This is a genomic window from Streptococcus mitis, assembly GCF_002860865.1.
Lineage (GTDB): Bacteria > Bacillota > Bacilli > Lactobacillales > Streptococcaceae > Streptococcus > Streptococcus mitis_AT.
In genome coordinates, this window is the sequence record NZ_PKIE01000001.1 from 115,343 (window position 1) to 230,685 (window position 115,343).

At 41.2% G+C, this 115,343-nt stretch carries 104 protein-coding genes and 1 pseudogene (1 of these 105 cut by a window edge); 90 read left to right on the forward strand and 15 right to left on the reverse strand.

From position 1 onward, the window contains the following. Both CYK18_RS00590 and whiA read left to right on the forward strand, forming a co-directional pair. Nucleotides 1-52, forward strand: the final stretch of a protein-coding gene (locus tag CYK18_RS00590) for a YvcK family protein (RefSeq protein ID WP_101781447.1). Its footprint begins 926 nt before the window's first position; the window shows 52 of its 978 coding nt (coding positions 927-978); its start codon lies beyond the left edge, outside the window; the stop codon is at nucleotides 50-52. Next, nucleotides 49-960, forward strand: coding sequence for a DNA-binding protein WhiA (gene whiA, locus CYK18_RS00595; RefSeq protein ID WP_101784494.1), 912 nt, complete (start codon nucleotides 49-51; stop codon nucleotides 958-960). The genes CYK18_RS00590 and whiA overlap by 4 nt, the downstream gene beginning before the upstream one ends. A 514-nt stretch (nucleotides 961-1,474) precedes the next feature. Here the strand turns inward: whiA and CYK18_RS00600 are convergent. After that, nucleotides 1,475-2,050 carry a hypothetical protein gene (locus CYK18_RS00600; protein ID WP_000593540.1) on the reverse strand — a complete coding sequence of 192 codons (576 nt, stop codon included), beginning with the start codon at nucleotides 2,048-2,050 and terminating at the stop codon, nucleotides 1,475-1,477. Between the two features lie 549 nt (nucleotides 2,051-2,599). Further along, nucleotides 2,600-3,568 carry an NAD(P)/FAD-dependent oxidoreductase gene (locus CYK18_RS00610; protein ID WP_101784496.1) on the reverse strand — a complete coding sequence of 323 codons (969 nt, stop codon included), beginning with the start codon at nucleotides 3,566-3,568 and terminating at the stop codon, nucleotides 2,600-2,602. 137 nt (nucleotides 3,569-3,705) lie between these two features. On the opposite strand from CYK18_RS00610, the gene cdaA reads away from it, so the two are divergent. From cdaA to CYK18_RS00650, 8 genes are all read left to right on the forward strand, one after another. Then, the gene (gene cdaA, locus CYK18_RS00615) at nucleotides 3,706-4,563 is read left to right on the forward strand and encodes a diadenylate cyclase CdaA (RefSeq protein ID WP_101784498.1); all 858 of its coding nucleotides are present in this window, start codon (nucleotides 3,706-3,708) and stop codon (nucleotides 4,561-4,563) included. Then, entirely contained in the window at nucleotides 4,550-5,314 is a 765-nt protein-coding gene (locus CYK18_RS00620) for a CdaR family protein (protein WP_023943694.1), read from the forward strand. Before cdaA ends, CYK18_RS00620 begins: the two co-directional genes overlap by 14 nt. Nucleotides 5,315-5,338: 24 nt before the next feature. Further along, entirely contained in the window at nucleotides 5,339-6,691 is a 1,353-nt protein-coding gene (gene glmM / locus CYK18_RS00625) for a phosphoglucosamine mutase (protein ID WP_101784500.1), read from the forward strand. Nucleotides 6,692-6,764: 73 nt separating this feature from the next. Next, entirely contained in the window at nucleotides 6,765-7,139 is a 375-nt protein-coding gene (locus tag CYK18_RS00630) for a DUF1149 family protein (RefSeq protein ID WP_001050087.1), read from the forward strand. 1 nt (nucleotide 7,140) lies between these two features. Beyond that, nucleotides 7,141-7,989 carry a DegV family protein gene (locus tag CYK18_RS00635; RefSeq protein ID WP_033677877.1) on the forward strand — a complete coding sequence of 283 codons (849 nt, stop codon included), beginning with the start codon at nucleotides 7,141-7,143 and terminating at the stop codon, nucleotides 7,987-7,989. A 267-nt stretch (nucleotides 7,990-8,256) separates the two neighbouring features. Further along, nucleotides 8,257-9,024, forward strand: coding sequence for a 4-hydroxy-tetrahydrodipicolinate reductase (dapB, locus tag CYK18_RS00640; RefSeq protein WP_049521032.1), 768 nt, complete (start codon nucleotides 8,257-8,259; stop codon nucleotides 9,022-9,024). After that, the gene (locus CYK18_RS00645) at nucleotides 9,021-10,220 is read left to right on the forward strand and encodes a CCA tRNA nucleotidyltransferase (RefSeq protein WP_101784502.1); all 1,200 of its coding nucleotides are present in this window, start codon (nucleotides 9,021-9,023) and stop codon (nucleotides 10,218-10,220) included. Before dapB ends, CYK18_RS00645 begins: the two co-directional genes overlap by 4 nt. Further along, complete coding sequence (locus CYK18_RS00650; protein ID WP_101784504.1) at nucleotides 10,217-12,088, forward strand: ABC-F family ATP-binding cassette domain-containing protein; 1,872 nt, start codon at nucleotides 10,217-10,219, stop codon at nucleotides 12,086-12,088. Before CYK18_RS00645 ends, CYK18_RS00650 begins: the two co-directional genes overlap by 4 nt. 36 nt (nucleotides 12,089-12,124) lie before the next feature. Here CYK18_RS00650 and mntE read toward each other — a convergent pair whose 3' ends face one another. Beyond that, the gene (gene mntE / locus CYK18_RS00655) at nucleotides 12,125-13,309 is read right to left on the reverse strand and encodes a CDF family manganese efflux transporter MntE (RefSeq protein ID WP_101784506.1); all 1,185 of its coding nucleotides are present in this window, start codon (nucleotides 13,307-13,309) and stop codon (nucleotides 12,125-12,127) included. 306 nt (nucleotides 13,310-13,615) lie between these two features. Between mntE and CYK18_RS00660 the strand changes: the two genes are divergently transcribed. From CYK18_RS00660 to yaaA, 5 genes are all read left to right on the forward strand, one after another. Continuing rightward, entirely contained in the window at nucleotides 13,616-16,312 is a 2,697-nt protein-coding gene (locus CYK18_RS00660; RefSeq protein WP_101784508.1) for a cation-translocating P-type ATPase, read from the forward strand. Nucleotides 16,313-16,429: 117 nt separating this feature from the next. Beyond that, on the forward strand, nucleotides 16,430-16,840 hold the full coding sequence (locus CYK18_RS00665) for a peptide deformylase (RefSeq protein ID WP_101784510.1): 411 nt from the start codon (nucleotides 16,430-16,432) through the stop codon (nucleotides 16,838-16,840). An 11-nt stretch (nucleotides 16,841-16,851) separates the two neighbouring features. Beyond that, a complete protein-coding gene (locus tag CYK18_RS00670; RefSeq protein WP_101784512.1) occupies nucleotides 16,852-18,447 on the forward strand; it encodes a hypothetical protein in 1,596 nt (531 codons plus the stop codon). Nucleotides 18,448-18,511: 64 nt separating this feature from the next. Further along, nucleotides 18,512-18,676, forward strand: coding sequence for a YczI family protein (locus tag CYK18_RS00675; protein ID WP_000508327.1), 165 nt, complete (start codon nucleotides 18,512-18,514; stop codon nucleotides 18,674-18,676). Nucleotides 18,677-18,754: 78 nt separating this feature from the next. After that, nucleotides 18,755-19,483 carry a peroxide stress protein YaaA gene (yaaA, locus tag CYK18_RS00680; protein ID WP_101784514.1) on the forward strand — a complete coding sequence of 243 codons (729 nt, stop codon included), beginning with the start codon at nucleotides 18,755-18,757 and terminating at the stop codon, nucleotides 19,481-19,483. 230 nt (nucleotides 19,484-19,713) lie between these two features. On the opposite strand, the gene CYK18_RS00690 is transcribed toward yaaA, so the two are convergent. Further along, entirely contained in the window at nucleotides 19,714-20,262 is a 549-nt protein-coding gene (locus CYK18_RS00690; protein ID WP_101784516.1) for an NADPH-dependent FMN reductase, read from the reverse strand. A 391-nt stretch (nucleotides 20,263-20,653) separates the two neighbouring features. On the opposite strand from CYK18_RS00690, the gene CYK18_RS00695 reads away from it, so the two are divergent. The 18 genes and pseudogenes from CYK18_RS00695 to CYK18_RS00780 all read left to right on the forward strand — a co-directional run bounded on the left by CYK18_RS00695 (nucleotide 20,654) and on the right by CYK18_RS00780 (nucleotide 42,187). Next, nucleotides 20,654-21,850 carry an MFS transporter gene (locus tag CYK18_RS00695; protein ID WP_101784518.1) on the forward strand — a complete coding sequence of 399 codons (1,197 nt, stop codon included), beginning with the start codon at nucleotides 20,654-20,656 and terminating at the stop codon, nucleotides 21,848-21,850. A gap of 184 nt (nucleotides 21,851-22,034) precedes the next feature. Beyond that, a complete protein-coding gene (locus CYK18_RS00700) occupies nucleotides 22,035-22,523 on the forward strand; it encodes a cell wall elongation regulator TseB-like domain-containing protein (protein WP_000747246.1) in 489 nt (162 codons plus the stop codon). Further along, entirely contained in the window at nucleotides 22,520-23,707 is a 1,188-nt protein-coding gene (locus tag CYK18_RS00705; RefSeq protein WP_101784520.1) for a pyridoxal phosphate-dependent aminotransferase, read from the forward strand. The genes CYK18_RS00700 and CYK18_RS00705 overlap by 4 nt, the downstream gene beginning before the upstream one ends. Continuing rightward, nucleotides 23,700-24,065: pseudogene (locus CYK18_RS00710) on the forward strand (VOC family protein). Before CYK18_RS00705 ends, CYK18_RS00710 begins: the two are co-directional and overlap by 8 nt. 18 nt (nucleotides 24,066-24,083) lie before the next feature. Continuing rightward, nucleotides 24,084-25,427, forward strand: a complete 1,344-nt coding sequence (gene asnS, locus CYK18_RS00715; RefSeq protein ID WP_000167160.1) for an asparagine--tRNA ligase — start codon at nucleotides 24,084-24,086, stop codon at nucleotides 25,425-25,427. A gap of 566 nt (nucleotides 25,428-25,993) precedes the next feature. Next, nucleotides 25,994-34,603 carry a mucin-binding protein gene (locus CYK18_RS00720; RefSeq protein WP_101784524.1) on the forward strand — a complete coding sequence of 2,870 codons (8,610 nt, stop codon included), beginning with the start codon at nucleotides 25,994-25,996 and terminating at the stop codon, nucleotides 34,601-34,603. Between the two features lie 162 nt (nucleotides 34,604-34,765). Beyond that, nucleotides 34,766-35,056 carry a 30S ribosomal protein S6 gene (gene rpsF / locus CYK18_RS00725; RefSeq protein ID WP_001151778.1) on the forward strand — a complete coding sequence of 97 codons (291 nt, stop codon included), beginning with the start codon at nucleotides 34,766-34,768 and terminating at the stop codon, nucleotides 35,054-35,056. Between the two features lie 11 nt (nucleotides 35,057-35,067). Beyond that, nucleotides 35,068-35,538, forward strand: a complete 471-nt coding sequence (ssbA, locus tag CYK18_RS00730) for a single-stranded DNA-binding protein SsbA (RefSeq protein WP_000609602.1) — start codon at nucleotides 35,068-35,070, stop codon at nucleotides 35,536-35,538. 31 nt (nucleotides 35,539-35,569) lie between these two features. Then, complete coding sequence (gene rpsR, locus CYK18_RS00735; protein ID WP_000068664.1) at nucleotides 35,570-35,809, forward strand: 30S ribosomal protein S18; 240 nt, start codon at nucleotides 35,570-35,572, stop codon at nucleotides 35,807-35,809. Nucleotides 35,810-36,108: 299 nt separating this feature from the next. Then, on the forward strand, nucleotides 36,109-36,612 hold the full coding sequence (locus CYK18_RS00740; RefSeq protein ID WP_101784526.1) for a GNAT family N-acetyltransferase: 504 nt from the start codon (nucleotides 36,109-36,111) through the stop codon (nucleotides 36,610-36,612). Between the two features lie 81 nt (nucleotides 36,613-36,693). Further along, complete coding sequence (locus CYK18_RS00745) at nucleotides 36,694-38,094, forward strand: bifunctional Cof-type HAD-IIB family hydrolase/peptidylprolyl isomerase (RefSeq protein ID WP_101784528.1); 1,401 nt, start codon at nucleotides 36,694-36,696, stop codon at nucleotides 38,092-38,094. Between the two features lies 1 nt (nucleotide 38,095). Continuing rightward, nucleotides 38,096-38,458, forward strand: a complete 363-nt coding sequence (locus tag CYK18_RS00750) for a S1 RNA-binding domain-containing protein (protein ID WP_000689605.1) — start codon at nucleotides 38,096-38,098, stop codon at nucleotides 38,456-38,458. Nucleotides 38,459-38,510: 52 nt separating this feature from the next. Further along, nucleotides 38,511-39,260: a tRNA1(Val) (adenine(37)-N6)-methyltransferase gene (locus CYK18_RS00755; RefSeq protein WP_000390769.1), complete on the forward strand. Its 750-nt coding sequence runs from the start codon at nucleotides 38,511-38,513 to the stop codon at nucleotides 39,258-39,260. Continuing rightward, nucleotides 39,250-39,546, forward strand: a complete 297-nt coding sequence (locus CYK18_RS00760) for a GIY-YIG nuclease family protein (RefSeq protein WP_101784530.1) — start codon at nucleotides 39,250-39,252, stop codon at nucleotides 39,544-39,546. The genes CYK18_RS00755 and CYK18_RS00760 overlap by 11 nt, the downstream gene beginning before the upstream one ends. Nucleotides 39,547-39,725: 179 nt before the next feature. Continuing rightward, entirely contained in the window at nucleotides 39,726-40,661 is a 936-nt protein-coding gene (locus CYK18_RS00765; protein ID WP_101784532.1) for a manganese-dependent inorganic pyrophosphatase, read from the forward strand. An 86-nt stretch (nucleotides 40,662-40,747) separates the two neighbouring features. Continuing rightward, a complete protein-coding gene (locus CYK18_RS00770) occupies nucleotides 40,748-41,260 on the forward strand; it encodes a YiiX/YebB-like N1pC/P60 family cysteine hydrolase (RefSeq protein ID WP_101784534.1) in 513 nt (170 codons plus the stop codon). Then, entirely contained in the window at nucleotides 41,244-41,894 is a 651-nt protein-coding gene (locus CYK18_RS00775) for a DUF1803 domain-containing protein (protein ID WP_101784536.1), read from the forward strand. Before CYK18_RS00770 ends, CYK18_RS00775 begins: the two co-directional genes overlap by 17 nt. A gap of 101 nt (nucleotides 41,895-41,995) precedes the next feature. Continuing rightward, nucleotides 41,996-42,187, forward strand: a complete 192-nt coding sequence (locus tag CYK18_RS00780) for a CsbD family protein (RefSeq protein ID WP_000051182.1) — start codon at nucleotides 41,996-41,998, stop codon at nucleotides 42,185-42,187. Nucleotides 42,188-42,234: 47 nt separating this feature from the next. Here the strand turns inward: CYK18_RS00780 and CYK18_RS00785 are convergent, their stop codons facing one another. Next, on the reverse strand, nucleotides 42,235-43,680 hold the full coding sequence (locus tag CYK18_RS00785; RefSeq protein ID WP_101784538.1) for a UDP-N-acetylmuramoyl-L-alanyl-D-glutamate--L-lysine ligase: 1,446 nt from the start codon (nucleotides 43,678-43,680) through the stop codon (nucleotides 42,235-42,237). A gap of 105 nt (nucleotides 43,681-43,785) precedes the next feature. Between CYK18_RS00785 and CYK18_RS00790 the strand changes: the two genes are divergently transcribed. The 34 genes from CYK18_RS00790 (at nucleotide 43,786) to CYK18_RS00960 (ending at nucleotide 84,717) form a co-directional block, all read left to right on the forward strand. Beyond that, on the forward strand, nucleotides 43,786-45,408 hold the full coding sequence (locus CYK18_RS00790) for a putative polysaccharide biosynthesis protein (RefSeq protein WP_101784540.1): 1,623 nt from the start codon (nucleotides 43,786-43,788) through the stop codon (nucleotides 45,406-45,408). 206 nt (nucleotides 45,409-45,614) lie between these two features. Next, the gene (locus CYK18_RS00795; RefSeq protein WP_101784542.1) at nucleotides 45,615-47,573 is read left to right on the forward strand and encodes a peptide ABC transporter substrate-binding protein; all 1,959 of its coding nucleotides are present in this window, start codon (nucleotides 45,615-45,617) and stop codon (nucleotides 47,571-47,573) included. A 420-nt stretch (nucleotides 47,574-47,993) separates the two neighbouring features. Next, nucleotides 47,994-48,449, forward strand: coding sequence for a hypothetical protein (locus tag CYK18_RS00805; protein ID WP_101784544.1), 456 nt, complete (start codon nucleotides 47,994-47,996; stop codon nucleotides 48,447-48,449). A gap of 74 nt (nucleotides 48,450-48,523) precedes the next feature. Next, nucleotides 48,524-48,673 (forward strand): hypothetical protein, encoded by a 150-nt coding sequence (locus tag CYK18_RS10975; protein WP_257958555.1) that lies wholly within the window; start codon nucleotides 48,524-48,526, stop codon nucleotides 48,671-48,673. Between the two features lie 138 nt (nucleotides 48,674-48,811). Continuing rightward, a complete protein-coding gene (locus CYK18_RS00815) occupies nucleotides 48,812-49,906 on the forward strand; it encodes a cystathionine gamma-synthase (protein ID WP_101784546.1) in 1,095 nt (364 codons plus the stop codon). 7 nt (nucleotides 49,907-49,913) lie between these two features. Then, nucleotides 49,914-51,080 carry a MalY/PatB family protein gene (locus CYK18_RS00820; RefSeq protein WP_101784548.1) on the forward strand — a complete coding sequence of 389 codons (1,167 nt, stop codon included), beginning with the start codon at nucleotides 49,914-49,916 and terminating at the stop codon, nucleotides 51,078-51,080. A 92-nt stretch (nucleotides 51,081-51,172) separates the two neighbouring features. After that, nucleotides 51,173-54,271, forward strand: a complete 3,099-nt coding sequence (locus tag CYK18_RS00825; RefSeq protein WP_101784550.1) for a pilus expression-regulating Snf2 family helicase — start codon at nucleotides 51,173-51,175, stop codon at nucleotides 54,269-54,271. A gap of 47 nt (nucleotides 54,272-54,318) precedes the next feature. After that, the gene (locus tag CYK18_RS00830) at nucleotides 54,319-54,936 is read left to right on the forward strand and encodes a divisome accessory protein ZapJ (protein WP_101784552.1); all 618 of its coding nucleotides are present in this window, start codon (nucleotides 54,319-54,321) and stop codon (nucleotides 54,934-54,936) included. Between the two features lie 10 nt (nucleotides 54,937-54,946). Continuing rightward, nucleotides 54,947-56,281 carry a UDP-N-acetylmuramate--L-alanine ligase gene (gene murC, locus CYK18_RS00835; protein WP_101784554.1) on the forward strand — a complete coding sequence of 445 codons (1,335 nt, stop codon included), beginning with the start codon at nucleotides 54,947-54,949 and terminating at the stop codon, nucleotides 56,279-56,281. A 9-nt stretch (nucleotides 56,282-56,290) separates the two neighbouring features. Continuing rightward, complete coding sequence (locus tag CYK18_RS00840) at nucleotides 56,291-56,743, forward strand: GNAT family N-acetyltransferase (protein ID WP_101784556.1); 453 nt, start codon at nucleotides 56,291-56,293, stop codon at nucleotides 56,741-56,743. Between the two features lie 10 nt (nucleotides 56,744-56,753). Continuing rightward, a complete protein-coding gene (locus CYK18_RS00845) occupies nucleotides 56,754-57,248 on the forward strand; it encodes a GNAT family N-acetyltransferase (RefSeq protein ID WP_101784558.1) in 495 nt (164 codons plus the stop codon). Nucleotides 57,249-57,490: 242 nt separating this feature from the next. Continuing rightward, nucleotides 57,491-59,080 carry an endolytic transglycosylase MltG gene (mltG, locus tag CYK18_RS00850; protein WP_374702258.1) on the forward strand — a complete coding sequence of 530 codons (1,590 nt, stop codon included), beginning with the start codon at nucleotides 57,491-57,493 and terminating at the stop codon, nucleotides 59,078-59,080. Between the two features lie 60 nt (nucleotides 59,081-59,140). Then, nucleotides 59,141-59,623 (forward strand): transcription elongation factor GreA, encoded by a 483-nt coding sequence (greA, locus tag CYK18_RS00855; protein ID WP_000818750.1) that lies wholly within the window; start codon nucleotides 59,141-59,143, stop codon nucleotides 59,621-59,623. A gap of 76 nt (nucleotides 59,624-59,699) precedes the next feature. Continuing rightward, complete coding sequence (locus CYK18_RS00860) at nucleotides 59,700-61,064, forward strand: amino acid permease (RefSeq protein WP_180947989.1); 1,365 nt, start codon at nucleotides 59,700-59,702, stop codon at nucleotides 61,062-61,064. 99 nt (nucleotides 61,065-61,163) lie between these two features. Further along, nucleotides 61,164-61,574 carry a GNAT family N-acetyltransferase gene (locus tag CYK18_RS00865; RefSeq protein ID WP_101784562.1) on the forward strand — a complete coding sequence of 137 codons (411 nt, stop codon included), beginning with the start codon at nucleotides 61,164-61,166 and terminating at the stop codon, nucleotides 61,572-61,574. 341 nt (nucleotides 61,575-61,915) lie between these two features. Further along, nucleotides 61,916-62,761 carry an ABC transporter ATP-binding protein gene (locus CYK18_RS00870; RefSeq protein ID WP_101784563.1) on the forward strand — a complete coding sequence of 282 codons (846 nt, stop codon included), beginning with the start codon at nucleotides 61,916-61,918 and terminating at the stop codon, nucleotides 62,759-62,761. 15 nt (nucleotides 62,762-62,776) lie between these two features. Further along, on the forward strand, nucleotides 62,777-63,505 hold the full coding sequence (locus CYK18_RS00875; RefSeq protein WP_101784565.1) for a hypothetical protein: 729 nt from the start codon (nucleotides 62,777-62,779) through the stop codon (nucleotides 63,503-63,505). A gap of 359 nt (nucleotides 63,506-63,864) precedes the next feature. Next, entirely contained in the window at nucleotides 63,865-64,074 is a 210-nt protein-coding gene (locus CYK18_RS00880; RefSeq protein WP_180947990.1) for a helix-turn-helix transcriptional regulator, read from the forward strand. Next, nucleotides 64,064-64,552 carry a DUF6773 family protein gene (locus CYK18_RS00885; protein ID WP_101784569.1) on the forward strand — a complete coding sequence of 163 codons (489 nt, stop codon included), beginning with the start codon at nucleotides 64,064-64,066 and terminating at the stop codon, nucleotides 64,550-64,552. Before CYK18_RS00880 ends, CYK18_RS00885 begins: the two co-directional genes overlap by 11 nt. A gap of 115 nt (nucleotides 64,553-64,667) precedes the next feature. Next, on the forward strand, nucleotides 64,668-66,128 hold the full coding sequence (locus tag CYK18_RS00890; protein WP_101784571.1) for a nicotinate phosphoribosyltransferase: 1,461 nt from the start codon (nucleotides 64,668-64,670) through the stop codon (nucleotides 66,126-66,128). After that, a complete protein-coding gene (gene nadE, locus CYK18_RS00895; RefSeq protein WP_101784573.1) occupies nucleotides 66,125-66,949 on the forward strand; it encodes an ammonia-dependent NAD(+) synthetase in 825 nt (274 codons plus the stop codon). The genes CYK18_RS00890 and nadE overlap by 4 nt, the downstream gene beginning before the upstream one ends. Before the next feature lie 453 nt (nucleotides 66,950-67,402). After that, the gene (locus CYK18_RS00900; protein WP_101784575.1) at nucleotides 67,403-67,954 is read left to right on the forward strand and encodes a GNAT family N-acetyltransferase; all 552 of its coding nucleotides are present in this window, start codon (nucleotides 67,403-67,405) and stop codon (nucleotides 67,952-67,954) included. 162 nt (nucleotides 67,955-68,116) lie between these two features. Next, nucleotides 68,117-68,827 (forward strand): thiol-disulfide oxidoreductase-associated membrane protein CcdA2, encoded by a 711-nt coding sequence (ccdA2, locus tag CYK18_RS00905; RefSeq protein ID WP_101784578.1) that lies wholly within the window; start codon nucleotides 68,117-68,119, stop codon nucleotides 68,825-68,827. A gap of 13 nt (nucleotides 68,828-68,840) precedes the next feature. Further along, complete coding sequence (locus CYK18_RS00910; RefSeq protein ID WP_101784580.1) at nucleotides 68,841-69,404, forward strand: redoxin family protein; 564 nt, start codon at nucleotides 68,841-68,843, stop codon at nucleotides 69,402-69,404. Nucleotides 69,405-69,413: 9 nt separating this feature from the next. Next, nucleotides 69,414-70,526 carry a peptide-methionine (R)-S-oxide reductase MsrB gene (gene msrB / locus CYK18_RS00915; protein WP_000998572.1) on the forward strand — a complete coding sequence of 371 codons (1,113 nt, stop codon included), beginning with the start codon at nucleotides 69,414-69,416 and terminating at the stop codon, nucleotides 70,524-70,526. A gap of 70 nt (nucleotides 70,527-70,596) precedes the next feature. After that, nucleotides 70,597-71,334 (forward strand): response regulator transcription factor, encoded by a 738-nt coding sequence (locus CYK18_RS00920; protein WP_000222629.1) that lies wholly within the window; start codon nucleotides 70,597-70,599, stop codon nucleotides 71,332-71,334. Then, a complete protein-coding gene (locus CYK18_RS00925; RefSeq protein WP_101784582.1) occupies nucleotides 71,331-73,022 on the forward strand; it encodes a cache domain-containing sensor histidine kinase in 1,692 nt (563 codons plus the stop codon). Before CYK18_RS00920 ends, CYK18_RS00925 begins: the two co-directional genes overlap by 4 nt. Before the next feature lie 114 nt (nucleotides 73,023-73,136). Further along, on the forward strand, nucleotides 73,137-73,700 hold the full coding sequence (locus CYK18_RS00930) for a TIGR01440 family protein (protein WP_180947991.1): 564 nt from the start codon (nucleotides 73,137-73,139) through the stop codon (nucleotides 73,698-73,700). A gap of 2 nt (nucleotides 73,701-73,702) precedes the next feature. Next, nucleotides 73,703-79,687: a ZmpA/ZmpB/ZmpC family metallo-endopeptidase gene (locus tag CYK18_RS00935; protein WP_101784586.1), complete on the forward strand. Its 5,985-nt coding sequence runs from the start codon at nucleotides 73,703-73,705 to the stop codon at nucleotides 79,685-79,687. Nucleotides 79,688-79,747: 60 nt separating this feature from the next. Beyond that, on the forward strand, nucleotides 79,748-81,469 hold the full coding sequence (gene pabB / locus CYK18_RS00940) for an aminodeoxychorismate synthase component I (protein WP_101781352.1): 1,722 nt from the start codon (nucleotides 79,748-79,750) through the stop codon (nucleotides 81,467-81,469). After that, nucleotides 81,470-82,087: an alpha/beta fold hydrolase gene (locus CYK18_RS00945; protein ID WP_101781350.1), complete on the forward strand. Its 618-nt coding sequence runs from the start codon at nucleotides 81,470-81,472 to the stop codon at nucleotides 82,085-82,087. Between the two features lie 49 nt (nucleotides 82,088-82,136). Then, nucleotides 82,137-82,709 carry an excalibur calcium-binding domain-containing protein gene (locus CYK18_RS00950; RefSeq protein ID WP_101781348.1) on the forward strand — a complete coding sequence of 191 codons (573 nt, stop codon included), beginning with the start codon at nucleotides 82,137-82,139 and terminating at the stop codon, nucleotides 82,707-82,709. A gap of 111 nt (nucleotides 82,710-82,820) precedes the next feature. Continuing rightward, nucleotides 82,821-83,780 carry an ROK family glucokinase gene (locus CYK18_RS00955; protein WP_101781347.1) on the forward strand — a complete coding sequence of 320 codons (960 nt, stop codon included), beginning with the start codon at nucleotides 82,821-82,823 and terminating at the stop codon, nucleotides 83,778-83,780. 97 nt (nucleotides 83,781-83,877) lie between these two features. Beyond that, nucleotides 83,878-84,717: a thymidylate synthase gene (locus CYK18_RS00960; protein ID WP_101781345.1), complete on the forward strand. Its 840-nt coding sequence runs from the start codon at nucleotides 83,878-83,880 to the stop codon at nucleotides 84,715-84,717. 51 nt (nucleotides 84,718-84,768) lie between these two features. Here the strand turns inward: CYK18_RS00960 and CYK18_RS00965 are convergent, their stop codons facing one another. Next, on the reverse strand, nucleotides 84,769-84,939 hold the full coding sequence (locus CYK18_RS00965) for a DUF3042 family protein (protein WP_001051777.1): 171 nt from the start codon (nucleotides 84,937-84,939) through the stop codon (nucleotides 84,769-84,771). A gap of 120 nt (nucleotides 84,940-85,059) precedes the next feature. Between CYK18_RS00965 and miaA the strand changes: the two genes are divergently transcribed. Genes miaA through CYK18_RS00990 form a run of 5 tightly spaced genes read left to right on the forward strand, consistent with a single transcriptional unit; the run spans nucleotide 85,060 to nucleotide 89,511 of the window. Then, entirely contained in the window at nucleotides 85,060-85,944 is an 885-nt protein-coding gene (gene miaA / locus CYK18_RS00970; protein WP_101781343.1) for a tRNA (adenosine(37)-N6)-dimethylallyltransferase MiaA, read from the forward strand. Continuing rightward, nucleotides 85,937-87,175, forward strand: coding sequence for a GTPase HflX (gene hflX, locus CYK18_RS00975; RefSeq protein ID WP_101781341.1), 1,239 nt, complete (start codon nucleotides 85,937-85,939; stop codon nucleotides 87,173-87,175). The genes miaA and hflX overlap by 8 nt, the downstream gene beginning before the upstream one ends. Next, the gene (locus CYK18_RS00980) at nucleotides 87,168-87,791 is read left to right on the forward strand and encodes a cystathionine beta-lyase (RefSeq protein ID WP_101781339.1); all 624 of its coding nucleotides are present in this window, start codon (nucleotides 87,168-87,170) and stop codon (nucleotides 87,789-87,791) included. The genes hflX and CYK18_RS00980 overlap by 8 nt, the downstream gene beginning before the upstream one ends. 14 nt (nucleotides 87,792-87,805) lie before the next feature. Further along, nucleotides 87,806-88,735, forward strand: coding sequence for a ribonuclease Z (gene rnz, locus CYK18_RS00985; protein WP_101781337.1), 930 nt, complete (start codon nucleotides 87,806-87,808; stop codon nucleotides 88,733-88,735). 20 nt (nucleotides 88,736-88,755) lie between these two features. After that, nucleotides 88,756-89,511, forward strand: coding sequence for an SDR family NAD(P)-dependent oxidoreductase (locus CYK18_RS00990; protein WP_101781335.1), 756 nt, complete (start codon nucleotides 88,756-88,758; stop codon nucleotides 89,509-89,511). Between the two features lie 53 nt (nucleotides 89,512-89,564). On the opposite strand, the gene CYK18_RS00995 is transcribed toward CYK18_RS00990, so the two are convergent. Beyond that, entirely contained in the window at nucleotides 89,565-90,473 is a 909-nt protein-coding gene (locus tag CYK18_RS00995; protein WP_001222592.1) for a LysR family transcriptional regulator, read from the reverse strand. A gap of 63 nt (nucleotides 90,474-90,536) precedes the next feature. Here CYK18_RS00995 and CYK18_RS01000 point away from each other — a divergent pair, with 63 nt between their 5' ends. Together CYK18_RS01000 and CYK18_RS01005 are read left to right on the forward strand one after the other, a co-directional pair. Continuing rightward, nucleotides 90,537-90,806, forward strand: coding sequence for a YqgQ family protein (locus CYK18_RS01000; RefSeq protein WP_180947992.1), 270 nt, complete (start codon nucleotides 90,537-90,539; stop codon nucleotides 90,804-90,806). After that, complete coding sequence (locus tag CYK18_RS01005; protein WP_101784588.1) at nucleotides 90,806-91,189, forward strand: rhodanese-like domain-containing protein; 384 nt, start codon at nucleotides 90,806-90,808, stop codon at nucleotides 91,187-91,189. Before CYK18_RS01000 ends, CYK18_RS01005 begins: the two co-directional genes overlap by 1 nt. A gap of 33 nt (nucleotides 91,190-91,222) precedes the next feature. On the opposite strand, the gene CYK18_RS01010 is transcribed toward CYK18_RS01005, so the two are convergent. Continuing rightward, the gene (locus tag CYK18_RS01010) at nucleotides 91,223-91,948 is read right to left on the reverse strand and encodes a pseudouridine synthase (RefSeq protein ID WP_101784590.1); all 726 of its coding nucleotides are present in this window, start codon (nucleotides 91,946-91,948) and stop codon (nucleotides 91,223-91,225) included. Nucleotides 91,949-92,109: 161 nt separating this feature from the next. Between CYK18_RS01010 and typA the strand changes: the two genes are divergently transcribed. The 7 genes from typA (at nucleotide 92,110) to pyrE (ending at nucleotide 99,597) form a co-directional block, all read left to right on the forward strand. Next, nucleotides 92,110-93,951: a translational GTPase TypA gene (gene typA / locus CYK18_RS01015; protein WP_000164111.1), complete on the forward strand. Its 1,842-nt coding sequence runs from the start codon at nucleotides 92,110-92,112 to the stop codon at nucleotides 93,949-93,951. Between the two features lie 19 nt (nucleotides 93,952-93,970). Beyond that, nucleotides 93,971-94,225, forward strand: coding sequence for a DUF3165 family protein (locus tag CYK18_RS01020; RefSeq protein WP_000262671.1), 255 nt, complete (start codon nucleotides 93,971-93,973; stop codon nucleotides 94,223-94,225). A gap of 114 nt (nucleotides 94,226-94,339) precedes the next feature. Further along, entirely contained in the window at nucleotides 94,340-95,692 is a 1,353-nt protein-coding gene (murD, locus tag CYK18_RS01025) for a UDP-N-acetylmuramoyl-L-alanine--D-glutamate ligase (RefSeq protein ID WP_101784592.1), read from the forward strand. Nucleotide 95,693: 1 nt separating this feature from the next. Further along, on the forward strand, nucleotides 95,694-96,752 hold the full coding sequence (locus CYK18_RS01030) for a UDP-N-acetylglucosamine--N-acetylmuramyl-(pentapeptide) pyrophosphoryl-undecaprenol N-acetylglucosamine transferase (RefSeq protein ID WP_101784594.1): 1,059 nt from the start codon (nucleotides 95,694-95,696) through the stop codon (nucleotides 96,750-96,752). A gap of 9 nt (nucleotides 96,753-96,761) precedes the next feature. Then, a complete protein-coding gene (locus CYK18_RS01035) occupies nucleotides 96,762-97,997 on the forward strand; it encodes a cell division protein FtsQ/DivIB (protein ID WP_101784596.1) in 1,236 nt (411 codons plus the stop codon). A 232-nt stretch (nucleotides 97,998-98,229) separates the two neighbouring features. Beyond that, on the forward strand, nucleotides 98,230-98,931 hold the full coding sequence (gene pyrF / locus CYK18_RS01040; protein ID WP_101784598.1) for an orotidine-5'-phosphate decarboxylase: 702 nt from the start codon (nucleotides 98,230-98,232) through the stop codon (nucleotides 98,929-98,931). A 33-nt stretch (nucleotides 98,932-98,964) separates the two neighbouring features. Continuing rightward, nucleotides 98,965-99,597 (forward strand): orotate phosphoribosyltransferase, encoded by a 633-nt coding sequence (gene pyrE / locus CYK18_RS01045; protein WP_101784600.1) that lies wholly within the window; start codon nucleotides 98,965-98,967, stop codon nucleotides 99,595-99,597. Nucleotides 99,598-99,658: 61 nt separating this feature from the next. On the opposite strand, the gene CYK18_RS01050 is transcribed toward pyrE, so the two are convergent. From CYK18_RS01050 to CYK18_RS01065, 4 genes are read right to left on the reverse strand one after another with little or no spacing between them, the layout of a single operon-like run. Continuing rightward, nucleotides 99,659-100,525 carry a cysteine ABC transporter substrate-binding protein gene (locus tag CYK18_RS01050; protein ID WP_101784602.1) on the reverse strand — a complete coding sequence of 289 codons (867 nt, stop codon included), beginning with the start codon at nucleotides 100,523-100,525 and terminating at the stop codon, nucleotides 99,659-99,661. Between the two features lie 11 nt (nucleotides 100,526-100,536). Further along, entirely contained in the window at nucleotides 100,537-101,295 is a 759-nt protein-coding gene (locus CYK18_RS01055; RefSeq protein ID WP_060627880.1) for an amino acid ABC transporter ATP-binding protein, read from the reverse strand. Further along, nucleotides 101,296-101,973 (reverse strand): amino acid ABC transporter permease, encoded by a 678-nt coding sequence (locus CYK18_RS01060; protein WP_001154146.1) that lies wholly within the window; start codon nucleotides 101,971-101,973, stop codon nucleotides 101,296-101,298. Beyond that, complete coding sequence (locus CYK18_RS01065) at nucleotides 101,933-102,613, reverse strand: amino acid ABC transporter permease (protein ID WP_101785291.1); 681 nt, start codon at nucleotides 102,611-102,613, stop codon at nucleotides 101,933-101,935. Before CYK18_RS01065 ends, CYK18_RS01060 begins: the two co-directional genes overlap by 41 nt. A gap of 215 nt (nucleotides 102,614-102,828) precedes the next feature. On the opposite strand from CYK18_RS01065, the gene lctO reads away from it, so the two are divergent. Further along, entirely contained in the window at nucleotides 102,829-103,965 is a 1,137-nt protein-coding gene (gene lctO, locus CYK18_RS01070; RefSeq protein WP_000120723.1) for an L-lactate oxidase, read from the forward strand. 67 nt (nucleotides 103,966-104,032) lie between these two features. On the opposite strand, the gene CYK18_RS10980 is transcribed toward lctO, so the two are convergent. Beyond that, on the reverse strand, nucleotides 104,033-104,164 hold the full coding sequence (locus tag CYK18_RS10980) for a hypothetical protein (protein WP_257958610.1): 132 nt from the start codon (nucleotides 104,162-104,164) through the stop codon (nucleotides 104,033-104,035). 130 nt (nucleotides 104,165-104,294) lie between these two features. Between CYK18_RS10980 and CYK18_RS01080 the strand changes: the two genes are divergently transcribed. The 5 genes from CYK18_RS01080 (at nucleotide 104,295) to CYK18_RS01100 (ending at nucleotide 109,925) form a co-directional block, all read left to right on the forward strand. After that, nucleotides 104,295-104,690, forward strand: coding sequence for a CopY/TcrY family copper transport repressor (locus tag CYK18_RS01080; protein ID WP_101781311.1), 396 nt, complete (start codon nucleotides 104,295-104,297; stop codon nucleotides 104,688-104,690). Between the two features lie 10 nt (nucleotides 104,691-104,700). Beyond that, entirely contained in the window at nucleotides 104,701-105,072 is a 372-nt protein-coding gene (locus CYK18_RS01085) for a cupredoxin domain-containing protein (RefSeq protein WP_101784604.1), read from the forward strand. A 9-nt stretch (nucleotides 105,073-105,081) separates the two neighbouring features. Next, nucleotides 105,082-107,325 carry a heavy metal translocating P-type ATPase gene (locus tag CYK18_RS01090; protein WP_000136345.1) on the forward strand — a complete coding sequence of 748 codons (2,244 nt, stop codon included), beginning with the start codon at nucleotides 105,082-105,084 and terminating at the stop codon, nucleotides 107,323-107,325. A 322-nt stretch (nucleotides 107,326-107,647) separates the two neighbouring features. Continuing rightward, nucleotides 107,648-109,423 (forward strand): pyruvate oxidase, encoded by a 1,776-nt coding sequence (gene spxB, locus CYK18_RS01095; RefSeq protein WP_049544395.1) that lies wholly within the window; start codon nucleotides 107,648-107,650, stop codon nucleotides 109,421-109,423. 154 nt (nucleotides 109,424-109,577) lie between these two features. Continuing rightward, nucleotides 109,578-109,925, forward strand: coding sequence for a VOC family protein (locus tag CYK18_RS01100; protein ID WP_001052641.1), 348 nt, complete (start codon nucleotides 109,578-109,580; stop codon nucleotides 109,923-109,925). Between the two features lie 165 nt (nucleotides 109,926-110,090). On the opposite strand, the gene CYK18_RS01105 is transcribed toward CYK18_RS01100, so the two are convergent. Beyond that, nucleotides 110,091-110,435 (reverse strand): lipopolysaccharide assembly protein LapA domain-containing protein, encoded by a 345-nt coding sequence (locus CYK18_RS01105; protein ID WP_000913393.1) that lies wholly within the window; start codon nucleotides 110,433-110,435, stop codon nucleotides 110,091-110,093. Nucleotides 110,436-110,761: 326 nt separating this feature from the next. On the opposite strand from CYK18_RS01105, the gene CYK18_RS01110 reads away from it, so the two are divergent. The 3 genes from CYK18_RS01110 to manA all read left to right on the forward strand — a co-directional run bounded on the left by CYK18_RS01110 (nucleotide 110,762) and on the right by manA (nucleotide 113,735). Continuing rightward, on the forward strand, nucleotides 110,762-111,022 hold the full coding sequence (locus CYK18_RS01110) for a SemiSWEET family transporter (protein WP_001291472.1): 261 nt from the start codon (nucleotides 110,762-110,764) through the stop codon (nucleotides 111,020-111,022). 208 nt (nucleotides 111,023-111,230) lie between these two features. Then, nucleotides 111,231-112,670 (forward strand): 6-phospho-beta-glucosidase, encoded by a 1,440-nt coding sequence (locus CYK18_RS01115; RefSeq protein WP_049487062.1) that lies wholly within the window; start codon nucleotides 111,231-111,233, stop codon nucleotides 112,668-112,670. Nucleotides 112,671-112,790: 120 nt separating this feature from the next. Then, nucleotides 112,791-113,735, forward strand: coding sequence for a mannose-6-phosphate isomerase, class I (gene manA, locus CYK18_RS01120; RefSeq protein ID WP_101784606.1), 945 nt, complete (start codon nucleotides 112,791-112,793; stop codon nucleotides 113,733-113,735). Between the two features lie 39 nt (nucleotides 113,736-113,774). Here manA and CYK18_RS01125 read toward each other — a convergent pair whose 3' ends face one another. After that, nucleotides 113,775-115,115: a sodium-dependent transporter gene (locus CYK18_RS01125; RefSeq protein ID WP_101784608.1), complete on the reverse strand. Its 1,341-nt coding sequence runs from the start codon at nucleotides 115,113-115,115 to the stop codon at nucleotides 113,775-113,777. Nucleotides 115,116-115,343: the final 228 nt, after the last annotated feature.

Sequence of the window (115,343 nt, forward strand, 5' to 3'; positions counted from 1 at the left end):
TGGGGATTTGCTAGTGGATGAATTGATGCGGATTATACAGGTGAGAAAATGAGTTTCACAGTAGCAGTAAAAGAAGAAATCCTAGGTCAGCACCATCTAAGCCGGCATGAATTATCTGCCATTATCAAGATGTCTGGCAGTATCGGTCTTTCGACTTCGGGCTTGACCTTGTCCGTCGTGACAGAAAATGCCAAACTGGCTCGTCACCTCTATGAATCCTTTCTCCATTTCTATGAAATCAAATCGGAAATTCGCCACCACCAACGGAGCAATCTTCGTAAGAATCGGGTCTATACCGTTTTTACAGATGAAAAGGTGCAGGACCTGCTGAGTGATTTACACTTGGCAGACTCCTTTTTTGGCCTAGAAACGGGTATTGATCAGGCGATTTTATCGGACGAGGAAGCCGGTCGTGCTTATCTCTGTGGTGCTTTCTTGGCAAATGGCAGCATTCGTGACCCTGAGTCAGGTAAGTACCAGTTGGAAATCAGTTCTGTTTATCTGGACCACGCGCAAGGGATTGCCTCTCTTCTCCAGCAGTTTTTACTGGATGCCAAGGTGCTTGAGCGCAAGAAGGGAGCTGTGACCTACCTCCAGCGAGCCGAAGATATTATGGACTTCTTGATAGTAATCGGAGCTATGAAGGCGCGTGATGATTTTGAGCGAGTTAAGATTTTGCGAGAAACCCGTAACGACCTCAATCGAGCCAATAATGCCGAGACAGCTAATATCGCACGGACAGTTTCTGCCAGCATGAAGACTATCAACAATATCAGCAAAATCAAAGATATTATGGGCTTAGAAAATCTGCCAGTGGATTTGCAGGAAGTAGCGCAATTGCGGATTCAGCACCCAGACTACTCTATCCAGCAGTTGGCAGATAGCCTCAGCACCCCTCTGACCAAAAGTGGTGTCAACCACAGACTCAGAAAGATAAATAAATTAGCCGATGAATTATAAAGACATAAAACACCTCTTTCTTGACAATTGAACAGAACATGTGAGATAATAAATAAGAATTGAGAAGTTCTAGCATTTTAGTGCTAAAACAGAAATCCCCTCGGTACTGCAATACCAAGGGGATTTTTTCTGGGTTAGATAGCACTAACCAGGAAAGTTACTTGTCGAAGTGATCGTCTAACCAACGAGTCACCATCCATGAGATGATACTCTCGATGACTGCGATAAGTACTATTTTGAGAAGTTCTGGCATCTGTAATACCTCCTTTTCCAAGGAGTATCGTTAGTGCCATCGTTATGATATCACATGCTCTATCAATTTGATAGGACATTTTTGCTTTTTGAAAAAGAAGGGGAAAGGCAAAAAGCAATGTCATTAAGTTAAGAAATTTAGCTCTTTAAAATCAAAAACGCATAATATCAGATATTGAAAACCGTGATACTATGCGTTTTATTGTGAGAAAATTTATTTCATTTTCTCCTGAAATTGAGTTTTTACCCAGTCTCTAATGAGTTATTTCCAAGTGACCAGTTCGCTCCAAACGCTAACATTCGATATAGTAGAGGTTTCACCAGCTGGAACCCATTTGTTGGTGCCTAAGTATCTAACTTCTAGTTTACGAACGTTTACTGTGTAAGATGCTTTTAGTCTAATATAACCATAAGTGTAGGGTGGTACGTTATGGGAGACTGAGTGATTTAAACTAAGTCCAGCTCCAGACTCCGGAGCAGAAAAGCTAACACCTGCACCTACAGTCAGAGTAGCTCCAGCTTTTCCACCATAGGCAGTTGAACTTACAGGACCTGATGTGGTGCTTTTCTTGTAAGAGTGAGAGTATTTAGTTCTATAGTCTGCAACACCAGTTGCATTAGAACGAGTCTGATACGTAGATTTAGACTCTAAATAGGCGTCTCTAAGTTCAGTTGTATAAAATGACAATAACTCTCCTGTGTTGATATCTTTTACAATACGATTAGATACAATTTCATAATTTGTACCAGGATAGACATCAGCAAAAACCGTAGATGTTGTGACTAAGAATAATAGACTTGATAGTAGAGAGAAAAACAATAGTTTCAGTTTAATCATAACAAATTTCCTTTCTTCATGAGTAAAAGATTATTTTTTCAATCCTTTGAAAGTTATAATGCAACCCGAAATAATACTGAGAGTTCCTACAGGTCTCCAATATAGTTGCCAAAAGAATAAATTTATTCTTTCTTTCAGTGTCGCATAGGGTTCGGCATAATAGGGGTTAATGTGAAATAATAAAAAACCAAAACATAAAACTATGATTCCAGTTAAGAATAAAATGTCCTTATTTACTTTCCTCATAAAACCTCCTTTTATTTTATTTAAAGCGCTTTCTATTATTAGTATACGTCAAAAAAAGAAAAAAACAAGTCTATTTATTTATTTTTTTATATGGTATAATAGAATAGTTGGAGAGTTTTTATATAGCTTTAAAAGGCTGATATGAATACTTTGTATAATCTAATGATTCTTCAAAAAATTTCTTATTCAAACAAGAGCAAAGAGAAGGTGGGCTGCATATCAGAAGTTAGATGTATTTCTGTCTAACTTTTGAGGTGTAGTTCATTTTAAAACCACGAATCCTATGTGACTCGTGGTTCTTTTTTATAAACTGGTTGAGTGTTTTGGCTGCACTTTTTGCTCAGGGTCAATGTAGTTGATGGCATTGTTGACAGCGGTTGGAGCTTCTCCGAGGCCTGTCGCAATCAGGTCAATTTTTCCGTCATAGTAGCAGCAGTCTCCGATAGCATAGATACCTGATTGGCTAGATTCTTGCTTGCTGTTGACAATAATCTTGTGACGATTGAGGTCCAGACCCCAGTTTTTGAGGTTACCGACAGAAGATTTGAAACCATAGTTGACAAAGAGGTGGTCTAGGTCAATCGTTTCTGTTTCATCAGATTTAACTTTTGTGATTTCAAGTTTATCGAGCGTTTTTCTATCTCCAAGGAGTTGGCTAGGGACGAATGGTGTCTTGATGGTTACAGATGATTCCTGCAAGGCTTGGACACTGTGCTCCAAGGCGCGGAAATTATCTCTGCGGTGGACAAGGGTAGTTGGTGCGATTTTTTCAAAAGCCAAAGCCCAATCTACAGCTGAGTCTCCTCCACCAAGAATTGTCACTTTCTTCCCAGCATATTGCTGGATGTTGGAAACGTGGTAGTGGATATTTTCATAGCCCTCAACGCCTTCTAGTTCCAGCGGACGTGGTTTAAAGGCACCGCCACCCATAGCGATGATAACAGTTTTAGACAGGTGACTTCCTTTAGAAGTGGTAATGGCAAAGCCTTCTTCTTGTTTTTCAATCTCAAGAACCGTTTCATTGAGATGAATAGGGGTATCAAAGCCGTTTAACTGTTCAATCAAGCGGTTGGTCAACTCTTCTCCAGTTAGGTTTGGGAAACCTGGTACGTCTAGGATTTCCTTTTCAGGGTAGAGAATAGCAGGCTGTCCACCTAGTTGGGGAAGGGAGTCGATGATTTGAACGTTAGCTTGGCGTAGGTGGGCATAGAAGGCCGCAAAAAGACCGACAGGACCACCACCTACAATAGTGATATCATAGAGTTGGGACATGGTTTCTCCTTTGTTTTTTCTAGTCAGTTTATTTTATCATATTTTTCCTTAATTTAAAATGAAGTAGGATAGGGAAAAAAATGCCAGAAAAATGGTATAATAGAGAGGAACGTGTTTGGACAGAGAGGAGACAGCAGATGAACTTTCAACAATTATCCAACCTGCAATATTGGACTAGCTTGTTTTCTAGTCCTTGGAGTATTGCCATCAATCTGTTTGATATTTTGATTGTGACCTATGTTTTGTATCGTTTTACAAAAGCGATAGCTGGCACCAAGATTATGATTTTGGTGCGAGGGGTCTTGATTTTTGTATTAGCCCAGGTCGTGGCCAATATCCTTGGTTTAACAACGATTTCTTGGTTGATTAATCAGATTATCACCTATGGAGTTATTGCTGCGGTTGTTATCTTCTCTCCAGAGATTCGGACTGGTTTGGAACGCTTGGGAAGGGCGACAGATTTCTTTTCTACTACTCAAATTAGTGCAGAAGAGAAAATGATTCGTGCCTTTGTTAAGTCAGTTGAATACATGAGTCCCCGTAAGATCGGTGCTTTGGTTGCCATTCAACGAGTTCGGACCTTGCAAGAATACATTGCGACAGGGATTCCCTTGGATGCCAAAATTTCGGCAGAACTCCTCATCAATATTTTTATTCCCAACACTCCTCTACATGATGGTGCTGTGATTGTAAGAGAAAATCGGATTGCAGTCACCTCTGCCTATCTGCCCTTGACAGAAAGTACAGGGATTCCCAAGGAATTTGGGACCAGACACCGGGCGGCTATCGGTTTATCAGAAGTATCCGATGCCTTGACCTTCATTGTCTCAGAGGAAACAGGTGGCATTTCTATTACCTATAACGGTGTTTTCAAGCATGATTTGACGATTGAAGAATTTGAAGCAGAGCTACGAGCAATTCTTTTGCCAGCTGTTGAGGAAAAAGTCAGTTTTAAGGACCGTTTGCTAGGAGGTTGGAAATATGAGAAAAAATAGTCTATATATCATTTCATCTCTCTTTTTTGCTTGTGTCTTATTCATCTATGCAACATCGACTAATTTTCAAAATAACAATACCGCAAGACAGGTCAAATCAGAAACCTACACCAATACGATAACGAACGTTCCTATCGATATTCACTATGATGATGACCAGTATTTCATTAGCGGATTTGCATCAGAGGTTTCAGTTGTACTGACAGGTGCCAATCGTGTGACCTTGGCCAGTGAAATGCAGGAAAGCACTCGTAAGTTTAAGGTCACAGCGGATTTGACAGATGCTAGTGTTGGAACGATTGAAGTTCCTTTGAACATTGAAAATCTTCCTAGTGGATTGACTGCTGTGGCAACGCCTCAAAAGATTACAGTGAAAGTTGGGAAGAAGGTTAAGCGAGATGGGATGATTGTTGTGCCACAAGTTGACCAAAGCCAGATTGATCCCAAGCTACAACTTGATAGTGTAACCGTGTCAAATGAACGCGTTTCGGTCACGACTGACCAGGAAACATTAGCTAAGATTGACAAAGTTATTGCGCTTTTACCAACCAGCGAACGCATAACAGGTAATTACAGTGGCTCAGTACCTTTGCAGGCAATCGACCGCAACGGGGTAGTCTTACCAGTAGTTATCACTCCGTTTGATACAACCATGAAGGTCACTACAAAGCCTGTGGCACCAAGTTCAAGCACAAGCAGTTCGTCGGAGACATCTTCGTCAACAAAAGCAACTAGTTCAAAAACGAATTAAAAATAGGAAAAGGATTTTATAAAAATGGGTAAATATTTTGGGACTGATGGAGTCCGTGGAGAAGCTAACGTAGAATTAACGCCAGAATTGGCCTTTAAACTAGGACGTTTTGGAGGCTATGTTCTCAGTCAACATGAAACGGAAGCACCGAAAGTCTTTGTAGGACGTGACACACGTATTTCAGGGGAAATGCTGGAATCGGCCTTGGTAGCAGGTCTCCTCTCTGTAGGGATTCACGTATATAAACTAGGCGTTCTGGCAACACCAGCAGTAGCTTACTTGGTTAAAACTGAGGGAGCTAGTGCAGGTGTCATGATTTCTGCTAGCCACAACCCAGCCCTTGATAATGGGATTAAGTTCTTTGGTGGTGATGGCTTCAAACTAGATGACGAAAAAGAAGCAGAAATTGAAGCCTTGCTAGATGCTGAGGAAGACACTCTTCCTCGTCCAAGTGCAGAAGGATTGGGAACCTTGGTAGATTATCCAGAAGGCTTGCGTAAGTATGAAGGATACCTTGTTTCAACTGGAACTCCTCTTGATGGAATGAAGGTTGCCTTGGATACAGCTAATGGAGCAGCTTCTACCAGTGCCCGTCAAATCTTTGCAGACCTTGGTGCTCAATTAACAGTTATCGGGGAAACACCAGATGGTCTTAACATCAACCTTAATGTTGGTTCAACCCACCCAGAAGCCCTGCAAGAAGTGGTTAAAGAAAGCGGGTCAGCTATCGGTTTGGCATTTGATGGAGACAGTGACCGTTTGATTGCTGTTGATGAAAATGGTGAGATCGTTGATGGTGACAAGATCATGTACATCATCGGGAAATACCTTTCTGAAAAAGGACAATTGGCTCAAAATACAATTGTGACAACTGTGATGTCTAACCTTGGTTTCCACAAGGCCTTGGATCGAGAAGGTATTAACAAGGCAGTTACAGCAGTTGGCGACCGTTACGTTGTTGAAGAAATGAGAAAATCAGGCTACAACCTTGGTGGTGAACAATCTGGCCACGTTATCTTGATGGATTACAATACAACAGGTGATGGTCAATTATCCGCTGTCCAATTGACCAAAATCATGAAGGAAACAGGTAAGAGCTTGTCAGAGTTGGCAGCAGAAGTAACAATCTATCCACAAAAATTAGTCAACATTCGAGTGGAAAATGCCATGAAGGAAAAGGCTATGGAAGTGCCAGCTATCAAGGATATCATCGAGAAGATGGAAGCTGAAATGGCAGGGAATGGCCGTATCCTTGTTCGCCCAAGTGGAACAGAGCCCCTCTTGCGTGTTATGGCAGAAGCGCCTACAACAGAAGAAGTAGACTACTATGTTGATACCATCGCAGACGTAGTTCGAGCTGAAATCGGGATTGACTAAATCCTAGAAAACTAGATGAAAATAAAAAATTATGGTACAATAGCTTATAATATTGTAGCCAAGGGAGAAAGACATGAATCTTAAACGTGAACAAGAATTTGTTAGTCAGTATCATTTTGATGCGCGTAATTTTGAATGGGAAAATGAAAATGGAGCTCCTGAAACTAAGGTGGATGTGAACTTCCAATTGCTCCAACATGATCAAGAAAATCAAGTGACTTCCTTGATTGTCATCTTGACATTTATGATTGTATTTGATAAGTTTGTCATCAGTGGAACCATTTCACAGGTAAACCACATCGATGGCCGTATTGTTAATGAACCAAGTGAATTGAGCCAAGAAGAAGTGGAAACTTTGGCTCGTCCATGTTTGAATATGCTCAACCGTTTGACTTACGAAGTAACTGAAATTGCATTAGACTTACCAGGAATCAATTTGGAGTTCTAATATGAAACTAGCTGTTATCACAGATTCTTCTGCCTATCTCAGTGCAGAGACCTTGCAAAGAGAAGATTTATTTGTCTTGGATATTCCTGTCAATATTGATGGTGAGGAGTATGTCGAAGGCATCAATCTGACTGCTGAGGAATTTTACCAAAAAATGGCTCAGGCTTCTGAATTGCCTAAGACCAGTCAACCAAGTATTGCCAAGTTAGATGAAATCTTAACTTCGCTCAAAGAACAAGGTTATACACATGCCTTGGGGCTTTTCCTATCTTCTGGAATTTCAGGTTTTTACCAAAATATCCAGTATATGATAGATGACTATGATGGCTTAACCATTGCTTTTCCAGACACTTTGATTACAAGTGCTCCTCTGGGTATCATGGTTGAAAGCGTCTTTAATTGGCGTGACCAGGGCGATGATTTTGCCAGCATTCAGGATAAGCTAGCCATTCAAATCAGCCGTACGTCAGCCTTTATCATGGTAGATGACTTGGATCATTTAGTGAAAGGTGGACGTCTTTCAAATGGGGCAGCCATTTTGGGCAATTTGCTTAGCATTAAGCCAATCCTCTATTTCAATGACCAAGGTGTGATTGAAGTTTACGAAAAAGTTCGTACTGAAAAGAAAGCAACCAAGCGATTAATTGAAATTATCAAGGAAACAACGGCTTCAGGCCAATATCGGGTCATTGTCATTCATGGGAATGCTCCTGAAAAGGCTGAAGAATTGCGTCAACACTTGCTTGAATCTGGAGTGGGTACGGATATTTCACTAGCTACATTTGGTAGTGTCATTGGGACACACCTAGGATCAGGAAGCATTGCCCTGGGTTATATTCCAGTGATTTAGTTGGCACTTTTAGACTAGTTAAGAAGTTAGCAGTTGAACACGCCTGGAACCCTGTATGAAAAAGATAGTTCTTCCAAGGAGTAGACACTTCTTGATCAAAACTCCTATTTTCACTTTGTGTTCCTACAGGCTTTGTATCTTAGCAATTGAACACGGACTACCTGCCTCATGAAAAAATATGCCTGTCTGGCCTTTCGTCGAAAGTCAGCGCCATTCCCTATTTTTCATGGGCAGCCAACGTCCTTTGTATCTTAGACAGGAGTAGAGATGAGTATTCGAGTAATTATTGCTGGTTTTAAGGGAAAGATGGGCCAAGCTGCTTGTCAGATGGTCTTGGCTGATCCAGACTTGGACTTGGTAGCAGTTTTGGATCCTTTTGAGTCTGAGTCAGAATGGCAGGGTATTCCTGTTTTCAAGGATAAGGCTGATTTAGCCGGTTTTGAAGCGGATGTCTGGGTAGATTTTACTACTCCAGCTGTTGCCTATGAAAATACACGCTTTGCTCTTGAGAATGGCTTTGCTCCAGTAGTTGGAACGACAGGCTTTACTAGTGAAGAAATTGCAGAGCTAAAAGAATTTTCTCGTGCTCAAGATTTGGGTGGCTTGATCGCCCCTAACTTTGCCTTGGGTGCTGTCTTGCTCATGCAATTTGCGACGCAGGCTGCCAAATATTTCCCAAATGTGGAGATTATCGAGCTCCATCATGACAAGAAAAAGGATGCCCCGAGTGGAACAGCTATTAAAACAGCTGAATTGATGGCAGAAGTTCGAGAGTCTATTCAGCAAGGTGCGACTGATGAGGAAGAACTGATTGCTGGTGCTCGTGGTGCTGACTTTGATGGCATGCGTATTCACTCAGTTCGTTTGCCAGGCTTGGTAGCCCATCAGGAAGTCATCTTTGGCAATCAGGGAGAAGGATTGACCCTGCGTCATGACTCCTATGATCGTAGCTCCTTCATGACAGGGGTCAATTTGGGAATTAAAGAAGTTGTCAAGCGTCATGAGCTTGTCTATGGATTAGAACACTTATTATGAGATTAACGCAAATGCCTTCTGAATTTCAGAAGGCTTTACCAGTATTAGAAAAAATTAAAGAAGCAGGTTTTGAAGCTTATTTTGTTGGGGGTTCTGTTCGAGATGCCCTCCTCAATCGTCCTATCCATGATGTGGATATTGCGACGTCTTCTTATCCAGAAGAGACCAAGCAGATTTTTCCGCGAACAGCAGATATCGGAATCGAACATGGAACTGTCTTGGTTTTAGATGGGGACGAGGAGTATGAGGTGACGACCTTTCGAACTGAAGATGTCTATGTAGACTATCGCAGACCCAGTGCGGTTTCCTTTGTGCGCTCGCTAGAAGAAGACCTCAATCGCCGTGATTTTACAGTCAATGCCTTTGCCTTGGACGAGGCAGGAGAAATCATAGACTTGTTCCATGGTTTAGAAGATTTGGAAAACCAAGTCTTGCGAGCAGTTGGAGTGGCCAGTGAGCGTTTCAACGAAGATGCTTTGCGGATTATGCGTGGTTTCCGTTTTCAGGCCAGTCTTGGTTTTGAACTTGAGCCAGAAACCTTTAAAGCTATGAAGACCTTGACGCCACTTTTGGAGAAAATTTCTGTAGAGCGTACTTTTGTTGAGTTTGATAAACTCTTGCTGGCTCCATTTTGGAGAAGGGGCTTGGCTTCCATGATTGAGAGTCAAGCTTATGACTATCTCCCTGATATGACAGCTAGCCAGAACAAGCTTAACAGACTGTTTGATTTGGAGACTGATTTCACCTTTGAATCTTCAGAGCAAGCCTGGGCAGCTCTTTTGTGGGCTTTGGAGATTGAAAATGCGCAGCCATTTTTGAAAGCTTGGAAGACCTCACGCCAGTTTGCCAAGCAAGTTCAGGATTTGCTGACTATTTTGGCCTTGCGTGAAAAGGGAGAATTGAGCAAGCGCGATTGTTACCGCTTTGACTTGGATTTGCTTTTACAGGCTGAAAATCTTCGTCAGGCTCAGGGAAAACCAGTCAACCCACAAGTCATCACAGAAACCTACCAGAGTCTGACCATTCATGACAAGAAAGAAATTCAGATTAATGGTGGCATTTTGATTAAGGAATATGGCTATCAACCAGGTCCAGACTTGGGAGAGATTTTAACAGAGATTGAATATGCCATTGTCGATGGCGAATTGGAAAATGACCGTCAAGCCATCCATGCTTATCTGAGGGAGAAAAAATGAGTGATTTTATCGTTGAAAAACTAAGTAAATCCGTCGGTGACAAGACCGTTTTTAAGGATATTTCCTTTATTATCCATGACCTAGACAGAATTGGTCTGATTGGTGTCAATGGAACGGGGAAGACCACCCTTTTAGATGTTCTTTCTGGTGTTTCTGGCTTTGATGGGGATGTCAGTCCTTTTTCAGTTAAGAATGATTACCAGATTGGTTACTTGACCCAAGATCCTGATTTTGATGATAGCAAGACGGTCTTGGATACAGTCTTATCCAGCGATCTCAAGGAAATCCAGCTTATTCGTGAGTATGAATTGATCATGCTCAACTATAGTGAGGACAAGCAGGCGCGTTTGGAACGGGTCATGGCAGAAATGGACTCTCTCCAAGCTTGGGAAATTGAGAGTCAGGTCAAGACGGTTCTTAGCAAGCTGGGGATTCAAGACTTATCTACTCCAGTTGGAGAATTGTCAGGTGGCCTAAGAAGACGGGTCCAGTTGGCGCAAGTTTTACTTGGTAACCACGACCTCTTACTTCTGGATGAGCCGACCAACCATTTGGATATTGCGACTATTGAGTGGCTGACCCTCTTTTTGAAAAATTCCAAGAAAACAGTCCTCTTTATCACCCACGATCGCTACTTCTTAGACGCTTTGTCAACACGGATTTTCGAGTTGGATCGCGCAGGCTTGACCGAATATCAGGGCAATTATCAGGACTATGTTCGCCTTAAGGCGGAACAGGACGAGCGCGACGCGGCTCTTCTTCACAAAAAGGAACAACTTTATAAGCAAGAATTGGCCTGGATGCGCAGACAACCGCAGGCGCGTGCGACCAAGCAACAAGCTCGTATCAATCGTTTCCATGACTTGAAAAAGGAAGTTTCAGGTAATACTACTGAGACAGACTTGACCATGAACTTTGAAACTAGTCGGATTGGGAAAAAAGTCATCGAGTTTCAGGATGTTTCCTTTGCCTATGAAAACAAGCCCATTTTGCAAGATTTTAATCTCTTGGTACAGGCTAAAGATCGTATTGGAATTGTTGGGGACAACGGTGTTGGGAAATCAACCCTGCTTAACCTAATTACAGGAAGTCTTGATCCGACCGAAGGACAAGTTGTGATTGGGGAAACAGTTCGCATCGCCTATTTCTCTCAGCAAATTGAGGGTTTGGATGAAAGCAAGCGTGTTATCAATTACCTGCAAGAAGTGGCAGAAGAGGTCAAGACCAGCGGTGGTTCTACGACTTCCATTGCAGAATTGCTAGAGCAGTTCCTTTTCCCACGCTCGACGCATGGAACCTTGATTGAGAAATTGTCTGGGGGAGAGAAAAAACGTCTTTATCTCCTCAAATTGCTCTTGGAAAAACCAAATGTTCTTCTCTTGGATGAGCCGACCAATGATTTGGATATTGCAACCTTGACAGTTTTGGAGAATTTCTTGCAGAGCTTTGCAGGGCCTGTCTTGACAGTTAGCCATGACCGCTATTTCTTGGATAAGGTAGCGACCAAGATTCTCGCTTTTGAGGATGGCAAGATTCGTCCTTTCTTTGGTCATTACACCGACTATCTAGATGAAAAAGCCTTTGAAACAGATATGGCCAATCAAGTGCAAAAGGCCGAAAAGGAAAAAGTGGTCAAGGTTCGAGAAGACAAGAAACGCATGACCTACCAAGAAAAGCAGGAGTGGGCAAGCATTGAAGGCGATATTGAAAACTTGGAAAATCGTATCGCTGCTATTGAAGAGGAGATGCAGGCCAACGGCTCTGATTTTGGCAAACTAGCTACTCTTCAAAAAGAACTGGATGAGAAAAACGAAGCACTCCTTGAAAAATACGAACGCTATGAATACCTAAGTGACTTTGATAACTAGAAGAATAGAAAAATCCCGTCTCATGACAGGATTTCTCTATTCTTTTTTGGTTTCTTGATGAAAGATATTTTGCCAAGTTTCGTGGCGACGCCAGATACTGGTATGGACAATTCCGTCCAATTCATAGCTGATGAGTTTTGTTTTCTGACTGATGGAAGTGATTTGGATGTCCTTGATAGCTGAATTCAAGTCTTTTTCGGCTTTATAGGCCTCTTTATCCATCTGCTCTCCATCCTGACGAATATAGACAAAATCATCAGCCAAGAGTTCTTCCAGTTGATTTCCTTGGTCAATCAATTGTTCACGCATAAGCAATTTTTTATAGACATTGTCTAAAACTTCATCTTCAGGGATAGGTGCTGGCTCGATATGGACATCGGTATCAAAGACTCCAAAACGTTCCTCCAGCATAGACTCGACCTGATCCGCAATTTCATGGCTTTCAAAAACAGACAAGTCAGGATTCATTTCTAGTGTAATATCAAGGTAGATGTTACTACCGTAGGTGCGACCTCTTTGCGACTTAACCTTGCTGATCTTGGGAATTTCCATGATAGCCTTTTGATAGTCCTCAAGCAGACGGTCGTCAAAGCCATCCGAAAGGCTAAAGGAAGACTCGATGAAGATATCATAGGCAGTTTTCAAGATAAAGAAAGTGATGATGATGGCAACCAGTTTATCCACAATGGGATAATTGAAACTGCTAGCCAGGATGGCAATGGTAGTACCAAGTGAGGTAACAGCGTCAGAAAGATTGTCTTTGGCGGCAGCCTTCAGTGCCTTAGAGTTGGATTTCTTACTGAGGCCAGTATTGTAGAGATAGACTAGAAACATAATCGCTGCAGACATAATTCCTAGAGTTGCACCCAGAGGGTCAATGACTGTTTCTTCACGACTGAGAATCTTCTGAATGGTATCCCGAAGTACATCGAAACCAACATAGAACATGATAATGGAAGTGATTAAGCTAGCCAAATCCTCAATCTTCCAGTGGCCAAAACGGTGGTCTCGGTCAGCAGGCTGGCGCGCCATTCGAATCCCAATCAGAAGAGCAACATTTCCAATGATGTCCGATACGTTGTTAAAACCATCGGCCACCAAACTGGATGAATGGAGGAGGTGACCAGTTGCCAATTTTGCTGCAGACAAGATTAAATAGGTCGAAATACTGATAATGGCCCCACGCTCAGCTAACTTGAGATTTGAGATAGATTGCTTCATTCAACTTCCTTTCTAGTCACATAGCATTCTACCATTATACTGGTTTTCAAGGGAAAATTCAAATAAGTCAGTTTTTACTCTTTGAAAACTTTTCAAAATTTGGTATAATAGTACTACTCAAGGGAGTAGCTGGCAGAAACCTGTGATAGTGTCGTCATTCCGAATTTTATACTGAAAAGTATGCTTTCCGGCACTATCTTAAACAGCGAGACTTGTTATGATTAACAGGTCTCTTTTTGTTTGTCGTGAAAAGATACGATAAGGAAAAGAGAGTCTGTTTTGCACACAATGTCAAGGAGGAGACACATGTCAAAAGAACAAAAACGCCAAGCGTTTTACACTCAGAGTCCTAAAGAGGTCTTGAAGGTTGTGGATGCGACCGAGCAAGGTTTGTCATCAAGTGAGGCGGAAAAGCGCCTTGCCGAATTTGGCCACAATGAACTCGAAGAAGGCGAGAAACGATCAATTCTGGTCAAATTCATTGAGCAATTTAAGGATTTGATGATTATTATCCTAGTTGCGGCAGCAATCTTGTCAGTTGTGACTTCTGGTGGGGAAGATATCGCCGATGCCATTATCATCCTAGCCGTGGTTATCATCAACGCTGCTTTTGGTGTTTACCAAGAAGGGAAAGCCGAAGAAGCGATCGAAGCCCTCAAATCCATGTCTAGTCCAGCTGCCCGCGTTTTGCGTGATGGGCACATGGCTGAGATTGACTCTAAAGAATTGGTTCCAGGTGATATCGTTGCCCTTGAAGCAGGTGACGTAGTGCCAGCAGACCTACGTTTGCTAGAAGCCAACTCTCTTAAAATCGAAGAAGCAGCCTTGACAGGTGAGTCTGTACCAGTCGAAAAAGACTTATCAGTCGAATTAGCTACAGATGCTGGTATTGGTGACCGTGTCAACATGGCCTTCCAAAACTCAAACGTGACCTATGGTCGTGGAATGGGTGTTGTTGTCAATACTGGTATGTACACTGAAGTTGGTCATATCGCTGGTATGCTCCAAGATGCGGATGAGACAGATACACCACTTAAACAAAACTTGAACAACCTTTCTAAGGTCTTGACCTATGCTATCTTGGTCATTGCCCTTGTTACCTTTGTAGTGGGTGTCTTCATTCAAGGGAAAAACCCGCTTGGTGAGTTGATGACCTCTGTTGCGCTTGCCGTTGCAGCCATTCCAGAAGGGCTCCCAGCTATCGTAACTATCGTTCTTGCCCTTGGTACTCAAGTTTTGGCCAAACGTAACTCTATCGTTCGGAAGTTACCGGCAGTTGAAACACTTGGTTCAACAGAAATCATTGCTTCTGATAAGACTGGTACGCTGACTATGAACAAGATGACGGTTGAAAAAGTCTTCTACGATGCAGTCCTACATGATTCAGCTGATGACATTGAACTGGGTCTTGAAATGCCCCTTCTTCGTTCAGTTGTCTTGGCCAATGATACGAAAATTGATGTGGAAGGCAACCTGATTGGTGACCCAACCGAAACAGCCTTTATTCAATATGCCTTAGACAAGGGCTATGATGTCAAAGGATTTTTAGAGAAATATCCTCGTGTGGCTGAGTTGCCATTTGACTCTGATCGTAAGCTCATGTCAACGGTTCACCCACTTGCAGATGGACGCTTCCTCGTAGCTGTTAAAGGTGCGCCAGACCAACTTTTGAAACGTTGTGTTCTCCGTGACAAAGCTGGGGATATTGCTCCGATTGACGAGAAGGTTACAAACCTCATTCACACAAACAACTCTGAAATGGCTCATCAAGCCTTGCGTGTCCTTGCAGGTGCCTATAAGATTATCGACAGCATTCCAGCAAACCTGACTTCTGAAGAGCTTGAAAATGATTTAATCTTTACTGGTTTGATTGGGATGATTGACCCTGAACGTCCTGAGGCAGCTGAGGCTGTTCGTGTGGCTAAGGAAGCTGGAATTCGTCCAATTATGATTACAGGTGACCACCAAGACACTGCAGAAGCTATTGCCAAACGTTTGGGAATCATTGACGCAAACGATACAGAAGGCCACGTTTTAACTGGTGCTGAACTCAACGAACTATCTGATGAAGACTTTGAAAAAGTTGTTGGTCAGTACTCTGTTTATGCCCGTGTGTCTCCAGAGCACAAGGTTCGTATCGTCAAGGCTTGGCAAAAACAAGGTAAGGTTGTTGCCATGACAGGTGACGGTGTCAATGATGCGCCAGCTCTGAAAACAGCCGATATCGGTATCGGTATGGGAATCACTGGTACAGAGGTCTCTAAGGGAGCTTCTGACATGATTCTTGCAGATGATAACTTTGCGACTATTATCGTTGCAGTTGAAGAAGGACGTAAGGTCTTCTCAAACATTCAAAAGACGATTCAGTACCTACTTTCTGCCAATACTGCTGAAGTATTAACCATCTTCCTATCAACCTTGTTTGGTTGGGACGTCTTGCAGCCAGTTCATCTTTTGTGGATCAACTTGGTAACAGATACCTTCCCAGCTATCGCTCTTGGTGTTGAACCTGCTGAGCCTGGTGTCATGAACCATAAACCACGTGGACGCAAGGCAAGCTTCTTCTCAGGTGGTGTTTTGAGTTCTATCATCTATCAAGGTGTACTCCAAGCAGCTATTGTTATGAGTGTTTATGGTCTTGCCCTTCTTTACCCAGTTCACGTGGGTGACAATCATGCCATTCATGCGGATGCTCTTACTATGGCCTTTGCAACTCTTGGTTTGATTCAGCTCTTCCATGCTTATAATGTCAAGTCTGTTTACCAATCCATCTTGACAGTTGGCCCATTCAAGTCTAAGACATTTAACTGGTCCATCTTGGTATCCTTCATCCTTCTCATGGCAACAATCGTTGTAGAACCGCTTGAAGGAATCTTCCACGTAACCAAACTAGACTTGTCACAATGGGGAATCGTTATGGGCGGAAGTTTCTCAATGATTATTATCGTCGAAATCGTTAAGTTTGTTCAACGTAAACTTGGCTTTGATAAGAATGCGATTTAAAAAGAAAAAGTCATCTTCGGATGGCTTTTTGCTACAGTTGAGGGAAAGGGCTTGCAGTTATCGTCTTTTGTGCTATAATTGCTATAATATAGTAAAGATCAAGAGGAGTGTGAGCAAGTGGAAAAGAAAATTGTAAAGGATATTTTGTTTTTATCTCAGGTGTCTCAGCCGGCAAGTCAGGATGATCTGTATCTTGCCAGAGATTTGCAGGATACACTCTTAGCAAATCGTGAAACCTGTGTCGGTCTAGCTGCCAATATGATTGGAGTGCAGAAGCGCGTGATTATTTTTAATCTTGGCTTGGTTCCCGTGGTCATGTTTAACCCAGTGCTCCTGTCCTCTGAAGGACCTTATGAGACAGAGGAAGGCTGTTTGTCCTTGACGGGTGTGAGATCAACTAAGCGTTTTGAAACCATAAGGGTTGCTTATCGTGACAGCAAGTGGCAGGAACAGACCATTACCTTGACAGGATTCCCAGCTCAGATTTGCCAGCATGAACTGGATCACTTGGAAGGACGAATCATTTAGGAGGAAAGCAAATGAAACGAATAGTCTTTGAACTTATTTTTATCGCAACGACCTGGTATATCTTTTTACCGCCCCTTAACCTGACCAGCTGGGAATTTCTCTTTTTCCTCTGTGGGCATTTGCTGGTTGTAGCAGTCTTATTTGGCTTTGGCAAGGGGATAAACCTTGTCAAAACGGTTCATGTGCGCCACGGCAAGGCAGAAGCTGCCTTAAATCTAGAGGGTTTCAAAATCAATCGGTTAGGGAAAATCCTTTTAGTTTCTATTGGAGGAATTATTCTCTTAGCAGCCTTGGTTTCCTTGGTGACTTCCAGCATTTTTCAGGCTAAAAATTATGCCAATGTAGTCACGGTTACGGAAAAAGGCTTTACTGAATTTCCTAAGACGGACACTAGTAAGGTTCCTATTTTAGATAGAAGTACTGCTGAAAAAATTGGTGACCGCTACTTGGGTTCTCTAACCGATAAGGTGTCGCAATACGTAGCGGCAGATACCTATACCCAATTGACGATTGATGGGAAACCTTATCGGGTTACACCATTAGAATACGCAGATCCTATCAAGTGGTTTAATAATCAAGCCAAGGGAATCGGCGAATATATTAAGGTGGACATGGTAACCGGGAATGCAGACTTGGTAGATTTGAAGACACCAATCAAATATTCAGACTCGGAGTATTTTAACCGTGATGTCAAGCGTCACCTGCGCTTGAAGTACCCAACTAAAATCTTCAAGACTCCATCTTTTGAGGTGGACGATGAGGGTAATCCTTTCTATGTAGCAACGGTTTACCAAAAGCAATTTGGACTTGCGGTTCCTCGTCCTGTTTCAGTCATTATCTTGGATGCCACAAATGGAGAAACCAAGGAATACAGCTTGGCAGATGTTCCAGAATGGGTGGACAGGGTCTATCCAGCTGAGGAAACCATTGAGCAAATCAACTACAACGGCAAGTACAAGGACGGTTTCTGGAATGCTATGATTTCCAAGAAAAATGTGACCCAGACTACCAAGGGCTATAATTACTTGTCTATCGGTAATGACATCTACCTCTACACAGGTGTGACATCGGCCAATGCAGATGAAAGTAATCTTGGTTTTATCCTTGAAAATATGCGAACAGGAGAAATCACTAAGTACAGCTTGGCTTCTGCGACCGAAGAATCAGCCCGTGAATCAGCCGAAGGTGCTGTTCAGGAGAAATCCTACAAGGCAACCTTCCCAATCCTCATCAACCTCAATGACAAGCCTCTCTACATCATGGGCTTGAAGGACAATGCTGGCTTGGTCAAAGAGTACGCTTTGGTAGATGCAGTCGAGTACCAAAATGTTATCGTAGCTACTACAGTGGAAGAGCTACTCAGCAAGTACGCCAATAAAAACGACCTTGAAATTGACAATGCAACAACAGAAAGCATTAAGGGTGTGGTAGCAGACCTCAAATCAGCTGTTATCAAGGGAGACACCGTCTACTTCTTTAAAGTTGATGGCAAGATTTATAAGGTTAAGGCCTCTGTATCGGATGACCTTCCTTACCTTGAAAATGGTAAAAACTTCGAAGGTCAAGTAGGAAATGACAATTATCTCAAGACTTTTAAAGTGCAGTAAAAAAGGTTTATTTAAGAAATATATGTTATAATAAGGTAAATTAAGATTAATGGAGGACAAACAAATGGGTTTTTATGTGATGGTTGCTTCAATGCTACTCGGACTGCTCGCTTTGAAGATAGGTTTTTCTCAGTTCAAGGAGAAAAAAGATAAATTCTTATCTATCTTAACAAGTTTAGCTGGTTTAGCCCTTGTTCTCGTGGCTGTCTGGTTAGGATGGCCAAAATAACCAGAGAAATCTCGGTCAAACCGAGGTTTTTCAGATGAATTTCTTGGTAGTGGCTAAAAAATATGCTACACTATCAATATGAAAATTTTAATCCCAACAGCAAAAGAAATGAACACAGATTTGCCAAGTATCGAGGCAAATCCTTTAAGACCAGAAAGTCAGGCCGTGCTTGATTCCTTGGCCCTCTATTCTGCTAGTCAATTAGAGAGTTTTTACAAGGTTTCAGCTGAGAAGGCAGCGGAGGAATTTCAACATATCCAAGCTTTGAAAAGGCAAACTGCTCAACACTATCCAGCCTTGAAACTTTTTGATGGACTTATGTATCGTTATATCAAGCGAGACAAACTGACCGAGGCAGAACAAGCCTATTTTGAAAATCATGTCTTCATTACCTCGGCTTTGTACGGAGTCGTTCCAGCCTTGTCACCTATGGCACCTCACCGTTTGGACTTTTTGATGAAATTAAAAGTCGCTGGTAAGACTTTAAAGAGTCATTGGAAGGTAGCCTATGATGAAGCTGTGAAGCAGGAAGAAGTGGTTTTCTCCCTCTTGTCATCCGAGTTTGAGACCGTATTTTCTAAGGAAATCAGAGAAAAGATGGTGACCTTCAAATTCATGGAGGATAGAGGTGGGCAGCTGAAGATTCATTCAACCATTTCTAAGAAAGCGCGTGGTGCCTTCCTAACAGTCCTGATAGAAAATCAAGTGCAGACAGTGGAGGAAGCTCGTCGCTTAAGCTTTGCAGGATTTAACTACCGAGAAGATTTGTCACAGCCACAGGAATTGGTTTTTGTTAAGGAAGTATAGAAAATAGATATTTTGTATTTGACAATATGTATCATCAGACATTTTATACTCTTCGAAAATCAAATTCAAACCACGTTAGCTTCGCCTTGCCGTACTCAAGTACAGCCTACGGCTAGCTTCCTAGTTTGCTCTTTGATTTTCATTGAGTATTAGTTTATAAATGAGAAAAAAGCGAACAAGCTAGCCTTCTGAGTGTCAGAAGATTAGCTTGTTCGCTTTTATTATGTTAGTTACTTGATCGCTGCGACCAAGTCTTCCGCTTGTTTCTCAAGTGAGTTTAGGACTGTTTCTTCAAGAATCAATTTTCCGTCTGCCCAAGCAGAGTCATTGACACGTGCAGCAGTGAAATCACCAACGATTTGTGTACGGATAAATGGCAAGAGGTCTTTGTAAATAGCGAAGAGTTGATCGTGACCTGCATTGGCTACAGATGATACTGTGACAAATTTATCTTGAAGGGCAGAAGCGCCACGTGTATCAGACAAGTCAAGGGCACGAGATAGCCAGTCAAGCAAGTTTTTCACTGTTCCAGGGATAGAGAAGTTGTAGACTGGAGAGAAGATCCAGATAGCATCCGAAGCGAGAACCGCTTCACGAGCAGCCGCTACAGCTGGATGAGTTGGAACTTCCAAATCTTGGCTGAAAAGAGGAAGGGCTGAATAATCAAGGTAGCTAACTTCCGCTTTACCAGCAAGTGCTTTCTCAGCTTCTAGAGCCATTTGGTGGTTGAAAGAACCTTGACGTAGGGATCCGACGATAAATAATACTTTTTTAGACATGATGTGTCTCCTTTTTCTTAAGTTTACGAGAACTCTCTCGTTGTTATAAGATATATTACAACAAAAGAAAACACCTTGCAAGAAATTTGCTCAGAGTTTATTTGAAAACTATAAAATTGTAGAAACTCTAATCACTTGCGACTGGAATGCATTTGATTTTCATTGAGTATTACTATATTCTCTTGTAATATGATGACATAAGTGCTAAAATAAACAAGAAAACTCGCAATAGAAACCGCAGAACAGCTATTTTCCGGTATCATTTTATAAATCATTAAAGGAACAATAATGGCATTGAAGAATGCTTCTAAAAGGGGTGGAGATCATGTAAGGCAAAGATTAACAAGTGACGGACAAAAGAAATAATAATACACTTGTTAAAGGAGAAAAAATGTTAATAAGAAATTATCGGAAAAATATTGGCCTAATGGCCGGAGTTGAGTTTTTTGCTTTTTTAGGGATTACCAGCTTTTGGATTCTCTTTCTCAGTCAAAATGGAATGTCTCTTTGGCAGATTGGCCTTCTAGAGAGTATTTTTCATACTACCAGTCTTCTCTGTGAAATTCCATCTGGTATGTTAGCTGACCGCTATTCCTATAAGATCAATCTTTATTTAAGTAGAATAGCAGGGATTCTGTCTTCTATTCTCATGTTGGCTGGGCAGGGAAATTTTTGGATTTATGCACTAGCTATGGCGGTAAGTGCCTTGTCTTATAATTTTGATTCAGGAACAAGCGCAGCAATGGTCTATGACTCGGCTGTAGAGGCTGGACTAAAGGAGCGTTATCTATCCATTTCAAGTTTCATATCAGGAGTGTCAGAAGGAACCCAGTCTTTGGGGACAGTGTTGGCAGGATTTTTTGTCCATGGTCAATTGCACCTGACCTACTATATCATGATTGCCACTTCTATCATAGTTCTTTTCCTGATCTGGATGCTGAAAGAGCCCAGTGTCAAAGTAGAAAAAGCTGATAGTGTGACCATGAAACAGATTATCTGGACTGTTAAGGATGAGTTGAAGAGAAATCCCACGCTCTTCAACTGGATGATTTTGTCTCAGATTGTCGGAACACTCATGTGCATGTTTTACTTTTACTATCAAAATCAGTTACCAGATTTAAGTGGTTGGCAAATTTCAGCAGTTATGCTACTTGGTAGTCTCTTGAATATCGTCGCAGTCTATCTAGCGAGTAAGATTGGAAAGAACTATGCTGCCTTGAAGCTTTTCCCTATCCTCGTCCTGCTGACTGGAGTTACCTATATGTTGTCCTATTTTGGAACACCTCTAATCTATATTTTGATTTATTTGATTAGTAATGCTCTATATGCTCTTTTTCAGCCAATTTTTGACAATGATTTGCAAGAGCGGCTCCCAAGTGAAGTAAGGGCAACCATGCTGAGTGTCTACTCTATGATGTTTAGCTTGAGTATGATTGTGTTTTTCCCACTGACAGGCTGGTTGATTGATCATTTAGGCTTTGTAGTAACATTTCTTTATCTAGGATTATTTTTAGTCATGATTAGCCTTCTACTGCCTGTATTTTTAGGAAAAATGGCTAAAAGAATAGATGATAAAATGATTCCATAGATCAAAAAAATTACGAAAACTTGAGTGTCAAGCTCAGGTTTTTTAATATCTTGATTTCGCTGTATCTTTACTTTTCTTGCTCGGTTTTAAACAAGAAAAATCTGTTTTGTTTTAAGGAAGAAATAATATAGGTTTGTTCTTGCATTCACTTGTAATAAAGCTTAATAGATGGTAAAATAGACGAGTGAAAAAAAGACAAAACAAAGCAAAAAATAATCTACTGTGGCAGTATGGTCTAGGGATGACGATTTTGTTTGTGGTTATCAGTGCTTCCTTTCTGTATCTAGTGTTTCTGAGTATGAAACCTTATCAAACAGCTAAAAGTGAAGGAGAAAAATTAGCTCAGCAGTATGCAGGATTAGAGCAGACTGATCAGGTTGACTTATACAATGGCTTAGAATCCTATTACAGCGTTCTTGGTCGTAATAAAAAACAAGAATCACTTGCTGTCCTGATTGGAAAAGATGACCATAAGATTTACGTTTATCAGCTAAATCAGGGTGTTTCACAAGAAAAAGCAGAAGCTGTTTCTAAGGAAAAAGGAGCTGGCGAGATTGACAAGATTACCTTTGGCCGTTATCAAGACAAGCCAATCTGGGAAGTCAAGTCAGGCTCTGATTTTTATCTAGTAGATTTTGAAACAGGAGCATTGGTCAATAAGGAGGGCCTATGAAACTATCCAACCGTGTTTTAGAAATGGAAGAAAGTGTAACCTTGGCTGCTGGAGCCCGTGCCAAAGTACTGAAAGCTGAGGGAAGAGATATTTTGTCTCTAACCTTGGGTGAGCCAGATTTCACTACTCCAAAAAATATCCAAGATGCCGCCATTGCATCGATTCAAGATGGGTGTGCTTCTTTTTATACAGTAACCTCAGGCCTACCAGAGCTCAAAGCAGCGGTCAATACCTACTTTGAGCGCTTTTACGGCTATTCTGTAGCGCCAAATCAAGTGACAGTCGCTGCGGGAGCCAAATATTCTCTCTATACCTTCTTTATGGCCGTGGTCAATCCAGGTGATGAAGTGATCATCCCAACCCCATACTGGGTCAGCTATGGAGATCAGGTTAAGATGGCAGAGGGTGTGCCAGTCTTTGTTCCTGCTAAGGAAGACAATCACTTTAAGGTGACCGTAGAGCAGTTAGAAGCAGCTCGCACAGACAAGACCAAGGTTTTGGTGCTGAATTCACCATCTAATCCGACAGGAATGATTTACACCCGTGAGGAACTCTTGGCAATCGGAAACTGGGCTGTAGAAAAGGATGTTCTCATCCTAGCAGATGATATCTATGGGCGCTTGGTCTATAATGGACATGAATTCACACCGATTTCTAGCCTATCGGAAGCGATTCGCAAGCAAACAGTGGTCATCAATGGTGTGTCTAAAACCTATGCTATGACTGGTTGGCGTATTGGCTATGCCGTCGGAGAAGTAGACATTATCTCGGCCATGTCCAAGATTGCAGGTCAAACAACCTCTAATCCGTCAGCAGTAGCCCAGTATGCAGCAGTTGAGGCCCTATCAGGGGAGCAAGATACTGTAGAAAGCATGCGTCAGTCCTTTGAGGAACGACTAAACACCATCTATCCCCTTCTTGCGGAAGTGCCAGGATTTGAAGTGGTCAAACCGCAAGGAGCCTTCTATCTCTTCCCAAATGTCAAAAAGGCAATGGAGATGAAAGGCTATACGGATGTGACAGAATTTACAACCGCTATCCTAGAAGAAGCTGAAGTGGCCTTGGTAACAGGAGCAGGATTTGGAGCTCCAGAAAATGTCCGCCTCAGCTATGCGACAGACCTAGACACACTTAAAGAAGCAGTTAAACGCTTGAAAGCATTTATGGGGAGTGAGAATGATTGATCATTTTGAAATTAAGGTAAAGGATTTACAAATTTCAGAAGGATTTTATAGGAGTTTTCTTGCCCCTTTGGGCTATAAATTAGCTTTTAAGACTACTTCTCTAATCAGTTTTCTTGCCCCAAACAGCCCTCATCCTGGTGGTGATTTTTGGCTGGCTCAGGGGACACAAGATCCTATTCACTTTGCTTTTTTAGCAGAAAATAAGGAAGAGGTTCAAGCTTGTTATGAGGCTGGCTTAGAGGCAGGTGGGTGAGACAATGGGGCTCCTGGTTATCGCAGTGAGCAACCGATTTACTACGCTGCTTTTGTGATTGACCCAGATGGGAACAATATAGAAGTGGTTTGCCATAAAGAATAAAAAAGAAAAGGAAAAATAATGACAAAACGTGTAACGATTATTGATGTAAAAGACTATGTTGGTCAAGAAGTGACAATTGGCGCTTGGGTTGCCAACAAATCAGGAAAAGGGAAAATCGCCTTCTTGCAATTGCGTGATGGAACAGCCTTCTTCCAAGGTGTGGCCTTTAAACCAAACTTTGTAGAAAAATTTGGTGAAGAAGTAGGACTTGAGAAGTTTGATGTCATCAAACGCTTGAGCCAAGAAACGTCTGTTTATGTGACAGGGATTGTCAAAGAAGACGAACGTTCTAAGTTTGGCTATGAATTGGACATTACAGACATCGAAGTGATCGGTGAATCTCAAGACTACCCAATCACACCAAAAGAACACGGAACAGACTTCTTGATGGACAACCGTCACTTGTGGCTCCGTTCTCGTAAGCAAGTAGCGGTTATGCAAATTCGTAACGCGATCATCTATGCGACTTATGAGTTCTTTGACAAGAACGGCTTCATGAAATTTGATAGCCCAATTCTTTCAGGAAATGCGGCTGAAGATTCAACAGAACTCTTTGAAACGGACTACTTCGGAACTCCAGCTTACTTGAGCCAATCAGGTCAGCTTTACCTAGAAGCAGGAGCGATGGCCCTTGGCCGTGTCTTTGACTTTGGTCCAGTATTCCGTGCTGAAAAATCAAAAACACGCCGTCACTTGACTGAGTTCTGGATGATGGACGCAGAGTACTCATACTTGACACACGATGAGTCACTTGACTTGCAAGAAGCTTATGTAAAAGCTCTTCTTCAAGGTGTTCTTGACCGTGCGCCTCAAGCCTTGGAAACCTTGGAACGTGATACAGAACTCTTGAAACGCTACATTGCAGAGCCCTTCAAACGTATCACTTACGATCAAGCCATTGACCTCTTACAAGAGCATGAGAATGATGAAGATGCTGACTACGAACATCTTGAGCATGGTGATGACTTTGGTTCACCACATGAAACTTGGATCTCAAACCACTTTGGTGTGCCAACTTTTGTTATGAACTATCCAGCAGCCATCAAGGCCTTCTATATGAAACCAGTTCCTGGAAATCCAGAACGTGTGCTTTGTGCAGACTTGCTTGCTCCAGAAGGCTATGGAGAAATCATCGGTGGATCTATGCGTGAGGAAGACTACGATGCATTAGTTGCTAAGATGGATGAACTTGGCATGGATCGTACAGAGTATGAATTTTACCTTGACCTTCGTAAATACGGTACTGTACCACACGGTGGATTTGGTATCGGTATCGAGCGTATGGTCACCTTCGCGGCAGGAACAAAACACATCCGTGAAGCTATTCCATTCCCACGTATGTTGCACCGTATCAAACCGTAAGAATAGAAAAACGCCTATGTGGCGTTTTTTTCTATAGAAATCTCTAGAAACGAAAGGAAATATTATCAGGTTTTCAAAATCGGCTCTTGATAATATGCGCTTTTCGTGAAAATATAGTGTATTGAATCTAGAACAGTACACTGTGTCTGCTAAAATATTTCTAGAAATTAATTTGCCTTTCTTAATCAGTTTGTTCATATCTTATTTTAATCCACTATATTTACTTCCTTTTCTTATAAAATTGAATTTGTGCTAGAAACATACTATTAGTTGTTTAGAATAGAATTTCGTATCTTAGTACATTGATCTTATTGTTTAAAAACTGATGTATGTACTGGTTTCTTCAAGGAAGTATTAAATTGAAACAATAAATATATATAGACATGAAACTTGAATTAATAATAGTGGCATGATACAATATTAAGTGATATTGATAATTATTGGGCAACCTTTTTAAAATGATAACCTCTTAATATTACTAAAAAATTCGAGGGGGGGGGCTTTCTATTTGTCTGGATACTTCAATTCAATATTAAAAAACATGCATAAAGGAGGTTCTAAGTCTAATGAAGGGTAAACAACAAGATTTTAGAACGGAAAAGTATATACGTTACGGTATTCGTAAGTATAGTTTCGGTGCGGCATCGGTAGCGATTGCGGCTGGTTTAATGTTTTTGGGAAATGGAGCAGTTTCAGCTATTGAACAAAATCCAGTTTCAGACTCTAAAGAAAATATTCAAAAAGTAGAAAATTCTTCTCCAGAATTAGGAGAAAGTAATATCCAGTTGGTTGATAAGACAATTGAAACACCCAAGAAAGAAGAACTTAAAGTAAATAAGTCACTTCTTGAAACGAGTATTTCAAATTTAGAGGCTGTATTATCTAATGCTAAGTATGCGGATGCCTCAGTTGTAGCCAATGTTCGTGAAGCTTTAGCTACTGCGAAAGCTGTTTTGGCAAATGAAGCTGCCAAGCAAGAAGAGGTAAATGTTCAAAAAGAGATTCTTTCTGCATTGGGAACAGTTGTAACTGAATCAAACAAACTTGGATTAGAGAAAGAACAGGCTGATAAAGATAAGGTAGCAAAAGAAGAAGCACAAAGAAATGCTACACCAACAGAAAAAGTTCTTTCAGAAGCTAAATCGGCACTCGATAAAGTTTCATCAGAAGCAGATGTAACCAATACACTCGCTGCTACAGAACTTCGTAAGAAAGAAGTAGCAGCAGAGAATCGAGCAGCAATTGAAGCAGCGGTGGCCAAGAACCAAGCTGTAATTGACGAATCAAAAATTCTTTTAGCTGACAAGAGTGTCACAAAGGAACAAGTAGATGCCCAATTAGCCCGCTTAAATGAATCAATTCTTGCGGTTTATAGTGAACTGAAAAAAGCAGGAATTGGTCGTGATGGGAAGTTTGCTGTAGTGTTGGCAGCACAAGATTTTTATGCTGAAAGATCTACAAGTACTACTCATGCTTCAGAAATAAATGCAACAATCCATACAGGATCAGATACATATACAATTCCACACCAAGAAATTACACTAACCAAAGGGGCTGGAACTGATACTTCAGACCTAGAAGTAGTTGTGTATTCTAACCAACGTGATGGTGATGAAACAAATGCAGGAAATGGGATGCATACTGAACAAGGTGGGACAAGAGGGCATAACAATACAGGTCGTGTTGACTATCCTTTAACACCAGAGGCTGCTAAGAAATTAGCTGAAGAAGCTCCACTTTGGAGAAATAAACTTCGTGCTGATGGTTCAAAGATCTCAAATGCAGCAACTGCAATTTATTCAGCTAACGGTGGGTATGAATACCTAGCAACTGAAATTTATGGTTATGCATATGAGCAAGGGGTTGATCGTGTATATATTAAAGGATTAAAAGAACGTATTGCTGTTACAGAGGCTGCTAAGCAAGCTGGATGGAGTCTTACTTCTGTAACACCGACAAACCTTGTTCCTGGTTTAGCATATGATGAGGCTACAGATACTATTCAAGGGGTGGTCTCTGCCAATATTGAAAACGGGGTATATGATTTACGTTTTGATGTAACTGCAAGCCATACTGACGGTCGTTCAGTAACTTTTCGACTTCAGAATTTACGTGCTGGTTGGGTAGGATGGCAAGACACCACACCTCCTACAATAGAATCTGATTCTGCTCGTTATGAACGTACTGTAGGTGATGATGCGAATATCAATATCCGATTTTATGATGATGCTGGATCAAGTGCGATTCCTAAGGGTACTGCTGGAAACTATAATTATACAACAGCTGAAGGCAAGGTAATTACAGTTCGTAAACAGAATTCACCAGCTGTGACTGGTGTGTCAGGCTATAATACTACAGGAGCGACTTTAGATGATTCTAAAGTGTTGATTCCCGGTACTAACTACAGTCTTTCTGATAGTACAAAAGATGAGCAAGCTAATGGTAGAACCAATAAGGGTAATGCTATTATTGGAGGTAAGGTTACGGAGGCAGGTATCTATACTGTCTCAGTATATGCTAAAGACTATGATAAGTTATCTAGCAATACAACTTGGAACCAATCAGGTCAAGAAGCGCATGCTTCCCTCACAGTTGTGGTGAAACCCAAAGTTGAGGTTCAAAACGTTGAAACTTACTCAACAACAGTTCCTGTTAAAATCTCTAAAGGTGCAACAAGTGCAAAAGTAACGATGCCAGATGGAACTGTAACAAATCTAAAAGCGGTTAAGGGTAAGTGGCTTGTAGATAGTGGTTCAACCAATACAGCAGTTACTGAAGATCAAGAACTAGGTGCCGTAGATTCTAATACTGTCTTTAATATTCCCGTCACATCAGAAGCAACCGCAAAAGTTGGTGTGGATAACATTAAAGTAGAATCATCATCTGAAAATGTTAAGGGAACTTTCCTACGTGAACAAGTTGAATTAACTGGAACTGACGGTCAAAAACACATCGCAAAATTAAATAGTACATCTGGTCATTGGGAACTTCCAGCTGATTATGCTGAAGTAAAGACACCAAATGGTAATGGAACTACAACGTGGACAAAACGCGAAGTGTATACTGAAGCGCAACAAGATGGAGCAATGAAATTCTACATCTATGAGTATACTCGTCAGCTAGATATCAATGGTAAAGTAACAAGTGTTGATACACCAACTCGCCCACTCACTGTATATGCTTCGCAGAATACTAGTCAAGCAGGTGATGGAATGTCAGTAACAATCACTTATGATAAACATTCCAATACTTGGTCTTCATCAGATGGTACAGAAGTGACTGCTACCAAATTGGGTGACAATTCTTGGGAAGTGCTTACTAAATCAGGATTTGGTGGTATCATTAGAGGAACAATTGCAACAAACTCAGATGTTGCAACTGTAGTTAATACAAAACCAACAGCAAGTTCACAGGATTATACGTCTACAAAAGGAACTACGGTTGACCTTCGTAATGAAGCAAAAGCTGCAGTGACAATCTCTGATACAGAAGATACTAAGTACGGTAAAACAACTTACATTACTCGTATTACAGTAACATCTCCTTCAGGAGTTCAGAAGGTTTATGACACTAAACAAGATGCAAACAACTACAATCTTGCTAGTGGTTATACACTGAATGAAGTGGGAGTCTATACAGTAACAGTTGATGTTATTGATAGTAATGGTAATTACACAACAGATGCTACAATAGGTGGAACTGAATCTGGTGTGGATCATGGGGCTGGCTCATCAACAGCTACAACTACTTACCACATTACAGTAACAGACACGATTGAAGGTCACGATGCTACATCATCTGATATCCAAGGAGCTACTCAAACGGGAACACCAACCTTTACTTCTGTAGGTGACGGTTCAACCATCTCACCAAGTGCAACATCTCCAGCTAAGTTGGTTGCAGCTGATGGTAGTCTAGTTGATACTTTACCAGTTGCAAATGAGGGAACTTATACAATTGACCCAGAAACAGGTGTTGTAAACTTCAAACCACTTCCAACATTCACAGGACCAGCAAGTCCAGTAACTGTCAAACTAACTGCTATTTTAGGTACAGATACTAATAATGCTAATATTACTGAAACTGCGACAGCTACCTACACACCAACAGTAGTTCCAGTAAAACCAACAGCAGTAGCGTCTCAAACAACTGGACCTCAAGGGAAAGCCCAAACTTCTGCTATTAAGTTTGACGCAGCAGATACAGATGATACAACTGTGAACTTTGCTAAAGGAACAGTTGCTATTGATGCAAATACAACAAAATCTGTTGATCTTAATACAGCATCAGTAACTCTTCTTAATGCAAACGGTGATGCTGTAACATCTGTAACAGTTGAAAATGAGGGAACTTATACACTGGATAAAGCGACAAATGTTATTACATTCCAACCAGTCGCAACATTCACAGGAACTGTTACAAAACCAGTTAATGTACGTATTGCAGATGCAAATGGTACTACTGTAACAACTACTTACACTCCAACTGTCACAGATGTCACTATGACAGCTGAAAATACAACATCTACAGACGTTCAAGGCAAAACACAAACTGGAACACCAGGATTTGAAACATCAGATCCATCAGTAACGATTGCAACACGTCAGTTGATTGATCCATCAACGATGCAACCAACTACTAGTGTTACAATTGCAAATGAAGGAACATACACAATTGATCCAACAACAGGTGTTGTAACCTTCGTACCAGTCCCAACATTTACTGGAGAAGGAACAGGAGTAACTGTTCAAGCAACAGATTCAAATGGTGAGACAGCAACAGCTACTTATAAACCAACAGTAACACCAATCACGATTACTGGTAAAAATGTAACATCTAAGAATATCCAAGGTGAACAGCAGTCAGAAACACCACTATTCTCATCATCAGATAAGAGTGCTCCAGTATCAAATTACAAACTTGTAGATCCAGCTACTGGAAATCCAACGACTGCAACTTCAGTGACTGTTGAAAATGTTGGTACATATACAATTGATTCAACAACAGGTGTAGTAACGTTCCAACCAGTTGCAACTTATAAAGGAACACCAGCACCAGTAACAGTTCAAGCATCAGCTACTATTACTAATGAAAAAGGTGAATCAACAGTCATCACAGGTACAGCTACTTATACTCCAACAGTAGTTCCTGTAGCCCCAACAGCTAAAGAATCAGCGACAGTTGGTAAGCAAGGTCAAGCGCAAACGTCACAAATTGTTTTTGACACCCCTGATACAGATGCTACAACATTGAACTTCGCTAAAGGAGAAACATCTGAGGTATTAGGTGAAGATGGTCAACCAAAATCAGTAGCTCTTGATAAGAGTACTTTGACACTTCTTGATGCGAACGGAAATTCTGTAACCACAGTTACGGTTGATGGTGAAGGAACTTACACTCTTGATAAAACAACTAATGTCATTACATTCCAACCAACTGAAGAATTCACAGGTAAAGCTACACCAGTGCGTGTGCAAATTGCAGATGTCAACGGTACTACTGTAACAACTAATTACACTCCAACTGTTGTTGCTGAAGATGGAACTGTCATTGTTGAGTATAAGGATGAAGAGGATAATATTATCTCTCCTTCAACAACTCCAGTAAACAACGAAAAAGTGACGACTCCATTTACAACTGAGCCAAAAGAAATTCCTGGTTACACTCTTGTTAAAGTGGAAACAACAAATGGTACGGTTGATGAAGCTACTAAGAAGGTTTCAGGTAAGGTTACAAATGAGCCAACTACTGTGACATATACTTATAGAAAGAATGTTCAAACAGCAACTATTTCTTACTATGATGTGACAACTGGTGCAGAAGTTGCGATAGATTCAGCTAAAGTACCAGAAGCATCTGTTGAGACAGTAGAGGGTGTTTATAAAGGAACTATCGACTTTGTTAATCGTGAAAAAGCAATTGCAGCTCTTGAAAAAGCTGGCTATACGTTAGTAGAAGATGGTTTCGTTGCAGCAAGGACAGCTGATAAGCTTTTTGATAACGACACAGCGGTGAATCAAAACTTCACGGTAACAGTTAAACAACGTGTGGAACCAGTGACTCCAAATGATGAGAAACCTGTTCCAGGACAACCAGTAGATCCAGAAAATCCAAACTCACCTGTATGGCCAAGTACTGCAGAAAATCTTGAGTTAACTAAGACAGTAACTCGTACAATCAAGTACCGCTACAACGATGAAAATGGTAAAGAAGTAACAGCTGATAAAGTTCAAACAGTAACCTTCACACGTAGCGCAAGCATTAACTTGGTAACAGGAAATGTGGAATATACTGACTGGTCAGCAGCACAAACGCTTGAGGCAGTAGTTTCTCCAGAAGTAGCTAATTATACTTACGATAAGGAAACTGTTCCAAGTCTTGAGGTAACAAACGAGTCAACTGATAGTACAGTATACGTTATCTATAAACCAGTAGTGCCAACTGCAACACCTGCTACATCAACTGATATCCAAGGTAAGGCACAGACAGGTATTCCAACATATAAACATGCTGATGGAACTGAGTTGAAACCAACAACAGATAATCCAGCTAAGTTCGTTGGAACTGAGGAAACAACTATCCCAGCTACTAAGGATGGTAAGACAGTTGGTACATATACAATCGATCCAACTGGTGCAGTAACCTTTACACCAAATAAAGACTTCGTTGGCACACCAGATCCAGCCAAAGTAGTTGTAACAGATCCTACAAATGGTACAACTGTTGAGTCAAGTTACATTCCAACTGTAACCCCAGTTACACCAACAGGTGTGGATACAAGTTCGACAGGTCCTAAGAACACTCCTCAATCTGGTACACCAACATTTGTACCTGGTCATAAAGATGTACCAATGGACAATACTGTTCCTGTTACATTTGAAGATGGTACAACAAGTAAAACAGTTCCAAACGAAGGAACATATACTGTTGATCCAACAGGTAAGGTAACTTTCACACCAAATAAAGATTTCGTTGGAGCTGCAACAGGAGTAACTATTGTACGTAAAGACACTAACGGAACAGAGGTGAAAGCTAAGTATACACCAACTGTTTATGAAGTGAAGTCTGATACACAAGTTGCAACTGTAACTTACAAAGATACTAAGGGAACAATTCTTGGTGAAGTGGATATCCTTCAAGGTGATTCTGGTTCTGAAATGAACTACTCTACTGCAGAACGTATCAACGCACTGAAAAAACTTGGCTACGAACTTGTGTCTGATGAGTTTACAAAAGCTGATGGCAGCAAGCAATCATTTGATAATGATACAAAAGCTATTCAAAAATTTGTTGTTACTGTTCAACCACGCCTTGTTCCAGTTATTCCAGGTGATGTGACGCCAGTTCCAGGTCAACCAATTAATCCAGAGGATCCAAACTCACCAGTATGGCCTGAAAGCGTTAAGGAATTGACAACTTCAGAAGAAGTAACTCGTACAATTACTTATGTTGATGGAGATGGTAAAGAGGTTACTACTTCTGTGACTTCATCAGTTAAATTCACTCGTGATGCTAAGGTGAACTTAGTGACAGGTGAAGTTACTTACGGCGAATGGAAAGCAGCTACAACTGATGTTCTTTCTGGTAACAAACTTCCACTTGTTAAAGGTTATATTGCAGTAAGTGGAGATATTGAAGAATCTACTAAGGATCAAACTGTTAAGGCTAAAGATAAAGATATCGTTCAAAAAGTTGTCTATAAGAAACTTGGAGCCTGGATTCCAAACGTGCCAGGACAAACAAATCCTCCACGTATTGATTATCCAAATGATCCAAATGGTGATCCAACTAAACCGGGTGTACCAACGGAAGATATTGTAATTCCTTATGTTCCAGGTTACATTCCAAGAGATAAAGATGGAAATCCGTTGAAACCAGTTGATCCAGAAGATCCAACAAAAGGTTATGTGCCACCAACATTACCAACTGATCCGAGTCAAGATACACCAATTAACTATACGAAGATTACAACGTCTTATGTGACAGTTGATCCAAATGGTAAAGAAATCTCTATTCCAGATTATCCAACAGTTGAGGGTAACCAACCTAAGAAAGATATCCCAGGCTACGAGTTTGTTAAGACTACAACTGATAAAGATGGTAATGTAACTCACGTTTACCGTAAAGTAGTTAAAACAACTACATCATTCGTAGATGGAAATGGTAACCCAGTTTCACCAAATGAAGAAGGTAACCAACCTAAGAAAGATATCCCAGGATACGAGTTTGTTAAGACTGCAACTGATAAAGATGGTAATGTAACTCACGTTTACCGTAAAGTAGTTAAAACAACTACATCATTCGTAGATGGAAATGGTAACCCAGTTTCACCAAATGAAGAAGGTAACCAACCTAAGAAAGATATCCCAGGATACGAGTTTGTTAAGACTACAACTGATAAAGATGGTAATGTAACTCACGTTTACCGTAAAGTAGTTAAGACAACTACATCATTCGTAGATGGAAATGGTAACCCAGTTTCACCAAATGAAGAAGGTAACCAACCTAAGAAAGATATCCCAGGATACGAGTTTGTTAAGACTACAACTGATAAAGATGGTAATGTAACTCACGTTTACCGTAAAGTAGTTAAGACAACTACATCATTCGTAGATGGAAATGGTAATCCAGTTTCACCAAATGAAGAAGGTAACCAACCTAAGAAAGATATCCCAGGATACCGTTTCGTAGAGACTAAGAAACTTCCAAACGGCGATGTAGAACACATCTACGAAAAAGTAACATCACCAGCTCCAACACCTTCACCTGTTCCTCAACCAAATCCAGGTAAGCAAAATACAACTACTTGGACTGATGAGAATGGAAATCCATTGAAACCAACTGAGCCAGGTTCTAAAGAACCGGGAACAATTCCAGGTTACGAATATGTGAAGACTGTGACAGATTCAAATGGAAATATCAGACATATCTTTAAAAAAGTTGAAACATCAAACCCAGTTTCTCCACAAGAGCCAGAGACTCCAGAGCAACCAATGACTCCAGAAATGCCAACAGTACCTGAGCAACCAAAACAACCAGCAACACCTAAATATGTTGATGGTCAAAAAGAATTGCCTAACACAGGTACAGAAGCTAACGCTAGCCTCGCAGCGCTTGGACTTCTTGGAACCCTAAGTGCGTTTGGACTTCTTGCTCGCAAGAAAAAAGAAGACTAAAAACTCATAGTTTTTGAGAAGATGATTCGTCATCTTCTTTTTTATTCCAGAGTTTTTACTTGCGTAAAAAATTGTTTTCTAGTATAATAGTTTATTGTGAGCGAACCTCACTTACCCCTTGCAAAGTCTTGGGGTCATTAGACCAAAAGGAGGAACATATCAATGGCTAAATACGAAATTCTTTATATCATTCGTCCAAACATTGAAGAAGAAGCTAAAAACGCTTTGGTAGCACGTTTTGACTCTATTTTGACTGACAACGGTGCAACTGTTGTTGAATCAAAATCTTGGGAAAAACGTCGTCTTGCATACGAAATCAAAGATTTCCGTGAAGGACTTTACCACATCGTTAACGTTGAAGCAAACGACGATGCAGCTCTTAAAGAGTTTGATCGTCTTTCAAAAATCAACGCTGACATTCTTCGTCACATGATCGTCAAAACTGACGCGTAAGAAGGTAAACTATGATTAACAATGTTGTACTTGTAGGGCGTATGACACGTGACGCTGAGTTGCGTTATACCCCATCAAATGTAGCAGTTGCGACTTTTACTCTTGCAGTAAACCGTACATTTAAGAGTCAAAATGGCGAACGTGAGGCTGATTTTATCAACGTCGTTATGTGGCGCCAACAGGCTGAAAACCTTGCTAATTGGGCTAAAAAAGGCTCACTTATCGGGGTGACAGGTCGTATCCAGACTCGTAGTTACGATAACCAGCAAGGACAACGTGTCTACGTGACAGAGGTCGTGGCTGAGAATTTCCAAATGTTGGAAAGCCGTAGTGTGCGTGAGGGTCATACAGGTGGAGCTTACTCTGCACCAAGTTCAAACTATTCAGCGCCTACAAATTCAGTACCAGACTTTTCACGTGATGAAAATCCATTTGGAGCAACAAATCCATTGGATATTTCAGATGATGATTTACCATTTTAATGGACAACTAAAATTATAAAGGAGAAAAAACATGGCTCAACAACGTCGTGGCGGATTCAAACGCCGTAAAAAAGTTGATTACATCGCAGCAAACAAAATTGAATATGTTGATTACAAAGATACTGAGCTTCTTAGCCGTTTCGTTTCAGAACGTGGGAAAATCCTTCCTCGTCGTGTAACAGGAACTTCAGCTAAAAACCAACGTAAAGTAACAACAGCTATCAAACGCGCTCGCGTAATGGCTTTGATGCCTTTCGTAAACGAAGATTAAAAAAGGGGTCCAGTGGACCTCTTTTTCATGAGCTTGAAAACAAGAAAGCGAATTAAGACCCGGTTGGGTCTTTTTTTCACGAGCCTTGAAATGAGAGAGCGAGTTGGGGTCCAGTGGACCTCTTTTTCATGAGCTTGGAAACAAGAAAGCGAATTGAGACTCGGTTGGGTCTTTTTTCACGAGCCTTGAAATGAGAGAGCGAGTTGGGGTCTAGTGGCCCTCTTTTTCACGAGATAGTTTTTTTCTGACCTTGGCGTGCTATAATGGTAATAAAAAGAGTAAAGGTGGGTAAGTCAAAGATGAATTGTACGATTAGAAATATGATTAAGTCTGATATTGAATCCTTATCTAATGGATTTATCAATCAAGGTTGGCCTGGTAGAGAGGAAATTTTGGCTAGATATTTTCTGGAACAGGAAAGTGGGGAGAGAGAAGTCTTAGTTGCAGAGATTGATGGTGTTGTAGCGGGCTACGTTACCATTTTGCCCTCTGCTAAACATGGTCCTTTTGCAGAAGTCTATCCAGAATTATCAGATTTTAATGTGTTTGAGCCTTTTCGAAATCAAGGGATTGGGAATCAACTGCTAGAAGGAGCAGAAAAACGAGTCAAGTTTGTTTCGAGTAAGGTCACTCTTGGTGTAGGTTTGCACTTAGGCTATGGCCCTGCCCAGAGATTGTATATCAAACGAGGCTATATTCCAGATGGGACAGGTGTCTGGTATCGAAATCAACCCTTGGAAATGAATGCAACTAGCCAAAATAATGATGATTTGGTTTTGTATCTAGTAAAGGAATTCGGATAGGAGACAAGGATTTTATTGGGGATGTGGTATTTAGCTACTTTATGGTATAATGGAAAGAGTTAGATTGAAAGAGGTAGTGAGATGGATGCCAAATTAAGATATAAGGCAAAGAAAATCAAGATTGTCTTTTTTGATATTGATGATACATTGCGGAATTCAAAGACAGGTTTTATTCCAGCTTCAATCCCAACTGTTTTTAAGCAATTACGTGAGAAAGGAATTTTGACAGGTATTGCTTCTGGACGAGGGATTTTTGGTGTCGTTCCGGAGATTCGTGAGCTCAAGCCTGACTTTTTTGTAACTTTGAATGGGGCTTATATCGAAGATAAAAAATGTCAGGTCATTTATCAGCATCAGATTGAGAAGTCAGATGTTGAGGAGTATATCTCTTGGGCCAAGCAAGAGGGAATTGAGTATGGTTTGGTTGGGAGTCATGATGCCAAGTTGTCGACTCGCACCGATATGATGAGTGAAGCGATCAATCCAATTTACCCTGATTTAGATGTAGATCCTGATTTTCATGAAAAAGAAGATATCTATCAGATGTGGACTTTTGAAGATAAGGGAGATGACTTGCACTTGCCTGATAGTCTCTCAGACAAACTTCGCATGGTTCGTTGGCATCAACATTCGTCTGATATTGTGCCGATTTCAGGCTCCAAAGCGACGGGTGTGGAAAAGGTTGTGGAACACCTAGGATTGAAACCAGAGAACGTCATGGTTTTTGGAGATGGACTCAACGACTTGGAACTCTTTGATTATGCTGGAATCAGCGTTGCAATGGGAATTTCTCATGATAACATCAAAGAAAAAGCAGATTATATTACAAAAACATTAGAAGAAGATGGCATTTTTGATGCCTTAGAAGGATTTGGTATGGTAGAAAAAGAATTGCATTTTCCACAAGTAGACATTGAAACAGTAGAAGGTCCTATCGCGACTATTAAGACCAATCACGGAGACTTGCGTATTAAGCTCTTCCCTGAACATGCTCCTAAAACAGTGGCTAACTTTATAGCTCTTTCAAAAGATGGCTACTATGATGGTGTCATTTTCCATCGTATTATCAAGGACTTTATGATTCAAGGTGGAGACCCAACTGGAACTGGTATGGGTGGCGAGTCAATCTACGGCGAATCATTTGAGGATGAATTCTCAGAAGAACTTTACAATATCCGTGGTGCTCTTTCCATGGCCAATGCTGGTCCAAATACCAACGGCAGCCAGTTCTTTATCGTGCAAAATCAACACCTGCCTTATTCTAAAAAAGAAATTGCTCGTGGTGGTTGGCCAGAACCGATTGCGGAAATCTATGCCAACCAAGGTGGAACCCCTCACCTAGACCGCCGTCACACTGTATTTGGTCAGCTAGCTGATGAAGCTTCTTACGCTGTCTTGGATGCCATTGCTGCTGTTGAGACAGGAGCTATGGACAAGCCAGTTGAAGATGTTGTGATTGAAACAATTGAAATCGAGGACTAAGATGAAAATCGGTGATAAGCTAAAGGGCCGTATTACAGGGATTCAGCCCTACGGAGCCTTTGTTGAGCTAGAGACGGGTGATACGGGGCTGATTCACATTTCAGAGATTAGGACAGGCTTTATTGAAAATATCCAAGAAGCCTTGAAAGTCGATGAAGAGGTTCAAGTTCAAGTAGTGGATTTAGATGAATTTACAGGGAAAGCTAGTCTTTCTATCCGCACTTTGGAGGAAGAAAAGCACCAGTTTCCGAGACGGAGACGCTTTTCAAGCGACCGTTTTAACTACGGTTTTGCTCCTCTCAAACGAATGATGCCAATTTGGACCAAGGAAGCCCTTCAACATTTGAAGAATCAGAAGCACTAGTTAGAAATTTCTATCTTTTGTAATGTTAATATAAATTTGCTATAATAGGACCATGGAAGAAGAACAATTATTAAAATCAGGAGAGCGCATTAACCAGCTCTTTTCGACAGATATTAAAATCATTCAAAATAGAGAGGTTTTTAGCTATTCGGTGGATAGTGTTCTCTTGTCACGTTTTCCACGTTTTCCTAAGAAGGGCTTGATAGTGGATTTTTGCGCTGGAAATGGAGCGGTAGGGCTATTTGCTAGCACTCGGACTCAGGCACAGATTTTGGCTGTTGAGATTCAGGAGCGTTTGGCGGATATGGCTGAACGCTCTGTCCGTTTGAATGGTTTAGAAGAGCAGATGGAGGTCATCTGTGATGATTTGAAAAATATGCCTGCTTACATCCAGGGAAGTAAGGTGGATATGATTTTGTGTAATCCGCCCTATTTCAAGGTAGATCCTCATTCCAATCTGAACGAGAGTGAACATTATCTCTTGGCGCGACATGAAATCACGACCAATTTGCAGGAAATCTGTCGTAGTGCCCAGAGTATTCTCAAATCCAATGGACGCTTGGCCATGGTTCATCGTCCTGATCGACTTTTAGATATCTTGGACAGCTTACAACGGCATAATCTAGCTCCTAAGCGCCTGCAGTTTGTTTATCCAAAAAGAGAAAAGGAAGCCAATATGCTTTTGATTGAGGCTATCAAGGATGGTTCAACAAGCGGTTTTAAGGTATTACCACCTCTCATTGTTCACAATGATGATGGCTCTTATACGCCTGAACTTGAAGAGATTTATTATGGATCATAAGGCTTATATGTACGTGCTGGAGTGCCGTGATGGATCTTACTATACAGGCTATACGACTGATGTGAGAAGACGCCTTGCTGTCCACAATAGTGGGAAGGGAGCCAAATACACACGAGCACGCTTGCCAGTCAAACTCATCTATGCTCAAGGTTTTGCCAGTAAGGAAGAAGCCATGTCGGCTGAAGCCCTTCTCAAGCGTAAGAAGAGGCCACAGAAGGAAAGATTTTTATCTGAAAATCAAGATAGAAATTTACTCATACTCAATGAAAATCAAAGAGAAAACTAGGAAGCTAGCCGTAGGCAGTACTTGAGTACGGCAAGGCGAAGCTGACGTGGTTTAAATTTGATTTTCGAAGAGTATCAGTTATTTTGAAGAGTAGTGAGGAGCCATTTGACTCCTCTTACTTTTGTCAAAAAGCGAAAAAAATGCTACAATAAAGAGAATAAACAAAATGAGGTATTATCATGTCTAAGATTCTAGTATTTGGTCACCAAAATCCAGACTCAGATGCCATCGGGTCATCTGTAGCCTTTGCCTACCTTGCAAAAGAAGCTTATGGTTTGGATACGGAAGCTGTTGCCCTTGGAACTCCAAATGAAGAAACAGCCTTTGTCTTGAACTATTTTGGTGTAGAAGCACCGCGTGTTATCACTTCTGCTAAAGCAGAGGGTGCAGAGCAAGTTATCCTGACTGACCACAATGAATTCCAACAATCTGTATCAGATATCGCTGAAGTAGAAGTTTATGGTGTTGTGGACCACCACCGTGTGGCTAACTTTGAAACTGCAAGCCCACTCTACATGCGTTTGGAGCCAGTTGGTTCAGCGTCTTCAATCGTTTACCGTATGTTCAAAGAACATGGTGTAGCTGTACCTAAAGAGATTGCTGGTTTGATGCTTTCAGGTTTGATTTCAGATACCCTTCTTTTGAAATCACCAACAACACACCCAACAGATAAGATTATTGCTCCTGAATTGGCTGAATTGGCTGGTGTAAACTTGGAAGAGTATGGTTTGGCTATGTTGAAAGCTGGTACAAACTTGGCTAGCAAATCTGCTGACGAATTGATTGACATCGATGCTAAAACTTTTGAATTGAACGGAAATAATGTCCGTGTTGCTCAAGTAAACACAGTGGACATAGCTGAAGTATTGGAACGCCAAGCAGAAATTGAAGCTGCAATGCAAACTGCCAACGAAGCAAACGGCTACTCTGACTTTGTCTTGATGATTACAGATATCGTCAACTCAAACTCAGAAATCTTGGCTCTTGGTGCCAATATGGGCAAGGTTGAAGCAGCCTTCAACTTCAAACTTGAAAACAATCATGCCTTCCTTGCTGGTGCAGTTTCACGTAAGAAACAAGTGGTACCTCAATTGACTGAAAGCTTCAATGCTTAATATTTTGAGTGTTAATTCAAATTAGAACAGGCTAGTTTGCCTTATATCGAAAGGAGTTTCGGCTCCTTTTTTTCTAGGAGTGAAGCATGTTAGAAAATGGCGATTTGATTTTTGTGAGAGATGAGTCGGATATGGGTCAGGCCATCCAGACTTCCACAGGCAACTATAACCATGTTGCGATTTATTTGGATGGGATGATTTACCATGCTAGTGGAAAGGCGAGTGTTTTCTGTCAAGAACCAGCAGATTTCTTTGAGTCCAATCACTTGTACGACCTCTATGTTTACCCAGAAATGGATATCCAGTCTGTGAAGGAAAAGGCTTGCACACATCTAGGAGCATCCTACAATGCTTCTTTCTATCCAGATGGAGCTGGTTTTTACTGTTCCCAGTACATGGCAGAAATCCTACCGATTTTTGAGACCATACCTATGAAATTTGGGGATGGGGAGCAGGAGGTTAGTGATTTTTGGAGAGAGTATTACAGAGAATTAGGTCTGTCTGTTCCTTTGAACCAGCCCGGGACCAATCCCAGTCAATTGGCAGCATCGCCTCTGTTAAAAAGTAAAGAAAGGAATCTTCATGATTCAGATTTTTAATCCATCTCGTTTGACGAGACAGCCATTTTTTAGAGAATTGATCCGCTATCTGGACCAGCATGAGGATGTTATTTTGCGAGAAATTAAGGCTCAATTTCCAGATGTTGCAGTTGATAAACTCATGGAAGAGTATATAAAGGCAGGTTTGATTCTACGAGAAAATAAGCGTTATTACCTTAATCTTCCTATGCTTGAATCACTCGATAGTCTCGAACTGGATCAAGAGATTTTTGTCAGCGAAGCTAGTCCGATCTATCAAGCCTTGTTAGAGCAGAGTTTTGAAACGGAATTACGAAATCAAACCAATGCAGCTATTTTAGTTGAAAAGACAGACTTTGCGAGATTAAAAATGACCCTGTCTAATTATTTCTACAAGGTCAAACATCAGTATCCTTTGACAGAAAAACAGCAGGAACTCTATGACATTTTAGGAGATGTTAATCCTGAGTATGCTCTCAAATATATGACGACTTTTTTGTTGAAATTTCTCAAAAAAGACCAACTGATGCAGAAGCGCCGTGATATCTTTGTGGACAGTTTAGTCATTCTAGGCTATATTGTTCAAAATGAAGATGGAAAGTATGAGTTGGCCGTCGATTTTGATAAGGAAAGATTAACTTTCTATTTGGCCTGATTTTTTGTTTCTGAGCACATTGTTTGACTTTCCTTAGTATCCGGTATAAACTATATGTAACCGGTAACATATATCGGAATAAAATTAAAGGAGACAATCATATGTCACTTGAAAACAAATTGGAACAAGCAACAGGCGCTATCAAAGAAGGATTTGGTAAAGTTACTGGGGATGGTAAGACTGAAGCAGAAGGTGCTGTAGAAAAGACAGTTGCTAAGGCAAAAGAAGTAGTTGAAGACGCTAAAGGTGCTGTAGAAGGTGCCGTTGAAGGTTTGAAAAACGCTTTTAAATAACAATAGAAAAAATCAAGGGTTTCATTTCCCTTGATTTTTTTACTATCTTATAAATAATGTTCTGCGACGGCTGCATCTCCAGGATAGGCTTCTTTTTTTCCTTGGACGATTTGGTAGCAATCTGCTCCCTTACCAGCAATAATAACTGCATCTAATTCGTGATTTGTGATAGCCATAGCTGCCTTGATGGCTTCTTGGCGATCCGCAATTTTTTCAACAGTATGATTGATGTAGCTACTGATTTCATCTGCAATGGCCATTGGGTCTTCGTAGTTGGGGTCATCAGCAGTCAGAAAGACTTGAATCTCAGGGTGTTGATTGAGGAGGAGGCCAAAGTCCTTACGACGGCTTTCTCCCTTATTCCCTGTCGAACCTAAGACCAGAGCAATCTTTCCAGTTTGATGAGTTTCTACAACATTGATTAGTTTTTTCAGACTGTCACCATTGTGGGCGTAGTCGATGAAAACCTTGGCTCCGTTTTTCTGAGTGAGGACTTCCATACGACCAGGAACACGGGTTGCAGCGATTCCTTTTTTGATGTCCTCAAGACTTGCTCCGAGACGGAGGCAAGCAAGTCCAGCAGCAACGGCATTTTCTTGGTTGAAGTGACCAATGAGTTGGATATCATAGTCTCCAGCAAGTTTACCCGTAGCTGAAAAGCTAAAGGCTTTGGAATTCTCGATTTGATTACTTGACTGGCTACCATAGAAATCATGGTCTTGATCTTCCACCTGTTCTTTCAAGACTGAGAAGTGGTCCATGTCACTGTTAATGATGACTGCTCGGCTATTTTCCATCAAGAGACGCTTGTGGTAGAAGTAGTCTTCAAAGCTAGGGTGTTCAATCGGGCCGATATGGTCTGGGCTGATATTGAGGAAAACTCCCACATCAAAGGTTAAACCATAGACACGTTTGACCAGATAGGCTTGACTGGATACTTCCATGATGAGGTGGGTACGGTCATTTTGCACAGCCTGATTCATCATATCAAAGAGGTCAATACTTTCAGGGGTTGTCAATGCTGACTTAAAGAAAGTCTTGCCATCTAAAGTTGTATTCATAGTCGAGAGCATAGCAGGTCGGTGCCCTTGAGATAAGATGTTGTAGGCGAAGTAGGCTGCTGTTGTCTTACCCTTAGTACCAGTAAAGGCAAGGAGTTTGAGTTTTTCCTGTGGATTGCCATAAAATTCCATAGCAATCAAACTCATGGCTTTCTTAATGTCGTTCACGATAATGGCAGGGATACCGACTTCGTAGTCCTTTTCAGCTACATACCAAGCTAAGCCTTGTGTTATAGCAGAAAGAAGGTATTCTTTTTTAAAGGCAGCGCCTTTTGCAAAAAAAAGAGTGTCTTCTTTTACTTTTCGGCTGTCATAGCAGATGGTGTCAAAGATGACATGGCTGTAGTTGTAGTGATAGTGTCCTTGGTCGATAATCTCACGGAAGAGACCATCTTTCTTTAAAATATCTAATACGGTTTCAATCTTAATCATACTTTCTATTGTAAACCGAAAGTCGCAAATTTACAAGTAACAAGGAAAAGTTTATAATGGAAGATAAGGAGTTTTTCCTAGTTATCAAAATTGAATGAGGAATCTATGTCGCACGAAAACAATCACCAGCAGGCCCAGATGTTACGGGGGACTGCTTGGTTAACGGCTAGTAACTTTATTAGTCGCCTACTCGGGGCTATTTATATTATTCCATGGTACATCTGGATGGGGTCTTATGCGGCTACGGCAAATGGTCTCTTTACCATGGGTTACAATATCTATGCTTGGTTCTTGCTGGTTTCAACAGCAGGGATTCCAGTTGCGGTGGCCAAGCAAGTTGCCAAGTATAATACCATGCGAGAAGAGGAGCATAGCTTTGCCCTGATTCGGAGCTTTTTAGGCTTTATGACAGGACTTGGCCTCGTTTTTGCTTTAGTCTTGTATGTCTTTGCTCCTTGGCTAGCAGACTTATCTGGCGTGGGCAAAGACTTGATACCGATCATGCAAAGCTTGGCTTGGGGAGTCTTGATTTTCCCATCTATGAGTGTTATCCGAGGATTTTTCCAAGGGATGAATAACCTCAAACCTTATGCCATGAGCCAAATCGCTGAGCAGGTCATTCGTGTTATCTGGATGCTTCTAGCAACATTTATCATTATGAAGCTCGGTTCAGGAGATTACCTAGCAGCCGTTACCCAATCGACCTTTGCGGCCTTTGTCGGCATGGTAGCCAGTTTTGCAGTTTTGGTCTATTTCCTTGCTCAAGAAGGTTTACTCAAAAGAGTCTTTGAAACAGGGGATAAGATTAACAGCAAGCGTCTTTTGGTTGATACGATTAAGGAAGCTATTCCTTTTATCTTGACTGGTTCGGCTATTCAGCTGTTTCAGATTCTGGATCAGATGACCTTTATCAATAGTATGAGTTGGTTTACCAACTATAGTAATGAAGACTTGGTTGTCATGTTTTCTTATTTCTCTGCCAATCCTAATAAAATCACTATGATTTTGATTTCTGTAGGGGTTTCAATTGGGGGTGTCGGTTTGCCACTTTTGACTGAAAACTATGTCAAGGGGGACTTGAAGGCAGCTTCTCGTCTCGTTCAGGACAGCATTACCATGCTTTTCCTATTCTTGCTACCAGCAACGGTTGGAGTGATCATGGTAGGAGAACCTCTTTATACAGTCTTTTATGGCAAGCCAGATAGTTTGGCTATGGGCTTGTTTGTCTTTGCAGTTTTACAGTCTACTATTTTAGGATTGTACATGGTTTTGTCTCCAATGCTTCAAGCCATGTTCCGCAACCGCAAGGCAGTTCTCTATTTTATCTATGGTTCCATTGCCAAGCTGGTCTTGCAACTTCCAACCATTGCTCTCTTTCACAGTTATGGTCCTTTGATTTCTACAACAATTGGTCTTATTATTCCTAATGTTTTGATGTATCGGGACATTTGCAAGGTAACAGGTGTTAAGCGCAAGGTGATTTTGAAGCGAACCATTTTAATCAGTTTGTTAACTCTTTTCATGTTTCTTGTAGTTGGGACATTGCAGTGGATTTTAGGATTTGTATTCCAACCAAGTGGACGTTTGTGGAGCTTCCTTTATGTAGCTCTTGTCGGTGCCATGGGTGGAGGAGTATACGGAGTCATGAGTCTCCGTACTCGTTTGTTAGATAAGGTGATTGGAAAAGCCCAAGCAGATCGCCTGCGAGCAAAATTAAAAATTTCTTAAAAAATAATTTATAAATAAAATGAATAAGTTGAGTTTTTTAAAAATCAAAACACTCTCTTATTCATTTTTTATTGTTAGAATTGGATATAAAATGTAAAACAGAGAATAAATAACGAAAGTAATTGAATTTTATGTCAAAAAACACTTGACTGAAAAGTAGTTAGTTTGTATAATAAAACAAATATTTAAATCAGGAGGTTCTGGATATGAAAAAGTCTAAGGCCAAGTATGCAACGCTTGCAGGTGTCGTGTTAAGTGCAGGTATTTTGTTAAGTGCCTGTGGAAATTCTAGCACAGCGTCAAAAACCTATAACTATGTTTACTTAAGCGATCCATCTAGTTTGAACTATCTAGCAGAAAACCGTGCAACAACAAATGATATTGTGACCAATCTGGTAGATGGTCTCATGGAAAATGACCAATACGGGAACTATGTTCCATCCTTGGCAGAGGATTGGAGTGTTTCTAAGGACGGTTTGACCTATACCTACAAACTTCGTAAGGATATTAAGTGGTATACTTCAGATGGGGAAGAATATGCTCCTGTAACTGCCCAAGATTTTGTGACAGGTTTGAAATATGCGGCTGATAAAAAATCAGAAGCCTTGTACTTAGTGCAAGAATCCGTTGCAGGTTTGGATGACTATATCAACGGGAAAACAACAGACTTTTCAACTGTCGGAGTCAAGGCCCTTGATGACCAAACCGTTCAATATACATTGACACGACCAGAATCTTATTGGAACTCAAAAACAACTTCAACCATTCTCTTCCCAGTCAACGCAGATTTCTTGAAATCAAAAGGGGATGATTTTGGGAAGGTAGACCCATCTAGCATTTTGTACAATGGACCTTTCTTGATGAAATCCTTTGTTTCAAAATCAGTTATCGAATTCAAGAAAAATCCTAGTTACTGGGATGCTAAAAATGTTTTTGTAGATGATGTGAAATTGGCCTATTATGATGGTAGTGACCAGGATGCACTGGCTCGTAACTTCGTGGAGGGGGCTTATAGTTATGCTCGCCTTTATCCAAATAGTGCAAGCTTTGAAGGAATTAAGGAGAAGAATAAGGACAATATCATCTATAGCATGCAAGATGCTACTTCTTACTTCTTAAACTTTAACCTAGATAGAAAATCTTATAAATTCACTTCCAAGACAAGTGATGCTGAGAAGAAATCGACTCAAGAAGCGGTTCTTAACAAAAACTTCCGCCAAGCCATTAATTTTGCCTATGACCGTACAGCCTACGGGGCTCAATCTCAGGGAGAAGATGGTGCAACTAAGATTTTGCGTAACTTGGTTGTTCCTCCAAACTTCGTAAGTATCAACGGAAAAGACTTTGGTGAAGTAGTAGCCTCTAAGATGGTGAATTATGGTAAAGAATGGCAAGGAATCAACTTTGCGGATGCCCAAGATCCATACTACAATGCTGAAAAAGCCAAGGCTAAATTTGCAGAGGCTAAGAAAGAACTCCAAGCTAAAGGAGTTCAATTCCCTATCCACTTAGATAAAACTGTAGATTTGACAAATAAGGCAGAAATTCAAGGAATCAATTCCATGAAGCAATCAATAGAATCTGTCTTAGGTGCAGATAATGTTGTGATTGATGTTCATCAACTTTCTACAGAGGACTATGAAAGTTCAGGTTATCTTGCTCAAACTGCAGCTCAGAAGGATTATGATCTTTACAACGGTGGTTGGAGTCCAGACTATCAAGATCCTTCAACCTATCTTGACGTCTTTAACGTTAATTCTGGTGGTTTGATGCAAAATCTAGGTATAGAGCCTGGTGAAGCCAATGATAAAGCCAAGGCTGTTGGACTGGATGTCTACACTCAAATGTTGGAAGAAGCTAATAAGGAGCAAGATCCAGCTAAACGTTATGAAAAATATGCAGATGCCCAAGCTTGGTTAGTAGATAGCTCTCTAGCAATTCCAAATGTTTCACTAGGCGGAACACCAACATTGAGAAAAATTGTTCCTTTCTCAACACCATATTCATTGGCTGGTAATAAAGGGGTTGAATCTTATAAATACCTCAAATTACAAGATAAGACAGTCACAAAAGACGAATATGAAAAAGCCAAAGAAAAATGGTTGAAAGAAAAAGAAGAATCTAATAAAAAAGCCCAAGAAGAATTGGCAAAACATGTCAAATAAGGATTTTTCAAGAAAAACGATGGTTTCGAAGGAAACTGTCGTTTTTTAATAGAATGATGGCAAATTTGGAAGAAAAGTGCATATACTCAATGAAAATCAAAGAGCAAACTAGGAAGCTAGCTGCAGGCTGTACTTGAGTACGGCAAGGCGAAGCTGACGTGGTTTGAATTTGATTTTCGAAGAGTATTACATTTTTTAGATTGTTTATTAGATGTATGTTATAATGAATATAACAAAAACGTGAGAAGCTATTTTTAAAATCCTCTTCCAGTGTTAACTAAAGTATGCACTTGCTAGGATGATTTTATAGGAGGGATGCCATCTGCTGGAAAAGTAAGATAAAACGCAATAATTGATAAGTTCTTCTTTAAGTGAAGAATTCTTAACTGGCTATTTAGTAATTTTTATGGAGGTAACATCATGGGTGCTATTATGGAGTTTGCAACAGAAAAACAGATTGCATCATTTCTTTCAACTTGCCACATTGAAGGGCAAAAGAATTTTCTGATGGCTTTCAAGAAAAAGACATTGCTGAAATCTTTTATTGATTTTTTCGTTATAGGAGGAAGTTACTATGTTCAGTCAAGTGTGAAGCCTAAGATTCTGGCCTTCACACCTAAGGGAATCTACTTGATGGACATCAGTGATGTAACTGAGAATCATTCTAATCACGTCGTAGAGATGCCTTGGAATCAAGTTCAAGATTTTACTTATAAGACAGTCTTGAATACAGTTAGACTTAATTGGCATTATCAAAATGAAACCTATATTTTTTCCGTGGATGTCGGTCAGATTAGTCAGCATGTGGGCCAATATCAATTTAACAAAGATCATTATGACTATTTAGCCCAACAGGATTTCTTTCAGTATAAGTAAACCCTAGCAATCATTTTCACAAAAGAATCTGGAAGCTTTTCTGGATTCTTTTTAGCTTTACTAGTTAATACTCAATGAAAATCAAAGAGCAAACTAGGAAGCTAGCCGCAAGCTGCTCAAAACACTGTTTTGAGGTTGTAGATAAGACTGACGAAGTCAGCTCAAAACACTGTTTTGAGGTTGCAGATAGAACTGACGAAGTCAGTAACATATACCTACGGTAAGGCGACGCTGACGTGGTTTGAAGAGATTTTCGAAGAGTATAAGTCTATAGTTTAAAACTATAACTAGCTCTTAAAAAGAAGAAAATGAGTTGATGAAAATAAGTGGTACAATAGTTACTATAGATTTGGAGGTATTGTATGAGCAAGGAATTACACATTAACACAATTTTGGCCCAGGCGGGTATTAAGTCAGATGAAGCGACAGGAGCTTTGGTGACACCGCTTCATTTTTCAACGACTTATCAGCATCCAGAGTTTGGTCAATCTACTGGATTTGACTATACGCGCACCAAAAACCCAACTCGTAGTAAGGCTGAAGAAGTCTTGGCGGCTATTGAGTCCGCAGACTATGCCCTAGCGACTAGCTCAGGGATGTCAGCTATTGTACTGGCCTTTAGCGTTTTTCCAGTAGGTAGTAAGGTCTTGGCTGTCCGTGACCTTTATGGTGGTTCTTTCCGCTGGTTCAACCAAGTGGAACAGGAAGGCCGTTTCCATTTTACCTATGCCAATACAGAAGAAGAGTTGATTGCCGAGTTGGAGAAGGACGTGGATGTTCTCTATATCGAAACTCCAACCAACCCTTTGATGTTGGAATTTGATATCGAAAAACTAGCAAAATTGGCTCATGCTAAGGGTGCCAAAGTAGTGGTGGACAATACCTTCTACAGCCCTATCTACCAACGTCCGATTGAAGATGGAGCAGATATCGTTCTCCATTCAGCAACCAAGTATCTGGCAGGGCACAATGATGTCTTGGCTGGAGTGGTTGTGACCAATAGTTTAGAACTATACGAGAAGCTTTTTTACAATCTCAATACGACAGGGGCAGTCTTGTCTCCATTTGACAGTTATCAATTGATTCGTGGTCTCAAGACCTTGTCTCTTCGTATGGAGCGCTCAACAGCTAACGCCCAAGAAGTGGTTGCCTTTTTGAAAGATTCTCCAGCAGTTAAGGAAGTTCTCTATACGGGTCGTGGGGGGATGATTTCCTTTAAAGTAGCGGATGAAACACGCATTCCTCATATTTTGAACAGCCTCAAGGTCTTCTCTTTTGCGGAAAGTTTGGGTGGAGTGGAGAGTCTGATCACTTATCCAACGACACAAACTCACGCTGATATTCCAGCAGAAGTGCGCCATTCTTATGGTTTGACAGATGACCTCTTGCGCTTGTCAATTGGGATTGAGGATGCTAGAGATTTGATTGCAGATTTACACCAAGCATTAGAAGGATAAGACAAAGATGGGAAAATATGATTTTACAAGCCTGCCCAATCGTTTAGGGCATCATACTTATAAATGGAAAGAGGCTGAAACGGATAGCGAAGTCCTACCAGCTTGGATAGCAGACATGGACTTTGTTGTTTTGCCTGAAATCCGCCAAGCTGTGCAGACTTACGCAGACCAACTGGTTTATGGCTATACCTATGCCAGTGAAGAGTTAATTAAGGAAGTTCAAAAGTGGGAAGCCACACAACACGGCTATCACTTTGACAAAGAGGCCCTTGTCTTTATCGAGGGTGTGGTACCAGCCATCTCAACAGCTATTCAAGCCTTTACAAAAGAAGGCGAGGCGGTTCTGATTAACACACCTGTATACCCACCTTTTGCTCGCAGTGTCAAGTTGAATAACCGCAGATTGATTACCAATTCTTTGCTGGAAAAGGATGGTCTGTTTGAGATTGACTTTGTCCAACTGGAGAAGGATCTGGTAGAAGAGGATGTCAAACTCTATATCCTCTGCAACCCTCACAATCCTGGTGGACGTGTGTGGGAAAAGGAAATGTTGGAAAAGATTGGCCAGCTCTGCCAAAAACATGGTGTTTTGTTGGTTTCAGATGAGATTCACCAAGATTTGGCCCTCTTTGGTCACAAGCATCATTCTTTCAATACCATCAACCCTGACTTTAAAGAATTTGCTATTGTCTTGACTAGTGCCACTAAAACCTTTAACATTGCTGGGACAAAAAATTCCTATGCCGTCATTGAAAATCCTAAGTTGAGAGCGGCTTACCAGAAACGTCAGTTGGCTAATAATCAGCACGAAATTTCAGGTTTGGGTTATTTGGCGACAGAAGCTGCTTATCGCTATGGGAAGGATTGGTTAGAGGAACTCAAGCAAGTCTTTGAATATCACATCAATTATGTGGTGGATTTATTTGGAAAAGAGACTAAAATCAAGGTCATGAAGCCGCAAGGAACCTACTTGATTTGGCTTGATTTTTCAGCTTATGACCTGACTGATGAAAAATTACAAGAGCTTTTGAGAAATGAAGCCAAGGTTATCCTCAACCGTGGTTTGGATTTTGGTGAGGAAGGAAGTCTCCATGCCCGCCTCAATGTAGCCATGCCTAAATCTCTGTTGCAAGAAGTTTGTCAGCGTATCGTTAGCACTTTTTCCAAACGTTAAAAATCCAGCCTTCTAGGAGAAAAGTCTTCTTAGAAGGCTATTTTCATAGGTGAAAATATGGTATAATAAAAAGATAAGGTAAAGGTAAAAATATGGCTAAATTGATTCCGGGGAAAGTCCGTATCGAAGGCGTTGCCCTTTATGAAACTGGTAAGGTTGACATCATCAAGGAAAAGAACAATCGGCTCTACGCTCGCGTTGCAGAAGAAGAACTACGCTATAGTTTAGAGGATGATTTGGTTTTTTGTGCTTGCGATTTTTTCCAAAAGAGGGGCTACTGTGTGCATTTGGCAGCGCTGGAGCATTTTTTGAAAAATGATGAGCGTGGTCAAGAAATCTTGCAGAGTCTGGAAGAAGGTCATGAGGAAAAAGAGGCCGTTGAAACAAAGGTGACCTTGGGTGGCAAATTTTTGAATCGAATCTTGTCTCCGAAATCAGACCAAGCCTATGAGTTGTCAGCTGTGGGTCAGGTGGAAGCAGGAACCAATCATATCTTGTGGACGCTGAGAATCGGCCAAATCAATAGCCAAAAATACTACGTCATTCGGGATATTCAGCTTTTTTTAAGAGTTGTCGAGAAGAGAAAACCTTATATGATTGGTAAAACTTATGAGGAGTCTCTATCTTGGGAAGCCTTTAATGAGGAAAGCCAAGAGCTTCTGACTTTCTTACGGGGACTAATGGAGGAAGGACTTAGTCCAGAGCTTTTTTTCCAAAACCAAGGTCGGCACCTCTTTTTTCCTCTGACCTTTTTTGAGCAGGGTGTGAATCTACTGATGGCCTTGCCCCATTTTCAATTTGACCATCAAGTGGATAGCTACCAGACTCTACTTTTTCAGGATATGCATGCGGATGCTAATCTATTTGCCTTTACAGTAACAGAATACTCGGATTATTTTGAAATGGAAATCAGTGAGAGTCCAAGGGTCAGTGTCTTTTATCAGGGAGCTGTGCTTTTCCATAAAGGTCAGGTTTATTTTCTAACAGACCAGCAGATGCGTCTTCTCAAGGAAATCAAAGCGCTGCCTTTGGATCAACATGGAAAGAAATACCTACAATTCGATAGTAGTGACCGAGATAAGTTAGCTTCCGGTCTAACTCTTTTTAGCCAGATAGGGATTGTTTCAGCTCCAGAACGTCTACAAATCAAATCCTTTGCACCCTCTTTTTACTTTGACAGGGAAGAAGATAATCGGATTCGTTTAGAAATTCAGTTTGATTATGGGGATAGGCAGGTATCAAGCCGACAAGAGCTAGAAGAATTACCTTTTTCGAGTGACGCGGACTTAGAAGAAAGAATTTTCCAAGTCTGTTTGGCAGCTGGTTTTGAAGCAGATTTTCAATCTCGGCGTCAGGCTTTAAAAGCAGAGTCTGTCTATCATTTCTTCCATGAAATCATTCCAGTCTTTGAAAAACTCGGGTATGTTGACTTATCAGAAAAGCTCGAAGAACTTTATAGTCTAGCAAGTCCTCAAGTGCAGATTGCTTCCAAGGGAGGTCTCTTGGAAATCCAGTTTGATTTTCAAGATATCGCCCAAGAGGAAATTGACCAAGCCATGCAGGCCTTGGTTGCCAATCGAGATTTTTATATTGATTCGTCTAATCAAGTCTACTTTTTCGATGAAGAAACCAAGAAAATTCGCCAAAATCTACAGGAATTGGGGCAATTTGAATTAAAAGATGGGGCCTTGCAGGCTCGAAAATCTTTGGCCTACAGTTTAGCTCATCTCTTTGAAGGGCGAGACCGTGTTTCTTTTTCACAAGAATTCCAGAATCTGGCTCATGATTTGACGCATCCAGAGGACTTCCCTAGACAAGCAACTCAGGTTCAGGCTGATTTGCGAGATTATCAGGAAAAGGGAATCGGCTGGCTACAAATGCTCTATCATTATGGTTTTGGTGGGATTTTGGCCGATGATATGGGATTGGGGAAAACCCTCCAGACCATTGCTTTTTTGACCAGTCAAGTGACAAAAGAAAGTCGAGTCTTGATTTTAGCACCGTCAGGTTTGATTTACAACTGGGCAGATGAGTTTCAAAAATTTGCCCCACAGTTAGATATGGCTGTTGTTCATGGTTTGAAAGCTAGTCGTGAAGAGATTCTTGCTGAGAGCCATCAAATCTATGTGACGAGCTATGCTACCTTCCGTCAGGACAGTGAGCTTTATCAGGGGATGGCCTTTGACTTCCTTTTCTTAGATGAAGCTCAGGTTATGAAAAATGCCCAGACTAAGATCGCCCAGACCTTGAGACAATTTGTGGTGCCGTCAGTCTTTGCCTTGTCAGGAACTCCTATTGAAAACCATTTGGGTGAGCTGTGGTCTATTTTCCAAATCGTCATGCCAGGACTCTTGCCAAGCAAGAAAGAATTTATGAAATTGCCAGCTGAGCGCGTAGCTCAGTTTATCAAGCCTTTCGTTATGAGGCGCAAGAAAGAAGAAGTGCTGACTGAATTGCCAGACTTAATCGAAGTAGTTTATAAGAATGAACTGGAAGACCAGCAAAAGGCTATCTATCTAGCCCAGTTGCAACAGATGAGAGATAGATTGGCTCAAGTGTCAGACCAGGAATTCCAGCGAAGTCGGGTGGAAATCTTGTCTGGTCTGATGCGCTTGCGTCAAATTTGTGACACTCCTGCCCTCTTTATGGAAGATTATCAGGGTGCCAGTGGCAAACTGGATAGTCTCCGAGACCTGCTGGTACAGGTGGCAGACGGCGGACACCGTGTCTTGATTTTCTCGCAGTTCAAGGGAATGCTGGAGAAAATTGAACAAGAATTGCCAGACTTGGGCTTGGCTTCCTTTAAAATTACGGGTTCAACCCCAGCCAAGGAAAGACAAGACATGACCAAGGCCTTTAACCAAGGGGAAAGAGATGCCTTTCTGATTTCCCTCAAGGCTGGTGGTGTCGGTCTAAATCTGACAGGTGCTGATACGGTTATTTTGGTTGACCTTTGGTGGAATCCTGCGGTGGAGGCGCAAGCCATTGGCCGTGCCCATCGGATGGGTCAGGAAGAAACGGTTGAGGTTTATCGCTTAGTGACCAGGGGAACCATTGAAGAAAAAATTCAGGAACTCCAAGAACAGAAGAAACATCTGGTGTCACAAGTATTGGATGGCACAGAGTCACGTGGCAGTCTGACCCTAGCAGAAATTAGAGAAATTTTGGGAATTTCTGAAGCCAGCACTTGAAAAATCAAGACAATACGCTATAATGAAGTGTTGAAAGGAAATAGAAAATGAAACAAGAACGATTTCCATTGGTGTCAGATGACGAGGTCATGTTGACTGAAATGCCAGTCATGAACTTGTATGATGAGTCTGATCTGATCAGTAATATCAAGGGTGAGTATCGAGATAAAAATTATTTAGAATGGGCTCCTATTACTGAAGAAAAACCAGTAAAACCAATTGAAAAGCAAGTCGAGAAACTTAAAAAAGCTCCTTTAGGGGTTAAAAAAGAAGGAAAGAGCTATGCAGAGGTGGCGCGTGAAGAAGCGCGTGCAGACTTGAAAAAGAAACGCTCTGCTAACTATCTAACTCAGGATTTCAGCCGTGCGAGACGTCATTCTAAATCAGGCCTTCTTAGACAGGGTAACCAACCGACAGCTCCTTTCCAAAAGGAAAATCCTGGTGAATTTGTCAAATATAGCCAAAAATTGACCCAGTCTCATTATATCTTGGCGGAAGAAGTTCATTCTATCCCTACCAAGAATGAAGAAGTGTCAGCACCTGCTCCAAAGAAAAACAACTATGATTTTCTAAAGAAGAGCCAAATCTACAATAAAAAAAGTAAACAAACAGAACAAGAACGTCGGGTTGCCCAAGAGTTAAATCTGACCAGAATTACAGAATAGGGGAGAAAACATGCCAAAGACATATCATTTTATCGGAATTAAGGGATCAGGGATGAGTGCCTTGGCCTTGATGTTGCACCAAATGGGGCACAAGGTTCAAGGATCAGATGTTGAAAAGTACTACTTTACTCAACGTGGTCTTGAGCAGGCAGGAATTACTATTCTTCCTTTTGATGAAAAGAACCTAGACGGTGATATGGAAATTATCGCTGGAAATGCCTTTCGTCCAGATAACAACGTCGAAATTGCCTATGCAGACCAAAATGGTATCAGCTACAAACGTTACCATGAATTTCTAGGTAGCTTTATGCGTGACTTTGTTAGCATGGGAGTAGCTGGAGCGCATGGAAAAACTTCAACGACAGGTATGTTGTCTCATGTCTTGTCTCACATCACAGACACTAGCTTCTTGATCGGGGATGGGACAGGTCGTGGTTCGGCCAATGCCAAATATTTTGTCTTTGAATCTGACGAATATGAACGCCACTTTATGCCTTACCACCCAGAATACTCTATTATTACCAACATTGACTTTGACCATCCAGACTATTTCACAAGTCTCGAGGATGTTTTCAATGCCTTTAACGACTATGCCAAACAAATTACCAAGGGTCTTTTTGTCTATGGTGAAGATGCAGAATTGCGTAAAATTACGTCTGATGCACCAATTTATTATTATGGTTTTGAAGCAGCAGGTAATGACTTTGTAGCTAGTGAGCTTCTTCGTTCAACAACTGGTTCAACCTTCACCGTTCACTTCCGTGGACAAGAATTGGGTCAATTCCACATCCCAACCTTTGGTCGTCACAATATCATGAATGCGACAGCCGTTATTGGTCTTCTTTACACAGCAGGATTTGATTTGAACTTGGTGCGTGAGCACTTGAAAACATTTGCCGGTGTTAAGCGTCGTTTCACTGAGAAAATTGTCAATGACACAGTGATTATCGATGACTTTGCCCACCATCCAACAGAAATTATTGCGACCTTGGATGCGGCTCGTCAGAAATACCCAAGCAAGGAAATTGTAGCAGTCTTCCAACCGCATACTTTTACAAGAACCATCGCCTTGTTGGACGAATTTGCTCACGCTTTGAACCAAGCGGATGCTGTTTACCTAGCGCAAATTTATGGGTCAGCTCGTGAAGTAGATCATGGTGATGTTAAGGTAGAAGACCTAGCCCAAAAAATCAACAAAAAACACCAAGTCATCACTGTTGAAAATGTTTCTCCACTCCTTGACCATGACAATGCTGTCTATGTCTTTATGGGAGCAGGAGATATCCAAACCTATGAATATTCATTTGAACGTCTCTTGTCTAATTTGACAAGTAATGTTCAATAGGAAGTTCTCATGGAAATTCCAATTAAGATCATTCAGGCAAGTAAGTCTGATTTGGCTGAGATAGAGGAACTTCAGGCTTCATCTTTTCCAGCTGAAAAGCAGCAACCTTCCCATATTTTAGAAGAAAGTATCCGTAAGTGTGCGGATACCTTTCTTCTAGCTAGGGATGAAAATCAGCTTCTGGGCTATGTTCTAGGTGGTCCTTACCCACACAATCCGCAATGTCTAGAAATATATTCTTTAGTCATTGATACTGACCATCAGAGACAGGGATTGGGAACGCTTCTTCTTGCGGCTTTGAAAGATGTGGCAGTTGAGCTGGATTACAAAGCTATTCGTTTGAATAGTCCTGATGATCTGCTTTCCTATTTTGAAATGAACGGTTTTATCGATGTAGAAGAGACAGATTCGCTTTATGCAGCTAGCCAGGGTGTTAGTATGATTTGGTTTAATCTCTTTTAGAGGAGGCACAATGAAAATCAGGAAAGCAAGATTAGAAGATTTGGATCGTATCGTTGAGATTGAACTAGAAAATTTCTCGGTTGAAGAAGCTATTCCTCCTTCTGTCTTTGAAGTGCATTTGCGAGAAATTCAGACCTCGTTTCTGGTTGCAGAAAAAGAAGGCAGAATCATGGGGTACATAGAAGGGCCAGTTGGACCACACCGCCATCTGCAAGACCAGTCTTTTACAGAAGACATAAAAGACTATAGTCATGAGCCTGGTGGCTATATCTCTGTGACCTGTCTGTCTATTGCCAAGGAAGCACAGGGCATCGGACTGGGTCAGAAATTGCTAACAGCCTTGAAAGAACTGGCTCTTGAAGATGAGAGAGAAGGCATTAACCTAACCTGTCATGACTATCTCATCGCCTACTACGAAAAACACGGATTTGTCAACGAAGGCTTGTCCCAGTCAACCTTTGCAGGGGAAAGTTGGTATGATATGGTCTGGGAAGCTAAAAAATAGGCAAGACAAGGCATCATAGGTTGCTTTTCCTAGACTTTTAAGATATAATATTATGGATTGTCAACGAGGAGGAAAAACTTTTGAGTGAAAAGTCAAGAGAAGAAGAAAAATTAAGCTTTAAAGAGCAGATTTTACGAGATTTAGAACGAGTTAAAAAATATGAAGAAGATCAGGAGGAAGTTAATTTAGCTTCAATAAAACCCCAACTTTCTTCTAAAAATGACCAGTCGATAGAAGAGCTAATGGAAGATTCTCTATCAGCTGTAGAGGAGATTATGAGAAAAGCTCCTACCGTGCCTACTCACCCAAGCCAAGATGTACCAGCTTCTCCAGCAGATGAGATTCAAAGAGAAACTCCTGGTGTTCCAAGTCATCCAAGTCAAGATGTGCCTTCTTCTCCCGCAGAAGAGGCTGTAAGACAAGCTCCACTTGCTCCTAGTCATCCGAGTCAAGAAGGACCTTCTACTCCATCAGCGGAGGGAGTATCAAGACCAACTCCAGGACCTGTTAGTCCTAGAAAAGTAGAAAAGGAATTTAATGAAATCCCAACGAGGGTAGCTGTTTCTTATAAGACAGAAGCTCAGAGAGAGGTAAAAAGAGAAGTTCCTACTTCAAAACCAGTAGTGGAAAAGAAAGTTGTAGAAGAAATGCCTGCAACTCCACGTCGTAGCCGTCGTGAGACAGTTCAGCCTACTAAGAAGAAAAAATCAGGATTTAAGGCCTTCTTCATTTCTCTACTTATTTTCTTAGGTTTGATTTCGGCAGGTGGTTACTTCGGTTATCAGTATGTTCAGTCATCTTTACAGCCTGTTGACGCTGATTCTAAGCAATATGTAACGGTTCAAATCCCAGAAGGCTCTAATGTTCAAGAAATCGGTAAGACACTTGAAGATGCCGGCTTGATTAAACACGGTCTAGTTTTTAGCTTGTATGCTAAGTACAAAAATTATGCTGATTTGAAATCAGGTTACTATAATTTGCAAAAGAGCATGAGTACAGAAGATATCATCCACGAACTACAAAAAGGTGGAACAGTTGAAGCTCAAGAACCTGTCCTTGCGACTTTGACAATTCCAGAAGGTTATACGATTGATCAAATGGCACAAGCTGTAGGTCAATTGCAAGGTGACTTCAAAGAGCCTTTGACATCGGATGCTTTCCTAGCAAAAGTTCAAGATGATAGCTTTATCAGTCAAGAAGTTGCCAAATATCCGAGTCTACTTGAAAGCTTGCCTACAAAGGAAAGTGGCGTTCGTTATCGTTTGGAAGGTTTCCTCTTCCCAGCTACATATTCTATCAAGGAAAGTACAACTATTGAAAGCTTGATTGATGAGATGTTGGCAGCTATGGACAAGACTTTAGCACCTCATTACAGTACGATTAAGTCTAAGAATTTGACGGTCAATGAATTGCTGACCATTGCTTCACTTGTAGAAAAAGAAGGAGCTAAGACTGACGATCGTAAGTTGATTGCAGGTGTATTCTACAACCGCTTGAATCTTGGTATGCCACTTCAAAGCAATATTGCCATCTTGTATGCCCAAGGCAAACTTGGTCAGAAGATTAGTCTTGCTGACGATGCTGGAATTGATACATCGATTAATTCACCATACAATGTTTATACAAATCTAGGCCTCATGCCTGGTCCAGTAGATAGTCCAAGCTTGGATGCTATCGAGTCAAGTATCAATCAGACTAAGAGTGAAAACCTTTACTTTGTTGCAGATGTGACAGATGGTAAGGTCTACTATGCTAGCAATAAAGAAGAACATGATCGGAATGTTGCTGAACACGTTAATAGCAAGCTTACTCAAAATAGTAGTTCAAACTAAGACTACACAAATGAGAATCTCAGATAGAGATTCAATATTATCGAAGGAAAGTTGAGAAAAATGGCAGAAAAAACATATCCTATGACCCTTGCGGAAAAGGAAAAACTTGAAAAAGAATTAGAAGAATTGAAATTGGTTCGCCGTCCAGAAGTGGTAGAACGTATTAAGATTGCTCGTTCATACGGTGACCTTTCTGAAAACAGTGAATACGAAGCGGCTAAGGATGAACAAGCCTTTGTCGAAGGACAAATCTCTAGCTTGGAAACAAAAATCCGTTATGCTGAAATCGTCAATAGCGACTCAGTCGCCCAAGACGAAGTAGCGATTGGTAAAACAGTCACTATCCAAGAAATTGGTGAGGACGAAGAAGAAGTTTATATTATCGTAGGTTCAGCGGGTGCGGATGCCTTTGCAGGTAAGGTTTCAAATGAAAGCCCAATTGGACAAGCCTTGATTGGTAAGAAAACAGGTGACACAGCAACTATTGAAACACCTGTTGGTAGTTATGATGTAAAAATCTTGAAAGTTGAAAAAACAGCCTAAAAACAGAAAAAAGGAGTGGGGAAGGCAGTGCGCTTCACTCACTCCTTTTTCCATTTTAAATTGAATTGGAGACGATATGAGTTCAAAGAAGAAAAAAAATAAGATGGAGCGTGGTCTGACCAATCGTCACGTGCAGGTTATGGCCATTGCGGGAACAATTGGAACAGGACTCTTTTTGGGAGCAGGTCGCTCTATCAGCTTAACAGGTCCTTCCATTGTACTAATTTATATGATTACTGGAGCCTTTATGTTCCTCATGATGCGTGCGGTTGGGGAAATGCTTTATCAAGATCCTGAGCAACATACCTTTATCAACTTTATCACGCGCCATTTAGGTAAGGGCTGGGGTTATTTCTCAGTTTGGTCCTACTGGCTATCCGTTGTTTTTATCGGTATGGCGGAAATTACAGCCATATCTCACTACGTTCAGTTTTGGTTCCCTAGCTGGCCAAGTTGGATGATTGAGATTGGATTTTTGACCATTCTAGCCTTAGTCAATCTGATTGCGGTGAAGCTCTTTGGGGAAGTTGAGTTTTGGTTTGCGATGGTTAAGATTGTGGCTATTTTAGCTATGATCGCCACAGGAGTCTTTATGGTCTTGACTGGCTTTAAGACACCTCATGGAGTAGCAAGTTTGGCCAATATCACCGACAATTTCTCCCTCTTCCCTAATGGTGGAGTGAACTTTGTCATGGCCTTTCAGATGGTTTTCTTTGCTTACCTCATGATTGAGTTTATCGGGGTAACAACTTCTGAAACCAAAAATCCACGTCAGGTCTTGCCAAAAGCCGTTAAGGAAATTCCTTTGCGAATCGCCTTTTTCTACGGTGGTGCCCTCTTAGCCATCATGGCTATCATTCCGTGGCGTGAACTTGCATCGGCTGATTCTCCCTTTGTTACGGTATTTGAATTGGCAGGTATCAAGTGGGCAGCGGCCTTGATTAACTTTGTCGTCTTGACGTCAGCAGCATCTGCTCTTAACTCAACACTCTATTCAACAGGTCGCCATTTGTACCAGATTGCCCATGATTCGCCAAATCCATTCTTAAAGGCTATTAAGGCAGATACGCTTTCTCGTCATAACGTGCCACAAAATGCCATCATTGCTTCAGCGGTTTTGATTGCCCTAGCAGCCTTTATCAACGTATTGCCAGGAGTTTCGGATGCCTTTGCCTTGATTACGGCATCATCATCAGGTGTCTATATCGCCATTTATATCTTGATTATGGTGGCTCACCTTAAATACCGCAAGTCACCAGACTTTATGGCAGATGGCTATCTCATGCCCCATTATCGTTTCCTAAATCCTTTAACCATGCTCTTCTTTGCCTTTGTCTTTGTAACCCTCTTTTTACAAGAGTCTACATTTGTAGGAGCAATTGGATCAGCTATCTGGATTATCGGTTTCGGGATTTATAGCCAGTGGAAATTTAGAAAATAGATTATGAACTCATCAACTCAGGTTGGTGGGTTTTTGCTAGTTTGACAGTCTATTGAAATAAGACTATAATCAAGCTGTAATCGTTTCGAGGAGGTTTATATGTACTTTAGATTGGAAAACAAGGAGTCTCAGAAAGCACAAGAAATAGGGAATCTGATTCGTGTTTATAACCGTTCAAAAAGAGAAGAGGCTGAAAGTGAGCCACTTAATCTTTATGTCGAAGATGAAAAGGGCAATCTCCTGGCAGGTTTGATAGCAGAGACTTTTGGAAATTGGCTAGAAATTGAGTATCTATTTGTAAAAGAGGAACTGAGAGGGCAAGGAATCGGTTCAAAACTATTGAAGCAGGCAGAAAGTGAAGCTAAGAATCGAAACTGTCGTTTTGCATTTGTTAATACTTATCAGTTTCAGGCACCAGACTTTTATCAGAAACATGGCTACAAGGAAGTCTTTACTTTGAAAAACTATCCCTACACAGGACAAAGATATTACTACCAAAAGGATTTGTAAGGAGAATAAAGCAAAGAGGGGAGCTTGACATAAGTCTCGATAAATACCAGTTAAATCCTACAAATTGTGTCTTTCTAGACGATATGGAGGACAATACAATCGCAGCTGAGACATTAGATCTGAAAGCCTAGCATGTCGTCGATATTTTAAAATCCTATATTTAAACTCAACACTCTCTATTTTTTATGGTAGAGAGTTTTTGTTAATAAAATTTTACAAAATGACATTTATATATTGCATTAAGTTGGATATATGATATAATGTTGTTAAAAAGAGGCGCAACTTTTTAAAATTAATGAGAATCAAAGAGAAAACCAAGAATATTAATGGAGGAATAAAAAATGGAAGTTATAAATGTAAGTAAGCATTATGGTCATTCAACCATTCTCAAAGATATAAATTTCGCACTTAACAAGGGTGAAATTGTTGGTCTAGTAGGGAGAAACGGAGTTGGTAAGAGTACATTGATGAAAATTCTTGTTCAGAATAATCAACCGACTTCAGGGAATATTATAAGTAGTGATAATGTTGGGTATTTAATCGAAGAACCAAAATTATTTTTATCTAAAACAGGTTTAGAGAATTTAAAATATTTGTCAAATTTATATGGTGTTGACTACAATCAAGAAAGATTTGGAAGTTTGATCCAAGAGTTAGATTTGACTCAGTCTATTAATAAAAAAGTTAAGACCTATTCTTTGGGTACAAAACAAAAATTAGCTTTGCTTCTAACTCTCGTTACGGAACCTGATATATTGATTTTAGATGAACCGACTAATGGTTTAGATATTGAATCATCACAAATAGTTTTAGCGGTTCTAAAAAATTTAGCTTTACATGAAAATGTGGGAATTTTAATATCGAGTCATAAATTAGAAGATATTGAAGAAATTTGTGAGAGGGTTCTTTTCTTGGAGAACGGACTTTTGACATTTCAAAAAGTAGGAAAAGATAGTCATAATTGCTTGTTTGAGATAGCTTTTTCATCAGCTACAGATAGAGACATTTTCATTACCAAACAAGAATTTGGGGATATTGTTCAGGAAGAGGGACTGAAAATAACTATGTCTGGGAATATTCAAAGTAGTGAGCTTTTTAAATTTTTTAACGAAAACTCTATTAAAGTAGTTGATTTTGAAACTAAAAAAGAGACGCTTAAAGATATTTATCTAAATCGTTCAAAATAAAGGAAGGTTATAATCATGAAATTAAATAAATTGAATTTTCTTAAGGAAAATATAAGAGATTTATATTCATCAGGCGTAATATATCTCGGATTGATTATCTCGTTTATACCGCCGATACTGGTTACATTCTTTATTCTAAAGACTCAAGGGACATCACTTGGTATTAAGCATATTTCAAATTTTTATGCTATGCTCGGTATGTTAATGGCTGTTATACATGCTAACCGAATTATTAGCAGGGATTTTTCCCACAATACGATAAGTTTATTTTATAATCAACAGAAAAATCGGATGATTTACGTCTTGGCTAATTTTCTATATGCCATCTCAGTTTCCATTATTTATTCTTTGAATGGCATTGTGCTACTAGTCATCGTAAGTAAATTGGGTGTTCCAGGTGATTTAGGATTAGATTTTATAGTAGCCATTGTAGTCAATACAATTTTGTTAGTCCTATTTTATTTTCTATTATCTTACATTTTCTATTTATACAAATTGAAAAGTGGCTTGGTATTTGGTATTTTAGTAGCTTTACTACTCTTTATCCCTAATATATTAAATACGATTATGATGAATACTAGTAATGATTTATTTATCAAAGCAATTGAACTTCTTCCTTTTTATTCCTTACCTGTATTTGTTGCTTCAAATACGATGTCTATTAGTCAGTATCTTGTGGTAATCACTACAATCATTTTATTGTACTTTTTCACTCTCAAGAAAAGCAAGGAGTATTCATTTTAGTTTCGTTTAGTATTATTTTGCAGATTTAAAATCCAGCAAAAAAATCAGTCATCTTGCTATGCACACGTTTTTGTCTTACACTAGACTCATTTCCAAAAGCATTATATAATAGTGATATGAAAGCAACTAAACTAAACAAGAAATACAAGCAATCAAAACTCGTTTAAAAGACTCTACTAAAGCTAATACTAAACAAAAAATCACTAGGGAGTTTATTTCAAACAATCTAACATACTGATTTTAGGCTGAAGATAATATTGGAGTGCTAATTAATGAGGTTATAATAAATAGGTGACAGCTTGTGTTAGTTTTGGATTTTTTAAGAGTAGATGAGTATTAAAATTATAAGGAGGATGCAGGTGGCTAAAAATTTAAAATTAAAATTAGCTCGTGTGGAGCTTGATTTAACACAAGGTCAACTGGCAGAGGCTGTTGGGGTGACGCGCCAGACTATTGGTTTGATAGAGGCGGGAAAATACAATCCCAGTCTCTCGCTTTGCCAGTCCATTTGCAGATGTTTAGGGAAAACACTAGACCAACTATTTTGGGAGGAAGAAGATGATAACTAAATTCATTCATTATCAATTACTTGACGAAAGAGAAGAACAACTAATCAATAAAGCTGGGGCGGAATCCTTTTCCCTCTTTATTGGGCTTGTGCTTCTAAGCTATTTGGTGGCTGTATTGGCTCCATCTCTTTTTAATCCGAATTTTCTAGTCTATACTCTGATAGTAGGAATTTTCTTCTTTTTCAATCGTGCCCGTTATCTGGGAGTAACCTACTATAGTCGTTTTCATTTTACGATTTTGGGTTGTTTTTTCCTAACCTTGGCTATTACGGCTCTTTTGATGTTACAGAATTATCAATTCAACATAGAAATTTATCAGCACAATCCTTTGAACGTTAAATACCTATCTGCTTGGGCAATTACTTATATCATTTACCTTCCCTGGGTCTTTATTGGCAATCTTGGTCTTAAGAGCTATGGTGAATGGGCGCAGAAAAAGTTTGAACAAGATATGGATGAACTGGAGAGTGGAGAATAGCTTGTTACTCTTTTCTCAATCCAGCTAAAATGTGTTATAATAGTACTAATTTATTGGAACACATGAAAGTTTTTGAAAATTTTCATGGGTTTCTAGCTAAGGAAGTAGGAAAAGTATGTATCCAGATGATAGTTTGACATTGCACACGGACTTGTACCAGATTAACATGATGCAGGTTTACTTTGACCAAGGGATTCACAATAAAAAGGCGGTCTTTGAGGTTTATTTCCGCCAACAGCCTTTTAAGAACGGCTATGCGGTTTTTGCAGGTTTGGAAAGAATTGTGAGTTATCTTGAAGACCTGCGTTTTTCAGATAGTGATATAGCCTATTTGGAGTCGCTAGGTTATCATGGGGCGTTCTTGGATTACCTCCGCAATTTCAAGTTGGAGTTGACCGTTCGTTCTGCCCAAGAAGGGGATTTGGTCTTTGCTAATGAACCGATTGTGCAGGTGGAAGGCCCTCTAGCTCAATGTCAGTTGGTCGAAACGGCTCTTTTGAACATCGTCAACTACCAGACCTTGGTGGCGACTAAGGCAGCTCGTATTCGTTCAGTAATTGAAGATGAACCTTTAATGGAGTTTGGGACACGTCGGGCGCAAGAAATGGATGCGGCTATCTGGGGAACACGCGCAGCGGTGATTGGTGGTGCCAATGGAACCAGCAACGTGCGTGCTGGTAAACTCTTTGACATTCCTGTTTTGGGGACCCATGCCCATGCCTTGGTACAGGTTTATGGTAACGACTATGAGGCTTTTAAGGCTTATGCTGCGACCCACAAAAACTGTGTCTTTCTTGTGGACACCTATGACACCCTTCGCATTGGGGTACCCGCTGCCATTCAGGTAGCGCGTGAGTTGGGTGATCAGATTAACTTTATGGGTGTGCGGATTGACTCTGGGGATATTGCCTACATTTCCAAGAAAGTCCGTCAGCAACTGGACGAGGCTGGATTTACAGAGGCTAAGATTTATGCCTCAAATGACCTAGATGAAAATACTATCCTCAACCTCAAGATGCAAAAGGCCAAGATTGATGTCTGGGGTGTGGGTACCAAGCTGATTACAGCCTATGACCAGCCAGCTCTTGGTGCAGTTTACAAGATTGTTGCAATCGAAGATGAAAATGGCCAGATGCGCAATACCATCAAGCTGTCAAATAATGCTGAAAAAGTGTCTACGCCAGGTAAGAAGCAGGTGTGGCGCATTACCAGTCGTGAAAAAGGCAAGTCAGAAGGCGACTACATCACTTATGACGGTGTGGATGTGAGCGACATGACGGAAATCAAGATGTTCCATCCGACTTACACATACATCAAGAAGACCGTTCGTAATTTTGATGCCGTTCCTCTCTTGGTGGATATCTTCAAAGATGGAAAATTGATTTACACCCTGCCTAGCTTGACTGAGATTCAGGCTTATGCCCGTAAGGAATTTGACAAGCTTTGGGATGAGTACAAGCGCGTGCTCAATCCGCAGCACTATCCAGTGGATTTGGCGCGTGATGTATGGCAGGATAAGATGGACTTGATTGACAAAATGCGTAAGGAAGCCCTTGGTGAAGGAGAAGAAGAATGAATTTGCAAGAAACGATTATCCAAGAGCTGGGTGTCAAACCAGTGATTGATGCTCAGGAAGAAATCCGTCGTTCCATTGATTTCTTAAAAAGATACTTGAAAAAACACCCCTTCCTTAAAACTTTTGTACTAGGGATTTCTGGAGGGCAGGACTCGACTTTATCAGGACGTTTAGCTCAATTAGCTATGGAAGAACTGCGAGCTGAAACGTGCGATGACAGCTACAAATTTATCGCTGTCCGTCTGCCATATGGAGTGCAAGCTGACGAAGCAGATGCTCAAAAAGCCTTAGCATTCATCCAACCAGATGTCAGTTTAGTGGTGAATATCAAGGAGTCTGCAGATGCTATGACAGCTGCAGTTGAAGCGACAGGTAGTCCTGTTTCAGATTTTAACAAGGGCAATATCAAGGCTCGTAGTCGTATGATTGCCCAATATGCCCTTGCGGGTGCCCATAGTGGAGCGGTCATTGGAACAGACCACGCCGCGGAAAATATCACAGGTTTCTTTACCAAGTTTGGTGACGGTGGTGCGGACATTCTCCCTCTTTATCGCCTCAATAAACGTCAAGGAAAACAACTCTTGCAGGAGCTTGGTGCAGATCCAGCCCTTTATGAAAAAATCCCAACAGCAGACCTAGAAGAAGACAAACCAGGCCTAGCTGACGAAGTAGCCCTCGGAGTCACTTATGAAGAGATTGACGACTACCTAGAAGGCAAAACAATCAGCCCAGAAGCTCAAGCGACTATCGAAAACTGGTGGCATAAAGGCCAACACAAACGCCACCTGCCCATCACTGTATTCGATGACTTTTGGGAGTAAAAACCTCCAGTGGAGGTTTTTACCCTGAGCCTAGAAATGAGAAAGCGAAGAAGGTTCGGGGGACCTTTTTAGCTTCTTGCCCTGAAACTCGAGAGCAAGAATAACCTCCTGTGGAGATTTTCAGCCTCTCACCTTGAAATAAGAAAGCGAGAGAAGGTCCGGTAACTCGAAGAGTTCGATTTCGTAGTCTCACCCCCGCCCCGCAACGATGACTAGGTTTGAAAAAGCTTGCTAGAGCGCATTTCAAACCAGACAGCGACTGCGTCAAGGGATTAGATGAAAAACTCGTTTTCTAGCTGTTACTGAGTTTAGTCTTTTTACCCCGATCATGGAAACAAGTAAGCGAGGAAGGTCCAGTGGACCTTTTTAGCTTATTACCTTGAAATTCAAAAGCAAAACAAGTTTCAATGGAGATTGGACATAGAATCATCTATCAGAAAGCGAGGTAGCGTCATGAAATCTATCGGTACGCAAATATTACAGACAGAGCGTTTAACCTTGCGAAGATTTGTGGAAAGTGATGCAGAAGCCATGTTTCAGAATTGGGCTTCATCCGCTGAGAATCTGACCTATGTCACTTGGGATCCTCATTCTGATGTCGAGGTGACTCGAAACTCGATTCGTAATTGGGTTGCCTCCTATGCTAATCCCAATTATTACAAATGGGCCATTTGCCTCAAAGAAAAGCCAGAGCAGGTGATAGGAGATATCAGCATCGTTGCAATAGATGAGAACGATTCTTCTTGTGAAATAGGTTATGTGTTAGGCAAGAAATACTGGGGTCATGGTGTGATGACAGAGGCCTTGAAAGCTGTATTGGACTTTTGTTTTACTCAAGTAGGTTTTCAAGATGTCAGAGCACGATATGCCAGTCTCAACCCAGCTTCAGGTCGTGCCATGGAGAAAGCTGGAATGTCTTATCTAAAAACCATTACCAATGGTGTGGAGAGAAAAGGCTATCTTGCAGACCTTATTTATTACCAGATAAGTAGGGAAGACAGGTGATTTTCTTTCCTGTGTCTATCAAAGTCAGATCTTGTCTGGCTTTTTTGTGCAAGATTTCTAAATAACCTGATTAAATTCCTATTTTTCCCTATCATTGTCCCTGTTTTTTCTGGAGTTTTGGGGCTATAATAGTCCTATCAAATCAAAGAATGGAGGAAGGCGATGGATAATATAATCTTTTTTATCAGTGTTTTTCTTGCTGGAATTCTTTCCTTCTTTTCTCCTTGTATCTTACCCTTGTTACCGGTCTATGCAGGGGTCTTGTTGGATGATAAAGATGGTGCTCAGGCTTCTAGTGGAAAATATTCAATCTCACTGGTTAGTTTATTGCGAACTCTGGCCTTTATAGCAGGGATTTCCTTTGTTTTTATCTTGCTGGGTTATGGAGCTGGTTTTTTAGGCAATTTGCTTTATGCTTCTTGGTTTCAGTATGTGACGGGTGCGGTTATCATTCTTTTGGGCTTGCACCAGATGGAAGTCTTACATTTTCAGGGACTTTACAAGGAAAGAAGGCTACAATTACAGAGACAGGGGCAAAAGGGTAAGGGCTATAGTCAGGCATTTTTACTGGGATTGACCTTTAGTTTTGCTTGGACGCCATGTGTGGGACCGGTTCTGGGCTCTGTTTTAGCCTTGGCGGCTTCAGGTGGCTCAGGTGCTTGGCAGGGAGCTGGCCTCATGTTGATTTACACGCTGGGTCTAGCACTACCATTTTTGGTTCTAGCTCTTGCCTCCAGCTATGTTTTGAAACATTTCCGAAAACTTCATCCCTACCTAGGAACCCTCAAAAAAGTGGGTGGTTTCCTCATTATCTTGATGGGAATCTTGGTGCTTTTGGGAAATGCTTCCATTTTGACTACATTATTTGAATAGAGAGGAAGAAGAAATGAAAAAATGGCAAACATGTCTCCTTGGAGTCGGCTCAATCTGTTGCTTGGCAGCCTGTTCTGCTAAAAATATGTCAGACGAATCTACTATGAAGGAGCAAACGAAAACAGAACAAGTCAGTTCACAAACTGCTACTAAAGGTCAGGCGGTTGCTGATTTCGAACTGACGGGAGTAGATGGCAAGACTTATCGTTTATCTGATTATAAGGGTAAGAAAGTCTATCTCAAATTCTGGGCTTCTTGGTGTTCCATCTGTCTAGCCAGTCTTCCAGATACGGATGAAATTGCTAAAGATGCTGGTGATGATTATGTGGTCTTGACGGTAGTATCACCTGGACACAAGGGGGAACAAGCAGAAGCGGACTTTAAGAACTGGTACAAGGGCTTGGATTATAAACATTTCCCAGTTCTAGTTGACCCATCAGGCAAACTTTTGGAAAGTTATGGTGTTCGTTCTTATCCAACTCAAGCCTTTATAGACAAGGAAGGTAAGCTAGTCAAAACGCAACCTGATTTTATGGATAAGGATATGATTTTAAAAACATTGAAAGAAATGGGGTAGAGAAAGGTCATGAATGATAAAGTAAAATTGTTTGTCTTGGCAGGAATCTTTTTCCTAGCCATAACCGGTTTCTATTTTCTATTGATGCGAAATGCAGGGCAGACAGATAGCTCGCAAATTGAGAAAGCGGCAGTTAGCCAAGGAGGAAAAACAGTGAAAAAAAGAGAAGTGAGTAAAGATGCAGACTTGCACGAAATTTATCTAGCTGGGGGATGTTTCTGGGGAGTTGAGGAGTATTTTTCTCGAGTTCCCGGAGTGACGGATGCCGTTTCAGGCTATGCAAATGGTAGAGGGGAAACAACCAAGTACGAGTTGATTAATCAAACAGGTCATGCGGAGACTGTTCATGTCACCTATGATGCCAAGCAAATTTCCCTCAAGGAAATCCTGCTTCATTACTTCCGTATTATCAATCCAACCAGCAAAAATAAACAAGGAAATGATGTGGGAACCCAGTACCGTACTGGTGTTTATTACACAGATGACAAGGATTTAGAGGTGATTAACCAGGTCTTTGATGAGGTGGCTAAGAAATACGACCAACCTCTAGCAGTTGAAAAGGAGGCCTTGAAGAATTTTGTAGTGGCTGAGGATTACCACCAAGACTATCTCAAGAAAAATCCAAATGGCTACTGCCATATCAATGTTAATCAGGCGGCCTACCCCGTCATCGATGCCAGCAAATACCCCAAACCAAGTGATGAGGAATTGAAAAAGACCCTGTCACCTGAGGAGTATGCAGTTACCCAGAAAAATCAAACAGAACGGGCTTTCTCAAACCGTTACTGGGATAAATTTGAATCTGGTATCTATGTGGATGTAGCAACTGGCGAACCCCTCTTTTCATCAAAGGATAAGTTTGAGTCTGGTTGCGGATGGCCTAGTTTCACCCAACCCATCAGTCCAGATGTGGCTACCTACAAGGAAGATAAGTCTTACAATATGACACGCATGGAAGTGCGGAGCCGAGTTGGAGATTCTCACCTTGGCCATGTCTTTACGGATGGACCACAGGACAAGGGTGGCTTGCGCTACTGTATCAATAGCCTTTCTATCCGCTTTATTCCCAAAGACCAAATGGAAGAAAAAGGCTACGCTTATTTACTAGATTATGTCGATTAAGAGGGCTTTCCTAAGCAGTTAGAGGAGAATTTTGCTATACTGATACTAGTAAGTGACAAAGGAGAGAAGCATGACCTATACAATCTTAATTGTAGAAGATGAATATCTGGTAAGACAAGGCTTGACCAAACTGGTTAATGTAGCAGCCTACGATATGGAAATCATCGGTCAAGCTGAAAATGGAAGACAGGCTTGGGAATTGATACAAAAGCAGGTGCCAGATATCATTTTAACCGATATCAACATGCCTCAGCTAAATGGCATCCAGTTAGCCAGTCTGGTCCGAGAAACCTATCCTCAGGTGCATTTGGTTTTTTTAACTGGCTACGATGATTTTGATTATGCCTTGTCTGCCGTCAAACTCGGTGTGGATGACTACCTGCTCAAGCCCTTTTCTCGTCAGGATATTGAGGAAATGTTGAGGAAAATCAAGCAAAAGTTGGATAAGGAAGAAAAAGAAGAGCAGTTACAAGATTTATTAACTGATAAGTTTGAAGGAAACATGGCCCAGAAAATCCAGTCCCATCTGGCTGATAGCCAGTTTAGTTTAAAGTCTTTGGCCAGTGACTTGGGCTTTAGTCCGACTTATCTGAGTTCTTTGATTAAGAAAGAGTTGGGCCTACCTTTTCAGGATTATCTGGTGAGAGAACGTGTCAAACAAGCCAAGCTCTTGCTTTTAACTACAGATTTGAAGATTTATGAGATCGCAGAAAAGGTTGGTTTTGAAGATATGAACTACTTTACCCAACGTTTTAAACAGATTGCAGGTGTGACACCTCGTCAGTTTAAGAAAGGGGGAGGTCGATGAAGCGTTCTTCTCTTCTAGTCAGAATGGTTATTTCCATCTTTCTGGTCTTTCTCATTCTCCTAGCTCTGGTTGGGACTTTCTACTATCAATCTAGTTCATCAGCTATTGAGGCTACCATTGAAGGCAATAGCCAGACGACTATCAGCCAAACTAGCCACTTTATCCAGTCTTATATCAAAAAATTAGAAACCACCTCGACTAGTTTGACCCAGCAGACGGATGTCCTAGCCTATGCTGAGAATCCCAGTCAAGACAAGGTCAAGGGAATCCGAAATCTGTTTTTGACCATCTTAAAGGCAGACCAAGACTTGAAAACGGTAGTTCTGGTCACCAAATCAGGTCAGGTCATTTCTACAGATGATAGTGTGCAAATGAAAACTTCCTCTGATATGATGGCTGAGGATTGGTACCAAAAGGCCATTCATCAGGGGGCTAAGCCCGTTTTGACTCCAGCTCGTAAATCAGATAGTCAGTGGGTCATTTCTGTCACTCAAGAACTTGTTGATGCAAAGGGAGCCAATCTGGGTGTACTTCGTTTGGATATTTCTTATGAAACTCTGGAAGCCTATCTCAACCAGCTACAGTTGGGCCAGCAGGGTTTTGCCTTTATCATCAATGAAAATCATGAATTTGTCTACCATCCTCAACATACAGTTTACAGCTCGTCTAGCGAAATGGAGGTCATGAAACCCTACATCGAGACAGGTCAGGGCTATACGCTAGATCACCAGTCCTACGTCAGTCAAGAAAAGATTGCTGGAACTGATTGGACGGTGCTTGGGGTGTCTTCGCTGGAGAAGTTAGAGCAAGTTCGGAGTCAGCTCATGTGGACCTTGCTTGGAGCCAGTTTCACCTCTCTTCTTGCCTGTCTCTGTTTGGTGTGGCTTAGTCTTAAACGCTGGATTGCTCCTATGAATGACTTGAGAGAAACCATGCTGGAGATTGCTTCTGGTAATCAGAATCTTCGTGCCAAGGAAGCTGGTGCTTATGAACTGAGAGAAGTGACTCGCCAATTTAATGCCATGTTGGATCAGATTGATCAGCTGATGGCGGATATTCGCAGGCAGGAAGAAACGACCCGTCAGTACCAACTTCAAGCTCTATCGAGCCAGATTAATCCGCATTTCCTCTATAACACCTTGGACACAATCATCTGGATGGCTGAATTTCAGGATAGTCAGCGAGTGGTTCAGGTGACCAAGTCCTTGGCGACCTATTTCCGCTTGGCTCTAAATCAGGGTAAGGACTTGATTTGCCTGTCTGACGAAATCAACCATGTCCGCCAGTATCTCTTTATCCAGAAACAACGCTATGGAGATAAGCTGGAATACGAAATTGCTGAAAATCCTGCCTTTGATAATCTGGTCTTGCCTAAGCTGGTGTTACAACCCTTGGTAGAAAATGCCCTTTACCATGGCATTAAGGAAAAGGAAGGTCAGGGACATATTAGAGTTTCTGTTCAGAAACAGGATTCAGGATTGGTCATCCGTATTGAGGATGATGGCGTTGGCTTCCAAGTTGCTGGCGATAGTAGTCAAAGTCAACTCAAACGTGGGGGAGTTGGTCTGCAAAATGTTGACCAACGGCTCAAACTTCATTTTGGAGCCAATTACCAGATGAAGATCGATTCTGCCCCTTTAAAGGGTACGACAGTTGAAATATACATAAATAGAATAGAAACTAACTAACTCCCAGTCAATTCTGGGAGTTTTATGCAGGTTGGAGCAAGATTTTCAGGTTGTCTATCTTGCTAAAAACAAGAAAAAACGATATGATAGATAGTGATAAAAGAGGTATCAAGTATGAAGGAAAAAGACATTCAAAGAGAGACAAGCCAGATTGTAGAAGATGTATTGGAAAAGACCAATTTGAAGCAAGGATCCATCTTTGTTTTAGGCCTTTCCTCTAGTGAAGTGATAGGTGGTCAGATTGGCAAGGAATCCAGCCAAGAAATTGGCGAAATCATTGTGAAGACCATCCTAGATATCTTAGAGGGAAAAGGAATTCATCTAGCTGTTCAAGGTTGTGAACATGTCAATCGGGCCCTCGTTGTTGAACGTCAGGTTGCAGAGCAGTTTGGTCTGGAAATTGTCAGTGTCCTTCCTACACTTCATGCAGGAGGTTCGGGTCAGTTGGCAGCCTTCAAGTTTATGAAGGATCCAGTTGAGGTTGAATTTATCAAGGCTCATGCTGGATTGGATATCGGAGACACTGCAATTGGCATGCATGTCAAGCATGTTCAGGTTCCGATTCGCCCTCTTTTGAGAGAGATTGGTCATGCCCACGTAACGGCGTTGGCTAGTCGTCCAAAATTAATTGGAGGTGCGCGTGCGCATTATCCACAAGATTCTATTAGAAAGTCGTGAAAATGAGAAAAACAAAACAGCAACTAGAAAAAATCACAAAATATTCAATTCGTAAGCTAACTGTTGGGGTCGGTCCTGTAGCCATCGGAGCCTTCCTTTTTGGAGCCAGTGCCCTTTCAGTAGATAAGGTTCAAGCCAATGAAGTTGGCAGTGCTCATAGTGTTCATTACCGTTATTTGGCGGAGCAGGAATTGACCGAGTCTGAAAAAGCCCTGATTCACCATGAGGTTCCTACAGAATTTCAAGATGATGATATTCTCTATGTAGTTTATCGTAAGAAGGCAACTAACAGTCAACAACTTCCATACACAGGAAGTAAGGAACTAGCCTTGGCAGGTCTTGGTTTGGCAACGGCTTCTCTAGCAGTCTTTTTGGTGTCCAAAAAAGGTCGCAAAGAGGTTCTAGGTGTTCTTCTGATTGGTTCTTTAGGAGCTAGCACCTTTGTACCTTATGGAACATTTGCATTTGAAAATAAAGAATTGCTTTCTTATAACCAAACTATTTCGGCCTCAACACATGAAGGTTTGGCTGAAGGGATTATCCATATTGATGGCTATGAATACATTGGATACTTCAAGGAAGCAGAACTCCATCCATCAAGACCAGCTTCAGCTGAGAAGCCTCAGTTGCCAGTAGAAAAGCAAAATGCAAATGAAATCGAGAAAACAGAAGTAGCTCAGGAAAGACCTGCTGTTGCTTCGGAAATTGCCGTCGAAAAACCTGTAGTAGAGACTCCAGTTGCTCCTGCTGTTGAAGAAAAACCAGTTTCTGCGAAGCCTCAGGTTAGACAGGAAGAGAGCTTGGTTGAGATTCCTTTTGAAATGGTCACAAGCCCAGATGCGAATCTAGCAGAAGGACAGACTCGTATCGTCACAGCTGGAGTAAATGGTAAGCGTCGCCTTGTAACCAAAGTTTCGGTGGTTAATGGTCAAGAAGTTAGAGAAGTCATCGAAGACCAAGTGGTTCAAAATCCTGTGTCGCAAGTCATTGCAGTCGGAACCAAGAAAGAGGTGCAACCTGCCCCAACTCCAGTACCACAAGTTGAATCAACTCACCAAGTAGCTAAAGGAACTCAAGAGGAAGGTAAATCAGGCCAAGCCTTAACACAACCGGAATTGCCAGAGGCTCAAGTAGAAGCAAAAGGAACTCAAGAGGAGGGTAAATCAGGCCAAGCCTTAACACAACCGGAATTGCCAGAAGCCCCAGTAGAAGCAAAAGGAACTCAAGAGGCAGGCAAAGAAGGCCAAGCTTTAGTACAGCCAGAACTTTCAGAGGCTACAGTAGAGTCTAAAGGAACTCAAGAAGCAGGTAAGGAAGGTCAATCTTTAACGCAATCGGAACTACCAGAAGCTATAGTAGAGTCTAAAGGAACCCAAGAGGCAGGCAAGGAAGGTCAAGCACTTGTTCAAGATCAATTACCTGAGTACAAAGTAACTGAGGGAACCCTTGTTGAAACATCAACTACAGATTTAGACTACAAAACTGAAACGACTGAGGATCCAACCAAGTATACGGACGAAGAAACTGTCCTACGAAATGGTGAAAAAGGAAGTCAAGTTACAAAAACAACCTATAAAACGGTAGAAGGTGTCAAAACTGACCAAGTTCTTTCAACTAGTACGGAAGTGACCAAGGAGCCTGTAAACCAACAGGTAAGCCGTGGTACAAAACCAATTGAAGGAACTCTTGTAGAAGAAAGTCTTGAAAAGATTCCATTTAAGGAAGTTGTTAAAGAAGATGACCAACTGAAAAAAGGCTTAGAAGTTGTAGCTCAAGAAGGCAAAGAAGGCCAGAAAAAAATCACCAAGACCTTTAATACCATTAAGGGAGTTAAAACAGAAGACGCTCCAAAAGTTACAGAGGAAATCCTTGAGGCACCTCAAGACAAAATTTTGAAACGTGGTACCAAGACCTTTGAAAAACCAGTATTGACCATCACTGCAGTTGAACCTAAGGATTTGAAACGTACTTCAGATGTTAAATACAGTCTAGAAAATCCAAGCAAGGCGGCCATTAAATCTATCACCTTAACTCTGAAAAAAGGTGATGAGATTGTGAAAACATTGAATGTTTCACCTGACAACTTAACAGCTAGCCTGACAGATTTGCAATACTACAAAGATTATAAGATTGAAACTAAGATGGTTTATGACCGTGGTGAAGGCGATGAGGAAGTAGTTCTGAATGAAGAACCTCTAAGAATTGACCTCAAAAAAGTTGAAATCAAAAATATCAAAGAAACAAGCTTGATGAGTGTGGACGCTGACGGTAATGAAACAGATACTAGTTTGCTTACAGAAAAACCAGCTGATGTTGCCCCACTTTATCTACGAGTGACCACTCACGACAACAAGGTTACACGACTTGCTGTTGACAAGATTGAAGAAGTAGAAAAAGACGGAAAAACTTTATATAAAGTTACTGCCAAAGCACCAGACTTAGTTCAACGAAATGCTGAAAATACACTTAGCGAAGAGTATGTTCATTACTTTGAAAAACAAAAAGCAAAAGAAGGTAATGTTTACTACAACTTCAATGAGCTTGTAAAAGATATGAAAGCTAACCCTAGCGGTGAGTTTAAACTTGGTGCAGATCTAAATGCAGCTAATGTACCAACTCCAAATAAAGAGTATGTTCCTGGTACATTTAAAGGTAAGTTATCAAGTGTTGAGGGACAACGTTATTCAATCCACAATATGACACGTCAATTATTTGGTGGTATTGAAGGTGGTTCGGTTAAAGATGTTAACTTGGCTAATGTCGATATTAATATGCCTTGGATTGATAACATTTCTGCTCTTGCTAGAACTGTTAAGAATGCTACTGTTGAGAATATTAAAGTAACTGGTAGCATAACTGGTAGAGATGGAATTGCCGGACTTGTTAACAAATTAGATAACGGCGGACAGCTTACTAATGTTGCTTATATCGGTAAACTTACTGGTGTAGGTGATAGAGGATGGGACTTCGCTGGTATGGTTGGTGAAATCTGGAAAGGTAATGTTAATAAAGGATATGTAGAAGCTGATATAGTTGCTAATAAAGCTCGTATCGGTGGATTTGTCGCTAGATCAGATAACGGTTCTGATCCTAACGGAATTGGTAAATATGGTTCTGTTCGTAACGCTGTTACGAAAGGAACTATTAAGGTAAATACACCTGTTGAAGTAGGTGGTTTCCTTAGTAAGAACTGGGCATGGGGTAAAGTTGCAGACTCTGTGTCTATGATGAAAGTTGAAAATGGTGAAGTGTTCTATGGATCTAAAGATATTGACGAAGATGGTGGATACTTCTCAAATAACGCTTTAGAACGTAACTTTATCGTGAAAGATGTAAGTACAGGTAAACGTTCATTTAAATTCTCTGTTTCTAACCGAATTAAAGAAGTGTCTCAAGATGAAGCTGACCAGAAAATTGCAACATTAGGAATTACAGCTAATGATTATGTTATCAATCCTCTTGTTTCAGATACATTAAATAATGTTAAACCAAAGTCTGACACTTACAAAGATACTCAAGATTACGATGCTTCTCGTGAACTTGCTTATCGTAATGTTGAAAAACTTCAACCGTTCTACAATAAAGAGTGGATTGTAAATCAAGGAAATAAATTAGCTACTGATAGTCCATTAATGACTAAAGAAGTATTGTCTGTGACTGCAATGAAAGGCAATGACTTTGTCACAGACCTTACAGATGCCGACCATATTATGGTTCACTACGCAGATAAGACAAAAGATATCTTTACGATTTCTCCTAAGGACTCTCAAGTTAAGCAAGTAAAAGAATACAGTGTCGCTGAGCTTGGTGAAGTTGTTTACACACCAAACATTGTTGTAAAAGATCGTGCTGACTTAATCAGTGCTATTGAAAGCAAATTAAGCCCTGTTGAATTGCAATCTGACCCGATTTACCAACACTTGGGTAGAACTGGTGGCAATAAAGTCAATGCAATTAAGGACTTGTACCTAGAAGAAAGCTTCAAGTATGTTAAATATAATCTTAATAAATTCGTTACGAAGTTAGTAGAAAATGAAGATCACCAGCTTAACACTGATGAAGCTGCAAAACGTGCCTTGATTAAGAAAATTGATGACAATAAGGCTGCAGTTCTTCTTGGATTAACTTACCTAAATCGTTACTACGGTGTTAAATTCGATGACTTTAACATTAAAGAGTTAATGTTATTCAAACCGGACTTCTACGGTAAGAATGTTAGTGTCCTAGATAGAATCATCAATATTGGTTCTAAAGAAAGTTATATTAAGGGGGACCGCACTCACGATGCCTATCGTGAAGTGATTGCCGGTGCTACTGGTAAAGGTAATTTACATGAGTTCCTGAAATACAATATGGAACTCTTCACAAGTGATACAGACTTAAACGATTGGTTCATAAAAGCAACTAAAGATAATGTATATGTCGTTGAACCGAAGACAACAACTCCTGAATTTGCTGATAAGAAACACAGAGCATACGAAGGATTGAATAATGATGTTCACGGTAAAATGATTCTTCCACTTCTGAATTTAAAAGATGCACATATGTTCTTAATCTCAACATATAACACTATGGCTTACAGTTCATTTGAAAAATACGGTAAGAATACTGCGGAAGAACGCGAAGCATTCAAAGCTGAAATCAATAAAGTCGCTAAAGGTCAACAAAATTACCTAGACTTCTGGTCTCGTCTATCATTAGATAAAGTTCGTAACCAACTGCTCAAGAGCAACAATATGGTACCAACTCCTGTGTTAGATAACCAAAACTACAAAGAAGGTACTGATAAATACGGTCACACTAATAGCGGTAAAGATGTCGCTCCAGTTCGTGAATTGTACGGACCAACAGGTCGTTACCATGCTACTGACTGGCGTATGGGAGCTGTAGCTCGTATCTACGGTAATCCTTATAAGGATGATTCAGTCTTCTTCATGGTTACCAATATGATTAGTGACTTTGGTATCTCAGCCTTCACTCACGAAACGACTCACGTAAATGACCGCATGGTTTACCTAGGTGGTTCTAGACACCGTGAAGGTACTGACCTAGAAGCATTCGCACAAGGTATGTTACAATCTCCTGCTGAAACAAGTCCAAACGGTGATTTCAAAGCACTAGGATTGAACATGGCCTACGAACGTCCAAATGACGGAAACCAATGGTATAATACTAATCCAAACGATCTGACATCTCGTGAAGAAATCGATCACTACATGAAAGGTTTCAATGATACGCTTATGCTTCTTGATTATCTTGAAGGAGAAGCTGTAATTGATAAACACGATAAAGCACTAAACAACGCTTGGTTCAAGAAAGTTGCTAAAAAACTACGTAACGCTAATACGAAGAACCAATACGATGAGGTTCGTGATTTGAATGCAGAAGAAAAAGAATATAACTTAACTTCTGTTAACGACCTAGTAGATAAGAACTTCATGACCAAACACGGTCCTGGTAATGGTACTTATGACCCAACTGGATTTGGCTCTGCCTATGTAACGGTGCCTATCACTGCTGGTATCTATGGTGGTAATACAAGTGAAGGAGCTCCAGGCTCTATGTCATTCAAACATAACACATTCCGTATGTGGGGTTACTTTGGATATGAAAAAGGCTTCTTAAACTACGCTTCTAACATGCTGAAAAATGAGTCTAAACAGGCTGGTCATGCTACTCTAGGTGATGACTTTATCATTAAGAAAGTTTCTGATGGTAAATTTAATACTCTAGAAGATTGGAAGAAAGAATACTTCAAAGAAGTTGTTGATAAAGCGAAAGCAGGATTTAACCCAGTTACAATTGACGGTACTACATACAGTAGTTACGATGACTTGAAGAATGCATTTGCTGCAGCTGTTGATAAAGATAAAGCTACTCTTAAAAATGGATCAGTTAAATTTGATAATACTGTATCACTTAAAGAGAAAATCTTCAAGAAACTTCTTCAACAAACAAATAGCTTTAAAACTTCAATCTTTAAATAATTGAAATCTCTCATCTGCTTTGCGGATGAGGGTTTTCTTAATTTGTGCTATACTTAAGATATGCATAGAAAAACAGTGATTGATTTTAGGGCTTTGGGAGAGAGATACATCTTTACCCAGCCGATTAAAGAGTTGAAAACGAGAAATATAGCAGAAGTGGCAGATTTGCTGGTACAAGTGGAAAGCTACCAAGAGCAAGGCTACTATGTGGTAGGCTATGTTAGCTACGAGGCTGCACCTGCTTTTGAGGAGAAATTAGCAGTTCACAAGGCTCCTCTACTGGGCGAGTACCTGCTATTTTTTACCGTTCATGATAGCGTAGAAACTTCCCCTATTCCTCTGACTTATGATGAGGTTGATTTGCCTTTAAATTGGCAGGAAGTAACGTCTGCAGAGGATTATGAAAAGGCGATTGCTCAGATTCACCATCATTTGCGGCAGGGAGATACCTATCAGGTCAACTATACCGTCCAACTCAAGCAAGATTTAAGTGCTAATCCGTTTGCCATCTACAATCGCATGGTGGTAGAGCAGGAGGCAGGCTATAATGCCTATGTGGAACACGATGAGATGGCAGTGATTTCCATGAGTCCAGAACTCTTTTTTGAGCAAAATGACCGTGAATTGACGACGCGACCAATGAAGGGAACGACTCAGCGTGGCATGACTGACCAAGAAGACTTGGAGCAGGCCAGTTGGTTGGAACAGGACCCCAAAAATCGCTCTGAAAATATGATGATTGTGGACCTCTTGCGCAATGATATGAACCGTATTTCTGAGGTGGGGAGTGAGCACGTGGAGAGTCTTTGCCAAGTAGAACAGTATTCAACGGTTTGGCAGATGACTTCGACTATCAAGAGTCGGTTGCGAGAGGATGTTGACCTTATTGAAATCTTCCGCTCACTCTTTCCTTGTGGTTCCATAACGGGCGCACCGAAAATTGCAACAATGGAGATTATAAAGGACTTGGAACCACAACCGCGTGGAGTCTACTGTGGAACGATTGGTATTTTACTTCCAAATGGACGACGGATTTTTAATGTTGCTATTCGGACCATTCAACTCTACAAGGGGCAAGCTATCTATGGAGTAGGCGGAGGCATTACATGGGATAGCACATGGGAATCTGAATACCGCGAGGTTCATCAAAAGGCAGCTGTTCTCTATCGTAAACAAGATCGTTTCCAACTGATTACTACAGGGGAAATCAGCCAGAAGTGCTTGCTGTTTGAGAATCAACATATAGAAAGACTGAGAAAAGCTAGTCGGTATTTTGCCTTTCCATTTGATTCAGAAAACTTGAAACAAAAGATAGAGGAAGAGTGTCAGGCTTGTGATGCTAATCAAGATTACCGCTTGCGAATCAGCCTTAGCAAGTCTGGAGAGATAGAACTCAGTCGTCAAATCCTAAACCCCCTTAGTTCGCATTTCTGCCAGGCCAAACTTTGTCTGCAGGAATCCAATTTGCAACAAGCCTTTACCTACTTCAAAACGACTCACCGACCGCATTTGAATCTAGGGGAGCAAGAGATTATTTACCACAATAAGTCTGGAGAATTTCTTGAAACCTCTATCGGAAATTTAGTTCTGAAAATCGATGGGAAACTCTACACACCGCCTATCCGACTTGGAATCTTGCCAGGAATTTATCGTCAGCATTTGCTGGAAACAGGACAGGTAGAAGAGAAAGTCTTGACCTTGGCAGACTTAGTCCAAGCAGAAGCTATTTACGGCTGTAATGCAGTGAGAGGCTTGTATGAATTAAGCCTAGAGGAGAACTAGATGAAACTGGTATTTTTACACGGTTTAGGGCAGTCAGCAGAGAGTTGGAAAGAAGTTCGGAATCTACTGACAGATTATCCTTCTGAGGCTATCGAGTTATTTCCTTCTGGAGTTAGCAGCTATCAAAAAGCCAAGGAGCGAGTTTATCAACACCTAGCTCAAGAGACAGAACCTTTTGTTTTGATTGGATTGTCCTTAGGTGCTGCCCTGGCACTAGAATTTTCCAGTTACGATTTACCAAATCTCCGAGCTTTGGTTCTATCAGGATGCCCGCTTAAATTAGCAGGGAATATCCTATTTTATCTTCAGTTGCTGATTTTTAAACTACTTCCTAAAAGGGTATTTGAAAAACAGGGAGCAGATAAGACTCTTATGGTCGGAGTTTCTGAGGAATTGAAGACACTTGATTTAACGGATATAGCAGGGATTTGCCCCTATCCAACCTTACTAATTTGTGGCAGCAAAGATAAACCGAATCTTAGTTCTATGAGAAGTCTTCATAAACTAATATCAGAATCCCAATTTCAGATTATCCCAGATGGCCCTCATGTCTTGAATAAGGAAAAACCAAAGGAGTTTGTAGAAAATACCAGAAGTTTCCTTGAATTGCTGAAATAAGTTTGATAAAATAATATTAAAATCGATAACATTCCTATAGGAGAAAGTAATGAACAAACGTCTATTTTTTAAAATGAGTTTGGCGACGTTGTCAGTTTTAGCTTTGTTTTCACAACCAGTTTTAGCAGAAGAAAACATCCATTTTTCTAGCTGTAAGGAAGCTTGGGCTAATGGCTATTCAGATCTTCATGAGGGAGACTCTGGTTATTCTGCCAAGTTAGACCGCGATCATGATGGTGTGGCTTGCGAATTGAAAAATGCCCCTAAGGGCGCCTTTAAATCAAAACAAGCAACTGTGGCTCAAACTGATACAAGTTCAGCAATAACAAGTGGTTGGGTTAAGCAGGACGGTGCTTGGTATTACTTTGATGAAAATGGAAATTCAGTGAAAAATGCTTGGCAGGGAAGCTATTATCTGAAAGCAGACGGAAAAATGGCCCAGAGCGAATGGATTTATGATGATTCTTATCAGGCTTGGTATTACTTGAAATCAGATGGATCTTATGCTTACAGTACATGGCAAGGAAATTACTATTTGAAATCAGATGGTAAAATGGCTAAAAATGAGCGAGTTGATGGAGGCCGTTATTATGTAGATGCTTCAGGTCTCTGGAAACCATAAGTCAGGATAAAATCCAGAAAGTTAATGCAAACCTTTGCATAAGCAACTAAAATTTGTTATACTAGTACTGTAAGCATTTTCAATTAATTCACAAAGTAAAAGGAGAATATGATGAGTCAAAAGATTATTGGGATTGACCTTGGTGGAACTTCTATCAAATTTGCAATCTTGACAACAGCAGGAGAAATCCAAGAAAAATGGTCTATCAAGACCAACATTTTGGATGAGGGAAGTCATATCGTAGATGATATGATTGAGTCTATTCAACATCGTTTGGACTTGCTTGGATTGGCAGCAGCAGACTTCCAAGGAATTGGGATGGGATCACCAGGTGTGGTTGACCGTGAAAAGGGAACTGTTATTGGTGCTTACAACCTCAACTGGAAAACCCTTCAACCGATTAAAGAAAAAATTGAAAAAGCCTTGGGCATTCCATTCTTCATCGATAATGATGCCAATGTGGCAGCTCTTGGTGAACGTTGGATGGGTGCTGGTGATAACCAACCAGACGTTGTCTTTATGACACTTGGTACTGGTGTTGGTGGCGGTATCGTCGCAGAAGGCAAATTGCTTCACGGTGTTGCTGGTGCAGCAGGTGAGCTTGGCCATATCACTGTTGACTTTGATCAACCAATCGTATGTACTTGTGGTAAGAAAGGTTGCCTTGAGACAGTTGCTTCAGCAACAGGGATTGTTAACTTGACTCGTCGCTATGCCGATGCATATGAAGGCGATGCAGCCTTGAAACGCTTGATTGATAACGGAGAAGAAGTAACTGCTAAGACTGTCTTTGATCTCGCAAAAGAAGGAGACGACCTTGCTTTGATCGTTTACCGTAACTTCTCACGCTACTTGGGAATCGCTTGTGCCAACATCGGTTCAATCCTCAACCCATCAACAATCGTTATCGGTGGTGGTGTATCAGCTGCGGGAGAATTCCTTCTACAAGGTGTTCAAAAAGTCTACGACGAAAATAGCTTCCCACAAGTACGCACATCCACTAAATTGGCTCTTGCAACTCTAGGAAATGACGCTGGAGTTATCGGAGCAGCATCACTTGTATTGCAGTAAAATAAAAAAGGAGAAAATTGCTTTCCATAAGCGAGTGATTTTCCTCCTTTCTTTTTTTATGCTATACTAGTTAGGACAATAAATGAGGTGAGAGTAAATGACAAAAGCAGATACGATTTTTAAAGAGAATATTGAACGAATCCTCAAAGACGGTGTCTTTTCTGAGCAGGCTCGTCCTAAGTACAAGGATGGGACAGTTGCCAATTCTAAGTACGTAACGGGTGCCTTTGCAGAGTATGACTTGGCCAAGGGGGAATTCCCCATCACAACCTTGCGTCCTATAGCTATCAAATCCGCCATCAAGGAAGTGCTCTGGATTTACCAAGACCAGTCAAATAGCCTAGACGTGCTTAATGACAAGTACAATGTTCACTACTGGAATGACTGGGAAGTGGGAGATACAGGGACCATTGGTGAGCGTTACGGGGCTGTCGTTAAGAAACACGACATCATCAATAAGCTTCTCAAGCAGTTGGAAGCAAATCCTTGGAACCGCCGCAATATTATCTCTCTCTGGGATTACCAAGCTTTCGAAGAAACAGAAGGGCTGCTTCCATGCGCCTTTCAGACCATGTTTGATGTTCGTCGTGTAGATGGGGAAATCTATCTGGATGCGACCTTGACTCAGCGTTCGAATGACATGCTGGTGGCCCACCACATCAATGCTATGCAGTACGTAGCTCTTCAAATGATGATTGCCAAGCATTTCGGCTGGAAGGTTGGAAAGTTCTTCTACTTTATCAACAACCTCCATATCTATGACAATCAATTTGAACAAGCTCAGGAATTGCTTCGTCGCGAGCCGTCAAATTGCCAACCACGTTTGGTTTTGAATGTTCCTGATGGAACTAATTTCTTTGATATCAAAGCAGAAGATTTTGAGTTGGTGGATTATGACCCTGTCAAACCACAGTTGAAGTTTGATTTAGCTATTTAAAAGAATAGAAAAAAAGAAGTTGAGATAATGAATCCCAACTTCTTTTATTTCCTAACGTGATACGCGGCGACGAGCTGCTTTTTTACGGTTTTCTTCGATGAAAGCTGCTTTTTGCTCCTCTGGTTCAATCACTTTCTTTTTAAATGCGTATACTGCACCTGCAAGTGCAGCGACAGTTCCTGCGACACCTGTTACAAGACCTTTAGCGAATCCTTTAGCCATGAGTCTTCCTCCTTTATATTCTCAATCAGCCAGCCTCCTCAAGAGGTCACATTTTTCTGACTGACCTTTTTGTGTTATAATAATAGTAACGAAAAAATGGGAATTTTTCAAGGAAAAAAGATGAAAACAAAAATAATTGTGATTGTTGGACCGACTGCTGTTGGAAAAACAGCCCTTGCCATTGAAGTGGCCAAGCGTTTTAATGGCGAAGTGGTTAGTGGAGATAGCCAGCAAGTCTATCGAGGACTTGATATTGGGACGGCTAAGGCTAGTCCAGAAGAGCAGGCAGCTGTTCCTCATCATTTGATTGATGTTAGAGAGGTAACCGAGTCTTACTCGGCTTTTGATTTTGTTTCAGAAGCTAAGATGGCTATTGAGGATATTCACAGCCGTGGTAAGCTTGCCATTATCGCTGGTGGAACTGGGCTTTATATCCAGAGCTTGTTAGAAGGCTACCATCTGGGTGGAGAGACTCCCCATGAGGAGATTTTGGACTATCGAGCTAGTTTAGAACCCTATACAGATGAGGAATTAGCTCATTTGGTGGAGCAAGCTGGCCTTGAGATTCCCCAGTTTAATCGTCGTCGTGCTATGCGTGCCTTGGAAATCGCCCATTTTGGTCAGGATTTGGAAAATCAAGAGACATTGTATGAACCGCTGATTATCTGCTTGGACGATGAGCGCAGTCAGCTTTATGAGCGTATCAATCGCCGAGTGGATTTGATGTTTGAGGCTGGGCTTTTGGATGAAGCCAAGTGGCTTTTTGACCATTATCCAGATGTGCAGGCGGCTAAAGGGATTGGTTACAAGGAACTCTTTCCTTATTTCCGTGGAGAGCAGACCTTGGAAGAAGCCAGTGAGAGTCTCAAACAGGCTACTCGTCGTTTTGCCAAGCGTCAGCTGACCTGGTTCCGTAATCGCATGCAGGTCACCTTTTATCAGATTGGAGAAACTGGTGTAAAAGACCGCATTTTAAGCCAGATAGAGGAGTTTTTAGATGATTGAAACGGAGAAAAAAGAGGAACGGATTCTGCTCATTGGCGTGGAATTGCAGGGCATGGACAATTTTGACCTCTCCATGGAAGAATTGGCCAGTTTAGCCAAGACAGCTGGGGCAGTTGTTGTCGATAGCTACAGACAAAAACGTGAAAAGTATGACTCCAAGACCTTTGTCGGCTCTGGTAAGTTAGAAGAAATTGCTCTCATGGTGGATGCAGAAGAAATTACCACTGTCATCGTCAACAACCGTCTGACCCCAAGGCAAAATGTCAATCTAGAAGAAATTCTGGGTGTTAAGGTCATTGACCGTATGCAGTTGATTTTGGATATCTTTGCCATGCGAGCTCGAAGCCATGAAGGGAAGCTCCAAGTTCACCTAGCCCAGCTCAAATATCTCTTGCCTCGCTTGGTTGGTCAGGGGATTATGCTCAGCCGTCAGGCTGGGGGAATTGGTTCCCGTGGACCAGGTGAGAGCCAGCTGGAGCTGAACCGTCGTAGTGTTCGCAATCAAATCACGGATATTGAGCGCCAGCTCAAGGTGGTTGAGAAAAATCGGGCCACAGTCAGAGAAAAACGTCTGGAGTCCAGTACCTTTAAGATTGGTTTGATTGGTTATACCAATGCTGGGAAGTCAACTATTATGAACACCTTGACCAGTAAGATCCAGTATGAGGCTGATGAGCTCTTTGCGACTCTGGATGCGACGACTAAGAGTATCCATCTGGGAGGCAATCTTCAGGTGACCTTGACTGATACCGTGGGCTTTATCCAAGATTTGCCGACAGAGTTGGTGTCTAGTTTCAAATCAACCTTGGAAGAAAGCAAGAATGTGGACCTTCTGGTTCATGTCATTGATGCCAGCAATCCTTACCACGAGGAACATGAGAAAACAGTTCTTTCCATCATGAAAGACTTGGACATGGAGGATATTCCTCGCCTGACCCTGTATAATAAAGCGGATTTGGTCGAAGATTTTACGCCGACCCAAACTCCTTATGCCCTCATTTCTGCCAAGTCTGAGGATAGTCGTGAGAATTTGCAGTCTTTGTTTTTAGAGAAAATTAAGGAGATTTTTGAGAGATTTACCCTACGCGTGCCTTTTTCAAAATCCTACAAGATTCATGTTTTGGAAAGTGTAGCGATTCTTGAAGAACGCGATTATCAGGATGACGGTGAAGTCGTTACAGGCTACATTTCTGAGAAAAATAAATGGAGGTTAGAAGAATTTTATGACTGATATTAAAACTTTAGCTCTAAAGTATGGAGGTTATACAAGTCTGGATAAGGTCTATCTGGATCAGCTCCTAGCTGGTAAAACAGAGCAGGAGCAACTAGCCCTCATTACCCCTCCGCCAAGTGTGGTCAATGCCTACTTTGCAGAACTCTACCAGAAAAAAAGTCCTGAGGCTGCGACGGATTATTTTGCGGAAGTCAGTCAGGAACTGAATCTTTACAATACTGAGCCAAGTTTTACCATAGAAAATAAGCCTTTTATCCGTCTGAACCTATCTGGCAAATCCTTTGGTTTCTGCTATGAGAGTGAGGGTCTTGGTCGAATTTTTTCTGAAAATAAAGAGGTAATCTCGGATGACTTGCTCTTTGAGGTTGCGCAAATTTTCCCCCATCAACTGGTCTTTGAGAAGTCTGGAAAGATTTACATGAAGGCTGTTGGAGATGAGGAAGTTGTTAGCATGGAGAGTCTCACAGCTTTGACTGATTTGGAAAGCTTGGCTGATGGTCGTAAACGTCTCAAAGGCTACAGTCAAGAGGAGTTATTGCAAGAAGCTAGAGCTTTTACTGGCAAGCGATATTTCCGATCGGAAAACCGCACAGCCATGTTATATTTTGATTAATTAGAAAGTATCGAATGGATATTCAATTTTTAGGAACGGGGGCAGGTCAGCCCTCTAAAGCCCGCAACGTTTCCAGTCTCGCCCTGAAACTCTTGGACGAGATTAACGAAGTTTGGCTCTTTGACTGTGGAGAAGGTACGCAAAATCGTATTCTTGAAACCACGATTCGACCACGTAAGGTCAGCAAAATCTTTATCACCCATCTGCATGGAGACCACATTTTTGGCTTGCCTGGTTTCCTTTCTAGCCGTGCTTTTCAGGCCAATGAAGAGCAGACAGATTTGGAAATCTATGGACCTCAAGGAATCAAGTCCTTTGTCTTAACCAGCCTTCGTGTGTCAGGTTCACGCCTGCCCTATAAGATTCATTTCCATGAATTTGACCAAGATTCTCTAGGAAAAATCCTTGAGACCGATAAATTCATTGTCTATGCAGAAGAGCTGGACCACACTATTTTCTGTGTTGGCTATCGTGTCATGCAAAAGGACTTGGAAGGAACGCTGGATGCTGAAAAGCTCAAGGCTGCTGGTGTCCCATTTGGCCCACTTTTTGGGAAAATCAAAAACGGCCAGGATGTAGTTCTCGAAGACGGTACTGAGATCAAGGCAGCAGACTATATCTCAGCTCCCCGTCCAGGTAAGATTATCACCATTCTGGGTGACACCCGCAAAACCAATGCCAGTGTGCGTCTGGCTGTCAATGCTGATGTCCTTGTCCATGAATCCACTTATGGCAAGGGCGATGAAAAAATTGCTCGTAATCACGGCCACTCAACTAATATACAGGCAGCACAGGTTGCAGTAGAAGCAGGTGCCAAACGCCTCTTACTCAACCACATCAGTGCTCGTTTCCTCTCAAAAGATATCAGCAAGCTCAAGAAAGATGCTGCTAGTGTTTTTGAAAATGTCCATGTGGTCAAAGACTTGGAAGAAGTGGAAATCTAAATGATTGAGAAAGGATAAATATGCCTACTATTCTCATTACAGGAGCTAGCGGTGGTTTAGCCCAAGAAATGGTCAAACTCTTGCCAAATGACCAACTCATCTTGCTTGGTAGAAATAAGGAAAAATTAGTCCAACTCTACGGAAACCATCCCCATGCAGAATTGATTGAAATCGATATTACCGATGACTCAGCCTTAGAAACTCTGGTAACAGACCTCTATCTCCGCTATGGCAAGATTGATGTCTTAATTAACAATGCTGGTTACGGGATTTTTGAAGAATTTGACCAGATTTCCGACCAAGATATTCACCAGATGTTTGAGGTCAATACCTTTGCCCTGATGAATCTATCTCGACGCCTTGCGGCCCGTATGAAGGACAGTCGAAAAGGTCATATCATCAATATCGTCAGTATGGCAGGTTTGATTGCTACTGGCAAGTCAAGTCTTTACTCAGCGACCAAGTTTGCGGCCATTGGTTTTTCAAATGCTCTGCGTCTCGAACTCATGCCTCATGGTGTTTATGTAACGACGGTCAATCCAGGACCAATCCGTACAGGATTTTTCGACCAAGCCGACCCAGATGGCACCTATCTCAAATCGGTTGAACGTTTCCTGCTAGAACCAGATGCTGTCGCGCAAAAGATTGTCAAGATTATAGGAAAAAACAAACGAGAACTCAATCTACCGATGTTGTTGAACCTAGCCCATAAGTTTTATAGTCTCTTTCCCAAGCTAGCTGATAAGTTGGCAGGGGAGACTTTTAATTATAAGTAAAAAGAACCAATGTGCAGGTTGTTGCTAGCCTACATATTGGTTCTTATCATTTCTCAACTATCAAACTGGACTTCTTCTAGGAGATAGTCGATAAAGCGTTCGCCCATCTTAGATAGGCTGGTTTTCTCATGCTGGATATAGACCAGCTCAATTGGGTCGTCAATATCCAATGGGATGGAAACGATGTTGTCTCCGTTAAGATTACTGTTCAAAATCCCTGTCGCAATGGTGTAACCATCCAAACCAATCAAGAGATTAAAAAGGGTAGCACGGTCACTAACCACAATGGATTTCTTGTGGTGCTCTTGGGAAAGGATTTCCTCTGAAAAGTAGAAGGAGTTGTGTGTCCCTTGGTCATAACTGAGATAAGGGAAGTTTTCCAAATCAGATAGTTTCACCTTATCTTTCTTTGCTAGAGGGTTGGTCTTGCTGACAAAGATATGCGGTTGCGCCGTGAAGAGATGGTGAGCCAGCAGGTGATTGTCATCCAGCATCTTGGTTAAAACATCACGGTTGTAGCTGTTTAAAAATAGGACACCGACCTCACTACGGAAGTTCTTGACGTCGTCGATAATCTCCCAAGTCCGAGTTTCACGAAGGAAGAGCTCGTATTTCTCCATATCACTTTTCTTGAGCAGAGAGACAAAGGCATTGACTACAAAGGCATAGTGTTGAGACGAAACGCTAAAGAGTTCGCGGTGGGCGACAGGATTTTTATAGCGTTCCTCCAGAAGCTGGGTCTGCTCGACAACCTGACGGGCATAGGAGAGAAACTCCATGCCATCACGGGTCAAGGTGATACCCTTGGGATTGCGGATAAAGATCTCAATGCCCATTTCATTTTCCAAATCTCTCACAGCATTAGAAAGACTGGGTTGGGTGATAAAGAGTTGCTTGGCTGCCTCATTCATGGAGCCTGTTTCGACGATTTTGATAATATAATGTAATTGTTGAATTCTCATGTTTTTATTGTACCACACTTGCGTCAGAATCGCCAAAGAAGATAGGAAAATCAGGAGCATTGTGTGAGTCTCTTCTTGAAAAAAACACAAAATTTTGCTAAAATGAGTCTTATGAAAACATTCTATGATGTGCAGCAGTTCCTCAAACAATTTGGTATTATTGTTTACATGGGAAAACGCTTATATGATATTGAACTGATGAAGTTGGAGCTCTCACGGATTTACGATGCAGGGTTGATGGACAAATTAGACTATCTAGAAGCAGAAGCGGTTCTTCGCAGAGAGCACAAGGTAGAATTGGATTATATTGAGAAAAATGGAGAAATGAACTAATGGTTACTTGGATTTTGTGGGCACTTATACTAGCAATGTTGGCGTGGATGGGCTTTAACTATCTTCGTATTCGTCGTGCGGCTAAAATTGTGGATAATGAGGAATTTGAAGCCTTGATTCGTACGGGTCAATTGATTGATTTGCGCGACCCAGCAGAGTTCCACAGAAAACATATCCTTGGGGCCCGCAATATTCCTTCAAGTCAGTTGAAGACTAGTCTTGTAGCCCTACGTAAGGATAAACCTGTCCTTCTTTACGAAAATCAACGTGCGCAACGGGTTACAAATGCAGCCCTTTACTTGAAAAAACAAGGTTTTTCTGAGATTTATATCCTTTCTTATGGTTTGGATTCTTGGAAAGGGAAAGTCAAAGTTGAGAAATAAGAAAACGAGCTTGGATATTTCCGAGCTCATTTTTTAACCACTTTTTCTGAGAAATTCACGAATGCTTGCTAATTCTTGGGAGTTTAGGGGGCGATAGTCTCCCTCTTGAAGATTGTCATCCAAGCTCCAAGGACCAAAATGGGTACGTTTAAGGGAGGTTACCTTAACACCAACCGAGAGGAACATTTTCTTGACCTGATGAAATTTCCCCTCTGAAATGGTGATGGAGGCTTGGCTGTGGGAAGGACTTGCAGATAGAATCTCTAGTCTTGCAGGTTTACAGACAGTACCATCTAAAAAAATAATCCCTTTTTGAAAGGCTTGGATATGAGCAGGTGTCAGGAGTCCATTAACCTCAACTTGATAAGTTTTATCTACATGATACTGAGGATGAAGGAGTTGAAAGCCCAAAGGACCGTTATCGGTCAAGAGGAGGAGTCCAGTCGTATCTCGGTCCAGTCGGCCGACGGCATAGAGCTTGTTAGACTGGATGTCAGGTAACAGCAGGTCCATGACAGTTGGAAGTTCCTTGTCTTTGTTGGCTGTAACGACACCAGCAGGTTTATGAAGCATAAGATAGGTGTGTTCATAGCCTCGAATGATTTGGTCCTGAAAAAGGAGTTCCTGTAGTCCTGTATCGATATTCTGGGCTAGGCAGTGGGCTGGGCAACCATCGACTAGAATTTTCCCTTTAAGTAAGGCTTGTTTCATGGCCTTTCTGCTGATTTTTTCTTGGGCTAATAAATTATCTAAACGCATACTGTGCCTATCTTATCATAAGTCGCTTGCTTTGAAAAGGCTTGACGTGAAAAGAAAAGAAGAGTGAAAACATTTACACTTGCTTGAATTATGTTATTTACCTGAAATTATGGTATAATCGTTCAGTTAGAAAATAAATTTTGAATATTATAGAGGAAATCATGACAAAATTAAGAGAAGATATCCGTAACATTGCGATTATCGCCCACGTTGACCACGGTAAAACAACCCTCGTTGACGAATTATTGAAACAATCAGAAACGCTTGATGCACGTACTGAATTGGCTGAGCGTGCTATGGACTCAAACGATATCGAAAAAGAGCGTGGAATTACCATCCTTGCTAAAAATACAGCCGTTGCCTACAACGGAACTCGTATCAACATCATGGACACACCAGGACACGCGGACTTCGGTGGAGAAGTTGAGCGTATCATGAAAATGGTTGACGGTGTTGTCTTGGTCGTAGATGCTTACGAAGGAACAATGCCACAGACTCGTTTCGTATTGAAAAAAGCCTTGGAACAAGACCTTGTCCCAATCGTGGTTGTTAACAAAATCGATAAGCCATCAGCTCGTCCAGCAGAAGTAGTGGACGAAGTCTTGGAACTCTTCATCGAACTTGGTGCAGATGACGACCAGCTTGATTTCCCAGTGGTGTATGCTTCTGCGATCAACGGAACTTCTTCATTGTCAGATGATCCAGCTGACCAAGAAGCGACTATGGCACCAATCTTTGACACGATTATTGACCATATCCCAGCTCCAGTAGATAACTCAGATGAGCCTTTACAGTTCCAAGTGTCACTTTTGGACTACAACGACTTCGTTGGACGTATCGGTATCGGTCGTGTCTTCCGTGGTACTGTTAAGGTTGGGGACCAAGTTACCCTTTCTAAACTTGACGGCACCACTAAAAACTTCCGTGTTACAAAACTATTCGGTTTCTTTGGTTTGGAACGTCGTGAAATCCAAGAAGCAAAAGCAGGTGACTTGATTGCCGTTTCAGGTATGGAAGATATCTTTGTCGGTGAAACCATCACTCCTACAGATGCAGTTGAAGCTCTTCCAATCCTACACATCGATGAGCCAACTCTTCAAATGACTTTCTTGGTCAACAACTCACCATTTGCTGGTAAAGAAGGTAAATGGGTAACTTCTCGTAAGGTGGAAGAACGCTTGCAGGCCGAATTGCAAACAGACGTTTCCCTTCGTGTTGACCCAACTGATTCACCAGATAAATGGACTGTTTCAGGACGTGGAGAATTGCACTTGTCAATCCTTATCGAAACAATGCGTCGTGAGGGATATGAACTTCAAGTATCTCGTCCAGAAGTTATCGTAAAAGAAATCGATGGTGTCAAATGTGAGCCATTTGAACGTGTTCAAATCGACACTCCAGAAGAATACCAAGGTTCTGTTATCCAAAGCCTTTCTGAACGTAAGGGTGAAATGTTGGATATGATTTCAACTGGTAATGGTCAAACTCGTTTGGTCTTCCTTGTTCCAGCGCGTGGTTTGATTGGATACTCAACTGAGTTCTTGTCAATGACTCGTGGTTACGGTATCATGAACCATACCTTCGACCAATACTTGCCATTGATTCCAGGGGAAATTGGTGGTCGTCACCGTGGTGCCCTTGTTTCTATCGATGCTGGTAAGGCTACAACTTACTCTATCATGTCTATCGAAGAACGTGGTACGATCTTTGTCAACCCAGGTACTGAAGTTTACGAAGGAATGATCATCGGTGAAAACTCTCGTGAAAACGACTTGACAGTGAACATCACTAAGGCGAAACAAATGACCAACGTTCGTTCAGCTACTAAGGACCAAACAGCTGTTATCAAGACACCTCGTATCTTGACACTTGAAGAGTCCCTTGAGTTCTTGAACGACGATGAGTACATGGAAGTAACGCCTGAGTCTATCCGTTTGCGTAAACAAATCCTTAACAAGGCAGAGCGTGAGAAAGCTAACAAGAAGAAAAAATCAGCTGAATAAGAGCTAGAAAGAGATAAAGATGGTTTATTTAATCATAGGACTCCTCTTATTACTACTCTATGTATTTGCGACACCAGAAAGCATTAAAGGGACAGTCAACATCGTTCTTGTCGTCTTTGCTTTCGTAGCACTTTTGATTTTGCTGATGCTGTCTGTCCTGCAAATTTTTCAGCTACCGACAGAATTCTTTATCGCAATCGCCATGCTCTTCCTAGCATACTTTAGCTTGCGAGATATTACCCTCATGTCGGTCCATAAAAGTAAAAGAAGATAAAAAGAGAGTTTTGGCTCTCTTTTTGCTTGTTAGAATGCTGAATCTGAGCATTTTCGTTTAGAATTATTTCCATAAAAATGGTAAAATAGTAAGAGTAGAAATGGAGTTCGAGACATGAAAGTAATAGATCAATTTAAAAATAAGAAAGTCCTTGTTTTAGGTTTGGCCAAGTCTGGCGAATCTGCAGCTCGTTTGTTGGACAAGCTAGGTGCCATTGTGACAGTAAATGATGGGAAGCCTTTTGAGGACAATCCAGCTGCCCAAAGTTTGCTGGAAGAAGGGATCAAGGTTGTCACAGGTGGCCATCCTTTGGAACTCTTGGATGAAGAGTTCGCCCTTATGGTGAAAAATCCAGGTATCCCATACAGTAATCCTATGATTGAAAAGGCTTTGGCCAAGGGAATTCCAGTCTTGACTGAGGTGGAATTGGCTTACTTGATTTCAGAAGCGCCAATTATCGGTATCACAGGTTCGAACGGTAAAACAACCACAACGACCATGATTGGGGAAGTTTTGACTGCTGCTGGTCAACATGGTCTCTTATCAGGAAATATCGGCTATCCAGCTAGTCAAGTGGCCCAAACTGTATCAGACAAGGACACTCTTGTTATGGAACTTTCTTCTTTCCAACTGATGGGTGTTCAAGAATTCCATCCAGAGATTGCGGTTATTACCAACCTCATGCCAACTCATATCGACTACCATGGGTCATTTGAGGAATATGTAGCAGCCAAGTGGAATATCCAGAACAAGATGACAGCGGCTGATTTCCTTGTCTTGAACTTTAATCAAGACTTGGCAAAAGAATTGGCAAGAAAAACACAAGCTACAGTTGTACCATTATCAACACAGGAAAAGGTTGATGGAGCTTATCTGGAAGATGGTCAACTCTACTTCCGTGGGGAAGTGGTCATGGCAGCGAGTGAAATCGGGGTTCCAGGTAGCCACAATGTGGAAAATGCCCTGGCGACTATTGCAGTAGCTAAACTTCGTGGTGTGGATAACCAAACCATCAAGGAAACTCTTTCAGCCTTTGGTGGTGTCAAACACCGTCTCCAATTTGTGGATGAAATCAAGGGTGTTAAGTTCTATAATGATAGCAAGTCAACCAATATCTTGGCTACTCAAAAAGCCTTGTCAGGATTTGACAACAGCAAGGTGGTCTTGATTGCAGGTGGTTTGGACCGTGGCAATGAGTTTGACGAATTGATTCCAGATATTACTGGACTCAAGAAGATGGTCATCCTTGGTCAGTCTGCAGAACGTGTCAAACGGGCAGCGGATAAGGCTGGTGTAGCTTATGTGGATGCGACTGATATTGCAGATGCGACCCGCAAGGCCTATGAACTTGCGACTCAAGGAGATGTAGTCCTTCTCAGTCCTGCCAATGCTAGCTGGGATATGTATGCTAACTTTGAAGTACGTGGCGACCTCTTTATCGACACAGTAGCGGAGTTAAAGGAATAATATGAAAAAAATTGTCTTTACAGGTGGGGGGACGGTTGGACACGTGACCCTTAATCTTTTGTTAATACCCAAGTTCATCGAAGATGGATGGGAAGTCCACTATATCGGTGACAAGCATGGGATCGAACACCAAGAAATCCTCAAGTCAGGTTTGGATGTTACTTTCCATTCTATTGCGACTGGGAAGTTGCGTCGTTATTTTTCTTGGCAAAATATGCTGGACGTCTTCAAAGTTGGCTGGGGAATTGTCCAATCGCTATTTATCATGTTGCGACTTCGTCCACAGGCCCTTTTTTCAAAGGGAGGCTTTGTCTCAGTACCGCCTGTTATCGCTGCGCGTGTGTCAGGAGTGCCTGTCTTTATTCACGAATCTGACCTATCTATGGGCTTGGCAAATAAAATCGCCTATAAATTTGCGACTAAGATGTATTCAACCTTTGAACAAGCTTCAAGTTTGTCTAAGGTTGAGCATGTGGGAGCAGTGACCAAGGTTTCAGATCAAAAAAATCCAGAACCCGATGAATTGGTGGATATTCAAACCCACTTTAATCTAAAATTGCCAACTGTATTGTTTGTTGGCGGTTCTGCGGGCGCTCGTGTCTTTAACCAATTGGTGACAGACCATAAGAAAGAACTGACAGAACGCTACAATATTATCAATCTAACTGGAGATTCTAGCCTGAATGAGTTGAGCCAAAATCTTTTTCGTGTTGACTATGTGACCAATCTCTATCAACCCTTGATGGAATTGGCTGACATTGTTGTGACACGAGGTGGTGCCAATACGATTTTTGAGCTCTTGGCCATGGCAAAATTGCATGTTATTGTGCCGCTTGGTCGTGAAGCTAGTCGTGGTGACCAGATTGAAAATGCAGCTTACTTTGTAAAAAAAGGCTATGCAGAAGAGCTTCAAGAAAGCGATTTGACCTTGGATAGTTTGGAAGAGAAGCTTTCTCACTTACTAAGTCACAAGGAAGACTATCAAGCCAAGATGAAGGCTTCAAAGGAATTGAAATCTCTAGCAGATTTTTATCAATTGTTGAAAAAAGATTTATCATAAGGAAAGTAAATGTCAAAAGATAAGAAAAAAGAGGGCAAAGAAATCCTCGAAGAATTTAAAGAGTTATCAGAATGGCAGAAACGAAATCAGGAATATCTAAAAAAGAAGGCTGAGGAAGAGGCGGCCCTAGCTGAGGAGAAGGAAAAGGAAAGACAAGCTCGAATGGGAGAAGAATCTGAGAAATCAGAGGACCAGGAGAGTGAAATAGACCAGGAAGATGAAGAATCAGCTAAGGAAGAGTCTGAGGAAAAAGTAGCATCCTCAGAGGGTGACAAAGAGGAAGAAGGGAAAGAAGAATCAACGTCTAAAGAGGACGAGGAACAGGATAAAAAAAGAGAGAAAAAGCCTGTAAAGAAGAAATCGGCTAAACCGAAAATTCCTGCCATCCATATCTTGCGATCTCTAACGATTTTATTTCCAAGTCTGCTTTTATTGATTGTCTCTGCCTACTTACTCAGTCCTTATGCGACCATGAAGGATATTCGTGTTGAGGGAACGGTGCAAACTACAGCTGATGATATCCGACAGGCTTCAGGCATTCAGGATTCGGATTATACGATTAACCTTCTGCTAGACAAGGCAAAATATGAAGAGCAAATCAAGTCCAATTATTGGGTTGAATCAGCTCAGCTTGTCTATCAATTTCCAACTAAGTTTACTATCAAAGTCAAGGAATATGATATTGTAGCCTACTATATTTCTGGTGAAAATCATTATCCTATTCTTTCCAGTGGTCAGCTTGAGACCAGTGCGGTGAGTTTGGTTAGTTTGCCAGAAACTTATTTATCTGTTTTCTTTAATGATAGTGAACAAATCCAGGCTTTTGTCTCAGAACTTTCTCAAATTAGCCCAGAACTCAAGGCTGCTATCCAAAAGGTGGAATTAGCTCCAAGCAAGGTGACTTCCGATTTAATTCGATTGACCATGTATGATACAGACGAAGTCTTGGTTCCCCTTTCTGAAATGAGTAAGAAACTGCCTTACTACAGTAAGATTAAGCCACAATTGTCAGAACCAAGTGTGATTGACATGGAAGCTGGAATTTACAGTTACACTGTGGCGGATAAATTAATCATGGAAGCAGAAGAAAAAGCCAAAAAAGAGGCCGAAGAAGCTGAGAAGAAACAGAAAGAGGAAGAGAAGAAAAGACTGGAAGAACAGCAGAATCAATTGGAAGAAGAGAAGAAAAAACTGGAGGAAGAGAGTAATCGAAACCAAACAAGTCAGCGTTCACCGCGTCGCTAGGTTTACCTTTTCTCCTATAGCTCTTTAGTTGCCATGTTTTTACTTGACAAGTGCTAGTAGAAATAATAGAATAGTAAAAAACCTTTAAAGCAGTCCAGAGAGGCAGCTAAGGTTAGACGGTGAAAGGGTGGAGACTACCCATTTTTCGTGGAACCTTGCTGTTGGCAGGTTCCTTTTTTCGTGACTTCTTGTGGCCAGACTCTCTCACTAGCAAAGGTAAAAGGAGAAACCTATGCGAGAACATCGTCCAGTCATTGCTCTTGATTTTCCTAGTTTTGAGGCGGTCAAGGAATTTTTAGCTCATTTTCCAGAGGAAGAAAGCCTTTATCTAAAGGTAGGGATGGAGCTTTATTACGCAACGGGGCCTGAGATTGTGTCTTACTTGAAAGACCTGGGTCACAGTGTCTTTTTGGATCTCAAGCTTCATGACATTCCCAATACAGTCAAATCTGCTATGAAGGTCTTATCTCAGCTTGGTGTGGATATGACCAATGTTCATGCTGCTGGCGGTGTAGAGATGATGAAGGCTGCGCGTGAAGGTCTTGGAAGTCAAGCCAAATTGATCGCTGTTACTCAGCTCACATCAACATCAGAAGCCCAGATGCAGGAGTTTCAAAATATCCAAACCAGCCTGCAAGAGTCTGTGATTCATTATGCTAAGAAGACAGCTGAAGCTGGCTTGGATGGTGTCGTTTGCTCGGCTCAGGAAGTGGAACTCATCAAGCAGGCCACCAATCCAGATTTTATCTGTCTGACACCGGGTATTCGTCCGGCAGGTGCTGCAGTTGGAGATCAAAAACGTGTGATGACACCTGCTGATGCCTATCAAATCGGTAGTGACTATATCGTAGTGGGACGTCCCATTACCCAAGCTGAAGATCCTGTTGCAGCTTATCATGACATAAAGGATGAATGGACACAGGACTGGAATTAAAGAACTAGATTAGAAAAATAAAAGGAGAATACCATGACACTTGCTAAAGATATCGCTAGCCACCTCTTGAAAATTCAAGCAGTTTACCTCAAACCAGAGGAGCCTTTCACTTGGGCATCTGGTATCAAGTCGCCGATTTACACAGATAACCGTGTAACTCTTGCCTATCCAGAAACTCGTACTCTCATTGAAAATGGTTTTGTGGAAGCTATTAAAGAAGCCTTTCCAGAGGTTGAAGTAATTGCAGGAACTGCAACAGCAGGGATTCCACACGGAGCTATTATTGCTGATAAGATGAATCTACCTTTTGCTTATATCCGTAGCAAACCAAAAGACCACGGAGCAGGTAATCAAATCGAAGGCCGTGTAGCTCAAGGTCAAAAAATGGTAGTGGTTGAAGACCTCATTTCAACAGGTGGTTCTGTTCTCGAGGCCGTGGCAGCAGCCAAGCGAGAAGGAGCAGATGTTCTTGGAGTTGTAGCGATTTTCAGCTACCAATTGCCAAAAGCAGATAAGAACTTCTCAGATGCAGGTGTCAAACTTGTTACACTTTCTAACTACAGTGAACTCATCCATCTAGCCCAAGAAGAAGGCTATATCACCCCAGAAGGCTTGGGTCTTCTAAAACGATTTAAAGAAGACCAAGAAAATTGGCAAAATGCCTAAAATATAGAAAATCAGGTAGTCACTAGGATTACCTGATTTCTTTTTGTGATTTCATTGAGTATTAGTCAACTTTTCCGCCCTCAACAACAAGGTCATCTGCTTTAGCAGCATCACCGTAGGTTGGGTGAAGTGTTTTTTCATAGGCCTTGTGGAAGAAGTTTTCCTTACCTAATTTTTCAATATCTTTATTGATGAAGTCTAGCAATTCTTGGTTACCTTTTTGTACTGCTGCCGCAATGGTATCTGGATTACCGAGGGAAGTAATTCCTACTTCAAATCCTTTGTTTTCAAGCGCCCAAGCTAGGACTTCAGTATTGTCAGTAGAGAAGGCATCTCCACGTCCGTCAAGAAGGGCTTGGTAAGAGTCACTGTATTGGTCGTATTTTTGAAGTTTTACTTCTGGGTGATTTTTCTCAAAATAAGTTTCAGCGGTCGTTCCTTTTGTAACAATTAAGGTTTTACCTTCCAATTGTTTGACATCTGTAATAAGACCGGTCTTAGGCGATACGACTCCAAGAGAAACTTTCATGTATGGAAGGGCAAAATCAACTTGTTTCTTGCGTTCGTCAGTTACTGTAAAGTTGGCAAGTGTGATATCAACCTTGTTTGAAATCAAGTATTCCGCACGGTTGGCAGCATCGACTGAAACGTATTTGACCTTGACACCAAGGTCTTGGGCCAGTTGGTTCCCAAGTTCGATATCGTAACCTTGGTAGGAACCGTCATTGTCAACGTAACCAAACGGTTTCTTGTCCCCGAATACGGCGATTCGCAGTTCACCGCTTTTTTTGATTTCATCGATTGTGCGAGCCTTGGCAGTGGTTTTACCAGACGATGAACCAGCGTTTCCACCTGAGCTACAAGCTGTGATAAAGATAAGAGCAAAGGCAAGTGCTAAAACAGTTAAAAGTGGTTTGAGTAGTTTCATAAAAATCTCCTTTATAGATATGAGCCAAATTGGCTAAAGTCAAAGACGTTTAAAAATTCCTGAGCTCGTTTGGTTTGCGGATTGGTAAAGAAGGCTTGAGCTGTTCCTTCTTCAGCAATTTTCCCTTGGTCGAGGAAGATAATCCGATCGGCAATAGCTTGAGCAAACTGCATTTCATGGGTTACTAAAATCATGGTGCGACCTTCTTGAGCTAAATCATTGATAAGTTCTAGAACCTCACGCACCATTTCTGGATCCAGCGAAGCAGTCACTTCGTCAAAAAGGATGATTTCTGGATGCATGAGGAGGGCACGGACAATTGCAACCCGTTGTTTCTGTCCACCAGATAATTGACGGGCAAAGCTATGTTGTTTGTCTAGCAAACCGACACGTTCCAGTAGTTGCAGAGCTTCTTCCGTTACTTCCTTCTTGTCCCTTCCTTGAGCCTTGATAGGACCTAGGATGAGGTTTTGTAGGACATCCAGATGGGGAAAGAGTTCATAACTTTGAAAGACCATGCCAATCTTTTGGCGAACTAGGTGAAAGTCTTTTTTATTTTCAACGATAGACTGACCATCCAGAAGAATATCTCCACCTTGAATACTTTCTAAGCCATTGAGGCAACGAAGGAGGGTACTTTTCCCACAACCAGATGGCCCTAGGATAACCACAACTTCTCCTTTATTGATTTGTAGGGATAGACCTTGGAGGATAGGATTGTCTCCGAAGGATTTTTTTAGTTCCTTGATTTCTAAGATAGTTTCAGACATTTAGTTCCTCCAATGTTTTTCTAAGTGAGTGGATAGTTTGGAAATAGGAAAGCAGACTGCGAAATACAAGACAAGAATGGTTCCATAAATCCAAAAGGAAGCGGTTGGGATAGTCAAGCGATTGCTATCAATGATTTGTTGTCCAACCTTGGTTACTTCAACAACCCCAATCAAGACAACCAAGGAAGTGGTTTTAATCATCCGAGTGACAAGATTGATAGCCTGCGGTAGCAGTCTTCTCAAAACCTGTGGTATGATGATGTGGTAGTAAAGTTGAACATTGGTTAAGCCTAGTGCCTGTCCACTTTCAAATTGATGCTTAGGAAGGGAAGTGATAGCTCCACGGACCAAGTCTCCCATTTCAGCTGTTCCCCAGAGGGTAAAAACGATAATAGCTGAAGTCTCACCTGAGATATTGATATTAAAGTTTCGAGCCAAGCCAAAGTAAACGATGAAGAGTAGCACCAACTGGGGCATGATACGGATAAATTCCAGATACAATCGTGTTAAAAATCGTATGATTCTAGAATGGGAGGTCATGATGATTCCCATGACTGTTCCGAACATCATGGATAAGAGGACAGAAAGGATGGATATCCCAATCGTGACGCCCAATCCCTGTAAGATTCTCAAGAGATTATTTCCCTGAAAGAGTACTTGGATTCCCGAATCCTGCATGGCGGAGCCTCCTTTCTATCCAGCTAAAGACCAGTGAGATGGGTAGAAGCATCATCAGATAAGCAACTACCAACATAGCAAGCGCAATGTCTGTTTCATAGTAGAGCCCAATCAAGTCTTTGGCGACGTACATGAGGTCGGCCAAAGCTACTGCTGAGAAAACAGAGGTTTCCTTGATCAGGAAAATGACATTGGCACTAAAAGACGGTAGGGCCACCGCTGTTGCTTGCGGAAGAACCACATAGCGAAAGACCTGTACAGGTGTCAGACCGATAGCTAATCCAATCTCCTGCTGGGTTTGACAGACAGCTTCCAGCCCACTTCGGAAAGATTCTGCCATATAGGATCCTCCTAAAAAGACCAGTCCTAAAGAGGCACAGACTTCTGAAGATAGGACAATCCCTACTCTAGGAAGACCGAAGTAGAGAAAGAAGAGTTGAATCAAAAGGGGCGTATTACGTGACAATTCAATGTAGGCTGTCGCTATTTGCGCTAAAACAGGGATGCGGTAATGCCGGATGATACTAACGATTAAACCGAGCAGAAAAGATCCCAAAATTCCCCAAACTGCAATATGCAAGGTTAGGAAAAAAGCCTTTTGATATAGTGGTAGATATTGTTCAACAATGGACCAATCCAAAAATAGAACCTCCCATCTAGAAATAATACAGTTATTGTAGCACTTAAAATCTCCTTTGGATAATATGTATTTTTTATTGCCGTTATAAGGATTTTTTATCATAGATAGAATCTTTCTGAAATTTCCAAACAAAATATTTGAAAAGTTTTGAAAAAAGAGTTAAGATATTTTTGTAATACACAAAGAAAACGCTTACTTATTAAGGAGGGCATTTTATGTCATATAAAACAAGCAATGCAGAAGGTCATGTAGATTTCATCAATACCTATGATTTGGAGCCAATGGCGCAACAAGTTATCCCTAAAGCAGCATTTGGCTATATCGCTAGCGGGGCAGAAGATACTTTCACTTTACGTGAGAATATCCGTGCCTTTAACCACAAGCTCATTGTTCCGCATACACTTTGCAATGTAGAAAATCCAAGTACAGAGATTGAATTTGCAGGTGAAAAATTGTCTTCACCAATCATTATGGCACCTGTTGCGGCTCATAAATTGGCAAATGAACAAGGTGAAGTGGCTACTGCGCGTGGTGTGCATGAGTTTGGTTCTCTTTATACAACCAGCTCTTACTCTACTGTCGATCTTCCAGAAATTACAGAAGCCCTTCAAGGGACACCTCACTGGTTCCAATTTTACTTTAGTAAAGATGACGGGATTAACCGTCACATCATGGATCGTGTAAAGGCTGAAGGCTACAAAGCGATTGTCTTGACAGCAGATGCAACTGTAGGGGGCAATCGTGAAGTGGATAAGCGTAATGGTTTTGTCTTCCCAGTTGGCATGCCGATTGTTGAAGAATACCTGCCAGAAGGTGCTGGTAAATCAATGGACTTTGTTTACAAATCAGCTAAACAACGCTTGTCTCCACGTGATGTAGAATTTATCGCTGAATATTCTGGTCTTCCTGTGTATGTTAAGGGACCACAATGCCGTGAAGATGTTGAACGTTCGCTTGCTGCAGGAGCTTCTGGTATCTGGGTAACCAACCACGGTGGCCGTCAAATCGACGGTGGACCAGCTGCCTTTGACTCACTTCAAGAAGTAGCAGAAGCAGTTGATAAACGTGTGCCAATTGTCTTTGACTCAGGTATTCGTCGTGGTCAACACGTCTTTAAAGCCTTGGCTTCAGGAGCAGACTTGGTAGCTATTGGTCGCCCTGTTATCTATGGCTTGGCCCTTGGTGGTAGTGTCGGTGTACGCCAAGTATTTGAACACTTGAATGCAGAATTGAAGACAGTTATGCAGTTGTCTGGAACTCAGACTATTGAAGATGTCAAACACTTCAAGCTTCGTCACAATCCATACAACCCAACCTTCCCAGTTGACCCACGTGACTTAAAATTGTATTGATAAAACAGCTTGCCTCCACTCGATGTGGAGGTTTTTCCTTGTGTTTTAATACTCTTCGAAAATCTCTTCAAAGCACGTCAGCTTTATCTGCAACCTCAAAACAGTGTTTTGAGCTGACTTCGTCAGTTCTATCTACAACCTCAAAGCAGTGCTTTGAGCAACCTGCGGTTAGCTTCCTAGTTAGCTTTTTGATTTTCATTGAGTATAAACACTTTTGAAATAAAGATTTTAAAAAAAGAGAAAGATTTGAATTCCATAGTTGACAAATGTAGATTTTTGAAGTATACTAATAACTGTAATCGACAAATGTAGATTTAGGAGGTGTGATTATGCAGATTTCAGATGCAGAATGGCAGGTCATGAAGATTATTTGGATGCAAGGAGAGCAGACTAGTACGGATTTGATTAGGGTTCTGGCGGAGCGGTTCGACTGGTCCAAGTCGACCATTCAAACTCTTTTGGCTCGTTTGGTTGAAAAAGAGTGTCTGACAAGAAAAAAAGAAGGTAAGTCCTTTGTTTATTCAGCTCTTTTAACTTTGGACCAAAGTCGGGATTTACTTGTCCAAGATATCAAGGACAAGGTTTGTTCTCGTAGAATTAAGAACTTGCTGGCTGGTTTGATTACTGAATGTGATTTTACTAAGGCTGACTTGGAAGACTTAGAAGCTGTGATTTCTAAGAAGAAATCAAGCGCTGTAACAGAAGTAAAATGTAATTGTATGTAAAGGAGACGTCATGTTGAATATTATTGTAACCATTATTTGTATTGCCCTTATCGCGTTTATCTTGTTTTGGTTTTTCAAAAAGCCTGAAAAGTCTGGACAAAAGGCCCAGCAAAAAAAGGGCTACCAAGAGATCCGAGTGGAAGTCATGGGAGGCTATACGCCTGAGTTGATTATTCTTAAAAAATCAGTGCCAGCCCGTATTATCTTTGACCGCAAGGACCCGTCACCCTGTCTGGATCAGATCGTATTTCCAGACTTTGGTGTACATGCGGATCTGCCAATGGGGGAAGAGTATGTAGTGGAAATCACGCCTGAGCAGGCTGGAGAGTATGGTTTCTCTTGTGGCATGAATATGATGCACGGTAAGATGATTGTAGAATAGGAGAATGATATGACTGAAATTGTAAAAGCAAGTCTTGAAAATGGTGTTCAAAAAATCCGTATCACGGCAGACAAAGGCTACCATCCAGCCCACATTCAACTGCAAAAAGGAGTTCCTGCTGAGATCACCTTTCACCGTTTGACACCTTCAAACTGTTATAAGGAAATTCTGTTTGAAGAAGAAGGCCTCTTGGAACCAATCGGCGTGGATGAAGAGAAGACAATTCGTTTTACCCCTCAAGAATTAGGTCAACATGAATTTTCTTGTGGTATGAAGATGCAAAAGGGAAGTTATACAGTTGTTGAGAAGACTCGAAAATCTCTATCACTTTTACAGCGTTTTTGGATTACTAGTATCTTTACTGTGCCTCTTGTAATCCTCATGATTGGGATGTCGACAGGAGGAATTAGTCACCAAGTCATGCGTTGGGGCACCTTTTTAGCCACAACACCGATTATGCTAGTAGCAGGTGGTCCTTATATCCAAAGTGCTTGGGCTAGTTTTAAAAAGCACAATGCCAACATGGATACCTTGGTTGCTCTGGGAACCCTAGTGGCCTATTTCTATAGCTTAGTTGCCCTCTTCGCTGGCCTCCCCGTTTACTTTGAAAGTGCTGCCTTTATCTTCTTCTTCGTTCTTATGGGAGCCGTTTTTGAGGAGAAAATGCGGAAAAATACTTCCCAAGCTGTGGAGAAATTACTTGACTTGCAGGCTAAAACAGCAGAAGTATTGCGTGAGGATAACTATGTTCAAGTCCCTTTGGAGCAAGTCAAGGTAGGTGACCTGATTCGAGTGCGTCCCGGTGAAAAGATTGCGGTTGATGGTGTCGTAGTAGAAGGTATCTCTAGTATTGATGAGTCTATGGTGACAGGTGAGAGTCTGCCTGTGGACAAGACAGTTGGAGATACCGTCATTGGTTCAACCATCAATAATAGTGGAACACTTGTTTTTAGAGCAGAAAAAGTTGGTTCAGAGACTGTTTTGGCTCAGATTGTGGATTTTGTGAAGAAAGCTCAGACAAGTCGTGCGCCGATTCAGGACTTGACGGATAAAATTTCAGGGATTTTTGTTCCAGCAGTTGTCATTTTAGGGATTGTGACCTTTTGGGTTTGGTTCGTCTTGCTCAGGGATAGTGTAGTTGTGCTTGGAGCGAGCTTTGTGTCTTCGCTTCTCTATGGAGTAGCAGTTCTGATTATTGCCTGCCCTTGTGCATTGGGACTTGCAACACCGACAGCCCTTATGGTGGGGACAGGTCGCAGTGCCAAGATGGGAGTTCTCCTCAAAAATGGAACGGTTCTACAGGAAATCCAGAAAGTCCAAACTATTGTTTTTGATAAGACAGGAACTTTGACGGAAGGGAAACCTGTGGTCACAGATATCATCGGCGACGAAGTAGAAGTGCTTGGATTGGCAGCTTCCTTGGAAGAAGCTTCTCAACACCCATTGGCTGAGGCTATTGTTAAGCGAGCGACTGAAACTGGACTTGAGCTTCACACTGTGGAAAATTTCCAAGCCTTGCACGGAAAAGGTGTTTCAGGGCAAATCAATGGAAAACAAGTTTTGCTTGGAAATGCTAAAATGCTGGATGGCATGGATATTTCTAGCACTTATCAGGAAAAACTAGAACAACTGGAAAAAGAAGCTAAGACAGTTGTGTTCTTGGCTGTTGAGAATGAAATCAAAGGCTTGCTTGCTCTGCAAGATATTCCTAAGGAAAATGCTAAGCTTGCCATCAGTCAGTTGAAAAAACGAGGTCTTAAAACAGTCATGCTGACAGGAGACAATGCTGGTGTGGCGCGTGCCATTGCCGATCAGATCGGAATCGAAGAGGTCATTGCAGGTGTCTTGCCAGAGGAAAAAGCTCATGAAATCCATAAACTACAAGCGTCTGGCAAAGTAGCCTTTGTTGGGGATGGTATCAATGACGCTCCTGCCCTTAGTGTAGCAGATGTGGGGATTGCTATGGGAGCTGGAACAGATATTGCCATCGAGTCAGCAGATTTGGTGTTGACAACTAATAACCTCCTAGGAGTGGTTCGTGCTTTTGACATGAGTAAGAAAACCTTTAATCGAATTCTGCTCAATCTTTTCTGGGCCTTTATCTACAATGTCGCCGGAATTCCGATTGCAGCAGGAGTCTTTTCAGGTGTTGGACTGGCTCTCAACCCAGAACTGGCAGGTCTAGCCATGGCCTTTAGTTCTGTATCCGTTCTGACCAGTTCACTCTTACTAAACTTTAGTAAAATAGACTAAAAGCGGGCTTGCTCGCTTTTTATACTCTTCAAAAATCTCTTCCAACCACGTCAGCTTTGTCTGCAACCTCAAAGCTGTGCTTTGAGCAACCTGTGGCGAGCTTCCTAGTTTGCTCTGTGATTTTCATTGAGTATTATAAAACAGAAGCTAAAAACGTTTTCAAACTGTACTGTAATAGAGAATAAAAACTTCTGAGCAGATTCTTAGTAAAGTCAAAATAAATGTGATAAATTAGTATTGTAAAAATTTACTGAAACGTTTTCAAAAACTATATGAAACCTTTTTTAGTAGATTTAAAAATATTTGAAGGAGAGTTATCATTATGACTCAAGGGAAAATTACTGCATCTGCAGCAATGCTTAATGTATTGAAAACATGGGGCGTAGACACAATCTACGGTATCCCATCAGGAACACTCAGCTCATTGATGGATGCTTTGGCTGAAGACAAAGATATCCGCTTCTTGCAAGTTCGTCACGAAGAAACAGGTGCTCTTGCAGCGGTTATGCAAGCTAAATTCGGCGGCTCAATCGGGGTTGCAGTTGGTTCAGGTGGTCCAGGTGCGACTCACTTGATTAACGGTGTTTACGATGCAGCTATGGATAACACTCCATTCCTAGCAATCCTTGGATCACGTCCAGTTAACGAACTCAACATGGATGCTTTCCAAGAATTGAACCAAAACCCAATGTACAACGGTATCGCTGTATACAACAAACGTGTAGCTTACGCTGAGCAATTGCCAAAAGTAATCGACGAAGCTTGCCGTGCTGCAGTTTCTAAAAAAGGTCCAGCTGTTGTTGAAATCCCAGTAAACTTCGGTTTCCAAGAAATCGACGAAAATTCATACTACGGTTCAGGTTCATACGAACGTTCATTCATCGCTCCTGCTTTGAACGAAGTTGAAATCGACAAAGCTGTTGAAATCTTGAACAATGCTGAACGTCCAGTTATCTATGCTGGTTACGGTGGTGTTAAAGCTGGTGAAGTGATTACTGAATTGTCACGTAAAATCAAAGCACCAATCATCACAACTGGTAAAAACTTTGAAGCCTTTGAATGGAACTATGAAGGTTTGACAGGTTCTGCTTACCGTGTTGGTTGGAAGCCAGCCAACGAAGTGGTCTTTGAAGCAGACACAGTTCTTTTCCTTGGTTCAAACTTCCCATTTGCTGAAGTTTACCAAGCATTCAAGAATACTGAAAAATTCATCCAAGTGGATATCGACCCTTACAAACTTGGTAAACGTCATGCCCTAGACGCTTCAATCCTTGGTGATGCAGGTCAAGCAGCTAAAGCTATCCTTGACAAAGTGAACCCAGTTGAATCTACTCCATGGTGGCGTGCAAACGTTAAGAACAACCAAAACTGGCGTGATTACATGAACAAAATCGAAGGTAAAACTGAGGGTGAATTGCAATTGTATCAAGTTTACAATGCAATCAACAAACATGCTGATCAAGACGCTATCTACTCAATCGACGTAGGTGACACTACTCAAACATCTACTCGTCACCTTCACATGACACCTAAGAACATGTGGCGTACATCTCCACTCTTTGCGACAATGGGTATTGCCCTTCCTGGTGGTATCGCTGCTAAGAAAGACAATCCAGATCGCCAAGTATGGAACATCATGGGTGACGGTGCATTCAACATGTGCTACCCAGACGTTATCACAAACGTTCAATACGACCTTCCAGTTATCAACGTTGTCTTCTCAAATGGTAAATATGCCTTCATCAAGGACAAATACGAAGACACAAACAAACACTTGTTTGGTTGTGACTTCCCTAATGCTGACTATGCGAAAATCGCTGAAGCTCAAGGAGCTGTTGGATTTACAGTTGACCGTATCGAAGACATCGATGCAGTTGTTGCAGAAGCTGTTAAATTGAGCAAAGAAGGTAAAACTGTTGTTATCGATGCTCGCATCACTGAACACCGTCCACTTCCAGTAGAAGTACTTGAATTGGATCCAAAACTTCACTCAGAAGAAGCAATCAAAGCCTTCAAGGAAAAATACGAAGCAGAAGAACTCGTACCATTCCGTCTCTTCTTGGAAGAAGAAGGTTTGCAATCACGCGCAATTAAATAATTCCTCTCGTCGAAAATCAAATGTAAACTGTGTTATCTTCACCTTGCCGTACTTCAGTACTGCCTGCGGTTCGATGCCTTGTTTATTCTTTGATTTTCTTAGAGCGAAACTTAAAAAGATCGGAGCAATCCGGTCTTTTTATGGAGGATAGTAAATGAATTTAAATCAATTAGATATTATCGTTTCCGATGTTCCACAAGTCTGTGCTGACTTGGAGCGTATTTTGGATAAAAAGTCCGATTATGTTGATGACAGTTTTGCTCAGTTTACGATTGGCAGTCACTGTCTGATGTTGTCCCAAAATCATTTGATTCCTTTGGAAGATTTTCAGTCAGGAATCATTCTTCATATTGAGATTGAGGATCTAAATCAGAATTACCAACGTTTAAAAGAGATCGGTGTCGAGATTTTACACGGTCTTTGTGAAACGGATTGGGGAACAGAGTCCTTATTAGTTAAAGGGCCTGCTGGTCTAGTGATTGATTTTTATCGTATGAAGTAGGTAATTCTATTATCAAATTTTTTATCTAAACATTCTTGGAGTGAAACTTAAAAAGATCGGAGCAATTCGATCTTTTTTGTATTTATGCGACTTTCAGTCCGTCTCGCTCCGTTAGGTGCGAGACAAAAAACCACCCGTTTTCACGGGTGGTTATGATTTCTACACTTATTGTTTGGCTTCCTGTTTTAATTGTTGCACCTGTTCCTCGTACTGGACAAGCTCCCTGTCTTTTATATTGATAGTCGCTTCTGCTTCAGCAATGCGGCTTCTCAGATCTTGAGTCTTGTTATGGTGATAGCTAATACCAATAGCACTACCAGCAATGATCCCGATTACTAGACAAGTAAAAATCACCAAAATCAAGGGAGCAGATAGTTGTGTAAAGACAAGACTGACAGTTACTGTTTGACGATTGAGTAGACCAAATGAGATCACAATGACTAATAAGCTCAAACCGCCAATTAGATAAGCCTTATCTTTCAGTGACAATTCATTAAATTTTTTTAGCATAAGTTCCTTTTCTCCTGACTATGTTGATAGAAAACTACACACCATTTAGGTATTAACAAAATTCATTTTACTAGAAAATTTCGATACTGTCAATAATTTCTAACGGCTTATTTACCATCAATCAATCGATTCATTGAAAAGGAGTATTCATTTTCTAATATTTGATTGAGTAAACAGAACGGAGCAATTCGGTCTTTTTTCTGTTCCCTCTTTCTTATAACAAGATTGTGATAGTTTATATCTTTATAACAAAAGTTTTAAAGACTTGATTGTTTTGAAAGAATATTTTAAAATAAGATTCAGTAAAAATGAAAGAGGTTTTGAAAATGTCTGAAAAACAAATGAAAATTTTAGGTTGGGTAGCGACCTTTATGTCTGTTATGATGTATGTGTCTTACTTCCCACAAATCATGAACAATCTGGCTGGTCAAAAAGGAAATTTCATCCAGCCCTTGGTTGCTGCCATCAACTGTAGTCTCTGGGTTTACTACGGTCTTTTCAAAAAAGAAAGAGATATCCCCCTTGCAGCAGCTAATGCACCAGGTATTATTTTTGGCCTAGTGACGGTTATTACAGCTTTGATTTAAAAGGAACAGAGGAGACTAGTTTTCAGTCTTCTTTTTTGTTTCAGGGGAGGCTATTTACTTTTTCTAGAGGATAATTTTTTAAAAAACAATCTGATAAACTTAAATAGTAGAATAGTATCAGTATGTCACAGTATTTTATAAGAAAAGGTTTACAGAATAAGTTATAATATAAGTAAATGAACAAGCAAATAAGAAAGTGAGTAGAGTTATGACCGAAAAACTGACTTTTCCGGATGGTTTCTTGTGGGGCGGAGCGACAGCTGCCAACCAGTGTGAGGGTGCTTATAATTTAGAAGGTCGTGGATTGGCGAATGTGGATGTCGTCCCCATCGGTCCAGATCGTGAAGCCATTATCACAGGTCAGAAAAAGATGTTTTCGTTTGAGGAGGGCTATTTTTACCCAGCCAAGCAAGCTATTGATATGTACCATCATTACAAGGAAGATATTGCCCTTTTTGCGGAAATGGGCTTTAAGACTTATCGTCTATCCATTGCTTGGACTCGGATTTTTCCTAAGGGCGACGAAACAGTGCCAAATGAAGCTGGTCTAGCCTTTTATGAGGATTTATTTAAGGAGTGCCACAAGTATGGTATCCAACCTCTGGTGACTATCACTCATTTCGACTGTCCTATGCACTTGATTACAGAGTACGGTGGTTGGCGCAATCGTCGGATGTTAGACTTCTATGAAAAACTTTGTCGCACACTCTTTACCCGCTATAAGGGTTTGGTCAAATATTGGCTTACCTTCAACGAAATCAACATGATTCTCCATGCCCCCTTTATGGGAGCTGGGCTCTGTTTTGAAGAAGGAGAAAATCAAGAACTGGTTAAATATCAGGCTGCACACTATGAGTTGGTAGCTTCAGCTCTTGCGACAAAGATTGCCCACGAAATTGACCCAGAAAATAAGGTGGGATGTATGTTGGCTGCAGGGCAATACTATCCTAACACAGCCCATCCAAGAGACTACTGGGCAGCCATGGAGGAAGACCGCAAGAGTTACTTCTTCATTGATGTTCAAGCGCGTGGGGAATACCCAAATTACGCAAAGAAGCAGTGGGAGCGTGAGGGAATTAAGATTCAAATGACGTTAGAGGATTTGGACTTGTTGAAGAATCATACTGTTGACTTTGTTTCCTTCTCTTACTATGCGAGCCGAGTGGCCTCAGGGGATCCAGAAGTGAGGAATATGACCGCTGGAAATGTCTTTGCCTCTATCAAAAATCCTTATCTGGAATCCTCTGAATGGGGTTGGCAGATTGACCCATTGGGACTTCGTATCACCCTCAATGCCATCTGGGATCGTTACCAAAAACCTATGTTCATCGTAGAAAATGGACTCGGTGTTATAGACACGCCAGATGAAAATGGCTATGTAGCGGATGACTATCGAATTGCTTATTTAGAGGCCCACATCAAGGCTATGCGAGATGCCATTTACCAAGATGGGGTTGACTTGCTCGGTTATACGACTTGGGGATGTATCGATTTGGTTTCAGCTGGAACGGGCGAAATGAACAAGCGCTATGGCTTTATCTATGTGGATCGAGATAATGCGAGTCAAGGAAGTCTCAAACGGAGCAAGAAGAAATCCTTCTACTGGTACAAGGATGTCATTGCCAGCAATGGTGCAAGTATTGAGTAGAGCACATTTGTTCACTATTTTTATAAAATCTTCTCTCTACTTTATATAATAGGAAAAAGAGTTCAATTAGACCTGGCTTTTTGCTATAATGAGGGGAGAAAAATCAGACAGGAGAATAAGATGTCAGAACCATTATTTTTACAATCAGTTATGCAAGAAAAAATCTGGGGTGGAACCAAGCTACGTGATGAGTTTGGCTACGACATCCCAAGTGAAAAAATCGGAGAATACTGGGCCATCTCAGCTCATCCAAATGGAGTCTCTAAAGTTTCCAATGGTCGTTACGAGGGAACAGACCTAGCTACTTTGTATGCAGAACACCGTGAATTGTTTGGCAATCGTCCAGAACCTGTATTTCCGCTTTTGACTAAGATTCTGGATGCCAACGACTGGCTCAGCGTCCAAGTTCACCCAGATGATGCTTATGGACTGGAGCATGAAGGCGAACTTGGAAAAACAGAATGCTGGTACATTATCGCAGCGGATGAAGGTTCAGAGATTATCTACGGTCACAATGCTAAGTCAAAAGAAGAACTCCGCCAGCAAATCGAGGATAAAAACTGGGAGGACTTGCTGACAAAAGTTCCTGTTAAGGCTGGAGATTTCTTCTATGTGCCAAGTGGCACCATGCATGCTATCGGGGCAGGCATCTTGATTCTTGAAACCCAACAGTCTAGTGATACAACTTACCGCGTCTATGACTTTGACCGTAAGGATGATAATGGCAACTTGCGTGAACTTCACCTTGAAAAATCTATCGATGTTTTGAACATTGGAGAGCCTGCCAATAGCCGTCCTGTAACTGTTAAAGCAGATGATTTGAGTTCCACTCTCCTTGTATCCAATGATTTCTTTGCAGTTTACAAGTGGGAAATTACTGGAAAAGTTGACTTCGAAAAGACAGCTGACTACAGCTTGTTTAGTGTCTTAGCTGGTCAAGGTCAACTGACTGTTGACGGAAAAAACTATCCAATCCAAAAAGGTAGCCACTTTATCCTACCAAGTGATGTTGAAGCTTGGACCTTGGAAGGACAAGATTTGGAATTGATTGTTAGCCATCCATAAAAAAGAAAGGGCCTGAGTTCATTACTCAAGTCCTTTTGATTACATAAATTGGGCGATAAAGACCACGATGATGATGATTGGAATGATGAAACGAAGAAGGAATAGCCAGACTTGGAACAGTCCCTGTTTCCATGCTATTTCATCGAGATGGAGTTCCTCCATTGCAAGAACCTTTTTAAAGATATAGCCTGTAAAAAGTGAAAGGCAGAGAGCTCCAAATGGCATAAGGAGATTGGAAACCAAGAAGTCCATAGCATCAAAGAAGGTCTTCCCAAAAATATGAACATCTGCCATAATACTGTAAGATAGGGCTGAAGGGATTCCAAAGACAAAGGTCAAAATTCCTAAAATAACACTCCATTTGGCACGCTTGCTGTTGTCCTGATTGGTGATATTGCCTACATTGATTTCCAACATAACGACAGAAGAAGTGACCGTCGCAAAGAGGAAGAGCATGAGGAAGAGGATGTAGAAAATGGTTCCAAAAGGCATCTTGTCAAAGAGCTGAGGCAAGACGATAAAGAGCAGGCTCGGTCCCCCTTCAGATTGGATATTGAAGGCTGACATGGCTGGGAAAATGGCTAGACCCGCCATGATAGATACTGAAATATTCATGACTACGATGGAAATCCCTGACTGGACTAGATTGGTTTTTTTGTCCAAATAAGAAGCATAGGTCAGCATGGCTGTAACCCCTAGTGAGAGGGCAAAGAAAGATTGTCCCAGAGCATAGAGGAGACCAGCACTTGTCAGCTTAGAGAAGTCTGGTTTTAGGAAGTAAAGAACCCCTTCCATGGCATTTGGCAAACTGAGAGAGCGCCCAATGATGACAACAAAGATGATAAAGAGCAGGGGCATCATGACTTTCGAAGCTCTTTCAATCCCTTTTTGAACCCCACGTGATACAATGAAGATATTCAATAGGATAAAGGCTGCTTGAGCTCCTAGGGCAATGGCTGGATTTGAAATGATTGAAGTAAATAACTGAGCATAATCACCCGTTCCACCAAGTTGGAACAATTTTCCAAACTCAATGCCTAGATAGACTAAAATCCAGCCACCAATAACACTGTAAAACGATAAAAGGATAAAAAGGGCAAAGGCACCAATCCAACCGATAAAGTTGTACTTGCTATTCTTTCCTAGTTTTCCAAAGGTTTTGATAGCTGAGACACCAGCACTTCGGCCGAGGGCAAACTCAGCTAGCAAAAGGGGAAAACCGATTAGAATAGTGGAGATGAGAAAGACTAGTAAAAAGCCTCCTCCACCGTTAGCAGCAGTCATATAAGGAAATTTCCAAACGGCTCCAAGTCCGATGGCTGAACCAGCAGATGCTAGGATAAAGCCCAGTTTAGAACCCCATTGCGATTTTTCAGACATAGTTAAACTCCTAAAATTAGTATTACAAAAGAAAAAGCTACTGCCCTTGGCAAATAGCCTCATAAGTACTCAAAATGAGCCTTTCTTTTGATTGATAGACTTGACTATCCTATCATGTTTTCTAAGGTCTGTCAAGAAAACCATTTTCATGTTATGATAAAGTAAAAAAATTTCGCAAAAACGCTTGACTCTGACCTAGGGGGAGGGGTTATACTATCAATGTAATAC

Excerpts from the sequence above, each read along its gene's own strand:
- CYK18_RS00930 (WP_180947991.1), top strand. The coding sequence starts at position 73,137 with ATGAAGGAAAAAGACATTCAAAGAGAGACAAGCCAGATTGTAGAAGAT.
- CYK18_RS00815 (WP_101784546.1), top strand. The coding sequence starts at position 48,812 with ATGAGCAAGGAATTACACATTAACACAATTTTGGCCCAGGCGGGTATT.
- dapB (WP_049521032.1), top strand. The coding sequence starts at position 8,257 with ATGAGTATTCGAGTAATTATTGCTGGTTTTAAGGGAAAGATGGGCCAA.
- mntE (WP_101784506.1), bottom strand. The coding sequence starts at position 13,309 with ATGAAGCAATCTATCTCAAATCTCAAGTTAGCTGAGCGTGGGGCCATT.
- CYK18_RS00660 (WP_101784508.1), top strand. The coding sequence starts at position 13,616 with ATGTCAAAAGAACAAAAACGCCAAGCGTTTTACACTCAGAGTCCTAAA.
- CYK18_RS00635 (WP_033677877.1), top strand. The coding sequence starts at position 7,141 with ATGAAACTAGCTGTTATCACAGATTCTTCTGCCTATCTCAGTGCAGAG.
- CYK18_RS00675 (WP_000508327.1), top strand. The coding sequence starts at position 18,512 with ATGGGTTTTTATGTGATGGTTGCTTCAATGCTACTCGGACTGCTCGCT.
- CYK18_RS00935 (WP_101784586.1), top strand. The coding sequence starts at position 73,703 with ATGAGAAAAACAAAACAGCAACTAGAAAAAATCACAAAATATTCAATT.
- lctO (WP_000120723.1), top strand. The coding sequence starts at position 102,829 with ATGTCATATAAAACAAGCAATGCAGAAGGTCATGTAGATTTCATCAAT.
- CYK18_RS00600 (WP_000593540.1), bottom strand. The coding sequence starts at position 2,050 with ATGATTAAACTGAAACTATTGTTTTTCTCTCTACTATCAAGTCTATTA.
- pyrF (WP_101784598.1), top strand. The coding sequence starts at position 98,230 with ATGCGAGAACATCGTCCAGTCATTGCTCTTGATTTTCCTAGTTTTGAG.
- CYK18_RS10975 (WP_257958555.1), top strand. The coding sequence starts at position 48,524 with ATGAAAATCAAAGAGCAAACTAGGAAGCTAGCCGCAAGCTGCTCAAAA.
- glmM (WP_101784500.1), top strand. The coding sequence starts at position 5,339 with ATGGGTAAATATTTTGGGACTGATGGAGTCCGTGGAGAAGCTAACGTA.
- CYK18_RS01055 (WP_060627880.1), bottom strand. The coding sequence starts at position 101,295 with ATGTCTGAAACTATCTTAGAAATCAAGGAACTAAAAAAATCCTTCGGA.
- CYK18_RS00755 (WP_000390769.1), top strand. The coding sequence starts at position 38,511 with ATGGAAGAAGAACAATTATTAAAATCAGGAGAGCGCATTAACCAGCTC.
- CYK18_RS00890 (WP_101784571.1), top strand. The coding sequence starts at position 64,668 with ATGTATCCAGATGATAGTTTGACATTGCACACGGACTTGTACCAGATT.
- CYK18_RS00765 (WP_101784532.1), top strand. The coding sequence starts at position 39,726 with ATGTCTAAGATTCTAGTATTTGGTCACCAAAATCCAGACTCAGATGCC.
- CYK18_RS00845 (WP_101784558.1), top strand. The coding sequence starts at position 56,754 with ATGAAAATCAGGAAAGCAAGATTAGAAGATTTGGATCGTATCGTTGAG.
- CYK18_RS00760 (WP_101784530.1), top strand. The coding sequence starts at position 39,250 with ATGGATCATAAGGCTTATATGTACGTGCTGGAGTGCCGTGATGGATCT.
- CYK18_RS00785 (WP_101784538.1), bottom strand. The coding sequence starts at position 43,680 with ATGATTAAGATTGAAACCGTATTAGATATTTTAAAGAAAGATGGTCTC.
- CYK18_RS01115 (WP_049487062.1), top strand. The coding sequence starts at position 111,231 with ATGACCGAAAAACTGACTTTTCCGGATGGTTTCTTGTGGGGCGGAGCG.
- murD (WP_101784592.1), top strand. The coding sequence starts at position 94,340 with ATGAAAGTAATAGATCAATTTAAAAATAAGAAAGTCCTTGTTTTAGGT.
- CYK18_RS00630 (WP_001050087.1), top strand. The coding sequence starts at position 6,765 with ATGAATCTTAAACGTGAACAAGAATTTGTTAGTCAGTATCATTTTGAT.
- CYK18_RS00705 (WP_101784520.1), top strand. The coding sequence starts at position 22,520 with ATGAAACTATCCAACCGTGTTTTAGAAATGGAAGAAAGTGTAACCTTG.
- rpsF (WP_001151778.1), top strand. The coding sequence starts at position 34,766 with ATGGCTAAATACGAAATTCTTTATATCATTCGTCCAAACATTGAAGAA.
- CYK18_RS00960 (WP_101781345.1), top strand. The coding sequence starts at position 83,878 with ATGACAAAAGCAGATACGATTTTTAAAGAGAATATTGAACGAATCCTC.
- CYK18_RS00745 (WP_101784528.1), top strand. The coding sequence starts at position 36,694 with ATGGATGCCAAATTAAGATATAAGGCAAAGAAAATCAAGATTGTCTTT.
- CYK18_RS01125 (WP_101784608.1), bottom strand. The coding sequence starts at position 115,115 with ATGTCTGAAAAATCGCAATGGGGTTCTAAACTGGGCTTTATCCTAGCA.
- CYK18_RS00965 (WP_001051777.1), bottom strand. The coding sequence starts at position 84,939 with ATGGCTAAAGGATTCGCTAAAGGTCTTGTAACAGGTGTCGCAGGAACT.
- CYK18_RS00950 (WP_101781348.1), top strand. The coding sequence starts at position 82,137 with ATGAACAAACGTCTATTTTTTAAAATGAGTTTGGCGACGTTGTCAGTT.
- CYK18_RS00875 (WP_101784565.1), top strand. The coding sequence starts at position 62,777 with ATGAAATTAAATAAATTGAATTTTCTTAAGGAAAATATAAGAGATTTA.
- CYK18_RS00925 (WP_101784582.1), top strand. The coding sequence starts at position 71,331 with ATGAAGCGTTCTTCTCTTCTAGTCAGAATGGTTATTTCCATCTTTCTG.
- CYK18_RS00620 (WP_023943694.1), top strand. The coding sequence starts at position 4,550 with ATGAGAAAAAATAGTCTATATATCATTTCATCTCTCTTTTTTGCTTGT.
- CYK18_RS00945 (WP_101781350.1), top strand. The coding sequence starts at position 81,470 with ATGAAACTGGTATTTTTACACGGTTTAGGGCAGTCAGCAGAGAGTTGG.
- CYK18_RS00750 (WP_000689605.1), top strand. The coding sequence starts at position 38,096 with ATGAAAATCGGTGATAAGCTAAAGGGCCGTATTACAGGGATTCAGCCC.
- CYK18_RS00740 (WP_101784526.1), top strand. The coding sequence starts at position 36,109 with ATGAATTGTACGATTAGAAATATGATTAAGTCTGATATTGAATCCTTA.
- CYK18_RS00840 (WP_101784556.1), top strand. The coding sequence starts at position 56,291 with ATGGAAATTCCAATTAAGATCATTCAGGCAAGTAAGTCTGATTTGGCT.
- CYK18_RS00910 (WP_101784580.1), top strand. The coding sequence starts at position 68,841 with ATGAAAAAATGGCAAACATGTCTCCTTGGAGTCGGCTCAATCTGTTGC.
- CYK18_RS00775 (WP_101784536.1), top strand. The coding sequence starts at position 41,244 with ATGATTCAGATTTTTAATCCATCTCGTTTGACGAGACAGCCATTTTTT.
- CYK18_RS00995 (WP_001222592.1), bottom strand. The coding sequence starts at position 90,473 with ATGAGAATTCAACAATTACATTATATTATCAAAATCGTCGAAACAGGC.
- CYK18_RS00650 (WP_101784504.1), top strand. The coding sequence starts at position 10,217 with ATGAGTGATTTTATCGTTGAAAAACTAAGTAAATCCGTCGGTGACAAG.
- hflX (WP_101781341.1), top strand. The coding sequence starts at position 85,937 with ATGATTGAAACGGAGAAAAAAGAGGAACGGATTCTGCTCATTGGCGTG.
- ccdA2 (WP_101784578.1), top strand. The coding sequence starts at position 68,117 with ATGGATAATATAATCTTTTTTATCAGTGTTTTTCTTGCTGGAATTCTT.
- msrB (WP_000998572.1), top strand. The coding sequence starts at position 69,414 with ATGAATGATAAAGTAAAATTGTTTGTCTTGGCAGGAATCTTTTTCCTA.
- greA (WP_000818750.1), top strand. The coding sequence starts at position 59,141 with ATGGCAGAAAAAACATATCCTATGACCCTTGCGGAAAAGGAAAAACTT.
- CYK18_RS00825 (WP_101784550.1), top strand. The coding sequence starts at position 51,173 with ATGGCTAAATTGATTCCGGGGAAAGTCCGTATCGAAGGCGTTGCCCTT.
- yaaA (WP_101784514.1), top strand. The coding sequence starts at position 18,755 with ATGAAAATTTTAATCCCAACAGCAAAAGAAATGAACACAGATTTGCCA.
- CYK18_RS00790 (WP_101784540.1), top strand. The coding sequence starts at position 43,786 with ATGTCGCACGAAAACAATCACCAGCAGGCCCAGATGTTACGGGGGACT.
- CYK18_RS01080 (WP_101781311.1), top strand. The coding sequence starts at position 104,295 with ATGCAGATTTCAGATGCAGAATGGCAGGTCATGAAGATTATTTGGATG.
- manA (WP_101784606.1), top strand. The coding sequence starts at position 112,791 with ATGTCAGAACCATTATTTTTACAATCAGTTATGCAAGAAAAAATCTGG.
- nadE (WP_101784573.1), top strand. The coding sequence starts at position 66,125 with ATGAATTTGCAAGAAACGATTATCCAAGAGCTGGGTGTCAAACCAGTG.
- CYK18_RS01050 (WP_101784602.1), bottom strand. The coding sequence starts at position 100,525 with ATGAAACTACTCAAACCACTTTTAACTGTTTTAGCACTTGCCTTTGCT.
- CYK18_RS00695 (WP_101784518.1), top strand. The coding sequence starts at position 20,654 with ATGTTAATAAGAAATTATCGGAAAAATATTGGCCTAATGGCCGGAGTT.
- CYK18_RS00990 (WP_101781335.1), top strand. The coding sequence starts at position 88,756 with ATGCCTACTATTCTCATTACAGGAGCTAGCGGTGGTTTAGCCCAAGAA.
- CYK18_RS00720 (WP_101784524.1), top strand. The coding sequence starts at position 25,994 with ATGAAGGGTAAACAACAAGATTTTAGAACGGAAAAGTATATACGTTAC.
- CYK18_RS01005 (WP_101784588.1), top strand. The coding sequence starts at position 90,806 with ATGGTTACTTGGATTTTGTGGGCACTTATACTAGCAATGTTGGCGTGG.
- CYK18_RS01010 (WP_101784590.1), bottom strand. The coding sequence starts at position 91,948 with ATGCGTTTAGATAATTTATTAGCCCAAGAAAAAATCAGCAGAAAGGCC.
- mltG (WP_374702258.1), top strand. The coding sequence starts at position 57,491 with ATGGAAGATTCTCTATCAGCTGTAGAGGAGATTATGAGAAAAGCTCCT.
- whiA (WP_101784494.1), top strand. The coding sequence starts at position 49 with ATGAGTTTCACAGTAGCAGTAAAAGAAGAAATCCTAGGTCAGCACCAT.
- CYK18_RS01020 (WP_000262671.1), top strand. The coding sequence starts at position 93,971 with ATGGTTTATTTAATCATAGGACTCCTCTTATTACTACTCTATGTATTT.
- cdaA (WP_101784498.1), top strand. The coding sequence starts at position 3,706 with ATGAACTTTCAACAATTATCCAACCTGCAATATTGGACTAGCTTGTTT.
- CYK18_RS01035 (WP_101784596.1), top strand. The coding sequence starts at position 96,762 with ATGTCAAAAGATAAGAAAAAAGAGGGCAAAGAAATCCTCGAAGAATTT.
- CYK18_RS01030 (WP_101784594.1), top strand. The coding sequence starts at position 95,694 with ATGAAAAAAATTGTCTTTACAGGTGGGGGGACGGTTGGACACGTGACC.
- murC (WP_101784554.1), top strand. The coding sequence starts at position 54,947 with ATGCCAAAGACATATCATTTTATCGGAATTAAGGGATCAGGGATGAGT.
- spxB (WP_049544395.1), top strand. The coding sequence starts at position 107,648 with ATGACTCAAGGGAAAATTACTGCATCTGCAGCAATGCTTAATGTATTG.
- CYK18_RS00955 (WP_101781347.1), top strand. The coding sequence starts at position 82,821 with ATGAGTCAAAAGATTATTGGGATTGACCTTGGTGGAACTTCTATCAAA.
- CYK18_RS10980 (WP_257958610.1), bottom strand. The coding sequence starts at position 104,164 with ATGAAAATCAAAAAGCTAACTAGGAAGCTAACCGCAGGTTGCTCAAAG.
- CYK18_RS01100 (WP_001052641.1), top strand. The coding sequence starts at position 109,578 with ATGAATTTAAATCAATTAGATATTATCGTTTCCGATGTTCCACAAGTC.
- CYK18_RS00920 (WP_000222629.1), top strand. The coding sequence starts at position 70,597 with ATGACCTATACAATCTTAATTGTAGAAGATGAATATCTGGTAAGACAA.
- rpsR (WP_000068664.1), top strand. The coding sequence starts at position 35,570 with ATGGCTCAACAACGTCGTGGCGGATTCAAACGCCGTAAAAAAGTTGAT.
- asnS (WP_000167160.1), top strand. The coding sequence starts at position 24,084 with ATGACAAAACGTGTAACGATTATTGATGTAAAAGACTATGTTGGTCAA.
- CYK18_RS00795 (WP_101784542.1), top strand. The coding sequence starts at position 45,615 with ATGAAAAAGTCTAAGGCCAAGTATGCAACGCTTGCAGGTGTCGTGTTA.
- typA (WP_000164111.1), top strand. The coding sequence starts at position 92,110 with ATGACAAAATTAAGAGAAGATATCCGTAACATTGCGATTATCGCCCAC.
- CYK18_RS00690 (WP_101784516.1), bottom strand. The coding sequence starts at position 20,262 with ATGTCTAAAAAAGTATTATTTATCGTCGGATCCCTACGTCAAGGTTCT.
- CYK18_RS00900 (WP_101784575.1), top strand. The coding sequence starts at position 67,403 with ATGAAATCTATCGGTACGCAAATATTACAGACAGAGCGTTTAACCTTG.
- pyrE (WP_101784600.1), top strand. The coding sequence starts at position 98,965 with ATGACACTTGCTAAAGATATCGCTAGCCACCTCTTGAAAATTCAAGCA.
- CYK18_RS00885 (WP_101784569.1), top strand. The coding sequence starts at position 64,064 with ATGATAACTAAATTCATTCATTATCAATTACTTGACGAAAGAGAAGAA.
- CYK18_RS01090 (WP_000136345.1), top strand. The coding sequence starts at position 105,082 with ATGACTGAAATTGTAAAAGCAAGTCTTGAAAATGGTGTTCAAAAAATC.
- CYK18_RS01105 (WP_000913393.1), bottom strand. The coding sequence starts at position 110,435 with ATGCTAAAAAAATTTAATGAATTGTCACTGAAAGATAAGGCTTATCTA.
- CYK18_RS01110 (WP_001291472.1), top strand. The coding sequence starts at position 110,762 with ATGTCTGAAAAACAAATGAAAATTTTAGGTTGGGTAGCGACCTTTATG.
- CYK18_RS00860 (WP_180947989.1), top strand. The coding sequence starts at position 59,700 with ATGAGTTCAAAGAAGAAAAAAAATAAGATGGAGCGTGGTCTGACCAAT.
- CYK18_RS00805 (WP_101784544.1), top strand. The coding sequence starts at position 47,994 with ATGGGTGCTATTATGGAGTTTGCAACAGAAAAACAGATTGCATCATTT.
- CYK18_RS00770 (WP_101784534.1), top strand. The coding sequence starts at position 40,748 with ATGTTAGAAAATGGCGATTTGATTTTTGTGAGAGATGAGTCGGATATG.
- rnz (WP_101781337.1), top strand. The coding sequence starts at position 87,806 with ATGGATATTCAATTTTTAGGAACGGGGGCAGGTCAGCCCTCTAAAGCC.
- CYK18_RS00980 (WP_101781339.1), top strand. The coding sequence starts at position 87,168 with ATGACTGATATTAAAACTTTAGCTCTAAAGTATGGAGGTTATACAAGT.
- CYK18_RS00670 (WP_101784512.1), top strand. The coding sequence starts at position 16,852 with ATGAAACGAATAGTCTTTGAACTTATTTTTATCGCAACGACCTGGTAT.
- CYK18_RS00820 (WP_101784548.1), top strand. The coding sequence starts at position 49,914 with ATGGGAAAATATGATTTTACAAGCCTGCCCAATCGTTTAGGGCATCAT.
- CYK18_RS00610 (WP_101784496.1), bottom strand. The coding sequence starts at position 3,568 with ATGTCCCAACTCTATGATATCACTATTGTAGGTGGTGGTCCTGTCGGT.
- CYK18_RS00830 (WP_101784552.1), top strand. The coding sequence starts at position 54,319 with ATGAAACAAGAACGATTTCCATTGGTGTCAGATGACGAGGTCATGTTG.
- CYK18_RS01085 (WP_101784604.1), top strand. The coding sequence starts at position 104,701 with ATGTTGAATATTATTGTAACCATTATTTGTATTGCCCTTATCGCGTTT.
- CYK18_RS00780 (WP_000051182.1), top strand. The coding sequence starts at position 41,996 with ATGTCACTTGAAAACAAATTGGAACAAGCAACAGGCGCTATCAAAGAA.
- CYK18_RS00865 (WP_101784562.1), top strand. The coding sequence starts at position 61,164 with ATGTACTTTAGATTGGAAAACAAGGAGTCTCAGAAAGCACAAGAAATA.
- ssbA (WP_000609602.1), top strand. The coding sequence starts at position 35,068 with ATGATTAACAATGTTGTACTTGTAGGGCGTATGACACGTGACGCTGAG.
- CYK18_RS00870 (WP_101784563.1), top strand. The coding sequence starts at position 61,916 with ATGGAAGTTATAAATGTAAGTAAGCATTATGGTCATTCAACCATTCTC.
- pabB (WP_101781352.1), top strand. The coding sequence starts at position 79,748 with ATGCATAGAAAAACAGTGATTGATTTTAGGGCTTTGGGAGAGAGATAC.
- miaA (WP_101781343.1), top strand. The coding sequence starts at position 85,060 with ATGAAAACAAAAATAATTGTGATTGTTGGACCGACTGCTGTTGGAAAA.
- CYK18_RS00645 (WP_101784502.1), top strand. The coding sequence starts at position 9,021 with ATGAGATTAACGCAAATGCCTTCTGAATTTCAGAAGGCTTTACCAGTA.
- CYK18_RS01060 (WP_001154146.1), bottom strand. The coding sequence starts at position 101,973 with ATGCAGGATTCGGGAATCCAAGTACTCTTTCAGGGAAATAATCTCTTG.